This window comes from Pedobacter miscanthi (assembly GCF_032678605.1).
GTDB classification, from domain to species: Bacteria; Bacteroidota; Bacteroidia; order Sphingobacteriales; family Sphingobacteriaceae; genus Pedobacter; species Pedobacter miscanthi_A.
In genome coordinates this window covers 57672-155109 of sequence record NZ_JAVTSU010000015.1, presented here as the reverse complement: position 1 = coordinate 155109, position 97438 = coordinate 57672, and the positions used below count along the sequence as shown (strand labels likewise).

The following is a 97438-nucleotide window of genomic DNA, read 5'->3' as shown; positions in this document are numbered from 1 at the left end:
ATTTTGATTCGATCTTAGGCATGGGAGCGCCAGACGTATTAAGATCGAACCATTGGATTCAATTAAATTTCTTTCCATTATAACATTGATTCACAACAATGTGTAACAAGGTACTATGTTATGCATTATAGTATAAATATTTACTATGAAAAAATGCTTTTTTATATTTAGAGCTATAATGCTTTGTTTAATTTCTATCCCGTGCTGGTCACAAACAGAAAAATTGCTTACAGACAATCCCCTCAGAAACAAATTAGACAGGGCTATCCAAGTAGCTGCAGCAGATTATATGGATAATCCAGGCACGGTTGGTCTTTCAATCGCTATTTATCAAGATGGACGCAGTTCAATCTACAACTATGGTGAATCAAAAAAAGGGACAGGTCAATTAATTAAAGCAAATCAATTATTTAATTTAGGTTCTGTGGCCAAGACATTTATTGGAATTATGCTTGCACAAGCTGTAATAGATAAAAGAGCAAACTTGCAAGACGACATCCGTAAATATCTTCCAGGAAAGTATCCTAATTTGCAATACCGAGGTCGCCCCGTAAGGTTGATTAATATAGCCAATCATACATCTGGTTTACCGAAGTCATCCAGAAATTTTCCGGCAAAAATTATGGATAGTGTAAAGAATATAAGTCTTCCTCAACAGCTTGATTTCTTTGCGAAGTATAATCAAGATACTTTAATGAAGGATATGCATAAATTCAAGCTTGACACCTTGCCCGGCACCAAGTACGAATATAACGGCAACGCCATGACAATTCTTATTCTTTTACTTGAACGCATATATCATCAACCATATGAGCTGTTAGTGACAAATTACCTTAAAAATCACCTTGGTCTTTACGATACAAGAACGAAAATTCCTGTCAACCAGTTAAACCGTTTTATTCAGGGATATAAAGATGCATCACGTCCTGTACAATGGTATGATCTCACAAATAAAAAAACGGATGAGATTAATACTAACCTTTTTTATCCTGGAGGGCCAAGTATGAATTCAACCATGGCAGATATGCTTAAATATGTAATAGCTAATGTTGAAGAAACCGACCCTGCTATAAAATTATCACACAAGGAAACTTATCACCAAATAGACAGTACGGGTGTAGGCTTAAGTTGGATGATTGGAAATAATGATGGAAAACGCTTTCTTTACCATAGTGGCCGAACAGGTATTGGATTTAGCACACTTTGTGTTGCATATCCCAAAGACAAAGTGGGGATCATGATACTTGTTAATGATAACCTTAGTCAAGAGAATATATCCATTTTAAGCGACAAGATTAAAGTTGCCCTAATGGAATGATGACTTATTCTGATTAACCCCTCATTATTTGGTAATCAACTGTGCCTGAAAACATTAGGGTTATATTCTTTATATGGCTTCCTGAAACGTATTTTTTATGAGTGATTATCATAAACTCATTCCATTATTCAAATCAGAAATTTATTTTTTGATAAGGAGTTTTTGATCATTTGCGATGTACAAAAACAAAGGATTAAATTTAATCCGCAAATCTTAATCAGAAATCTAAGCTATAAGCGTTCCCTTATCCTGTCGATGTATTTCTGGCGATAAAAATTATCTTTTATTGACGGTAATAGTGCATCAGATGTGATTGGGTTTTGATCAAACTGGTTAGTCAGATCGTTTAATTCATCGGCCAAATCTTTTTCTATGCTTTCAATATCTCGTTTTACCTGTGCTAATTTTTCGGTATCGGGTTCGAATTCCAGATCCATCAGTGCTTCGTTAATGTCCATCATTTCCATCAAAAACAACTGTGATAACTGATACCCTTCATCTGTTTCTATTACCCCTTTTAATTCCAGCACGTATTTTAAGCGCTTTTTAGCATTGGTTAGTGTTTGGTATGCCTTATTGTTCAAAGTTGACAGATCGAGCATCTCTTGCTGCTTCTCTTCACGCTCATTGGCATAAAAATCAGGGTGAAACTGTTTGCTCAGAGCATAAAACTTTGCTTTTACCGCCTGCTGATCAGGTTTAAATTGTATAGGTAGTTTGTAAAATTCGAAATAATTGGGCTGTTGGGTTGCTTCGCTCATGAGGATATTAAATTAAAAAGCCGCAGATGTTTAGCTTGAATACTCAAACCTGCACATCTGCGGCAATTATATAAATTTGGTTTTACTTACCGAAGGATTTTAAAATATCATTACCAAAAGCAAACACCATTAAACAAATCAGGATTACAAAACCCACAATTTGGGCCTTTTCCAGCACTTTTTCGCTCACAGGCTTCCGTTGTACCATCTCGATCAAAAGAAACACGACGTGGCCTCCATCTAAGCCCGGAATAGGCAATAAATTCATGAAAGCCAAAGCCATTGAGATCAATCCGGTTAAAGTCCAGAATTTAACCCAATCAAAGGTACTTCCATACACTTTTGCAATACCAATCGGACTGCTGATGTTACGTGCACTTAGCTTACCGGTAATCATTTTACCAATACCTTTTGCATTATCTACAAAAGTGCTCCAGGCCATGCTTGCACCAACCGGAAACGATTCGATAAAGCCAAAATCCACATGTGCAGTTTCAGGTGTACTCAGGTTAGGGATAATGCCAATTGTACCTTCTTTACTTACTTTAAGATCGAAAGTAATTTCTTTTCCCTTGCGTAAAGCATTGATGGTAACTGGTTTTAATTTATTTTTAGAAACCTCTTCTTTAAACTGATCGAAAAAGGTAATGGCTTTACCATTAACAGCTAAAATGCTATCACCCGGTTTTATACCCGCAGCATAGGCCGGATACACCGGTTGCTCAAATTTACGGCCAAACAATTTGTCAAAAAACGAAGGTTTATCGGCCTTTTCATCAGGTGCACTTACTTTATTTACGCTTTGCATCTTGTAACGCGGAGAGATAAAATTCTCTTTGTCGTTTTTTGAAATTTTATTCAAAATGGTATCAGGAACTGAGATATAAAGGGTTTTATTGTCTCTTAATATGGTTAACTGTGCGCCATCAAATAAAACTTTACTTGATATGGCATCTTCAAAACGGATCAGCTTATTGCCATTGATGGCTAAAATTTTGTCGCCATTCTGCAGACCGATTTCTTTACCGATTGTTCCAACCGAAATACCATCGTTTAATTTACTGTTAACGGTATAATTCTGGCCGATGTTAAAAGTTAACATCCAAAAGATAAAAATACCGACAATTACATTTACGATAATTCCCCCAAGCATGACAATTAAACGCTGCCAGGCGGGTTTAGAACGAAATTCCCATGGTTGCGCAGGTAATGCCATCTGTTCAGTATCCATACTCTCATCAATCATCCCCGCAATTTTAACATAACCACCCAATGGCAGCCATCCTATTCCATATTCAACATCGCCTTTTTTGAAACTAAAAAGTTTGAAACCCCAGGCATCAAAAAATAAATAAAACTTTTCTACTTTAATACCAAATGCCCTTGCTGCCAAGAAATGCCCTAATTCGTGTAATATTACCAATAAAGACAATCCGAGCAGCAGCTGCCCCGCCATAATCAATCCATTCATATTCTCTTATAAAATTTTTATGTTAGATGTTAAACTATACTTTTTGTTACTAATTCGCCGGCTAAGATACGGCTATGTTTGTCAGTTTCTAAATAATCGTTCAATTGTGGTTTTTCAATAAAACTGATCTCTTCCATACATTGCTCAATTACTTCGCTCATTTGTAAAAAACCGATTTTATCTTTCAAAAATGCCTCTACAACAACTTCATTCGCGGCATTTAAAATACAGGGCATATTCCCTCCTTTTCTTAATGAAGTAAATGCCAGGCCTAAATTCCTGAATGTTTCCATGTCTGCCTTTTGAAAGCTAAAAGTTGGATATTCCAAGAAGTTAAAACGTTTAAAATTGTTTTTTAGCCTGTCGGGATAATTTAATGCGTACTGAATGGGTAATTTCATATCCGGAACACCCATTTGCGCTTTCATAGAACCATCGGTAAATTGTACCAGCGAATGTACAATAGATTGGGGGTGCACAATTACATCAATCTGATCCACATCAAGATTAAACAACCATTTGGCTTCAATCACCTCCAAACCTTTGTTCATTAAAGAAGCAGAATCGATGGTAATTTTCGCACCCATTACCCAATTAGGGTGTTTTAAGGCCTGTTCTTTTTTTACCGTTATAAGGAAATCTTTTGTTTTGCCCAAAAATGGCCCGCCAGAAGCCGTTAAATAAATCTTTTCGATTTCATTTTGCTCCTCACCTACCAAACACTGGAATATGGCCGAATGCTCCGAATCTACAGGTAAAATCTTTACCTGATGTTCTGCTGCCAATTGGGTAATCAGTTCGCCTGCAACCACCAGGGTTTCTTTATTTGCCAAAGCAATGTTTTTACCTGCTTTTATAGCGGCAATGGTAGGTTTTAACCCTACTGATCCCATTAATGCGGTAAGCACTACATCGCTTTCGCTATAAGAAGCAACTTCTGATAAAGCGGCTTCGCCTGCCAAAACTTTTATATTAAGGCCTGCTAAAGCATTTTTAACTTCGCTGTATTTGCTTTCATCACAGATCACCACAACAGCTGGTTTAAATTCCCGTGCTTGTTGAATCAAGAGTTCTGAATTCTTCAGTGCAGATAATACCGCTACTTTAAAAACCGTAGGATGATCCCTAACAACTTCAAGCGCTTGCGTACCTACACTCCCGGTAGAACCTAATATGGTTATTTTCTTCAAATCTTTTAATATCATGAATGCTCAAATTTAATTAAGCATTTTATTTGTTCATTTTATTTTTCACTCGTTTTGTCATTCTGAACGCAGTGAAGAATCCCTAACCAAAGAAAAACTAAATACTCGCCATGGTTCGTGTCTCCACGAACCTTTATTCGCATTTCGTTTCGTAAAGACACGAACCGAGGCTATAGATTTCTCGACTGCGTTGCACTCCGCTCGAAATGACGATCCTTCAATTAAACAATATACCGCTCCAACCCATCCGCCAGTTTCCTGTCGTTACTTAATCGTGGCACTTTATTCTGTCCGCCCAATTTCCCTTCACTTTTCATATAATTTACGAAGGCATCTTTTTGCAAAGTACGTATTATTAACGGTTGCAGGATGTTGCCCTCAATCAGGTCAAAGTAATAAATATTTTTCTTTTGCAAGGCTTCATCCACCTTTTTACTAAAAACGGCTAAATCTTTTGGTGCAGCTGAAAACTCTATAAACCACTCGTGGTAAGGCAGTTGTCCAGCTTCCGGATTAACCTGGGGCGCCACTGTAAATTCTGTAATTTCGACCTTTTCTTTGTTGGCCACGGTTAAAATGGCCTGTTCTACTTCTTCTCCGATTACATGTTCGCCAAAGGCCGAAATAAAATGTTTAATCCGCCCGGTTACCACGATTTTATAAGGATTTTTAGATACAAATTTGATGGTATCGCCAATACTATAACCCCATAAACCCGCATTGGTATTTAAAATCAGGGCATAATTGGTATCCAATTCTACTTCACCAAGCGATAACCGCGTTGGATTATCATTATAATATTCATCAGCTGGAATAAATTCGTAAAAAATTCCTGCATCAGCCAGGAGTAAAAGTCCTTTATCTTTTTGCGAGTCCTGGTAAGCAATAAAACCTTCCGAAGCCGGATAGGTTTCTATTGCATCGATTTTTTTGCCAATACTTTGTTCAATTTTTGCCCGGTAAGGTTCGAAATTTACACCACCATAAATAAACAGGCCAAAATTCCTGAATATTTCTGCAATTTTCTTTCCCCCCGATTTTTCGGAAAGTTTATCAAAATACATCTGTACCCAGGGTGGGATACCCGAAATCAATGTCATGTTTTCATTAATGGTTTCCCCAACAATAGCATCAACTTTCTGCTCCCAATCTTCGATAATATTGGTTTCATAAGAAGGCAAGCGGTTCTTTTGAAGGTACGCCGGAACATGATGCGCCACAATACCCGATAAACGCCCCACGTTAATTCCATGTTTTACACTTAAAACCGGACTCCCCTGCAGAAAAATCATTTTTCCGTTTACAAAATCAGCTTTGCCTGTTTCGTTAATATACGTTAAAATAGCATTACGGGCAGCTTTTATATGCTCAGGCATCGATTCTTTCGATAGCGGAATATATTTTACGCCTGAAGTGGTGCCTGATGTTTTGGCAAAATAAAGTGGTTTACCTTTCCAAAGTACATCGGCTTCACCTGCTACTACTCGATCTACATAAGGTTTTAATCCTTCGTAATCCTGAACGGGAACATGTTTTTTAAAATCAGCATAGGTTTTGATGTCGTCAAAATGATGGTCTTTCCCGAACGCGGTATGTCTGGCTTGATCAATAAGCTTTTTCAGGATGTTATGCTGAGCATTTACGGCATTATTTTTCCATTTGTTAATCTGCCAAACTGCAAATGCCGCAAAGGGTTTACTTAACGCTGCTTTAAGCCCCCAACCCCCTGAAGGGGACTTTTCCTTTCTACCGTTCTTTTCTTTTTCCATAAATTTTAATCTGATTTTTAACTCCCCTTCAGGGGCGGGAGGTTAAACTATATTATGTAAAATATCCGGATGTTCGTCGCCTTTATATTCGCTCGAAATTTTACGGTAAGCAACTGTTAAGGCCACGCTTGAAAGTGGAACAATAATAAATGAGCTTAAAATATTAACAATGAAAGCAACTAATGGCCATTGCAGGTAGTTTAGCAACAGATAAATTAAGTATCCCCCTCCTAAAACAACCAAAAGCAATAAAATTTTAGTAAAATTTCCTTTGGTAGTAGCCAAACTTAATTTGATAGAATCGAACGGAGTTGCGCCTTTATCGATGATAAAAAACGGGAAGAAAGAAATCCTTAACCAGGTAATAAAAATAGCAATAATACCTACTGATATGGCTACGTTTTTAACAATGGATACGTTGATTCCTGTGTAAATAAAAGGAAAGGCAACCAAAATCACCACCAGATAAACACCCAGAATACAACCAACAAAATAAAGCGTGGCCACTAAAAACCGGATAATCTGTTGTCTGGTTGGCAGGGTATCTACAATTTTAACATCACTTTCTTCATCATCCATTAAATGAAAAATATATTTAAAGAGCGAAAGGTTGATGGTAAAATAAAGCAGTACGAAAATAATTACCATGATAACACTCAGGGCTTTACTTACATCTTTAATAAAAAAGGCCATTAAACTTGATGCACTTGCCGTGATAAACATCAGAAAGCATAGCGTAGCAATCGAAAAATAGTGTTTCTTGGTAATGCTCCAGGCTTTTTGCATTACATCATTAACGGCGAACGTACTTTCTTTTAGATAATTTATCATTGTTGTTTGAATACCACACGTTTAAATAAATCCTGTATAAATCCTAAACCATAAGCGGTTAATTGGATAAACGAAGATATAATGCTCAAAAATGCAACTTTTAAAGATTTATTTACAGACCATGAATGAAAAAATATCAACATAAAGTAAATCAATAAGAAGAAGTTACAAACATATGCCAATGGAGGATATATAAAGTTACACAAAATGGTGAAACCAAAACCTAATGTAAACAGTGCTGGAAAAAAATGTACAAGTTTTAATTCCTTTGGAAAGTGTTTGTAAATATTGATCCTGGCCCTGCCAAAAAAGTGTAATTGTTTGTAAAACTGACTAAAACTTGTCCTACGTTTATGGTAAACCTTTGCATCCGGGATCAGGCCGATTTTGAAACCATTTTCGTGAATACGGATGCTATATTCTATATCTTCGCCCAATCTGGTTAAGATAAAACCACCTACTTTCTCCCAGGCCTGGCGGGAAACGCCCATGTTAAAACTGCGTGGGTGAAACTGCCCGACATGCTGTTTGTTTCCACGGATACCACCAGTAGTGAAAGGCGAAGTCATGGCATAGCTGATTGCTTTTTGTACAGGCGTAAAACTATCGTGTGCAGCATCCGGACCGCCATAAGCATCCAAATGATGCTCGTACAAATAATTTTTAACCGTTTCAAGGTAATTTGCAGGAATTAAACAGTCAGAATCGAAAATAACAAAGTAATCGCCTTTAGCCCTTTCGAAACCAAAATTACGTGCAAAACCTTGTCCGGCATTCTCCTTGAAATAATATTTGATATCGAGTTTGTCTGCATAACCGTCTACAATGGCTTTTGCATCGTTTTTCGAACCATCTTCGATCACCAAAACCTCAAACTGTAAATAAGTCTGTTTGGTTAAAGTGTTTAATAGTTCGTCAATCTCTTGTGGACGATTATAAAGTGGAATGATGATGGAGAAAAACATGCTTTTAAAGGTAAAAGGCAGAAGGTAAAAGGTTGAAGGTTTATGGCGTATAAAACCTTACGCCTTAAACCTTTTGCCTTATACCCTCTTCTCGATTAAATACTGGTTTCTTTCTGGTGCATTACGCGATAACAGTTCTGCAATGAAACCTGCCAAGAACATTTGTGAACCAACAACGATGGCAACCAGCGATAAATAAAACAAGGGTTGATCGGTTACATCGCGATAAGCCAAACCCTGCCATATCAGGTATTTCTTTTCGAACAAAATGTACAAAGCCATGATGATACCGATAAAGAAACTTAATACACCTAATGAACCAAAAAAGTGCATCGGGCGTTTTCCGAATTTACCGACAAAGAATATCGACAGCAAATCTAAAAAGCCATTAATAAACCTGCTGAAACCAAATTTTGTTGTTCCATATTTACGTGCGCGGTGCTCTACCACCTGCTCTGCTATTTTACTAAAACCGGCCCATTTGGCAATTACCGGGATATAACGATGCATTTCGCCATATACTTCTATGGTTTTAATTACATCGCTACGGTAAGCTTTTAGGCCGCAGTTAAAATCGTTCAGTTCGATACCGCTCATTTTACGGGTAGCCGCATTGAAGAGTTTAGTAGGGATTGTTTTGGTGATCGGATCATAACGTTTCTTTTTCCAGCCCGAAATCAAGTCGAGTTTTTCTTCTTTGATACGGCGGTATAATTCTGGAATTTCATCCGGACTATCCTGCAGATCAGCATCCATGGTAATCACCACATCGCCCTGTGTAGCTTCGAAACCTACGTTTAAAGCTGCAGATTTACCATAGTTCCTCCTAAATTTAATGCCTTTAATGGCAGGGTTCTGAAGTCTTAAATCTTCTATTACCTCCCACGATCTGTCGGTACTGCCATCATCAACCAAAATAATTTCATAACTGAAATGATTGGCGATCATCACTTTATCAATCCAGGCCGTTAACTCCGGCAGGGATTCATCTTCATTAAATAAGGGTACTACAACTGATATATCCATTTTTGAGTATTATCATCATTGCGAGGAGGAACGACGAAGCAATCTATCTTGAAAGATTACCACACCCCTATGCATTCCCATGCTTCGTTCGCAATGACGCATTATTAAAAACGTGCAAATTTCATCAAATTAAATGATAAAACCTGCACGTTCAAAATTTTATAAAAAATTAAACCCTTTCTTTTTTAAGAATAGCTGCGCTGATTAAACTTATGATCAGGCCAAGTAAGGTATAGGCAATAGCAGCTCCAAAAGCAGTAAAAATCCACATATATCCACGCATCATTTCAATACCTTTTACCTGTTGTTCGTTACCATTTGCCTTCTCTATCGCTGCATCAGCTATTTTATCTAAAGCGTTTGGATCCAAAACTTTGTAATATAGAATAAAAAGCAAACCAACAAACAAACCTGCATAGGCAGCTACCTTGAAACCGGTTGAAAATGCCCTTCCGTAAGTAATATACCCACCAAGCTCTTTCTTATGCGTGATCTGTGTGTAAATTATCGACATAAAAAACACACCGTAAGATAGAACCATTGCAATAATTTTTTCTGCAATAGGTAAATCCGGATTTGTTGAATCAATGCCAAGTAACTTTAACAGATAAATTAATACGATTGAATAAACTGCAAAACTTATTGCAACTTTAAAAGCCAATGCGTTAGGTTTTTTTTCTTCCTGAAGTATTAGTTGTTCCATGATAAATAATCTAATTATTAATTGTTGTAATTAATATATAAGTAGCAGAATCGAACGATTTGTTACTGCTAAACTGAATTATTTCTTTGGTAGTTTCTGCGCTTCCCTCCACATCAAGGAAAAAGGCCATAAACGGCACAAATAATTCCTGCATTTCTTCGCTGATATTTAATTTTGCCGCGGTTTTGCAAATCTCTTCTACACTGCTTTCTGCCAGTTGCTGGTTGCTGATCAGTTCTTCGTAAATTTCAAATTCATCCTGGAACTCATCATCTTCTACCAATAAAAATTCTTTCAGGAAATCACCCAATTCAGGATCCAAATCTTCGTCTTTACATTCTTTAATGTAAAGCAGCAGGTTTAACAGCTCTGTTCCCCTATCGATGGTTTCTTCTTCAATATTGGCCCATTCGTCGCTTTCCAAATAGTCTTCTTCTAATTTCTGTACATCACTGCTAAAGAAATTTACCATCAATAAATCGAAAAATATTTCACGTAATTCTTCAAATTTAGGATGGCTATCAAAAACGGCATCAAAAGCTTCGGCTTTATCTAAAAAGTTAACATCCAGCTCAAAAGCAGCCAGTAATTCAGTTTCAAAACCTTCTACATTAATAGCCGAAACTTCAGCATATTGGTTAATGGTGGCACTTAGCGCTTTTTTTACTCTGTTATCCATAGGATTAAGATTTTTAGGATTTAAGAATTGTAAGATCATTTTGCTTATGGTCTTTCAGCGCTTTAAAACCTATTTTTATTTTATAAATATTATTTTAGAATTCTACTTCTTTATGCCTCAAGTCCGGAAACCTTCTACCTTAAAAAGTATTGATTATTATTATAAACCAAATTAACTTTCCCAGTAAGTTCGGTATTCAACAACGGACTGTTTGCTGATTTAGAATGATTGCTTGCCGCATTATACAACCACTTTTCGGTGGTGTTAAATACAGTAAAATTGGCTTTGTAGCCTTCTTCTATTACCGGAACAGTTAAATTTAATAATTTACGTGGATTAATGGCCAGTTTCTCAGAAATTAAAGCAGTGTCTAATCCGGCCTTTAACACTAATGGCAATACGGTTTGCAAAGCAATAATTCCGTAATGGGCAATTTCGAATTCTACATTTTTAAATTCGATTTCTTCCGGACGATGCTGTGAGGTAATGGCATCAATGGTTCCATCTTTTAAACCTGCGATTAAGGCTTTTACATCAGCTTTGCCGCGCAATGGGGGTTTAACTTTATAATTGCTATCAAAATCATTTAAAAGCTCTTCAGTAAACACAAGGTGATGTGCGGTTACATCGCAAGAGATCTGCACGCCATCTTTTTTCGCCTTGCGGATTAAAGCTACAGCTCCAGCAGTAGAAATATTGCTGATGTGGATTTTAGTTTCGTTGTAAGAAGCGAGAAAAATATCGCGTGCAATGTGCATTTCTTCGGCTAATGCGGGTAAACCTTTCATACCCAAAAGAACAGAGTTTTTGCTCTCGTTAATCTGCGATTTGCCTGCAATTGATTTATTTTCGGGATAAACCATTAACAAAGCATCAAAACCTTTTGCATATTGTAAGGCGCGGCTCATAAAGCCATCGTCCTGCAGGGCCCTGTCTCCATCTGAGAAAGCCACTGCACCCGCCTGTTGCATATCAAAAAGTTCGGCAAGTTCTTTTGCTTCGCGATTCTGGCTGATGGCACCAACCGGTAAAACATCAACTAAATTATTTTTAGCCCTGTTAATAATGTATTCTACCTGCGATTTTGACTGCACCACCGGACTGGTTTGTGGCAAAAGCGCCAAACCTGTAAATCCTCCTGCTTTTGCAGTTTCAGTAAGTGTTTGAATATCTTCCTTGGTTTCGAAGCCCGGATCGCCGGCTACGCAGTTTAAATCGAAAAAACCAGGCGTTAAAAAAGCACCCTGGGCATCGAAAATGGTTTCGTTTTTTTCGGCAGTTAATTTACCTATGTTTTTAATTGTACCATTCTCAACCCTAACATCGCATTGTTGGTTGTTAAATTTACTCTGCGGATCGGCAATGGTTACATTTTTAACCAGGAGATTCATATTGTTCTTTTTGTATTGTTAAAAAATCGGATGAGCAAAATTTCTGCTGCAATAAAAATCAGCGACAAAATTAGACAAAGTTTCCATAAAGTCTGTCCGATTTTATTCGCGCCGGCAATTAATTTAACGGCATCTTTATCGGTATCGAATATTTTCAGATTGCTTTTACCTGCTAACTGTTCCAGTTCTGCTTTATTTAAATAATGCATGTCAGATTCTGTTCTACCACTATTGAAACTATAAACAGCAAGCAGTGAATCTGCAAGTTTTAAGTTGTAAAAACCTGCATTTTTAACCTGATCGGCGATGTAAATCAAGGTTTTGCCATCTGCCTGACGGATTTCTGGAATGGCCTCAAAATGATCGGCGGTAATTTTTAAAGTCTGGTTTTTACCTAAGGTAATCTTTTTACTGGCCAACGCATTATCATTACCAAGGTTGTAATACAATGGAGCTTCGTTTCCACCACTCAGTGCAAGACGGTAAATTAAGGGCACAAAAACCGGGTGACGGGCCAAATTACCATCATTTGCATTTAAACCAGAAGCCGATAAATACACCTGACCACTACCCACGCCATATTTTGAGAAAAATGATTTTCTGCCTGGCAAGGTCATGATTGCCTCTTTGTTTGAATTATTTGTTTCTGTAAATGAATAATAACGCGTAACTGCGGGAAGATCTAAATTTTTAGGAATTTCTTCAAACACTGTTTTAAAAATAGGGTTTTGAAGATCGATCTGGTCAACTTTGGTTGGCGCTGTATTTAAAGACTGAATAACTGGTAGCGACAAAGCACCTAAAAAGGCATTATAAGCTTGAATATCTGCATCCAGATCAGGAAAAAGCACGACTGTTCCACCGGCATTAAGATAGGTTTTAAGCTGTTGGGCCAAGCCAGTTGAAGGATTTTTCAAACCATTTAATACAATTAAGCCGAAATTGGCAAAACTGCTATAATTTACATTGCTTTCGGCGTTCCCGGTAAGTTTATAATAAGAATCGGCTGCAAATAAAGCTTTAATGTAATTACCGGAGTTAGAACCATTGATGCTTAAAACCGGAAAATTTTCATCTACTTTAAAGCTAAAAGAAAGCGTATCATCAAAGGTTACCGGAAAATCTTTAATGGTGATGATGCCTTTTTGCCATCCGGCAGTTAATCCGGAGAAATTTAAAGTGTCTTTAACCGTTTTTCCTGCAGGAATGGTTACCGCACCCAAACCTTTTTGCTGGTTATTGATGCTTAATTTTAAAGGGATATTTTTAGCTTCTTCTTCAGAATAGTTCTTTAACTGCACCACTAAACGTTCGTTTGCTCCCGGTTGATGGTTTGGCGAGAGTACCCAAACGCTATCAACCGCTACATTGGGTAAAGTGTTGGCATTCAGTTTTAAAAAGGAATATTGAATATCGGGTTTGGTTTCGAGTTTATTAGTGGTGGAAATGTTTTTTTGAAAATCAGAAATCAAAAAACTGTATTTGTTTTCTGCTCCGGTTAAAATATTCCCTTGTCTGTTTAATATCTGTTGAAGGTTGCGGTTGGCCGCAGAGATTTTCACATCATCCAGGGCCTTCAAAAACGCTTCTTCGTTTAACAATCGTTGGTGTTTTCCTTCAAAATCGTTTGTTAGGAGTTGAAAACGATCGTTAATGCCGAAACCTTTAACCAGTTCTTTTGCCCTGCGTTTGGCTTCATCGAGCAAGTTGCCATCTTTGTTAATGGCTTCCATACTATAAGAATTATCGATATAAACGCTTACCACATTGTTTACCGCAGTAGTTTTTTGGTTGTGATCGGGAATGTAGGGCTGGGCAAATGCCAGTACCAAAAAGATGATTGCCAAAATCCGCGACAATAAAATCAACAGGTTTTTAAGCTTTTCTTTAGATGAATTTTGTTGTTCTACTTCTTTTAAAAGCTGAACATTAGAAAAATAAATCTTTTTAAATTTCCTGAAATTGAATAAATGGATGATAACCGGGATGGCGACCGATATTAGTGCGAAAAGAAAGCCCGGATAAAGGAAATTCATTAAAAATCAAAGATAGAAAAATTATGGAATTAGGGGTAATATTCCTGATTAATTATTATCAATGTTACTTAGTAATTGGTGGAAGCAAAGCGATAGGAAGTGACAAATGATTTGATATATCTATTTATCATCATAATGGCCGGCAGCTGACAAGACCAATACGCTCACTGTTACACCATTTATTTGATAAACTAACCGATGTTTTTGTGTTATCCTTCTGGAATACAAACCAGACAGATTATATTTCTTTAGTTCTGGCTTACCTGTACCAGTAGTTGGATGCTCAGTAAGTTCCAATAATAATTTTTGGACCTTTATATATGCATTTTGATCAGTCTTCTTTAGCCACTTAAGATCCTCTATTGCAGAGAGAGTGAACTCCAGGCTATACATTATAAATCTTTAAGAAATTCTGCTAAAGCATCTTTTCCGACAACTTTGGTAACTTCTCCATTTTTTACCTGCAAAAGTGACTTCTCAATCTTTTCAATCATTTCTTTTGAAAAATATATATCATCATTGGTAATCGGTGTTATGGAATATGCTTTATTTTTTCCTCTCTGCACGATAATTTGTTCCCCACTATCCGCCATGTCCATGTATTCAGCCTGCTTTTCTCTAAATTCTCTACTGCTTACCACTAACATAATTTTATTATTTTGCGTACCATAATGGTACAAATGTACGATTTTACAATTGATAATGTATTATCTTGCAAATTGCAATTTACATTAAACCATATTATTTTTAATAGTCCTTTATCATGCAATGATTCTTCACTACGTTCAGAATGACAATTATTAATGAGAGAAGCGAAGTTATATGATTTTAACCTAATAACTAAAGCCCGGAAATTCGATATTTACAATTTTCCAACTACCGTTGTATAGCGCGAAATACAGCTTAAAAGGTCCGCTTACAATTTTAGATTGTTTTTGAAGAACATCTCTATAACCGGCAACACCTTCTACAAAGCCCATTCCTTTACCATCACTCATTAATTCAAAATTAACGTCGATAATATCATAACGGCCACCAACATACTCATCAGATTGTCCGAAAACACCTTTTAACCTGCCAATAATGACATCCTTGCCGATAATTTTATTCCCTGGAAGGATAAAAAAATCATTCAGTTCGTTGGTAATGGCCTTAGATTGCTTAAACCATGCGTTTATAAATCTGATGGCACTATTTACGATATCGGCCTGATGGTTGAAAGTAGGTGTTTCCTGCATTTTTTGGTATATCACTTTTTAAATAAGGCTGTATCTTTAAAATAGAGCTATAGCAATTCCTTCGACAGGCTCAGGATGACAATCTATAATAATGATACAGCCTCAAAATCTTGGCGAAGTTAACTATTCTTTAGCCTTTCTCTAATTTCGGCGAGAGAATAATCGATCAATAAGCTGCCATCCCTGAAAACTTCTTTCAATTCGCCCTGTGCTTCTTCTTCCCAGCTGCATTGATCTTTCAGTTCGTATTCGCCTTTGGCATTTTTAAAAATCTGCAGTAAACCTTTAGCCGATTTTTTGGTACCATCATCGGTAATGGGATCTTTAAATATCTCGCGACCAACGCCATCTACTTCACCATAAGTAGCTTTCATGGCAAAACCAAAGGTATCGCGGGTATTGTACTGATAAGTGAAAGAACCGATACCGAAAACCACATTGGTTGAGGCAAAACCTTTTGCTTTTAAGCGCTCGCAGATCTGCGTAGCCCTTTCGGTGGTAATGCTATCGCCGTAAATGGCTCCAATTTGTGGCACCAACTCTTTAAAACCTTTATCGTTGGTTTTTCCACCGAAAACATCCCAAAGCAGTTCGATTACCCCTTTTTTCTCATTTTCGTTTTTGCCGTTTGGATTTCCGCAGATGATATCAACAGGATCACCGGAATCGGGCCTGATTACCACTTTACCAGGCCTTGCGATGATATCCTCTTTCAAAACAGGCAGGTACTCGGTTAACACTTTCCATAAATCCCAGGTATCGGAAACGATGGATACAATTCCTTTTGGATAAACTTCAAGAATCAACCTTTTAAATGTTTCGAGCTCTCCTGTATTGGTTCCCATGCACATTACCGAATGTTCTGTAGCGGCAACGGATCCACCGATCAGTTCTTTATCAGAATCGGCATTGTAATATTCTTCTAAAAAATCGATGGCCGGAATGGTGTCGGTTCCGGTAAAACTCAATAAGTGACCCGCGGCAGAAGTTACCGCAGCTTCTATCCCTCCCATGCCGCGCATAGAGAAATCGTGGCCTTGCCAGTCTACAAATTCTGGTACGGAAGAAGTTTCTGCGGCGTAGTGATCTAAAATGGTGCGGTATTGTTTGGCAATGGTGGCCGAATTACATGGCAACCAAACCACCGCCGAGAGCAATGTTTCGAAATAATTGGTGAGCCAGAAAAACTCTGGTTTGGTATTATACATGGTGAACATCGGCACACGCAAAGGCACTTCGGCCCCTTCGGGAAGTGATTTAAAAACCATCGGGATATAACCCAGATCGTGCAAATCGGCAATGTGCTGCGTACCTACCAGGTTTTCGCCCAGGTAATTATTGATCCTGCGGGCATATTTCCTTAAAATCTCCTCTTTGGGCTGTTTAAAGAAATTCTGATTAAAATCTTCGATGATGTATTTTTTGATAAAGTATTGTAGGCCAAAAAGCACCACGTAATTTACATTTTCGAGCCTGCTTTTTCTGGGCGTCCAGTTAGAATAAACCAATGTGGTATTTTCGGGGTACTGTCTGCGGTGGTCAACTTTATAACCGTCTGTTAATAATAATGGATTCATGGTTTGATGTATTTGCTATTATTTATTTCTTCCTTTTTCGTTGGGATACAGGTTTTGTAAGGCATCACTCTGCCAAAATTGTTTGGTTGCGATATCCAAACAGCTTAATTTTCCGGTAAATGCAGCACCGGTATCTATATTCCAAACATTACAGCCCTGCATTGGCACATTAACATTGTAGTAGAGGGTTGGCGTATGGCCAATGTAGATTTCGTGATAAAGCAATAAACGTTTAGGGTAAAGTACCGAGTCTTTTTTGATCCGCTTATCCATAGTCAGCGCCATTTCCCATAACGTTCTATCCCATGAATAATTGGAAGAATAACGCTCTTTTTCCGGGCCATGCATGGAAGAAAAACCAGCGTGAATAAAGAGATTGTTCTGTTCGTCTACGTAATAATCATGCATCCGTTCAAAGAAATTTAGGTGTTTCTGTCTAACGGTATTCGATATGTTTTTATAACTCTCGATGCTTGATTTACCGCCATGGATAAACCAAACATCATCTACAATGGCTTTTTCGAGCCAATCTATACACCATACATCGTGATTACCTTTGATAAAGACGCATTGATGGCTTTTTTCCAGTTCTATCAGATAATCGATCACCTGGGCCGACTCACTCCATCCATCCACATAATCGCCAAGAAAAATGAGCTTATCTTCGGTTGATACTTCTGCACGCCCGAATAACTGGATCAAACCTTTTAATCCGCCATGGATATCGCCAATTACCAATGTTCTTCCCATATTAAAATTCTATATATTCAGCAGGCACAACATCTGTAAGCCACACGTTGTTGGCCGATAAGTAAAATTTATATCCTGCCTTGTGCATCGCCCCACTGTTAATGGTGAGGATAACTGGTTTCCCCCTCCTGCCGCCCACTTTATTAGCAGTTTCTTTATCGGCACTTAAATGCACATGCTGCCTGCTCATTTTTTGTAGTCCCTGCGTTTTAATGTCTGAAAGGAATTTTTCTACCGTTCCATGATACAGGTATTCCAAAGGTTCGGTTTCATTTAAGTTTAACTCAATAGCAATCGAGTGCCCCTGGCTTGCCCTTATTTTGGTTTTATCTTCGTTAAAGGCAAATCTTTTTTTGTCGTTATTTTCAACAACGTATTTAAGCAGATCAAAATCTAATGTTAGGTCATAAAGGTCGAATTTGGCAATCAGCTCATTCACATCTGCCCAGCCATTTTCATCGAGCTTTAACTTTATTGTTTCAGGCGAATGCCTCAAAATATAGCTGAGCAATTTGCTTATGCCTTTTGTTATTTTAGTGTCCATAATGATATGAATATTATTTATTCAATTTCTGTAGGTAGAGTTCATAATTCTCATCGTCGAAACAAACGAAGATTACCTTTTCTATTTTTTCCTTTTCAGCGAAATTATTTACCGTAGCAATGGCAATATCTGCTGCATTATTTTTTGGGAAATGATAAATCCCCGTGCTGATGTTTGGAAAAGCAATAACCTTAATACCATTTTCAATTGCCAGGGCTAAACTATTGCGGTAACAATCAGCAAGCAAAGCATTATTTTTTTCACTTTCTCCATTCCACACCGGCCCAACGGTATGGATCACGTATCTTGCAGGTAAATTACCTGCCGTGGTAATTACCGCATTGCCCGTTTTACATTTGCCCTGTTTATTTCTGATTTCAATACAAGCTTTTAAAATTTCTTTACCACCCTTTCTGTGGATGGCACCATCTACCCCACCACCACCAAGTAACGAACTGTTCGCGGCGTTAACAATGGCATCGGCTTTAATTGTTGTTATATCGGCTTTGATTAGTTCCAAAATCATTTTTTAAATTTTATTAATTTATTGTTTAACACAAACTTTCTTAAAAAAACATCGTCATTTCGAGCGTAGCGCAACGTAGTCGGGAAATCTGTCCGGCTAGATCTCTCCATTACGCTACGCTTCATTCGAGATGATGGCGGCTGATTTATAAAAGTCTTTCATTGAGAATTCATTTTATTAGCAGATATCACATCCCTTACTTCCATCAGTGCGAACCCTAGCAGATTTAAACGGAATTTCAACATCTTATACTCTGGCGTTGATCAAAGCTTATAAAATATCAGCCAATTTTATCTGTGTTACTCCTGCATGCTCAACTTCTTTGATGGAATCTGTAGTAAAAATCTGCTCAAAATATTTGCCCAGTTCATCAAAACCTTTGCTAAATATGCCATGACTAATAGCCAAATATAACTTTCCTGCATTTTTAGCTTTAAGTGCTTCGGCTAAACCTATAAATGTTCCGCCACCATCACAGATGTCATCGACGATCAAACAATCGGCACCACCTAAATCATCACTATACACTTTAAAACCTGAAAGCTTTCCTGTTTTTACATCCCTGCTTTTTGAGCATTCTACCACTTCGGCACCACCTAAAAATTCGGATACTTTATAAATTTTCTTTAAGGCACCGCCATCAGGGGATATAAGTTTTACCTCTGTCCCGATTTTTGAAATGACCTCTTTTATAAATTGGTGGTTAGAAACGGTAACACAGTTATTAAGCAGGGCCGGTGTTACTTCGCTATGGGGATCGAATACGGTAACACTTGCCAAAGCCATCGCATTGATGATATCCGCATAAACTTTTACAGATAAAGGTTCTCCAGGAACCATCACCCGATCCTGTCTTGCTGCCGGGAAATACGGAATAAAAAGATTGATTTCTTTTACACCCATTCGTTTCAAAGCATCAACGGTGATGCAGATCAGTCCTAAATCGTTAAAAGAATTTATCCTTTGCGTAATGGTAACCGGAAGCTTAGTATCAAAATTATCTGAAATTTTAATATGTGGTTCGCCACCTGCAAATAAGAAAGATTTGTATTCGATTAAGTTATTTTCGCCTAGCGGAGTAAAACTTGGATTTAGATTTAACATATATTTGCGTATTATTTACACAAATATAAAAATCATTTTCAGAATCCAAAGAATAATTTGTGTTTATTTTACGCAAACCTAATATCAAACTGGAAATTTTCTTTTAAAAGTTGATTGTATTTAGGCTTATCGAAAGTAAAAAGCTTGCCTGGACGGCCACTAGCACCTATTTTCACCACTTTATTAGTTTCTGTAACAATTCCAAAACTTAAGATTTTTTTTCTGAAATTTCTTCTGTCAATATCTCTTTCTAAAATGGAGCAATATAAATTCTCGAGGTCGGAGAAGAGAAATTCGTGATCTAACAGATCGAAACCAATAGGCTGATAGGTGAGTTTACTTTTTAAACGCTTATGCGCAAGGTTAACCATTTCATTATGATCATAACCCAATTTCGGCACTTCAGCAACCGGAAACCATTTTGCATCTTTAGCATCGGTATCGGCTTTTAGCACAAAATTTTTAGGATTCACTAAGGCAAAATAAGCCACAGAAATCACCCTCAACCGTTCATCACGGTTAACGTCATCGCCAAAAGTACCCAGTTGTTCCAGGTAATTCACCGTAATGCCAGCTTCTTCTTTAAGCTCACGCTCAACCGCAGTTAATAAAGGTTCGTCATTTAAAATAAAGCCACCGGGCAATACCCACCGATCGGCCAGTTTACCAAAACGCTGCTGAACGGCCAGTACATAAAGTGTCCCTTTTTCGTATCCAAAAACAATGGCATCAACAGCAATTTTGATATTTTGATTGATCATTCCCTAATTTGTGTAAAAAGAACACAAAGTTAATAAATTTCTCAATTCCAAACTGGATATTAAAATTTGGTATCTTCCTTACTGTTTATTTATTCGCCAGCGTAACCAAAATAACCCTCCCACCATCTTCTTTTGACAGGAGCAGTTTTTTGCCGTCGGTTAATTCGACCATAGTTCCGATTGGAACCTCCTTCTCTTCAGTTTTATCGATTAATGAGGTGAGCGTTTGATTAACGAAAACCCATTTCTCTTCGTGAAAAGTAAAATAACCTACAGGAATTTTCTGTTCGGCAGTTGAACGTTCATTCCTGATCACATTACGATTTACATGCCACTGAAATAAGTATTGGTTATTGTAAACCATTAACCTATGATTTTCGGGCCGCCAAACCCCTGGCTCAAATTGGTAGTACAGATCTAAAACCGGCAATGTTCCTTTATGACTGGCACCACAAAACGGGCATTTTGGAATGGTGGTGTTATCGAAAACATACCATTTCTGATCACAATAAATATTACTGCACTGTTGCATTAAATCAGTGGTTTTTAACAGCGCAATTTCCCATTCTTCGGCATTAGGGCGCTGCATGGGATTATGCAAACCATCAATAAAAGCCTTATCAAACAAAGCTTTAAGGTATGGCCCCGTAATGGCATATGGAATTTTATTTACATCTGCCCAATAGGTATCCCATTTAGAAACCTGGTTCATCTTAGGCCGGTTGGATAAATCGGTTGGGTGTTCAATAAACAAAGCTTTTTCGCCCATGCTCAGCAGGTCATCCTTTTCGGTATCGAGATCGTGCACTTTACCACCTTTTAAAGGGTGCCTATGTAATAAATACATATAAATTAAGCAAGCCAGTGCGTGTAAATCGGTTAAACGGCTGGGCAGTTTCCTTGCCGGGTCAGTTTTATTAAGGTGTTTGGTAGCCAATACTTCGGGAGCAATAAAATCGGCCGTGCCGATTACTTCTGCCTGAAACAAGCCCGGAACAACCAAGCCATCGAGATCGATCATACAGGCCGAACCGCTAGATGGATCGATTAACACATTATTATAAGATAAATCGGAGTGCGACAAGCCCATTTGATGCATTTTTTTTACACCACGCGAAAGGTTAATGCCAATCTGAAAATAGTTTAACCACCGGCCGAGTTCTGTTTGATCCAGACTTAAAGGAAAGAGCTTATTCCTGAATTTAGCACCAGCAAACCATTTGCCGTTTTTTTCCTCACCTTTGATCAGGTCGTTGGATGAATAACCTTTTGCGAAAAAGAACTTCGAACTGTAAATCGGAACGATAATCCCAATCCTGTCCCGGGTTTCGATAAGGTCGGTAGGCCAGCGGTATATTTCATTCAGATAATAATCTCCGGCCTCTTTTGATTGGATTTGATCTAAATACCTGGTCACAATCCTGGTTAAGCGTTCTTTTTGGTTAATATCCTGCTTTTCTTTAAAAATAGCCACTACATATTTACGATCGGGACTAAAATATACATTTTTGGCCGTTCCGCTTTTGGGATCTCCATTATCAACATATTGATAGGAACGATCGGTTAGTATGGATTTTACGGTAATTATCGACATAATAGGTACTAAAAAATGATGGCCAAAGTTCGATCATCATGGTTACCGGGACTCCAAAAATCCATCCATGCTGAAAGCTGATTAGCAATTTCCTGATTTGTAGCATCGAAGTTTACCGCCGCACGATCTTCATTATTTCCTTTTAAATCATCAACAAATGTTTTCCAGCTCTCCAATTTCTCTAAATTAGCCTCTACCACAAATTTGGCGTCGTAAATACCATCCGTCATGAGCATGAGGTAAGAAAAATCGTCGGTTAAGGTAAAACCAAAACGTGTGGAATATTTTTCGCTGCTAAAAATCTCAGGCATGGTGATAAACCTGGTACCACCGCTAAATTCGCCCACATCGAGCCAGTTCATCAGTTTAATTCCGGTTAAATCTTTGTTCAATAGGCCTATCGGACAATCGCCGACACCAAAAGTTAGGATGGCGTAGCCGAAATCGAATTTTTTAAACAGCGCGAAAATCAGGGTAGAATGGAAATCATTTATAGGATGATCTATTTCGGTAGCAAAACTTTCAATTTGTTTGTGGGCATAAAATGCTGCTTTTGACAGGTTATTATACACCAACTGGCTGATTTGTTGGGCATCCCCTCCCTCCTGGTGATGATGCAATATAATTTCGTCATAAGATTTAAGGTTATCATCAGCTAAATTTTGCTCAAAATAATCAACTATTGCTTTACAGGCGAGTTTGGATCCCTTTCTGGCGAGTTTTGCGCTTCCGGCACCATCAGCCACGCAAACAATGCTCCAGCCATTAGCCTCAAAATGTTTAAAGGCATAATCGTCTTCTCTAAAAGCGCCCACATTGGCATGGCTTCTCCCTCTTTTAGAGGAAACCACAATATGTTTATTGCCTAATGGTTTAAAATCGTCAGACTGATCGGTTTTCCAGTAATTTTGCTTTTTCCAGATTTCGTCTTTCTGATCATCGCTGGGAATATTTTTCCAGAGCGATTTTGGATCAGGATTAATTAATAGGGAGAGTATTTTTGTATGTGGCACTGAATTTTCATCCTCACCCAAAACATTAAACTTCATTTTCACTTTAAACTCGCCACTCTGTTTCGGGGTTCCTTCTATGCGTTTAAATTCTGGATTAAAATCCAGACCAAATTGGCCTAAATCCTCAAATTCGACAAAACTGATCTCCTGAAATTCGGGCTGGTTAAAATCAAGCGTTGCCTGGTATGGTTTTGCCACCGTAGCATTCGGAATAATCATTTGCTTTGTCAGAACATCCTCAATCCTGACTTTTAACTCCCAATTCTCCATTATCATTTTATGTTTTTCTTTGATCAGTTTTACAGCGTCAATATTAAATGATTCAGATACATATTGCTCAAAGAGATCTTGCTTATTCGATAATACCTCAACATGGTATGCTTTGAACAAACTTTCGAGGTATTTTTTAGTTTCGAGCATGTTTATAATGTTTAACCTTGTGCCCTACCTACATCAAAGCCACCTTCGCCATAGCCATAACTGCCTGTACTGCCACACCAAGGGCAGGTACTCATGCTTTCGTTGCCGATACAGTGTATTTTCTGGCATTGGCACATGGCTAACCCGAACTGGTTACCACAGCAAGGACATGAAGGCGCACCGATCAATTCTTCGGTATTTACCTTTTGCTGTATGCCATTATCTTCGCATAACTCATAATAAGATTGATCTACCTGAAAGCCACCCACGAGGCGGAAAGCCTGTGTTTGCAGATTTAAGCCATCAAAACCTGATTCGTTAACCACTTTCCGGTATTTCATTAAATATGGCCTTTTTGTATTCTGGCACTTGGCGGATAAAACCACATAATTATTATCAATATACTGTTTGGTGACAGGCGCTTTGGAAATATCGATTTTCGAAAGGGTATCGCCATCCAGTTTTGCCAGCTCGAAACCCGATTCGTTATTTTCTACACTGATGCTGCTGGTTTTGATAGAATCTGTTACCCATTTAAAAAACTTATTGTAATCATCAGTACCTGCATTTTTAAATTGGAGTACGTTTTCTGTAAGCGCTGCCAAAATGCGGGTATCGGTACTATCGCCAAAAGAAATGGCCACCATGTTTGCAGTACGCTGCCAGTTCTGTTTCCATTCGGCAATGGCACTTTGGGTATCATCAGTAGGTACCCCATCGGTAAACAGAAATACAATCGGTTTCCAATCGCCCTTTTGCTCCATGGTGGTTTTCACAATATCTTTTCTCATCTGGAACATTAAATGCCCCAAACCTTTGCTTAAAGAAGTTCCGCCACCGATGGGGAATTTGGGCGGATAAAAATTAACCACTTCCTGAAGAGGAACCAGTGTTTTGGCTTGTCCGGCAAAAACAATAATCGAAATCCAAACGGTCTCTATTGCATAAGGATCGGTTTTAATGGCCTTAATAATGGTTGCCATGCCTTCTTCTACCTGCTGGATCTGATCTCCAACCATCGACTCGGAAATATCTATTAAAAAGTAAATGGGTAATCTTCTCATATTATAAATAAATTGGACAATAATTTTGAATGCAGAATTAATTTGCAGGGATACGCTTACCTATCAATATCACCTCAGGATAACCTTACAGATTTCTTTGGCAACATGGCCGTAACCATCTTTAATCCGCTGGTTATAGTTAGTACATCCGTAAACCACCACATTATCTGTTCCTTCTAGATGGTTAACAGAGAAATAGGTATTTACCTTGTTGTTAAAGGTTAACACCTCATTGTTTTTACTCTTTTTATCAAAAACATCAATAAATTGTACGTTTAAATAAAGACAATCGCCCTGTAAATCAGCAGCGAGAACTTTAAAATCGCCATACTGATTGTTCCTCAAATTTAATTCAGCGTGGCGCATATTAAAACCGGGAAGTTTAAAACTTTCATAGCAAACTAAGATCCCATCTAAGGTTGTTTCTTCAAATGTTCCGATGGTACTGGTTGTACCATATTGAGTATAACTGGTATCGTTATCTCCTTTGGAAGAAATTTTAATAATGAAACCTATAACGGTTATCGCCATACTTATTATACTTAAAACATCCATATTTATATAATCAAAGTAATTTCGCTTGGCGGTGGCGGCAAAGTGACACTTTCTCCTGTTCCCTGACTTTTATTTCCCTGCTCGATGGTTTCTGATACCCATTTAAAAAACTGTTTAAGTGTAGCACTATCGGCAGTATCTAAATGTACTACATCGGGAGTAAGTTCTTTCAATAACGAATCGTTGGCTAAATGCCCGGCTGCGCAACAAACTATTGCGCCAAAATTTAACGATTTGATTTTAGGCAACATTTCGCGGTACAATTGCAAATCGCTGGGCTTACCATCAGTAAATAGGAACATCAGTGGTTTCCAGTCTCCTTTTTGTGTAGCACTGCCAACGATTACATCAAGTTTTACTTTTTCGTACAACATTTCGAGCGCCTGCCCGGTATGTGTTGGCCCACTCTGCGGACAACTGATTTCGGGCAGTTGAAAAGAAGGAAGCTCGGTTAGGGGCACAATTTCCTTAACTTCCCGATCAAAAGTAATCATGCTGATCCACAGGGAATCCAACGCCTGGGCATCTGCTCTTAATGTATTTACCATACCACTCAGGGCATTGTTTAAGGCCTGAATGGGTTCGCCATACATCGAACCAGAGGTATCGATTAAAAAATAAACAGGTAATCTTCTCATATGCTTTAATTATGCTGAAAGTCTCCTCATCGCCTAAAATTATTAAGGAATTTGGTATGTGTTGGCCGTTTCCTGATTAGGCGACTGAATATGCCCCGATATATTGTAAGTGGTGCCTACACCGTAAATAGGATCGTTTTGATTGATGTGCGCTAAAATCTCGTGAGTATAATCTTTTCCACCACCCAAAATGCTACTAATATTACTTATGGTATAAATTGGACCCCATGGAATTCCCCACCAACCTAAAAAAAAACTGATGAATAAATACCCCAATCCCGGTACGATGCGGCTTTCGCCAGGACGAATGAAATAAAAATCAGACGGTCGGTTAAACGTCATGATTACAATGGAAATACAATATTTATACATCACAAATTTACCGCCCTGGGCAACTAAATCCCTGATGTCGTTATTGGTTAGGCCTTCAACATTTTTAATACCCATTATAGATAAGATTTTAAAATTAAGTGGATCGTTTGTCCCAAAAACGAATCAGGTGTAGGATCACCAATGGCATCGAACTTCCATTCGTTATTGCGTTTATAAAGTTTGCCCATAATAAGTGCTTTTTTACCGGTATAACCCGATTCGGCAGATACATTATAGGAAGCAAAAACCTCTTTTACCTGTGTTGGCGTTCCTTCGTACATTCTGATTTTTGAATACGGTATCTGAGAAAAATCCTCTTTACCCACATTATTCAGAAAGAAAAATATTTTCGCAACTTTGGGATCGATCTTCGATAAATCGACTGTGATAATTTCGTTATCCAACCCGTCATCGCCACCCGAATCGCCTTCTAAATCATCGCCGGTATGCCGTAAAGCGCCATCTAAAGAAAGTAGTTTCCCTTTTGGCAAACCAAATTGCTGTAAAAAATCAATTTTATAAAGCGGCGAATAAATATGGTCGCAAAGGTTATTGTTATCGTCGATGAGGATGCAGCTAAGATCAAGATCGACGCTTTGTTTATTGGTTGTTAAGCCTAAAAATCCCTTGGTTTCAATTGCTCCCCAGTTTACACCTACACAAAAACTGGTTAAAGTGGCCCCGCTTTCTTTCCTCAGATCTATTTTTTGGCCTTTTGATAAATTAATTGCCATAATTAAAGGTGATTTAGTTGTATTTATTTAAGAAAAAATCCAATCCATCTTTCATTCCAACACCTACAGCTTCAAATTTCCATTCGTTATTGCGTTTGTAAATCCTCCCAAACTCAACTGCTGTTTCTATTGAGAAATCTTCTTCCAATTCATATTTAAGCACTTCGTTATTGGCACCATCTAATACCCTGATGTACGAATTGCGGATTTGTCCAAAATTCTGTCTTCTGTTTTCTGCATCATGAATGGTAACCACTACGCAGATTTCTGCAGCTGCAGCACCAATTTTCGAAAGGTCTACCTTAATCCGTTCGTCATCTCCATCGCCATCTCCGGTTAAGTTATCACCCGAATGTTCTACTGCGCCATCCGGTGTTTTTAAATTGTTATAAAAAACGAAATGCGAATCAGATAGTAATCTTTTATTATCGCCCAGCACAAAAACAGAAGTATCTAAATCGAAACTAGTCCCTGTTGATGCACTATTGGTATCCCATCCAAGTCCGATGGTAAATTGAGGGGCATTAATTGCTTCCCGTTGTCCTTTTTGCAGGTTAATTGCCATATCTGGTTAATTTGCTGTTCAGCGCTAACTGAACAATGGTTTATCTTTTAAATTATGCGTTGATATATTTCTTTAAAATTTCGAGGAAATTATCGGTTTGGTGTGGCTCACCTATGGCCCTGAATTTCCAGCCACCATCTTTACGGTAAGCCTCGGCAAAAACCATGGTACACATCCCATTTAAAGAAGCATCGCCAGAAAGGCTATATCTTGTTATTTCTTTTCCGCTTGCATCAACAGCCCTGATAAAAGCATTTTCTACCATGCTAAAATGTTGATTGTTCTGCCTCCCCTGGTAAATGGATACCACAAAGATTATTTTCTGATAAATAGAGTCCAGGGCATCTAATTTTACAATGATCTGTTCATCGTCGCCAGCTCCAGCTCCAGTCCTGTTATCTCCCGTTAGCCAGATATTTCCTGATGGATGCCTCATGGAGTTAAAGAAAATCACATCGCCTTCGAACAATCCAACCTGACGGCCATTCTGATTAACCGTTCTTCCCAGGTTGAGTACTTTATCGTTGGCACCCAACAAAAAAGCAATCGCATCAAGATCGAATTCCTCTTCTTTTGGAGCAAATAATTTACCGAGGAAACCGGTATTTTTCTGACGCACATCCCATCCCAAACCCATGGTAACTCTCGACAGATCGAAAGTTTCGCCCTTGTCATTTTTACGGAGATCAATGGTTTGACCTTTTACCAAACTTATAGCCATAATACATTTAGATTTTATTTAATGATCTGACCTTTAAAATATTTCGACAGGAAGAATGATAAATCTTCGCGGTAACCGATGCCAGATGCCTCAAACTTCCATTTTCCTTCACGTTTGTACAGTCGGCCAAATTCTACGCCGGTTTCAATAGAGAAATCCTCACCAAGTTCATATTTAGCAACCTCCTGTCCATTACTATCATCAACAATACGGATATAAGAATTTCTAACCTGTCCGTAATTTTGTTTGCGACTGATGGCGTCATGAATGGTTACTACAAATAAAATCTCCTGGATCCGGGGATCAACTTTTGATAAATCAACCTGGATACTTTCATCGTCACCATCAGCACTGTTTCCTCCCGTTGGATCATCGCCCGTATGGTGCAAAGCCTGATCGGGAGAATCGGTATTGCCATAGAAAACAAAATATTCTTCTTCAGGGATCAGTCTGTTCGAGTTGATCATAAATGCTGATGCATCGAGATCGAAATCGTATCCGGTACCTTCATTTGGATCCCAGCCCAAGCCTAAAGTAATTTTGGATAATCCGATATCTATTTTTTGTCCTTTTTGTAAATTAATTGCCATTACTAATTTGATTTTTTTTGAAAAATTGTAAATAAATAGGATGTAAATTATAAATACTGCATGTTAACGCAATAAAGCACAAAAGAAAAAACACATTACTTTTTAAAAGCAATTGTTATTTTAACTTGAATAATAAGGATGTGGGATGGCTACAGCGACGATGATTGAGCGCTAATTTTTTTATATCCTGTAGCCCTGATTATCTGTTTAAATGTTTATAAACAAATATATTAGTTTGAATGTTAATTCCAAATTAGATTAAAAAAAAGCCAGATTATTTATAGGGTCAGACACTACTATTTGAAAATATACAATAATGTTTACCAAGTTAACCGGATCTTTTAAGAGGAATTGTAAAGATCAGCTTTTTATTTATCGCTTAAATTTATTAATCAGTCAGATGGTAACAGCTAACATCTGACTGCACATTTAAATGTTGATAAAATTCCTACCTAAACTTTTTCATCGCTGTCCAAAGTTTTTCGTCCAAGCCATACACATCAGGCCTGTACTCTATCTTATCATTTTGCGACCAGGCAGTAATATAGGTAATCAATAATGGAACAGATTTCTTTGGTCCGAACCAGGCAGGTTTTAACTGAAATGCTTTAGTAGTATCGGCCTTTTGAGCCATTCTTTTTTTATACCATTTTACGTGCGTACTATCTATCGGTGGCAAATCAACTTCTGCCCTAAGTTTATCATAAGTATAAGAATCGTTCACCAAAAGTTCTGCAAATTCCAATGGTTTTTCAATCCGTACACAACCATGACTAATGGCGCGATTGCTTAGGTTAAATCCGTTTTTATTATTGGTATCGTGCAGGTAAATACTCGAGCTGTTATCGAAGATAAATTTGAATTTCCCTAAGGCATTTCCACCACCCGAACCTTGCTTAAATTTGAAAGGTAATTTATCTCTCGAATACTTGTTCCAATTGATGGTATCAGGCTCACCAATCAGCTTATCTTTATAGTAAACTTTGATGTTACTATTCGACAAATAAAAGGGATCTTTTCTGGCCATCCAATAGATCTCGCTTTGCGCAATACTTACCGGAATATTCCAGATTGGATTGGCCTGAATAGAATTGATTTTACTAAATAATAATGGCGTCTCGTGGTTCTTTGGTTTATCATCCAGATTGCCTGATTTTGCAAAGGCTTTTAACTTATCTTCATAACCGTTTTCGCGCTTGCCACCCACACATACTTTCATCGAAATTACGGTATCCGATTTGTTCAGCCAGGTTAACCTAAAATCGGGGATATTTACCTGCACATAGTTATCACCGGTCTCTGGCATTTTCCAGCGGAACCGCTCCATATTCAACAACAAAATACGCTTTTCATCTGCCGCATCTGCATTCAAATATGCAGACTGCAAAGCTTTGTATTGAATCGATTTTGGTTGCACAGATTTTAACGTATCCAACAGATTTTTACTGTTCAAAAGATTTAGCATTCCGGCACTGTCCGGACGTCTCACCTTGATGTAGTAACGGGAAAAAATAGTACGGGGATTTATCACCCCATATTTGAGGTAATTATTGTAATTTAAATAAGCATTGGCAGATAACAGTTCTAACTTCGCAATTACAGGATAACTTTCATCTACCTTTTTAAATTTATTGGCGCTTAACTCTGTTAATAACGCTTTAATTTCATTGCTTTTAAAAATTTCAGGATTAAAACCATGCACCTTACTTTGTTCCAAATAGCTCACTAACGAATCTAATTCCCCATTAATGTAGAACTGGGTAACCAATTTAGGAGCACTATTATTAAGTGCATAAAAAGCCTTTATTGTTTTAGGATTAACGAATTTACCAGAAAGACTGTCCATTGTCTTTACAAAAACGCTGTCGTAAGCTACAGTATCAAAATCTTTATAGATCTTATTCTTAAAATGTTCCGACAGTACCTTTCCGATCTCAGGAGGGCTTTTAAACCACCCACAGGCAGAAATGAACATTATAAAGGGCAAAATTAGAAAGCGAAATTTTTTCAACACGATAAAATTTAAATACAAAATAAAGGTTAATGATACTAAAAACAGCATAATGGCAAATTAAGTGCCATTATTTTTTGTTTTACCATTTCAAACACTATATTTGCCATCGCTTATCAGCTAACGTATTGATACTGGCAGAAATAATTTATGAACTTAACTTTGAACCATCACTTACATTTGCACCATCGCCGATAGGCGATATGATATGTTTGTTTTGTACTTCAAAACTTTTTTCCGTAAAATAATTTCCTGTTCACTCTATATTCAATACATTGAAAACACTTAAAATTGCTATCCAGAAATCTGGTAGGTTAAACGAAAAATCCGTAGAAATACTTAAAAATTGTGGTTTATCTTTCGAAAACTACAAAAGCTCCCTTATCTCAACCGTTACTAATTTCCCTTTAGAAATTCTTTTTCTGCGTGATGATGATATTCCTGAATATGTACAGGATGGCATTGCCGATTTGGGGATAGTTGGGGAAAATGTAATTGTGGAAACCAAAGCTGAGGTAGATTTTCTACAGAAATTGGGCTTCGGAAAATGCACCTTAAAAATCGCTGTTCAGGCAACCAGTAATATCCAGAATCTGGAAGAACTAAATGGTAAGGCCATTGCTACTTCTTATCCGGTAATCCTTGAAAAATTCTTACAGGAAAAAGGTATCAAATCTGATATCAGAACCATTTCAGGATCGGTAGAAATTGGTCCGGGTTTAGGTTTAAGCGATGCCATTTTTGATATCGTATCAACAGGCGGAACATTAAAGAGCAATGGCTTAAAACCTTTCGCTGATGTGATGCAATCGGAAGCCATTTTAATTGGAAACAAATCAATAGCCGACAATCCGGAAGTAGCAGAATTACTACAACGCATCCGCTCGGTGCTCAGTGCAAAATCAAATAAATATGTGGTACTAAACGTATCAAAAGATAACCTTCAGAAGGTTGTAGATTTACTGCCAGGTGTTAAAAGTCCAACTGTAGTTCCACTCTTCGAACCCAATTGGGTTGCCGTGCACTCGGTAATTGCCGAAGAAGATTTCTGGGACAAAATAAATAGTTTAAAAGCTGCAGGCGCAGAAGGTATTTTAGTAATGCCTATCGAGAAAATTATCAAGTAAAATTATTTAAAATCATATTAACTATTAGTTAATTTTAAATTATAAAACATTGAAAATCTACAATTATACAGATTTATCTAAATCAAAAATTGAAGAGCTTTGTTCGAGGCAGATTGAAGACGATAAACTGGTTGAAGAACGGGTAACCGAGATTTTAAACACGGTAAAAAAAGATGGCGACAAGGCCCTTTTCAACTTCGCAAAAGCCTTTGATAAAGTTGAGCTGGAGAAACTTTTTTTAGATGCTGAAGAATTAAAAGTAATTGCTGCAACCATTCCATCCGATGCAAAAAAAGCGATTGAAACAGCTTACCAAAACATCAAAACTTTTCACCAGTCGCAGTTAAAAACTGAGGATAAAATTGAAACTATGCCGGGCGTTTTGTGCTGGCGCGAATCAAGGGCAATTGAAAAAGTCGGGCTTTATATCCCAGGCGGAACAGCCGTTTTACCAAGCACTTTTTTAATGTTGGCTACCCCCGCAATTATCGCGGGCTGCAAAGAAATTGTGGTCTGCTCCCCGCCACAAAGTGATGGTAAAACCAATTGTTATCTGGCTTATTGCGCAGTGCTCCTGGGCATCGAAAAAGTATTCCTGATTGGCGGTGCACAAGCCGTTGCTGCAATGGCTTTCGGAACAGAAACTGTACCACAGGTATATAAGATCTTTGGTCCTGGTAACAGATACGTAACCACAGCAAAAACGATGGTACAAAACAAAGTGGCCATTGATATGCCTGCAGGCCCATCGGAAGTGTTGGTTATTGCAGATGAAACCGCCAATCCATCATTTATTGCTGCCGATTTATTAGCCCAGGCTGAACACGGAACGGATAGTCAGGCTATTTTAGTGGCTACTTCTGAAGAAATCATCAATAAAACCTTAACGGAAATCGAAAATCAACTTGCTATATTACCTAGAAAGGACATTGCAGCTAAAGCAATAGCCAATTCTTACACGATTTTAACTGAAGATCTGGAGCAGGCAATGCAATTTTCGAATGAATATGCGCCCGAGCACTTAATACTGGCTACAGAAAACCACCAAAAGCTCATTCCGTTGATTGTCAATGCAGGATCTGTATTTTTAGGCAACTTTACACCCGAAAGTGTTGGCGATTATGCATCGGGAACTAACCATACTTTACCAACCAGTGGTTTTGCAAAGGCTTATTCAGGCGTATCTACAGATGCTTTTCTGAAAAAAATCACTTTTCAGCAATTATCCCGAGAGGGTTTAAATCATATTGGCAACACGGTTGAAATCCTTGCAACGGCAGAAGGCCTGGAGGCGCATAAAAATGCTGTTAGTATCAGATTGGGTATTGAGTCGGAAGTCCGAAAGTCTGAAGACCGGAGATAACATTACATAAAACAAAACCCAGTGGAAAAACGAATCGGTGCAATCACTTAATATGTGTAATCAACCGAAGGAAAGAAAAAATTAAATAAAATCAGTAGAAGTTACAACGTAGAAAGCTTTAGGCAACTCGCCAATCCCTTTTACCTTTACCTTTTACCTTTTACCTCAAACAATGGACATTAACGATTTAGTAAGAGAAAATATAAAAAACCTTCGCCCCTACTCTACCGCAAGGGACGAATTTAAAGGTCAGGCATCAGTATTTTTAGACGCAAATGAGAACAGTTACGGTTCGCCACTACCGGCAAATTACAACCGTTACCCTGATCCTTTGCAGCTTGATTTAAAAGATGCGATCAGTAAAATAAAAGGTGTGCCAATTGAGAATACTTTTTTAGGAAACGGCAGCGATGAAGCGATAGATTTATTATTCCGTGCTTTTTGCAACCCCGGAAAAGACAACGTAATTGTACTACCTCCAACTTATGGAATGTACGAAGTTTCGGCAAATATAAATGATGTAGAAATACGCAAAGTGAACCTGCTCCCGAACTTCCAGCTGGATATGGAAAAGATCGCCGAAACGATTGATAAAAACACCAAATTAATCTTCATTTGTTCGCCAAATAATCCGACCGGAAATTCGATAAACCGGGAAGATATTGAAACCATTTTAGCCAACTTTAATGGCATCGTTGTGGTGGATGAAGCGTATATAAATTACGCCAGGCAAAAGACCTTTATACAGGAGCTAACCGAGTACGGAAACCTGGTGATTTTGCAAACTTTTTCGAAGGCATGGGGCCTTGCCGCTTTACGTTTGGGCATGGCTTTTTCTTCAACAAAATTAATTGATGTTTTGAACAAAATTAAGCCACCATACAACATCAATCAGGCCACACAGGATTTAGCTTTCGAAGCCTTAAAAAATATCGCACAGGTTAACGATTGGATCAAAACATCTGTTGCAGAAAGACAGCGTTTATCCATCGCTTTCAACGAGCTGAATGCGGTAACAAAAGTGTATCCATCCGACGCAAATTTTATCCTCATAGAAGTTACCGATGCATTGAAAATTTACGATACTTTGGTAGATCAGGGCATCATTGTACGCGATCGATCGAAAGTAACTTTATGCGAAGGTTGTTTAAGGATTACGGTAGGTACAAAAGAAGAAAACGATAAACTATTAACTGTTTTAGAAAAATTTTAAAATGAAGAAAGTACTATTTATAGACCGCGATGGAACATTAAATATCGAGCCTGATGATGAGCAGGTAGATAGTTTTGCAAAGCTTAAATTTTATCCGCGTTCTTTATATTATTTATCGAAAATTGCGGCCGAGCTGGATTACGAACTGGTGATGGTAACCAACCAGGATGGACTGGGAACATTGTCGAATCCTGAAGAAAATTTCTGGCCGATCCATAATTTCATGTTGGATACTTTTGCCGGTGAAGGTGTAAACTTTAGCGAAATTGTAATCGACAGAACTTTTGCAAGAGATAATGCCCCTACCCGTAAACCTGGTACTGCTTTACTGACAAAATATTTTAGCGGCGATTACGACCTGAAAAACTCATTCGTGATCGGCGATCGTTTAAACGATGTGGTTTTGGCCAAAAACCTAGGTGCCAAAGCCATTTTTCTTCGTCAGAATGATGCATTGGGTTCTGCAGAAGCGTTAGATAAACATGAAACACTTTTAGACATTATCATTTTAGAAACGAAGAAATGGGAAGATATATACAACCTGTTAAAAGCAGGAAGCAGAAAAATCCACCACGAACGCAAAACCAACGAAACAGATATTACCATTAACCTGGATCTGGACGGAACAGGGAAAGCCAAAATTGAAACCGGTTTAAACTTTTTCGATCATATGCTTGATCAGATTGCCAGACATGGAAGTGTGGATTTAGAGGTAATTGCAAAAGGTGATTTACATATTGATGAGCACCACACCATAGAAGATACTGGTATTGCCCTTGGAGAAGCCTTTGCCAAAGGATTAGGCAATAAACTAGGCATTGAAAGGTACGGCTTTTGCTTACCAATGGACGATTGCCTGGCACAGGTAGCGATTGATTTTGGAGGAAGAAACTGGATTGTTTGGGATGCAGAGTTTAAACGCGAAAAAGTTGGCGATATGCCTACCGAGATGTTTTACCATTTCTTTAAATCGTTCAGTGATGCCGCGAAATGCAATTTAAACATAAAGGCAGAAGGCGATAATGAGCATCATAAAATTGAGGCTATCTTTAAAGCATTCGCCAAAGCCATTAAAATGGCCATAAAACGCGACGCCGAAAAAATGGTATTACCGAGCACAAAGGGAATGTTGTAACCCCCCAACCCCTAAAGGGGAGCAGATAGCGAATTGAAATAGCTATTGTAAAAAATAACAAAGGCCACTGTTAAGATAAATTAGTTATACACAATAACATGAACGATAGGAATTCAAAGTCCCCTTCAGGGGATTTAGGGGTTGGAATAGTAAATTACGGAGCAGGCAACATTTTCTCCCTTACCGCAGCATTAGACCGCTTAAATGTGACCTATGGCATGGTAAATACAGAAAACGACCTCGAAAAATATAGCCACATCATTATTCCGGGTGTTGGCCACGCAGGTGCTGCGATGGAAAAATTAAAGGGAACAGGACTGGTTGAAGCCATTAAAAAACTCACCAAACCTGTGCTGGGCATCTGTGTGGGCATGCAGCTCATTACCGAACACTCGGAAGAGGGAGATGCAGCACTTTTAGATATCGTTCCGGTGAAAACCAAAAAATTCGATAAATCGCTGAATATCAAAATACCACACATGGGATGGAATGCAGTTAGCCTGAAAAACAATCCATTATTTGAAGGTGTTGAAGATAATACACAATTTTACTTTGTGCATTCGTACTTTATTGAATATAACCCTACTTTTGACATCGCATCTGCCGATTATGGTTTAAAGTTTTCGGCAGCAGTGCAAAAAAATAATTTTTACGGCGTTCAGTTCCACCCTGAGAAATCGGGAAAAGCCGGCGAATTAATATTAAAAAATTTTTCAAACTTAAGCTTATAAAATGTACATAATACCTGCTATTGATATTTTGGATGGAAAAGTTGTCCGTCTGCGCGAAGGCGATTACAACCAAAAAACAGAGTACGACGTTTCTATTGCCGAAATGATAGAAAAATACCGCTCAAATGGTACGGATTTTATCCATATTATTGATTTAAATGGAGCTAAAGGTGATTTCAGCAACCAAAAATCACTTTTCGAGATCATTAAAAAAACGGAAATGAAAGTGCAGTACGGTGGTGGCATCAGAACCATTGAGCAGGTTACCAACCTGCTTGATGCCGGTATTCACCGGGTAATTGTAGGTACCCAGGCCATTACCAACCCTGATTTCTTACCCGAATTAAGTGAGGCTTTTGCAAAAAAACACGATTATGCAAACCGCATCGTAATTGCCATTGATGTTTTGGATGAAGTGATTAAATATTCGGGCTGGATGGAAAGCTCACCAATTAAACTAATGGATTACGTTGACAAATGTCTTTCCTTAGGGTTTTTCCGTTTCTTATGCACTGATATCAGCAAAGATGGAAAATTAGGCGGCGCAGCTGTTGAGTTATACAAAAAACTGCTCGAACATTCACCAATGATTAAACTGATTGCTTCGGGTGGTGTGAGTTCAATGGAAGATATCTACGAGCTTGCTAAATACCCAATCAGAAGTGTTGTAGTAGGAAAAGCAATTTACGAAGACCGCATTACTATTGAAGAAATTAAAGAGTGGAATTTGAAGGCACTCAGTTCAATCTAATTCCATAAATATTTATGTCATCCTGAAGAATGAAGGATCTGCCCACGATGAAACAGATGCTTCGTTCCTCAGCATGACACCCAAACAAAAATATGCTTTCGAAAAGAATAATCCCTTGTTTAGACGTTAAAGACGGCCGTACAGTAAAAGGTGTAAACTTTGTTGATTTACGCGATGCAGGCGATCCTGTGGAGCTGGCGGCACAATACGCACAACAGGGAGCGGATGAATTGGTTTTCCTGGATATTACGGCAACTCACGAGCGTCGGAAAACGATGATTGAAATGGTTAAATCGGTTGCAAGGCAATTAAATATTCCTTTTACCATTGGTGGTGGAATAACCGAAATTGCTGATGCAGAAGCATTATTAAATGCCGGAGCTGATAAAATCAGTATCAATTCGGCAGCAGTTCGGAATCCTCAATTAATTGAAGACCTGGCTAAAACCTTTGGGGTGCAGTTTGTGGTTTTGGCAGTCGACACCAAATATGTAAACGGTAAAAATATGGTCCACTTAAATGGAGGAAGGCTAATTACCGAACTGGAAACCGAAAACTGGATTAAACAAGCCGAAGATTTAGGCGCAGGAGAGATTTTGTTAACTTCGATGGACCACGATGGCACTAAAGCAGGTTTTGATTGCGGATTGCTAAGCAAAGTAAACCAAATGATCAATATCCCGATTATAGCTTCAGGTGGAGCAGGTAGTATGGAGCATTTTACTGAGGTTTTCCAAAAAGCTAACGTTGATGCCGCACTTGCAGCATCGGTATTTCATTATGGCGAAATCCTGATCCCTGATTTAAAACAAGAATTGAAAAGGAACAATATTCCTGTTAGAATATAATAGTTAACTCGTCATTGCGAGGCACGAAGCAATCCTAATGCTATGGGTTCGAACCTACAAAAGTAGTAAGATTGCTTCGTTCCTCGCAATGACGGAAACATCATAAAAATGACAATCGATACCAATTCCCTTGATTGGGATAAAACAGAGGGTTTAATTCCCGTAATTATTCAGGATTATAAAACTTTGGAGGTTTTAATGCTGGGTTATATGAACGCCGAAGCTTTGGAAAAAACGCAAGCTGAAGGCAAAGTTACCTTCTTTTCGCGCTCTAAAAACCGCCTTTGGACGAAAGGTGAAACCAGCAACAACTTTTTGTTTGTTAAAGAACTTTTTGTGGATTGTGATAACGATACCATTCTGATTAAGGCAGATGCTGTTGGACCAACGTGCCATACCGGAAGCCGCAGCTGTTTTAAAACAGATTTTAACCAAAACTTTATTTTCGAACTCGAAAACATCATTAATGATCGATATGAAAATCCAGTTGAGGGGTCTTACATCAATAAAATGCGCAGCAAAGGTTTGAACAAAATTGCCCAAAAAGTTGGTGAGGAAGGTGTAGAAACTGTAATTGCCGCGCTTGCTGAAACGGAAGAAGAATTAATTGGAGAGGCATCAGATCTTGTTTTTCACCTCTTGTTTTTATTGAAAGAAAAGGGTTTATCTATTCAGGATATTGCCAAAAACTTAGAAAAAAGACACCGATAAGGCAGAAGGCTGAAAGGTGTAAGGTGCTAAATCCCTATACCTTAAACCCTAAACCTTAAACCTCAAGAAATGCTAAAACACTTACAAACCCTTCCTGGCCACCAAAACCCTGTTTATGCTTTATCCAATTCGGATGAGGATGGTATATTTTTTAGCGCAGGGAACGATAAGGGAGTTGTAGAATGGTCGCTACATACCATGGCTTTTGTGAAGGTTAAAATGCCTGTACAGAGTTCGGTATATTGTTTACACTATTACAATAATCAATTATTTATTGGAGAACGTAGCGGTGCATTTAGTGTTTACGACTTTAAGGAACAAAAGGTAATCAACAGAATAAATGCCCATACCAAACCCATTTTTAATATACAAACGGTAAAAGGCAAAAATGAGCTTTTAACCACCGGCGAAGATGGCACTGCGGCTGTTTGGTCGCTGAACGATTTTACAGAGATTTACCGTTTTCAGGTGGCCTACGATACGGTTAGGGCAATTGCAATAGCGCCCAATGAAAGTGAAGTTGCCTTTGGCTGTAAAGATCATTTGATCAGGATTTATAACCTGGCAGATTATAGCTTAAAACAATCTCTCGAAGGTCATTCCTTACCGGTAACCTCACTCGCTTACCACCCAACGGGTAAATACTTAATTTCAGGAAGCCGCGATGCCCAGTTAAAAATATGGGATCTGCCGAATTACGAACTGAGGGATACCGTGCCGGCACACATGTTTACCGTGTACGATATCGCCTTTCATCCCACCCTACCCTATTTTGCTACGAGTAGTCAGGATAAAAGCATTAAACTTTGGGATGCAGAAAATTTTAAACTTTATAAAATTTTAAGTTTGGAGAAAGCCGGAATTGGCCATACGCATTCCATCAATAAAATTATCTGGAGCCACGACGGAAAGCACCTGATTTCTACGGGAGACGATAGGCAGGTGATGGTTTGGGAAATGGAAGGTTAATTTATTTTTTTATAGAATGGATTAATATTCCGCAGTTGATTTCTCATTTTAGAATAGATCCTCTTCCAAAATGGTGTTCTCACAATAACAACATCCCCCATAAATACAGTTGTATCTTCATTTAAAATAATATCAAGATAGCTATCACCTGGTTTCAATTTTACTATTTTATTTTCGAAGCCAATGTACCTTATATCTAACTCTTTTAATTCATTTTGCTTTTGAACGGTATAAGTAAGCGAAAATTCACCATTTGCATCAGTTGAAAAACCATATTTTTCTCCCAAAATACGGATAGTTACCCCTGGCAATGCAGATCTACCTTTATCTGTAACTTTTCCTTTTATAAACCGTAACGAATCAGATAATGCCTCATCCTGGTTCTTTTTATCAAAATTGGTTATCGTTTTTGTAGTTTGAATTGTTGATGGTTTTATTACTTCTCCTTTACCCAATTTCGGAAAACTCAAAAAAGCAAATAAAGAGGCTGCAATCAGGCTTGGTTTAAATCGGCTAATTGCAAAATCCGATTTTACATGAATTAAACGATCAAGCTGCTCAGGTTTAAATCTACCACAACTTTCGCCTTGATTTTCTTTAAACCAACGTTTCAGTTCAGTATCAGTAAAACTTGTAAAGTCTATTACAGATTTTTGACAGGAATCGCAAAACTTGCCATTTACATAGGTTTGCATCTCTTCCCACTCTTCATGGCAAGGATTGGAGATCTGAATTTTAAATTTAGATGGCATAAAATTCGATTAAGAAATTATCTAAAGATATTTATAATACTGCTCACAATTCTCCTGGTTACAGTTGTTTTTATCGAAATACCACCAAGTCCTCCTACCAATTGTTCGCTTAGCTTATCAACAACCATCTTGTCTGTAAAATCCATCTGCATTGCATGTTGTAAAACAACAGAAATCTCTTTTTCCTCTCCTAAAAGAAATAAACTCTTTTTAGTCTCAAATGCGTTTGAAGTAAAAATCAATTCGCTAATAGTTCTGTTTTTTGGTTTTTTAATTTTAATATAGAATGAGCCATCGGCGGCCGTTTCAGCATAAATATTTTGATCTTTTAATTCGATATTTATATGATTTAAGCCAATTCCGTCCTGATCATATACTCTTCCCTTTATAAAGGTATACCCTCCTTCTACATCACCCAAAACTTGGCTTTGTTGAATTTTATATTCAGTTTCCAATAGCCTTACGTATTTTGCATAAGTGAATTTAGGAATACTTAAAAATGCAAAAATTGAAGCTGCGATTAAACTAGGTTTAAAAACTTTGAAAAATGGTACGGTTTTGCCACCTATATAACGATCAAGCTGCTCAGGCTTAAATCTACCACAACTTTTGCCTTGATTTTCTTTAAACCAACGTTTCAGTTCAGTATCAGTAAAACTTGTAAAGTCTATTACAGATTTTTGACAGGAATCGCAAAACTTGCCATTTACATAGGTTTGCATCTCTTCCCACTCTTCATGGCAAGGATTGGAGATCTGAATTTTAAATTTAGATGGCATAAAAAAATGTATCTTTTATATAGGATACATTTTCGGCTACTATTCCACAAAACGTTTTATAATTCTGAGTTTGTGCGAATATTTTCCTAATTCCTTATTAAAAATCCCCTGATCATCAATCGGGTCGATTTTTACCTTGGCAGATGAATGGATGATTTCATTTGGGCTCAACATAATGCCCACATGAGTAATCCGGCCTTCATCGTTATCAAAAAAGGCAACATCACCAGCCTTACATTCAGCCAAAAAACCAACCAGTTCACCTTGTTCGGCTTGTTGTGAAGCATCACGATTTAATTTGATTCCCAACATTTTAAACACCGTTTGAGTAAAACCAGAACAATCAAGACCGAACAAATGCCTTCCGCCCCATAAATAAGGGATATTCTGGAAAAACTTAGCAATATCGGTTACCTGATCTTTAAAATTGATTAAGCTGTTATCATGTGCTTCAAAATTCAGCTTAAATTTTTCTGCTCCGGCATAGCAAAAGCCATCTTTTAGAAAAGGAAGGTTACTAGCCGGACTTAAATGATAATCACTTCCATCAACTGCCGTTAACACATTATTGAAGCTTAAAGGAGCCAATAATTTACAATCGTGCATTTCTGCAAACTGGTTTTGGCTAATGGGGGCCAATTGTCTGAAATCTAGCCAGCCTTCATAACCATCGTAGCCATTTTGAATGAGCCACCAGCGTTCTTCTTTCTGTATGATTTCGACGTGATCGCCGAATAAAAGTTGTGAAACAATTTCTGCTTTATCTGATGCATCAGCTCTTAAGGGTGCTACGGCAACCCTGCAAATACCGTATTGATTTTCCATTTAAATCTGCTCGTGAAACTATTGTAAAACTAATAAAATACATTCATAGCCTAACATTTTGCGCGCAAATTTGTTATTTTTATGATGTTCACCTTTTAAATGTACTGTCATGAATTTTAAAAAAATATTAATTGCCGTTGATAATAGCACCTGCTCAGAAAAAGCGGCAAAAGCCGGTTACGATATGGCTGAGAAATTTGGAGCAGAGGTGGCATTGGTTAACATTATCGAGCCTATTCCTGCCAATGTAAACCCCGATTTAACGCTTGCACCGGTATTTCTAGAAACCTATGATAACAGCGAAGAAAATAGCCATATTTTACTGAAAGGAATGGAGACTAAATACAGTAAGGGCATTACAACCACTTATTTAAGTATTATTGATACGGCAGCCCATGGCATTATCCAGCAATCAGATGAATGGGGATCTGACTTAATCGTGATTGGCACTTATGGCAGAACTGGCCTCTACCACTTTTTAATGGGAAGCGTGGCAGAACACGTAGCAAGAAAATCGGCCTGCCCGGTTTTGATTATTCCTAATCAATGCGAGGTAGATTAGTTTAGTTCATTAGTTCACTGGTTATTAGTCATTAGTTAGCATGGCGCAAAATACCTCCGCGTTAATCTGTGCATCTGTGGCGGCGAACTGAAATCTTTTTTAAACAAAAAAAGTCCCGCATCATGCGAGACTTTCACTTTAAATATCTTTAAAAGACTATCCTTCCTGGTGTAACCAGGCTTTTTTAGCCAATAATTCTTCTTCTGTTTCGCGGATATCTTCATCATCCACACAACAATCAACCGGACAAACGGCCGCACACTGAGGCTCATCATGAAAGCCCTTACACTCTGTACACTTATCGGATACAATGTAATAAACTTCATCCGAAACTGCTTCTTGCGTTGCGTCAGCTTCAATTTGTTGATTACCAAAATCAATGATACCATTTAAATTGGTACCATCAGAAAAACGCCATGCAGTACCGGCATCGTAAATTGCGTTGTTAGGACATTCCGGTTCGCAAGCCCCACAATTTATACACTCATCTGTTATTTTAATCGCCATGTTTTCGTCTAATTCTTTTGCTTAGTTTACCTTTGCGATGCAAATATAATATATAATCACTTAATAATAATTCTAAATATGTCAGCATTAACTCAAGAAAAAGTAATAACCGCGTTTAACAAACTGGGCATATTGCTTACAAACCCTACTGACATACTAGGAAATGCAATTTATAGTGTTGAAAATGCCAATGCATGGTTCACTGTAGAAAATGTAAAAAAATCTGTTTTATCTTTTGCCGAGATGTTAAATGAAGCTGATTTAGCCATTTGGTTTAATTCGGTTAAGTTTAGTGCCTCGCCTAAAAAGGTTGGTTTAATTCTCGCTGGTAACATTCCAATGGTAGGTTTACACGATGTTTTAAGTGTATTGGCTACTGGAAATATGGCACTGATCAAACTTTCTTCAGCAGACGACAAATTAATAAAAACGGTGTTGGCTGAACTCATTAAAATAGAACCAGCATTTGAGGATAAAATAGAATATGTAGAACGTTTGAAAGATTTTGATGCGGTTATTGCCACAGGCAGCAACAATTCATCCCGTTATTTTGATTATTATTTTGGCAAAGTACCCAATATCATCCGTAAAAACAGAAACAGTGTGGCCGTTTTAGATGGTTTAGAAAGTTTTGAAGACATTCAAAACCTGGGTAGCGATATTTTTGATTATTTTGGCTTAGGCTGCAGAAATGTATCCAAGATTTATTTTCCGAAAGATTACGATATTGCAAATTTTTACGAAGGTATAGAAAGCTTTCAACCCATCATCAACCACTTTAAGTACAATAACAATTACGATTATAATAAATCAATTTATTTGGTTAATGCTGCCAAACACTTCGATAATGGCTTTTTGCTATTAAAAGAAGATGAAAATTTAACTTCACCACTGGCCGTTCTTTTCTACGAAGAATACGAACAACTGCAAGAGGTTGAAGAGAAATTAAAAGATAAATCAGAAAACATTCAGTGTGTGATCACCAAATCGCCCTTGAGTATGAATACTTTCGGTTTTGGCCAAAGCCAGCATCCCAAACTTTGGGATTATGCGGATAATGTGAATACCATCGAATTTTTGAATGGGTTGTAACATATTAATTTTAATCTATGAAAAACTTACTACTCATCGCTGTTTTTATTTTTACATTTTCAATTGTAAAAGCTCAGGGTCCTCCGGCCGCTGCTGAAGCCACTAGTTCTAATAAAATTTTAATAGATGAACTAGTGGAAGTAACCAATTATAAAGTGCTTTTTGAAAGTGCCTGTATGATTCAAATTGATAATATTTCGAAAAAAAATAACTGGTCTAATGATAAATCTGAGAAAACAAAGGCCAAATTAAACTTTCAGGATTTTAAGAATTTCACCGTCTAGAATGTATTTTCAGCGTTAACCACAGAAGAATTAAAACATTTTATTGCTGCCTACACATCTCTTAAAAAAAGGAACCAGGAGACAAAATTTTTCCTGTTTAATGTTATGATTTCAAATAACATATCAAACTACCTAACTAATTTCATTTTAGATAAATAGCTAATAAATTGATCAAAACAAGCTGGTTTAAGTTTTAAATTGAATTACAGTTTTTTATTTAGATATTCGCTAAATGCCCTTTAAGCAATGCGTTATCTCCCGATATTTTTAATTCTCTTTCTATTTTTTTTTAATGGTGACTGCGTATTGGCTCAATGTAACGGAACACTGGGCGATCCGATTAAAAATGAAACATTTGGATCGGGAACCAGCACTTTTGGCCCTGCCCTGCCCAACGGAGTTACCAACTATACTTATGTTACGGGCACTCCCGAAGACGGACAATACACCATAGCCAAAACCATATCAGGATTAAATGGGGGCTGGATCCCATCGATTATAAACCATACACCAAACGATCCAAATGGTTATATGATGGTTGTAAATGCTTCAAATAGCCCAGGGGTATTTTATCAGGCTACCATTACCGACCTCTGTCCAAATACCACTTATGAATTTTCTGCCTGGATAATTAATATTTTAAGAAACCCAGGGATTAAACCGAATGTTAAGTTTACAATAGAAAATAATGGAGTTAATATACTAACTACTCCATTTGAAACTGGAGATATCCAAGAAAACTCGGGCTGGATTAGATATGCGAGGTCATTCGTTACACCTTCAAATTTAGGTACAATTACCTTAAAAATGACCAATCAGAATCCAGGAGGAGGCGGGAACGACCTGGCTATAGATGATATCTCCTTTAGTGCCTGTGGTCCAACGCTTATACCGTCCATAATTGGCAGTGCCTTAACATCAGCTCAAATGTGTGAAGGAAATACCGCTACATTTAATTTTAAAACTGATGTTAGTCCTGGCGTTTATCAAAATCCAAGGTACCAATGGCAAATGAACACAGGTACAGGTTTTACAGATTTAGCCGGGGAACAAACGCCAGCTTATACCGCATCATTTCAAAACGCTGTTAAAGGTGTTTATCAGTACCGTTTACTGGTTGGCGATGGCAATAATATTAATTCGCCAAACTGCAGGATTGCAGGGTCGCCGTTAACGGTTACCGTAAATGCGATGCCAGTTGCTGTGGCTAAAAATTCTGGGCCAGTTTGCATTGGCAATACGATTAAATTAAATGCATCTGGCGGTACAAGTTATAGCTGGACAGATCCGACCGGCCAATTCTTTTCTTCTGATCAAAATCCCACTATGCCGAATGCCACAAAAGCAATGGAAGGCATTTATACGGTACAGGTTACCGCTAATGGATGTACAAGACCAGCAACAACCTATGTTCAAATCCTCGATCCGGTAATTGCCACAACCAATATCCAAACGACCAGCATTTGCGAAGGACAATCGGTTCAATTGGAGGCTTCGGGCGGCACGATGTATCTTTGGCAGCCAGCTAATGGCTTATCAGATACTCAAATAGCTAACCCTGTTGCTAAACCGACAGAAACAACTACTTATATGGTTCAGGTTTCTAATGGAGGATGTTCGGCAACTGAGGAAATCACCATTACTGTAAATAAAAATGCTTTTGCAGATGCTGGAGCGGATCAAAAAATCATCACCGGACAAAACATTACCTTAAATGGCAAAGTAAGTGGCGATGACATTACCTACTATTGGACACCATCAGATTACCTTGACGATCCTACCAAATTAAATCCCATTGCTACACCGCCAAAAGATATGACTTATACGCTAAACGCCGTATCTAATCTAGGTTGTACCAGTAGCAGCGATGCTGTCTTTATAAAAGTTTATCCTGAAGTGCTTATACCTAATACTTTTACTCCAAACGGCGATGGCATAAACGATACCTGGAATATTCCGGCTGCTTCGGCTTTCCCTAGTCCGGTTATTAAAATCACCAACCGTTATGGTCAGCTGGTTTATCAAAGCACTGGCACTTTTAAGCCCTGGGATGGCAAAATGAACGGAAAAGACCTACCACCAGCAGTATATTATTATAGTGTTTATTTAAACGAAGATTTTAAAACCTATAGTGGCTGGGTAATTCTGATGAGATAAAAAACCTTAAATCACTGCTAAATTTTAATTATAGCAAAAAACAAGTTAAACGCTATAAATAAAATTTAAATTTCTTTAACATTGCATTAAACCCTGAGCCAGTTAATGCACCGTTTAATAAAAGCGCTATTTTTTCTTTGTATATTGCTGTTTGCAAATTTTCTGAATGCCCAGGTATGTACCGGTACATTTGGCGCACCATTAATTAATCAAACTTTTGGACAAGGAAACAGCAGGGATAACTGGTATGGGCCCTTGGCTCAATATGCGCCGGGAGCTTCTACGTTTACAACTTTTCTTGGTCCACCGGGCCCAAACCCTTTGGCATTAGCAGCTAATCAATCAGGCTTAGTTAAAACACCCGGAACACCAGGCAATCCGTTTCCACTTTACTGGCAGCCTCATGCAGATCATACGGGAAATGAAAATGGTTTAATGCTTTTAATTGATGGTGTTGCTACGCAAACGGTATTTTTTGAGCAACGAATGGATAACCTCTGTCCAAACACTACTTTACGTTTATCCATCTGGGTTTTAAATGCAAATTCGCCTACGGCCAACGCTCAAAATCCAAATATGATCTTGCAAATAGTAGACCCTGATAATAACCTGCTTGGAAGTAAAGAAACAGGCAATGTACCTGCAGATAGAACATGGCATCAATATTATATTGATTTTACCAATGGTACCAGCTCAACCATTACTTTACAATTAGTAAATCATACACTAACCAATAGTGGCAACGATTTTGCTTTGGATGATATTACCGTGCAAGCTTGCGGCCCGGGCATTATCCCATTTTTTAATACTAACGATCCCTTGCTAAACATGTGCGAAGGAAATACAAGCAATTTTACTTTAAACGCGAATATTTCTGCAGGGTATGTAAACCCGGTTTACCAATGGCAAGAGAAAACAGCTGGCGTATGGACTGATATCTCTGGAAAAACGACTAAAGAAGTATCCATAGATTTTTTAAACCGCACAGCCGGAACTTATCAGTATCGGTTAATTACAGCCATTGATGGTAACCTTGATAAGGTAAATTGTAGAGCCGTATCAGATCCCATTACGCTTACCGTAAACCCGATACCTGTTGTTAAGGCCGAAAACTCAGGACCAGTTTGTATCGGAAATACAATTTATTTAAGCGCATCGGGCGGAACAAGTTACAGCTGGACAGACCCGAATGGCCAGTTTTTTTCTTCTGACCAAAATCCCATTATTTTAAATGCTACTAAAGCGCATGAAGGCACTTACACGGTACAGGTTACAGCAAATGGATGTACATACCCGGCAACAACTAATGTTCAAATCCACGATCCGGTAATTGCCACAACCAATATCCAGACCGCAACCATTTGCGAAGGTAAATCTGTACAGCTTGAGGCATCCGGAGGGTTAACTTACCTTTGGCAACCATCAAAAGGTTTATCAGACGCAAGGATATCCAACCCGATTGCCTCACCTACGGAAACAACCACCTACACCGTTCAGATTTCAAATTACGGATGCAATACTTATTCACAAATCACCATCAATGTAAATAAAAATGCAACAGCAGATGCAGGCGCAGATCAGAAGATATTAACCGGACAGTCAATAAATTTAAACGGCAAAGTAAGTGGCGATAATGTTACGTATTACTGGTCACCATCCGATTATCTCGACGACCCGACCAAACTAAACCCCGTTGCTAAACCAACAGAAGATATTACTTATACGCTACACGCAATCTCAAATTCTGGCTGTACCACTACTAGTGATGATATTTTTATACAGGTTTATCCGGAAGTGCTTATACCCAATACTTTTACTCCAAATGGCGATGGCGTAAACGACACCTGGAATATCCCTGCTGCTGCTAGTTTTCCTAAACCAATGGTGAAAATTACCAACCGTTATGGCCAGCTCGTGTATCAAAGTACGGGTACCTTTAAACCCTGGGATGGAAAAATGAATGGAAAAGATCTCCCTCCTGCAGTGTATTATTACACCATTTATTTAAACGAAGATTTTAAAACCTATAGTGGCTGGGTAATGCTGATGAGATAAAAAGACCTTCTTACTTTCGCTTCTCATTTGGAAATGCTATTTTTGAGCACAATGTATATCGTTAAAGTTAAAGGCATAGCCAAAATTCCGGATTACGTACAGCTAAGAGATGACAAGTTTACCCTCTTGGCGTATTTTAGGGTTGACAGACCTGATAAATCGCTGGAAAAACTCGGACTAGGCGACAAGCAGGATTACATTATGGAAATGGTTAAAGGTTTGCCTTTTGGGCAGATCGCAAAATTGGAAATATAATATGGCAGGCAACTCAGTAATTCATTTAAGCAATGTAGATGTTTTTCAACAGAAACATTTAGTCCTCTCAAACGTAAATTTACACATCGAAAAAGACGAATTTGTGTTCTTAATCGGTCAAACAGGTTCGGGCAAGAGTAGTTTGCTTAAAATATTATACGGCGACCTTCATATTGGCAACGGAGAGGGTAATATTGCTGGTTTTGACCTCAAAAACCTAAAAGAAAGCCAGGTGCCGTTTTTACGCCGTAAATTAGGCGTGGTATTTCAGGATTTTCAGTTACTTACCGATCGGACTATTGAAAAAAACCTTGAGTTTGTATTAAAAGCTACCGGCTGGAAAGACGAAAAGCTGATTAACGAACGTATTAAAGATGTATTGGACAAAGTTGGTTTACGTTCAAAAATTAAAAAAATGCCGCACGAAATATCTGGCGGCGAGCAGCAACGTATTGTAATTGCCAGGGCTTTGTTAAACGATCCTGAAATTATCCTTGCTGACGAACCTACCGGGAACTTAGATCCCGAAACTTCAGAAGAAATTGTAACCCTTTTAAAACAGATTAGCCAGGCCGGAACTGCGGTTTTAATGGCTACACACGATTACCACATCATCCGCACTTTTCCTTCACGTATCATCAAGTGTGAAAGCGGAGTAGTGCACGAAGATGCCCAAATTTTATAAAAAATTCTGACATCCGTCAGCTAATCAGCCAATCTGTTCAGATAAATTCAAATAAATCTGACAGCTTGGCTGATTTCAGTTTATGGCAAAATAGTTGAGATTAACACAAAAAAATTCAGCCTAGTATTATGTTTAATAAGAAGAAAAATAACGATAAAGAAGAAAATATAATGAATACTGAAAACACATCAGAAAATACTGCTGAGAATGTAGAGAATACTGATGCTTCTACAAATGAAACTGAGCAGGCACCAGAATTATCTGCAGAAGAAAAATTGCAGTCAGAAGTACAACAGCTTAACGACAAATACTTACGTTTATATGCTGAATTCGACAATTACAAACGTCGTACACAAAAAGAACGTGTTGAGTTATTGCAAACTGCTGGTAAAGATGTAATTGTATCACTTTTACCTGTTTTAGATGATTTTGACCGTGCATTAAAAGCCATGGAAACCGCGGCCGATGTAGCTCCTGTTAAGGAAGGTATTTTACTGGTAAGCACCAAGTTAAAAAATACTTTAGCCCAAAAAGGTTTGAAAGATGTAGAAAGTATTAGTCAACCTTTTAATACCGATTTCCACGAAGCAATTACCAATATCCCTGCCCCTACCGAGGAGCTTAAAGGAAAAGTAATCGACGAAGTAGAAAAAGGTTATACTTTAAATGATAATGTGATCCGCTTTGCTAAAGTGGTAGTTGGAGCGTAAGAAATAATTATTGAATGAGAGAAGGTCAGAATGAGTGAATGTAATCATTCAATCATTCAATCATTCCATCACTCAATCATTCAATCATTCTATAAAGAAAATGAGTAAAAGAGATTATTACGACGTATTAGGCGTAACCAGGGGCGCAGCTGCTGACGAGATAAAGAAAGCTTATCGCAAGATGGCGATCAAATATCACCCGGATAAAAATCCTGGGGATAAAGCTGCTGAAGATAAGTTTAAGGAAGCTGCAGAAGCTTACGAGGTATTAAGCAGTGCTGAGAAAAAACAACGTTATGATCAATACGGTCATGCTGGTGTTGGCGGTGCAAGCGGCGGCGGTTACGGTGGTGGCGGCATGAATATGGACGATATTTTCAGTAATTTCGGTGATGTATTCGGTGGTCATAATCCTTTCGAAAGCTTTTTTGGCGGCGGTGGCGGTGGTCAGCAACGTGGCGGTCGCCGTGTAGCTAAAGGCTCTAACCTTCGTATAAAAGTTAAATTAACCTTAGAAGAAATTGCACATGGTGCAGAAAAGAAAATCAAGGTTAATAAACTGATTGTTTGTAAAACCTGCGATGGTTCTGGCGCAAAAGATAAATCATCAGTAAGTACCTGTGGTACCTGCGGTGGCAGTGGCCAGGTACGCAGGGTAACCAATACCATTTTAGGCCAGATGCAAACCGCATCTACCTGCCCTACGTGTAATGGCAGCGGACAACAAATTACTTCAAAATGTACAGTTTGTCATGGAGATGGCGTGGTACGTGGCGAAGAAACCATTACCATTAACATTCCTGCTGGCGTAAGCGAAGGCATGCAACTAAGCATGAGCGGAAAAGGAAATGCAGCACCAAATGGCGGGATCCCGGGCGATTTGATTATTCTGATCGAAGAAATTCCTCATGAAACCTTAAAACGAGAAGGCAATAACATTGTGTACGATTTACATTTAAGCTTTGTTGATGCCGCCTTAGGGATGAGCATTGAAGTACCAACGATTGATGGTAAAGCAAAAATTAAAATTGATCCAGGTACACAAAGCGGAAAACTATTACGCTTAAAAGGCAAAGGTTTACCAGAAGTAAATTCTTATCATAGAGGTGATGAAATTATTCACATCAACATCTGGACACCAAAAGCGTTAAGCAGCGACGAACGCAGCGCTTTAGAGAAGTTACGCGAATCGCCAAACTTTAAGCCTCAGCCAGGTAAAAATGACAAGAGTTTCTTCGAAAGAATGAAAGAATATTTCGAGTAATGAATTAAATATAATTGAAAAAACCGATGCTTTTGGCATCGGTTTTTTTGTTTTAAAGGATGTTCAAAAATTAGTTTGTTATTCTCAAGGCTAATTCATTTCATAAAAATCAATGGCAGGTGAACAAAAAAGGTGAAGGGGCTCGAAGTATCGTCATTTCGACCGCAGTGGAGAAATCCTTTAAATTTGATTTCAACACTTGATACAAAGATCTCTCTCCCGAATGTTCCAATCGTGTGGACACAATTAATTATAAAGATTCTTTTCCCGCTCTATAACGCCACAAAAATTTAAAAAAGATGTGTCCACACCATAGGAATGTTCGGGAGATGACGACCATTTTATTGGAGTCTGTCATTGATCGTTTGTTGAAGGACTTACGTCATTGAAGGCGCTTCAACAGCCTCGACCTGATTATGTTCTCAAGAAACCCAATCTATTACCCAACCTTTTTTAAAAGCTAGTCAACAAAATTGTTGTAGGCAGAGCGCATACTATCCTGGTCCCGAACCAATTCTTCAATATTATATTCCGTTAACTTGCCTGATGTAGCAGCATCACGCATCATCTTTCTCGCAGCAATTAAATAATCGTTTAACCTTTCGTTAAAATTTCTAAAATAACCATCTTTTCCCGGAAATTTAGTAGCATCCGGTGCCACCATAGCTACGTGTTTATTGTGCTGATCTTCAAGAGCCTGATAAGCCGCCTTAGCTTTTGTTTCTATTGATTTGTAATTTTTATTACTGGCCAATAATTTGGTAAACTCAGTAGCAGCGCTACGGTCATCTTTTAATGCAAATATGTATTCTCTTAACGGATGTGTTTTTAAAATTACGCGCTCTGCATCATCTCCAATCACATTTAATTTAGCCAAAACCACCTCATCATAAGCATAGTATTTTTTACCCATACTGTAAATAGAATCTACCAAAGCTTTTCCTTTAACACCTTTATCATCTTTCCAGTCTTCCGCTTTAATATACTCATCCAGGGATTTATAGGTTGCTTTAATCTTATCAAGTACACCAGTCATAGATACCACATTTTCCTTGAAAAATTTCTGATCATCATTACTTAAAGCACTTGGGGGGGTATCTGGCTTTATCCTGCTGCCGCTAATCGTACTCATAGAAAAAGGCATCAACAACCCCGTAAAAGCGAATCTGTCATTCGGATTTCCCAAACCCTTTTCTATTCTAATAATATTACTTTCAATACGCTTAATATAACCATTGTTTTTATCCGTAAAGCTTACCATTACATTATTGTACTCAATAATTTCATTTACATCTTTTTCATCGGCTTCGGCGTAAGTGCTTTTGCCGTTACTGTCTTTTTTACCATCGTTTTTGCATGCTGTAACCGACAGTACAAGGGCAAGTGCGGTTAATTTAAAGAGTGTTTTCATAGTTTTTTATTTGTTTTCATAATCTGATGCCCGATCAGAGCAATTTTTAAACCAAAAAAGTTGTAACAGGCGTAATCAATGGCAAAAGTCGTCATTTCGAGAAGACCCGATAGCTATCGAATCGAGGTAACGATAGATGTTTCTCGTACTGATAAACTTTTTTGTTTACAACCTGTTTTCTATACATGAAATGGCGAATTGGTTGTTCTGGATTTTATTACCGCGAATGGAAAGAAGTTTTCTATCCAAAAGGATTGATACAAAAAGAATGGTTTAAATATTACTGCGAGCATTTTAATACGATAGAAATCAATTCTACCTTCTATAAAATGCCCACGCAAAAATCGTTTGATAAATGGTATGATGAAAGTCCGGATGATTTTTTGTTTACGATTAAGGCTCCCCGCTTAATTACCCATTACAAACAGTTTCAGGAATGCGAGCAGCTCATCAGCGATTTTTATGAAGCTATACAGTTGGGTTTAAAAGAGAAATTGGGCTGTGTATTGTTCCAGTTTCCGCCAAAATTCGATTATAGCGATGAACGACTAAAGTTATTGATTGACAATTTAAATCCGGAACTTAAAAATGTGGTAGAATTCCGCCACATCAGTTGGTTTAAAGAGGAAATTTATAAAAAACTAGCCAAAAACAATATCACTTTTAGTGGACAAAGTTACCCTTCTGCCCTACCTGATGAGGTGATTCAAAATACGGAGAATGTTTATTATCGTTTTCATGGAAAACCTGTTTTATACAAATCAGAATATGATATTAAAGTAATTAAGGATTTCAAAAATCAGATTAAAGATACCGAAAGTGATGTTTTTGTTTATTTCAATAATACATGGGGCACGGGGGCTTTACACAATGCCAAACAATTGCAGGATTTGGTAAAACAGTAAATTATCTAAGTTTTTCAGAAAAGCAATTGCAGTGATTATTTTAATGTTAGCCGGGCTATACGCTATAGTCCCGATGAAAAATCGGGAGCTGTCGCTACTATCCCGTTTATTAAACTGGGTTCGTGCTAAATTTAGGGAGCCTGACAATAGCCTATTTTTTTAAGCCACTCGCTATCTTGCCAAAAACCATAGACCCTAAAAAATAAACCTGATAGGAATGATATTTCGGTCTACATATTTTAATTTAGCACTAACATTAACGAAATTTAATGGATAGCAGGGCTATCGCCCACGAAGAACCACAGCCCCTGCTTTCCAAAAAAATATAAAATTAAAAATATGCGCATTGCCGTGATCGACCTAGGGACGAATACTTTTCATTTACTTATTGCCGAAACAGCCGGAAAAGAACTGGAAATTCTGTACAAAACCAATGTTCCGGTAAAGCTGGGCGAAGGAAGGATTAACGACAATATCATTATTCCGTCGGCATTTGAAAGGGGAATTAATTGCCTTAAAGATTTTAGCCATACCATTTCCGAATACCGGGTTGATAAAGTAAGGGCTACTGCAACTTCGGCCGTTCGTAGCGCAGAAAACGGAAAAGACTTTGTACATGCGGTAAAAGAACAAACCGGAATAACGATTGAAACCATTAGCGGCGATGAAGAAGCGGCATTAATTTACGAAGGTGTTAAACTAAGCGGCGCCATCACTGATCTTTCCTTAATTATGGATATCGGTGGCGGCAGTGTCGAATTTATCCTTTGCGATACCGAAAAACTGATTTGGAAGAAGAGTTATAATATTGGTGCGGCACGTTTAATGCAACAGTTTTTTAAATCAGACCCCATGAATGATGGGGATAAAAACGCTATTTTATTCCATATTCAAAATCAATTGGCCGATCTTTTCGACATCTGCGAAAAATACCAGCCCAAAATATTAATCGGGTCCGCCGGCGCATTCGAAACATTCGCAGAACTCATCATTAAAAAAAACAATGAGAAAACAGATATTAGCATCGCCAAAACATTCGAATTTAACTTTGACGATTATATAGCAATTGCCGGTAAACTATTAAATTCTACTCATCAGGAAAGAGCAGCCATGCCCGGAATAATTCCATTAAGGGTTGATATGATTGTAATTGCAGCCTTAATTACCAATTACATTTTAGGCCGGTCGAAAATAAACAAGCTCACACTTTCTACTTACGATTTAAAAATGGGCGTTTTGGCCAGCCTGATATAAAAAATGATCCATCTGTTGATGGATCACCGAGAGTTTAGCGTATATTAATTTAGGATTATTTCTTTGGTGATGTAATTATCATTTTCCCCATAATCATTGGCTCGGCCTTTTTAAGTTGAAGATTGTTTTGTTTTTCTTTAGAAAAATCGAGTGTTAGAAAAGCTGCATACTGGATACTTTCAACCATCAAACGATTTTTATTGGCATCGAACTTATCATCAAAAATAATTTCGTAGCGACCATTTTTATCAGTTAAAGCAGAGTATTTGGTATCATAGATGGATAATCTTAGTCCGGCAACCGCTTTATTATCAGCACCAATAACATAACCATATATTTTTTTAGGTAAAACAGGTTTTTTATCATCGGTTTTATTGTGGATGGTTTTAGTGATTTCGATGGGTGTTTTAAGCTTTTCGGCTTTGGCATCCATTACAAAAATGCTCATACCAATGGCCAGCACGCCAAGATATTTCATCCAGTTTCTATTGCTCGTTGGCGCCACAGATAAGTGGTAATTAAGCTGGTTTAGTTGAGTTTGGCTTAGGCGACCACATACAGAAGAACTGGCGCCAGCCAATACATTAATAATTTCGGCATTGGTATAACCCGAAAAATCAATTACATTTTTGCTACAGGCTTTACAGAAATTAAAGCCTGCTCCTTTATCCATTTCATCCCAGTTTTGTGAGCAGGGTTCGGCTATGGTAACTTCGTTAATTCTCGTTTTCATGTTGTGGTTTTTCTTAGATGATGATACTGCTAAGAAAATTCCACAAAGAAATTTAAATAAATTTTAAGAGTTCGTTATAAAGCTTCTCGGTAGGCAATCCCATCACATTGGTATACGAACCTTCAATACGCTCTACCACCACGATGCCCCACCAATCCTGCACGCCATAACTCCCGGCTTTATCAAAGGGCTGGTAATTATCGATGTAAAAGTCAATTTCCTCGCTTGTAACCGCTTTACATAGAACTTCGGTCCGATCGTAAAAAGAATGGCTTTTATCTCCTTTAACGATGGTTACACCTGTAAAAACCTCGTGTTTACTTCCTGAGAGTTTTTTTAACATTTCCTGCGCATGCGCCCGGTCGGTTGGTTTGCCTAAAATTTCGCCATTTAAGGCAACAATGGTATCAGCTGTAATCACAATTTCACCGTCGCCGGTAAATGCTTTAGCCTTTTGTTCAGAAATGTAAACGGCAATTTCTGCCGGACTTAAACCTTCAGGATAACTTTCATCTACATCTTTTAATTCTACTTTAAAATTTAGGCCCATAAGGGTTAAAAGTTCTTGACGGCGTGGCGATTTAGAAGCTAAGATAATCGGAGGAAAATTGACAGGCATAATTTATTTTTTTGCTAAAATAAGAAAAGCGACATAAAGCCGCTTTTCTTATTTGATATTTTAACAAGATTTAGTTGTTTCCACCACCTTGTCTACGTTTTTCCATTTCGGCACGTTGTTCTTTTTGCCAGGTTTCGTAAGTTTTTTTCTGATCGTCTGTTAATACTGCAGTCACTTTTGCATCGTTATCAGCACGCATTTTTTGCATTTTCTCTCTCATCGCATCTCTATCACCACCTTGCATTTCTTCACGCATTTTTTTCATCGTTTCTGCCTGCTCGGTAAAAACAGTAGTTAATTTTGTTTTTTGATCATCAGATAACTTTAATTTTTCGTCTAACTGTTTTACACGCTCCTCAGGCTTCATCATCATTCTGCCTTGTCCACCACCTTGTTGCGCGTTAGCGAAACCAGCTATACCTAGCATCAATCCGCAAATCATCATTAATTTTTTCATGTTGTTTTTGTTGTTTTTGGTTGAAATTTGAGCTAATTGGAGTGCCGGAAAAGATAAAAGTTTAATTCCCAAAATGTAACTTAACTGTTGCAGATCAGAAAAGGTTTAATCTTTCAATAACAAAACGGGTACATGCGATTTGATGGTTAATTTTTGAGAAACACTTTCGTGTAGCAGACTTTCGAAAAAACTATATTTTTTAGGCAATGCAATAATCAGCTGTGCTTCTTCGCTTTTGGCAAACTTTACAATGCCTTTAATGGTATCCGGGTGATCAGCATAATGATAGGCAGGAGAAAAATCCTTCAACATTTCGTGCAAAAAATGTTCTTCGTCTGAATCAATTGTATGCCCCGAGTTGATGTTAAGTACCAAAAGTTCAAGGGCATGTTTGCTCAAAATATTTTTAAGAGCGTGCATTGGAATTACTTCTTTTACTTTTTTAAAATCGCAGGCTAAAATCGCTTTCCTGATGGATTGGTAATCAGCTTTTGGTGGTACCACCAAAACCGGTACCGGACTTGATTTAGAAATTTTGATGGCATTAGAACCAATATCGCTTTCATCTTTAGCCTTTTTACCATTACTACCTATAATAATGAGTTCAATCTCTTCTCTGTTTACCCGATCGATTATTGACCGTAACAGTGTTTCTCTTGTTAGGTAAATTTCAATATCGACCTTAGGATTAATCTCCAGCAATTTAATTTTAAGCTTTTCTAGCGCCTCTAACCTTCTCGTAATTTCATCGGCAATATGAACATCTGTGGTAACGATCAGATCTGGTGTGGGCAGAATACTTTCATATTCTGAAACGTAGTAAGCATTAAGCAGGATTATTTTTGAGTTCGTCATTGCGAAACTCAACCTGGCGGCATATTTAGCTGCATGATCTGCTGTGTTCGAAAAATCTACTGGTACAATGTATGTGCTCATATGATTAAAATTAGCATTTTTTTACATTGATAAATTAATCAATCGATTGATTAATTCATCAATGTAAATTTCGCATATTATCTGATTTATTGCAAATTTTAATTGGTGAGATTTATAATGGTAACGTCATTCTAGTTTTTCATCTTTCTGAACTTGTTTCAGAATCTTACATGCAGAATGATGTTGTTTAGGAGAGCTTAAGTTATTGGGCTGATAAAGATCCTGAAACAAGTTCAGGATGACGGATTGCAAGAAGATCCTTCGACTACGCAGAGGATACCGACAGAGGAATAACCGCAAAAACAATAATGGACCAATGAACTAATGACAAATAAACTTATTAGAATTGGATGTTGGTACTTTGCAGTGACCAATGAACTAATGACTAATGAACTAATTTACACTCCAGAATCGGAGGCATTCGGATTTTCATCGTGCCATCTGCCCTGTACTTTCATTACTTTTTCGATGATATCGCGGACAGCGGTTCTGCCGCCATTGTAAGGAGATATAAATGTAGATATGGCTTTAATTTCTTCCACCGCATCGGCCGGACAGGTTGGAAGCCCAACCAGTTTCATTACTTTAAAATCGGGGATATCGTCGCCCATGTAAAGCACCTCTCCTGCGGTAATGTTTTTATCCTGAAGATATTGATTGAAAATGGTCACCTTATCTCCCGTACCCAGAAAAACATCGGTTACGCCAAGGTTAAAGAAACGTTTGCCCATGGCAATACCATCGCCTCCAGATATAATACAAACGTTATATCCCCTTTTAATGGCCAATTGCATGGCGTAACCATCTTTAATGTTAAAAGTGCGCAATAATTGACCGTTATCAGTAACCTGAACAGATCCATCGGTAAGTACACCGTCTACATCAAAAATGAAAGTGGTGATGTCTTTTAATTTCTCAAGAAACATTAGCGCGTTTAGGGTTAAGTGTTTGGAATCGACTCAAGACTGATGACTCCGAACTCAGGACTAATTACTGGTTATCTCTCCACTCGTAAACCCAGGCAGATTGAATTTGCTCTAAATGGCCTTCGCTGCTTTCTTCACGGGTTCCTTTAAAGTTTGGTAAAGATAGTACCCATTCTAAAAGTTCGGTGAAACGGATGCGGTAGATTTTAGCTTCCGTAAAGTCATCGCCAAATTTCTCATATAAAGACATCGCAATATCTTCATAATCGTTCCAGTAAAAAGGTAAAGCAAATTTATCGTTGTTCATGTTTTGTTTGTTGTTGTAAGGTTGAAAAGTTTTAATGTTCTAAGGTTTTAGACTCCCGACTAAGGACTTTAGACTCCAGACTAACTAGTGGCCCATAAAGCCAGACTGATCCGGGATCGTTACTTCAATATCACCGTTAATCACCACACACTGGCAGCCCAGGCGGGAAGTAATTTTCGGACGTACAGCCCTATCGATAAAATCCTCTTCTTTATCAGAAATTTCTTCGATATTATCCATGCCCTTTGTTACGTAAACGTGGCAGGTACTGCAACCACAAACACCACCACAGTTGTGTTGTAATTCGATTCCGTTATCCAGACAAACATCTAAAACAGATTCGCCCGCTGCTATTGGCAATTCAATAGATTCGTGATCTGCTTCTTCAAAATTTATTTTTAGTTTAAAAATGCTCATAATTATTTTGCAAAAGTAACAAGCAAAAGCCGTAATTATGCTATTTCGGCATTAATTTTATGCTATTGCTTAATGTTTGATAAATGTTCTGCAATTCAGGCATATCATTCAACATGCTTAAATGCTTTTTTATGGTGCTTTCATCTGCCCGCACCGCAGGGCCGGTTTGCACATTTTCAGGCAAATTATCCATTACCTTATCAGCTGTTTCAGCAATTAAAGGCCTGATGATCTCAAAATCCAAACCATTCTGGTTTAAAATCTTATTGGCTAATGCATACAGGTGATTAGGGAAATTACAGGCAAATACTGCTGCCAGGTGTAATACTTTTCTTTTCTCACCGTCCAATTCATAAACCTGGTGGCTAATTTTAGTTGCCAGTCCTTTTAAAAAGGCAAGCTGATCTTCATCACTTGCTTCGATACAAAGCGGAATGTTTTCAAATGAAACATCCTTACTTTTCGAGAAAGTTTGCAAAGGATAAAAAACCCCTGCCTTTTTCACCTGCGAAGCCAGTACGTTTATATCAGTAGTACCAGAGGTATGAACCACTAAACCAGTTACATTTTTTAAAAATGCAGCAACCGTTCCAATGGCATCATCTTTTACCGAGATGATATATAAATCAGCGTTTTGTTCAATATTATTTAAATCGTTTACAGCATTGGCCCCAACCAAGTGCGCCAGTGCAGCTGCATTATCGAGGTTTTGGCTGTACACCTGCACCAAATCTTGGCCTTCACTGTTTAAAGCTTTGGCTAAGTGTGTGGCAACATTTCCAGAACCTAATAAAACGATTTTCATGATTTTACGCGATTTTGGCCTCTTTTCTTCTTCTAAAAATGGAAAGTAAGAAACCCACCACCATTACAATGGTACCAGCCCAATACAAGTTAATAAAAGGGAATTCTATCGCTTTAAAAACCACCCAGTCTTTAGCCTGTTGAGGTTTTTCAAAAATCTGTAACTCTACTTTTTTTTCATCCGGTAATACTTTAGAGAAACGGAATTTCAAGTCTAATTCATCTACCTTACGGGCGAAATCGAACGTATTATTACCCTTTATCAGGAAGATAGGTTCAGTGTTATAAATTTTACCCGCAGCATTAATTTCTAATGGTAAACCAACAGCATAATCACCTTGTGCCAAAGCTAAATCCTTAGCAACAGGTTTTCTGTTCAAATCTTTAACGGTAACAATACCGCTGGTGGTATGGATGGTATCTCCTACCGAAACCTTCACAATCCGCGGCTCTTTATAATTTTCATCATCCGAATGACCTTCGTGATCATCATGTGATTCTTTTTTAATGGCTGCACTGGTAATGTGGGTATACACATCATAAGTTAAATAGTGCTTGGTATCAGGAGAGGCAATAAGGCCCATTTTCTCATTATCCTGTACATGCGGATGCAGGTTAAAATCTTCTTTAACCTTACCTTCTTTATCTATTACCTTAAAATTAAGGGTATAAATGGTATTCGGCGCTACTGTGGTATCGGCTACATAGGTTACCGTATACTTACCCATCTTCTTAGGTTCGTTTTTGTATAACATGATGTTTTCGCCCGGTTTCTCTGTTTTTTCGAAATCCTTTACCGGAATAAAATTATTCGCATTGATTGATAAAGGTTTATTAGTGGCAGCAGAAATTAAAGCCCCCAAGATTAAGAAAGCAAAACCAATGTGTGCAATCGCTGAACCGGCCAGCTTGGCCTTTCCACCAAACGCCTGGTACAATATAGCTGCATTAGAAAGCACCGCGAACAAACAACTGAAAGTGATCAGAATGTACATGGTGTTAGTGTAAATTTCAGCAACATATACCAAACCCGCAGTTAACACCATCGAGAAAATAATGGCAGAGATTAAACTGCTGTAAAATTTACGTGGATCGGTTCTCTTATATTTTAAATATTGAGAAAATCCTGAAATCAAGGTAATTAATACCGCAAACGGCGCCTGCCATTGGTTATAATATTTAACGGCATCAATTGGCGGCGTAAATTTAGTTCCGAATGCTTTATTAAATACAGGAACCGATGTAGAGAAAATGACCTGAATACAAGCGATGGTTACCACTAAAGCACCAATAAACATCCAGAACTCACGCGAATAGGTTTCTTCGTCTTTGGTCGTAATTGGCAACTCTTTCCACCTTACTACAATCAGCACCACTGCTAAAACAGCGAACACCACATTGTATAAAATCAGGTGGCCAAACATACCCATATCCGTAAATGAGTGTACCGAAGTATCGCCCAAAATTCCGCTACGCGTTAAAAAAGATGCATACAGCACCAATAAGAAACTCAGAAATACTAATGCAATTGCTGTAAAGTAGGCATGACCTGTATTTTTATAGGCAATCATTACGTGTACGGCACCAATTAAGGTTAACCATGGGATTAATGAAGCATTCTCAACAGGATCCCAAGCCCAGAAACCACCAAAGTTTAACGCTTCGTAAGCCCAGAACGAGCCCATAATAATACCGGTTCCTAAAACCATTACCGCAAAAAGCGTCCATGGCAGAGCAGGTTTAATCCATTCTTTATATCTTTTTTGCCATAAAGCGGCAATTCCATAAGCAAAAGGTACCACCATGCTGGCAAAACCCAAAAACAGGGTTGGCGGGTGGATTACCATCCAGTAGTTTTGCAATAATGGATTTAATCCCCTGCCATCGGTAATAAATTTAAGGTAATCTTTAAAATTTTCTGGATTGGCAAAAACTACTGGGGCCATTGCTTTTAAATCAACAGCATCTCTTAACAGGATAAATGGAGAACTACCTATACGCTCGCCAAAAATTGAAATCCCCAGTAACATGGAGCTTAAAAACACCTGAGAGAAGGCTACAACGGTCATCACCGGTTTTTCCCACGACTTTGCTCTCCAGATTAATAATGTGCCTAAAAATGACTGCCAGAAAGCCCATAACCAGAAACTTCCTTCCTGCCCCTCCCAAAAAGCCGAGATAATGTAATAAACAGGCAATTCTTTTGAAGAGTGGAAATAAACATAACTGTATTCGTTATAATGACCAAGCACGAGGTAGAATAAAATTGCCCCTATGCCGATGATACTGGCAAAGTTGATCAGGAATCCAATCCGGCCTAAGTTTCTCCAGGATTTTTCTTCTAAATTTTTATCGCGACTGGCAAAAAAATACGATATAGTTGATAGTAATGATGCACTAAATGCCAGAACAATAAAAAACTGTCCGATTTTACCTGGTAACAGGTGTTCGCCTACAAATTGAATATCCATTAAATAAATTAGTTATATTTTTTCCCGCCGTCCTTATTTACTTCTTCTACTTTGCCATCCTTATTAACCTCTACCAGGTTATCATTATATTTAGAAGGGCATTTCATTAAAATTTTCGATGCGTAGAACTTGTCCTGATCCATCTTACCGATCAGAACCAATTTTTCTGATTTTTCAAAATCCTGTGGCTTCGTACCTGCATAAATCACCTCCCTCACTTCACCTTTTTCATCTTTCATGTGGAATGAAAAATGGTTGGCATCTTTTGCAGCGTCGTAATAAGTACCCATTGATTTTACCCAATAGCCCATAACATGCTCTTCTTTTTCAGAAAGAGTGGCTTGTTTGAAATTAGAGTAGGTATCTGTATTTGCATTTAAGCTAAATAAAATCCCTACGGAAATTGCGATTGTAATTAATCCAATGATTGCACTTTTCTTCATGTGTATACGTATTGTAAAAGCTGGCAACAAAGATAGAAAAATAGGCTTAGCAAGCATTCTTTTACATTTTTCTTGTCTTTATATTGACAATTACCTGATTTTTGAAGTACAAAATTTTGAAGAATGACAAAATTCAGCAAACATTATTACGAATATCTTAAACTGCCTAAAATTCCAGACTGAATTTATTAAGTTTGGCCCATCAGATTACCATTCCTTTTTTACTTTTTTGTAAAACGATTAACCTTATTAATATGAACCTGAAACAACTGTATAAACTACTGCTATTTATTGTACTGATTCCCATTTTTAGTTCCTGTTTTGAAGTGATAGAAGAAATCAGCATGAAAAACGACGGCACTGGTGATGTGGTACTCACGATTAATTTAAGTCAAAGTAAAACCAAAGTAGCCTCGGTAATGTTGTTGGATAGTGTGCAGGGTTACAAAGTGCCCAGCAGACAGAAAATTCAACAAGAATTAAACGAAGCAGTGGCTTACTTAAAAAAATCAGAAGGTATTTCAAATGTAAAAAGCAGCAGCGATTTTAATAATTACATTGCCACCATCAGTTTTTCGTTTAAAGATGTTTCCAATATCAATAACATCACCAAAAACATCCTTGCTCAACAGAAAATAAAGGCTACCAATACTTCTTCTTACAGCTATAATAAAGCAACAAAAACCTTCAGCCGGAAATATCAGCCTGTTGGGACTGCAAAAACCGAATTCAATAAATTAAAGGCAAAAGATAAGGCTGTTTTTAACGGCGCAACTTATACCAGCATTTATCGTTTCGAATCTCTTGTAACAAGTAGCATCAATCCGGCATCAAATGTATCGAAATCCAAAAAAGCGGTGATGTTAAAAAGCAGCATCATGGATTTGATTAACGGAAAAATTAACGTTTCGAACACAATACAACTATCTAAATAACATCATCACTACCAGAAAAAATCTATCTCAATGAAAAAAATTCTAATTGCCATCTCCCTCTTTTTATCGTTTAACCTGGCACAGGCACAGGATTTAGTCAAAAAAATCCCATCAAATGCTTTCACGGTAGCCACCATTAAAGGCGACAATGTTTTTAAACTCATGTTTGTAAAAGATTTTAATGAATCTTTTGTAGGCAAAAAATTATTGACTGAAACCTCAAAATCACTGGATAAAAACTTCAGCAGTATCGAAGACTTCGGTATTAACCTGGAGAAAAACATGTATTACTTTAACCAGCTGAGCGATAGTATCACTTACAACTGTTTTTTGATCCCGATAAAGGATGCCAAGAAATTTGAAAGCCTGATCGAAAACAAAGAGAAAAAATTTACCCAGCAGGGCGATATTCGTACCATGATTTTGCCCGATAGTACGAGCATCATCAAATGGAATAATAACACGCTTTATTTCGTAACCGGGAGCATCAAAAGTTCTTTCTTTGCCGATTCGGCTAAATCTGCCCGTTATGGGATTAAATACACAAAATATGGATGGGACACCTTAATAACTGATAGTACAGCAGTAGCTGTTGATTCGGTTGCTACAGTTGCTTATCCGGAAGCGATTGGAAGCCCTTCAAAAACTAAAAGTTACAAAAAGGCCGGTACAACCCCTAAAAAGAAAAAACCGGCAAAGAAAGCCACAAAAGGTAAAACAGCTAAAAAGGCTACCGTGGCTAAAAAGAAAAAGCCGGTTAGTGATGGTTTTATATATGATGAACCAACAGCAGATGGGGTTGACGACGTGGTAAGAGATAGTGCTGCAGCTTATGTTTCGGCTGATGTGGCAGAAGCTGCAACATATAATCAGGGCGAAAATGATAAACATTATAATGAATACCAGCAAGGACTTAAAGAAGAAGAGCTAAAGAAAAAAGCACTGGCATTTACCTGGATGACGGCCCAGGCAAATCAGATTTTTAATGACAATTACGAATCTATTGAAACCAATAAATCTTATACTTCAAGTTTGGATAAAAAAGCCATTGCAGAATTATGGGTATCGAGCCTGCAGGATGTTTACAATTCAGTTGCGCCAGAATTTGGCACTTATGGCAAAGCCGGACTGATGAAGGGTTATGGCAGTTTAAATGCCAAACTTTTTATGGATAATAAAAGCTTCCGTATTTCTACCGGTTTAGAACTGGCCCAGGAACAAGCAGATGCCTATAAAAAAATCATGAACAGAAAGCTGAATAAAAATTTCCTGAAATATATAGACAGCGAAAAAGCGCTTGGTTTTATGAGTTATTCTATTGATACCAAAGCTTATTTAGAAGAATTCCCGAAGTTAATGCAGCAAACTTATGGTTCTTTTTTAGGTGGTAAAATGGATGAAGAAATTGAACTTGGATCGGATCTATTCTCCCTTTTATTGGATGAGGAAGCGGTGAGCAAGGTAATTAAAGGTGATGCGCTATTTGTAATTAACGGGTTAAATACCAAAGAGGTTACTTATACTACTTATGAATATGATGACGATTACAAGCAGAAAGAAGTAACCAAAACCAAAAAAGAAACCCTGCCTGATTTCCTTTTCATGTTTTCTTCTGATGATACCCGTTTAATTAACAAACTGATTAAATATGGCATCCATAAAAACATGGTAACGGTTGATAACAATATTTATAAAATCCAGGAGAAGAAAAGCCCGATTGATATTTATTTTATGATTAAAGATGGAATTGTGTTTTTTGGCAATTCGCTTAGCGAAATGCAAAGCATCAGCAACAATCAATACAACAACAAAATCAATAAACTGCACAAAGATTTATTAAGTAAAAACAATTTCAGCTTTTTATTTAATGCCAAAAACCTGGTAGGTAAAGTGCCTGATTCGGAAATCGGCGGAGAAGAAACCGCAAAGAAATTTAACAGCACTTTAGAAAAAATGGGCAATGTGTATATGAAATCGAACCCTATAAAGGGCAGATTGGTTTCGGCTGATATTAGCGCAGAAATCCCGAACGGACATGAAAATGCATTGAAATACCTGTTTTCGTTAATTGAGAATGCAGCGAAGTAGTTGGGTAGAGGTTGTAATATTAGAAAGGTTGAATGTTTCAATTACCAATGAACGAATGACCAGTGAACGAATGAACCAATTTACAGTTAACCGATTTAAACAATTAACTGATTAACCATTCTCATGAAAAAATTTCTTAAAATAACAGCAGCGATAGTAATATTGCTGCTTCTTTTTTTTGCTGGTGTTTTAAAATACCGGAGATATCAGGCAGAGCAGACATTGATTCCGAAAAATGCAATCGGCATTATTAAAATCAATATTGATGAGCTTTATAAAACGCTTGCGTCGAATATGCTTACCAATCCAGTGTATTATTTTAAATCGGATTTTAAAAAAGACACCTCAAATAAACCCGATAAATTTAACAATGGAATACAAATACCTGCCAGCATTTACTTTTATACCATTAAAGGTAAATCTCAAATTTACTTTTCGCGCTTTGGGATAGAGAATATGAATGATTTCGAAAATTCTTTGAGGAATTTAATGCACCTGGAGATCACAAAAAGAACTGAAGGTACAAACATCGCCAAATCGAAACTAGGTAATGTGGTTGTTTACTACAATAGTAAAAGTGCTGCGATTTCGTTATCCGTTAAGGCAGAAAATGTGGATAGCATTTTAATGGATATATTAAACCAGAAAAACCTTATAAAAATAAAGGATAGTAAATTTAAGTACTCGGCAAAATCCCTTGCGCACCTAACTTTTGAAACTGCTCAACATCAGGGATCAGTTGATTTTGAAAATGGTGAGGTTAATTTTAGTGATGAGCTTCTTACCGGAGAAATTTTACCCGCAAATAAGTCTCTACATTATCAATTCAATCAAAATAACACAGTTTCCTTTTGGTTAAACGCAAACTTAACACCAAAAAAAGGCAAAATTTATACGTTCATGAATTTTAGCATCGAGCACGATAGCTTAATGAAATATTACAATGGCCATATCGATTTTGAATGGACAAATTCCATCACCCAAACTGATTCTGTAATTACTTACGAATACAATGATGATTTTGAAAAAGTTGAAAAAGTAAGTTTACAAAAACGGAATATTCCTTCTATTTCGGTTAACATCAGCCCGAAAGGCATGGGACTGAAAAATTACCTGGTTAAACAGGGTTTGATCAATTTAGATGGTAATACGGTAAATAAAAATGCTTTCCCACTTTATAAGGTATTTATGAACAGCAATCAGGAAAATCTAAATTTCTCGACAATTAAAAACCGAAATACTCCTATCAAAAAGATTGAATCAACAGATTTTCTTTATTTAAATGCGGATCTGATCAAATTGAATAAACAACTGGAAATACCATTAATTACCAACTATTTTAAAATCCTGAAACGTTTAGAAGTTAAAGGAAAGTTAATGGATGGGAAAAAAGTTAAAATTGATGGTACACTTGAACTGAGGGATAGAGATATTAATTCGTTGTATCAGATTTTGAAAAGTTTGTAATATAATTAGTCGATGTCGACTGGAGCGCGACGGAGAAATCTATCCAGATAATTTTTAATATAAAGGTCGTCTTTCCCGCGCAGGCCTATCGTGTGGACACAATTAATTATAAAGATTCTTTTCCCGCTCTATGCCGCGGGGCATCAAACTTTTGAGGCATCAAAAGTATGCAAAAATGCTTTGTCAATCCGGCAATGTGGCTTCTCACCATCCCACGCTCATCAAAAAAACATCGGCACTTTGTTTTGCTCGTTTCTGCTCAATGAAAGTTTGATTGATATTTTCACAAAACCACTACGTTTCAGGTTTGGTAGTGCAAGTTGTCCTATTGTGAAACTGTTTTTTTGATCCTTCCGCCACTTGGGATTGACGGAGTTCTTCGGTTAGGGCTGTGTTATTTCAAAGCAAGCTAGCATAACGCCACAAAAATTTAAAAAAGATGTGTCCATACGATAGGCGCAGGCGGGAATCTTAAAGCACCTGCATTACGATTCCCAATCTAGTTGGGAATGACGATTCTTTGCAACCTATCAATTCACTAAAATCCCCTTATCATTTATATCGATTTTTATGAAATAAATTTCCGCTCGAAATGACGCGTACTTTGTACGATCCCTTAATCGTAAACCAGATGGGATGGATGCCGATCCTTCTATCGGCAGGAGGTACAGCAGGGCCGACCCACCACTAAGAAACACAGTCCTTTCATTTCCAAAACAAAAACGGTAAGAATGTATAAAATACTATGATAAAAGATTGCTTCGTCGTACCTCCTCGCAATGACGACTATTACATAAAAAAAAGCCCTGCAGTTTTTAAATTCTGCAGGGCTTCTGTATAAGATTGCTTCATCCTGATGAAAAACCAGGATTTGCAATGACGATCAGTCGTTTATGGCCAAACGCCCAAGTTCATATAAGAAACGGCAATTTTATCGATTGAATTTACGAAAGCAGCAGTTCTTAAAGTCTGCGTACCTGGCTTATTCATCAATGTTTCGCGAATTTCGTGGTAAGAATGGATCATGGTATCTTCTAAACCTGAATTTACCAATTCCATTTCCGATGCACCTTTAACAATCATTAAACGGTGCTCAGGAAGAATTGTTTTACCAGTTAAATTTTCTAAAGTATTAATCAGGTTGGCGTTTGAGTTAGCCGCGTAACGGTTTTCCATACGTCCGAATGCAACGTGCGAAAGGTTTTTTAACCACTCGAAATAAGAAACCGTTACACCACCTGCGTTACAATACATATCAGGGATAATGATACCGCCCATCTCGGTAAAAATGGTTTCAGCTTCTGGTGTAGTTGGTCCATTTGCACCTTCAGCAATAATTTTCGCTTTGATGTTACGGATATTGTGTTCAGTAAACTGGTTTTCTAAAGCAGCGGGAACGATGATATCGCAATCCTGCTCTAAACCTTCCATTGAGTTTTTGAAACTCGTAGCGCCCGGGAAACCTAGGATAGAGCCTGTGTTTTTACGGTGTGCAAAAACCTCATCAACGTTTAATCCGTTAGCATTATAAATGGCACCTTCAAACTCGCAAAGACCAACAATGGTAGCACCAAATTCAGCCAGGAATTTAGCCGAGTGGTAACCCACATTACCTAAACCTTGTACAATTACCCTTTTATCGCCTAAACCAGCTTTAAAACCGATTTTAGCCATATCTTCTGCTACTTCAACACACTCGCGCACCGCATAAGCAACACCCCGGCCTGTAGCCTCTTTACGTCCACGGATACCGTGTAAAGCAATTGGTTTACCGGTTACGCAACCTAATGCATCCAGCTGACCAGGATTCATGGTCATATAAGTATCAGCAATCCAGCTCATTTCGCGTTCTCCAGATCCATAATCAGGAGCAGGAACATCGATACCGGGACCGATAAAATTTTTCTTAATTAATTCTGTAGTATAACGACGGGTAATGGTTTCCAATTCAGCAACACTGTATTGTTTGGTGTTGATTTTGATACCACCCTTTGCACCACCAAATGGAACGTTAACGATCGCACATTTGTAAGTCATTAAGGCTGCAAGTGCCATCACTTCATCTTCGTTAACCATTTCGCTGTAACGGATACCACCCTTTGTAGGGCTCATGTGGTGAGAGTGTTCTACACGCCAGGCGTCAATTACTTCAAAACCATTTCCGCGGCGGATCGGGAATTGGAAACGATATACACTATTACATGTTTTAATCTGGTTCAATAAACCTTCCGGATGATTGGTGAATTGAGCCGCACTGTCAAAGTTTTTACAAACATCTGCAAAGAACTTGTTCTCGTCTGCTAGATTAGCCATTATTTATTTTTTATATTGAATAAGTTTTCGATGCAAAATTGCCTAAAAAAACCGCATATATCCAAATGCAAAAACACTTAGTGTACAGCTAACACCACCCTGTTTAAGGGGTGCAACAGGCTATATACCGTTTAAGGAAAACTGTACAAAAACGATATTTAAACCCGTTTAAACGCACATATCCCACTTATACTGATCTATTAAACGACTAATTTTATAGGTTTTATTACACCATATTTTGATCTAAAAAAAATTATAAAAAAAATATTTAAAACCTTCATTCATTACAATAATTGATAAATTGAAGCTTAAAACATACATCATATTATGAATATTGTAATTTTAAAGCCAAAAACAAGGCATAAAAAAAGTGATCAGAAATATTTGATCACTTACTAAAAAATTTAAATCCAGACCGCCTTTCAGGCAACCTGTTTTATATTATTTTTCAATATGGTTTCCCTTTTCGATTTTCTTTAATCTTTTGTCGATAGAGAAAAGATAAGCCAGCAGGCCCACCAGGATAATTACGATACAGATTACAACCACGTAAATTTTACCGTTGCTACGCAGGCTATCGGCCATTTCTACGCCATTATCCTGTGCAAATAATTGCAAGGTGGCCATCATTAATATTAGGGAGAAAAATATCTTCTTCATCTTAGTTATGTTGTTGTTTGTTTTCTATTGAACGGATTCTGAAACGGATGGTATACACCCAGTAACCGATTAATATCCAGCCTAAACATGCGGGGTAAAACACCATGCGCATGCGGCTATCTAAATCGTAGCTGTTAAAACCAGGATTACCACCATTGCCCGGATGTAATGAATCTTTTAAACGGGGCAGCACGAAAAGTAGTACCACCATCATGGGGAAGGCAAAAATATTGTAAATGGCAGAAATTTTAGCCCTTTTCTGCTCCTCATCAATTGCATTGCGAAGAATGAGGTAAGCAAAATACAATAAAATGGAAATGGCAGCAAAATTCTGCTTAGGATCAAAGCTCCAGAATTGTCCCCAGGTATATTTTGCCCAGATGGCGCCGGTTATTAAGCCTAAAATTCCAAAAATAATCCCTGCATTTACACTTTCTACCGCTTTAATATCGTCAATTTCGCTTTTGCTACTCAACGATTTTACACTGTAAAAAACAGAGATCGAGAAAAGAACAATCATAGCAAACCACATCGGAACATGGAAATACAGGTTACGGATTGTTTCGTTTAAAATAGCTAAATGAGGTACACCAAGTAACAAACCTGCAATTGCAGTGTAAATCACTAAAACTGACCCTAAAATTTTCCACCAGGTTTTATGCATATGTATATTTAATTTTTGAATTTTGAATGATTGAATGTTACCTTCCATTCAATCATTCTATCATTTATCCTAATCTCTCCAAAGGTAAGGAAATAACAATAAAGACGTTGCCACCATCAATACATTCACCACCAGTAACATCGCTATTTCGTCGTAACTATTCTCCCATGGCAGGCCATCAACCGCGTTTTTAGATAGTTTAATTAATAAAATCAATACCGGAATAATGATCGGAAAGCTTAATATGGCCATTAACATACCACCGTTTCCTGCTTTACTCGCAATGGCCGAAACCATCGTAAATACAGTCGAGAAACTTATGCTGCCCAATATTACAGCTACATAATACAATAGCATATCTGGTGGTGTAAAAGTATCGAAAACCAGGGTATAAAAGCCCAATGCAATGGTGGTAAGCACCAACATTAAGAGTGTATTGTAAACTGTTTTAGAAATTAAAACTGCTGCCGGACTGGCCAGAATATAACTATAAAGTTGCTGTCCTTTGGTTTCTTGTAAAAAGCTTTTTGAAACACCGTTTATGGAAGCAAAAAGCATAATAATCCAGAAAAGGGCGTTCCAGGTTAATTTATCGCCAAGGCTTACAAAAGACAGGTAACAGGTAAAAATAGTAGAAACCACGTAAAGCAACACACCGTTAATGGTATATTTGGAGCGCCACTCTAACAATACTTCCTTGTGAATTAAATATTTAACCTCTTTGGCCAATTGCATAACTGCAAAGATAAATAATTGCTTTATTGTTGGATGGCTTTATTGTTGGATTGTTGTAATTTTGTTTAAAGATTAGCATTGAAAATTTTAGCCACGGAGGCACAGAAACACGGAGAAATAACCAAATAAAATTCGGTTTAATTAGTATAATCTGCAGCAAAAGAAAATAATTTAAGCATATTTAGCCACGGAGTACACAGAAATACGGAGAAAGCTTTTTAACCACAGATGAAAAGGATAAACACAGATGGTATTTTTCGAAAGGAGTAGTTTAATTGCCACTGAGGCACAAAAACGAAGAAAAAACAATGTGCACAACGATCTGTGTTCATCAGTGAATCTGTGGTAAAAAAAACAATATGAACTACGCATCAGTTATAGAAACGCCTATAGGCAGATTAACCATTCTGGCTGATGATGACTTTGTGCATGCGGTTACTTTTGAAGAAAAGGAGGTTGCAGATTTATCAGAAAACAAACTCACTATAAATGTTGCCAACCAGTTAAAGGATTATTTTAGCGGAAGCTTACGCGATTTCGGTTTCCCCATGAAACAGAAAGGCACCGATTTTCAGCAGGAAGTTTGGCAGAATTTATTGGCCATACCCTATGGCGAAACCACTTCTTATGCTAAATTTTCGGCCCATAAGCCACTAGCCATCCGTGCCATTGCATCGGCAAACGGCAAAAATAATATTGCTATTGTAGTGCCTTGTCACCGCGTAATTGGCAGCAATGGCAAACTGGTAGGCTATGCCGGTGGTTTATGGCGCAAGCAATGGCTGTTACAGCACGAACGAGAAGTTACCCAACACGGACAAACAGAATTAAAATTTTAAACCATCCATTTTTTTGAAGATGAATACAGATCAAGCCGAAACACCAAATTATTTAAAAGCCATTCGTTTAATCAATATAGGAGGAGATAAATGTGCATTTGAAACGGGTAAAATCCCCATCCGGCAGCACATTAATGCAAACTATTTTTTTGCTCAAACGGACGTATCCACTTTAGAGAAAATTCCACATCCTGCACCGAGGCGACAATATGTAATTACGTTAAAGGGCAAACTGAAGTTTACGGTAAGCAATGGAGAAACTTTTATTATAGAACCGGGAATCGTTCTTATTGCCAATGATACGGCGGGCGAAGGCCACACCTGGGAAATTGTTGATGGAAATGATTGGGAAAGGATTTATATCCCTTTAGAAGAGGATACAGATGATTATTTTACAATAGATTAACATTTTTAAAACCGGGATCAGGTCAAATCCGTAAATGATATCAAAACCTAGATATTATGAAAACGATTTGCTCCTTACTGTTTGTTCTTTTAACTTATCTGCCAATGGAAAAAAATGTTCCAGTGGCCAAATTAGATCTAAAAAAATACTCGGGAACATGGTATTCGTTATATTCTATTCCGACTATTTTTGATAAAGGTAGTAGAGAAACAATCACTAAATACACTTTGAATAAAGATGGTTATTACAATGTATTAACGACTTACAAAAAGCCGGGGGATGAAAAGGTTTATTCGAGAAATTCGAAAATGTTTCCCTCAGAAGATGGAGATCGCGGAGAATTGCAAGCACAGTTTATATGGCCAATAAAGGTTGATTACTGGATTATCGAAATTGCTGATGATTATTCTTATGTAGTGGTTGGTCACCCCGACCATAAATTTTTGTTCATCATGAGCCGCAACCAGACGATGCCGAAGAAAACCCATGATGAAATAGTGGCGAGGTGTAAAGCAAAAGGATACGAAGTTGCCAAACTTACCTCTCAATTGCACGAAAAGGCTTAAGCAGTAATTTTTTCGCCGCGTTTAGCACTGAAAAGCATAAAAATTACGCCTACCAAAAGTACAATCCAACCCCATTGAAAATGCACAACCTTACCAATCAATTTATTGGCAAAACCATACTTTGTATAATTGTTTGCGGCAAAATAAACTGCAACAACGGCTAAAGCATACCATATCGCCATTACAAAACTCATAAATCTAAAGGCTCTTACTTTCCTGATAAACAAAAACAACACAGAAATGGCAATAATGGCGTAGGTAATTAGAAACAAACGCGCATCTGATTGATATAAGTTCCAGTTGCCCTTAATCGGCACTTTTAAGATCGGACAGAAACCGGCAATAACGCATAACAAAATGCCTAACCAAGCCCTGAATTTATTTAATACTAACATTTTTTTTTAGTTAACTGGTTAATAGTTTATAGCTGATGGTTAATGGTTGATCGTTCATAGTTAATAACTAAATTGTCTGGCATTTTTTAATGACTAATGACTAATGACTAATGACTAATGACTAATGACTAATGAACCCAACAACTATTGTCCTTCAATAATACCCATTTTATCTGCGAAATGCGCACAGTAATCGCGTAAATCTTCAACAATGAGGGTTTCGTTTGTGGCTTTTAAAAAGCTATCGCCCATGGTTTGTAAGGTTTCGTAGAAGAAACGTTTCATCTCATCAACGGGCATATCTTTGGTCCATAGGTCGATACGCATAGAGTTTTTGTAATTGTGATCCCAAAGTGCAAGAATCATCGATTTTACCGGAACCTGATCTGTTGTTTTGGCATCGGTACTTTCCCAAAGAATGTTCTCTGGCATGTTGTTATCGTCTAACTCAACGGTTATTTTAATTTCTGCTTTTCTCATATTAATATTGATTTCACCGATAAAAGGATTACACAGATTATCGGTTTATTTTAACGGCTGCAAAGATGATTAATTAATTTGATTCCGCAGATGAGTAGATTACACTGATTAACATTGGCGAGATATTTTTACGGTTTAATTACGCTAGCTTTTGTAAAATCACCATCAAGATTGCCGCAATAACGATAAATATCAATTCTACCACCCAAATCCTTTTAATATCCTTTAGGGTAAAGCGGAAAATCAAGTCGGTAATAAAAGTTACAAGGATGAGGCAACCCAAAATCAGAAGGTAAAAACCACTCATATTTACATGACGGGGTGCTGTACTTTTCTCCGAAAAGAGATTTACAACCATCAAACCCAATCCAATAGCGCTAACGATATTTAAAGGTGTAATCCTAAGTTTCATTACTTTTTCTTATCGAATTTTTTACCCTTTTTAAAGCTTTTTATTTCTTTACCAGCTTTTGCTTTTGCCTTTTCCCTTACTTTTTTCTCAATCGCAGCAGCATGTTTTTTCTCATGGAAAGCACCTTTAAAATCTGGATCTTCCTTGCGTTTCTGCATATCGATTTCTTTGGCAATGTGCTGACGCTCCTCGTAAGGCGTTTCATCAATAAAAACACCCTCAGGGATTTCGGTAACAGGAATATACTGACGGATTAATTTTTCGATCTTACGGATATAATACTTTTCGGCTTCCGTAGCAAAAGTGATAGCGTCGCCTTTGGCAAAAGCCCTTCCGGTACGGCCGATACGGTGTACATAATCTTCGATAATGATCGGCACATCAAAATTGATTACATGGCTTACATCACTCACATCAATTCCCCTACTCGCCACATCTGTAGCCACCAAAACCCTGATATTACCTTCTTTAAAGCTATTAATCGAGTTAATTCTTGTATTTTGTCCTTTATTGGCATGGATTACGCGCACATTATCTGCGCCGTACCTGCGCTCGATAAAACTAAAAATATTATCGGCAACCGTTTTGGTTTTACAGAAAATAATCAGGCGGTTAAAAGCCTCATCATTTTTTAATAAATGTTGTAAAAGGTTAATCTTTGTTTTAAAATTCGGAACATAATATAAAGCCTGGGTTACGTTGGCAGCAGGCGTTGCCTGTGTTGATGCCTCAATTACAAGTGGATTATTTAAAAAATCGCCTGCTATTTTCTGTACCAGATCGCTCATGGTTGCCGAGAATAATAAATTCTGGCGTTTGCGTGGAACGATTTCCAAAATACGGTGAATAGAGCCGATAAAACCCATATCCATCATTTTATCTGCTTCATCAAGTACCAAAAACTTAAGGCTTTGCGTATTGATATCACCAGCTAAATATAAATCCAAAAATCTTCCGGGCGTAGCAATTAGAATATCTACCCCTTTTGCAATTTGTTCTTTCTGGGTTTTCGGACCAATTCCGCCAAAAATCACCAAAGAACGTAAATCGGTATAAGTAGAGAATAATTTTACCTGTTCGGCAATTTGCATTGCCAGTTCGCGCGTTGGCGATAAAATCAAAGCCCTCGGACTTTCGCCCTGGGCATATTTTAACTGCATTAAAATCGGCAGCACAAAAGCCGCGGTTTTCCCTGTACCGGTTTCTGCAATACCAAAAATATCCTGTCCGGATAATACCGGTGCAATTGCTTTTTCCTGTATCGGTGTGGCAACGGTATAACCTGCATCGGCAACTGCATTTAAAATTTGCCTGTTTAACTTAAATTCTTCGAACGATTTTGCCATAGCGCACAAAGATAGGCTTTTTAAGCGGAAAGCTTAAAAAGCAAGTCTAAAGCAAAAGGCCAAAGCTATTTAGAAAAGCAATTTCAGTAATTCTTCGGTTGTGGCAGTCCTGCTCCGCTTTATCCCGATGAAGATCCTATCGTGTGGACACAAATATTAGATTGGTTTTATTTGCTCATATGCCACAAGGCATCAAAAGTATGCAAAAATGCTTTGTCAATCCAGCAAGGGGCTTTTTACACAATCCCCATACACATCAAAAAAACAGTGGCAATTGTTTTGTTTGTTAGGGCCGGGTGAAAAGTTTTTGCAAACATGAAACACAAAACCACTGCGTTTTAGGTTTGATAGTGCCATTTGTACTGCTGTACGCCTGTTTTTTTGATTTCCCTGGCCCTTGAGATTGACGGGCGTGCTTCGGTAAGGGCTGTGTTATTTCAAAGCAAGCTAGCATAGTGCCTTATATAATGCCTAAAAGATGTGTCCACACGATAGGATGAAGATCGGGAGGTCCACTACTATCAGGTTTATTTAACTTAAAACAATACCATAAAACTCAATTCCTCCTATTCAAAGCATCAAAATCCTGATACTTGATACTAACTACTTAACACTAAATTACTACCTTTGAAACCATGAATACTTACCTGATAAAAGCCGCCACAATTGTAAACGAAGGACAGAAAATTGTTGCTGATGTATTGATAAAAGATGGATTTATTGCCAAAATCGGTCAAAACCTATCTGCACCCGAAGCACAGGAAATTAATGCTGAAGGACAATACCTTTTACCAGGAATGATTGATGATCAGGTACATTTCCGTGAACCCGGTTTAACAGATAAAGCTGATATTTTTACAGAAAGCATGGCTGCTGTAGCTGGAGGAATTACTTCTTTTATGGAAATGCCCAATACTGTACCCAATACCTTAACGCAGGATTTATTGGCAGATAAGTATGAAATCGCAGCCCAAACTTCCTTAGCGAATTATTCATTTTACATGGGTGCCAGCAACGACAATATTGAAGAGGTTTTAAAAACCGACCCGAAAAATGTTTGCGGCATTAAAGTTTTTATGGGCTCATCAACTGGAAACATGTTGGTTGATAACGAAAAAACCTTAGAAAACATCTTTAGCAAAGCACCAATTTTAGTGGCTACACATTGCGAAGATGAAGCCACCATCCGCCATAATCTGGCCGAATTTAAGGCCAAATATGGCGAAGATCTTACAATAGAAATGCATCCGCTAATCCGTAGTGCAGAGGCTTGTTATAAATCATCGTCGTTAGCGGTCGAATTGGCAAAAAGTTACCAAACACGTTTGCATATCCTGCACATTTCTACAGCCAGAGAAATTGCATTATTTGATAACATTACCCCTTTAAAAGATAAAAAAATTACTGCCGAAGCCTGCATACATCACCTTTGGTTTAACGATAAGGATTATGCTGCTAAAGGCAATTTCATTAAATGGAACCCAGCGGTAAAAACAGAAGGTGATCAAAAAGGGGTATTAAAAGGTATTTTGGAAGACTATATCGATGTAATTGCAACGGATCATGCGCCACATACTTTAGCGGAAAAACAGCAACCTTATTCGCAGGCTCCGTCAGGCGGCCCTTTGGTTCAGCATGCCTTACCAGCATTGCTAGAAATGCATTTACAGGGTAAAATCTCTTTAGAAAAAATTGCAGAAAAAACCGCACATAATCTGGCCATCTGCTTTGATATCGAAAAACGTGGATTCATCCGAGAGGGATATTGGGCCGATTTGGTTTTGGTAAATCTTAAAGACTCATGGACAGTAACCAAACTGAACAATTTTTATAAATGCGGCTGGAGTCCGTTTGATGGCGACACTTTCCAATCGAGCATTACACATACTTTTGTTTCAGGTAATTTGGCTTATCAAAATGGCAAATTTACGACTGATCAGATTGGAAAACGCCTAACTTTTGCAAGATAGATTTGTTATATTTGTTTATTAAGTAAATAATATGGAAACATTAATTGTACATCCAAAAAACAAAGAGCAAGCCAGTGCCCTAAAAGCCGTAATGAAAGCTTTGAAGATTGATTTCGAGACAGAGAAAAGTCCGTATAATGCAGAATTCGTAAAAGATATTTTGCAAGCACGAGAAGATATCAAAAATGGTAAGGGTGTAAAAATCTCGGTTGAAGACTTATGGAAGTAATATATGCTCCAAAAGCTATTGAGCATTTAAACTACTGGAAAAAATCTGGCAATAAAGCTATTCAGAAAAAAATTGAACAATTAATTATAGCAATTCAAGAAAATCCTTTTGAGGGCATCGGAAAACCTGAACCACTAAAATATGAATTGTCTGGGTCCTGGTCTCGAAGAATAAATGAAGAACATCGAATTGTTTACGAAATTCATGATGATGGCATCATAGTTATCTTGGAAATTCAATCTTTAAAAGGCCATTATTGATAGTGTTTAAGCTTTCTGTATATAAAACACCTTTGGTTGCCATCAGTCTAGCTATTCTGATTTTCCTCTTCGGCCTATTTCCCAGCCTTGTCCAAAAATATTACTCAACAGGTTTTTACTCTTACATTTCTTCAGCATTAAGGTTTATATCGTCTATTTTTCCTTTTGCCATTGGCGATATCATTTATGCCTTATTGATTGGTTTTGTACTTTATAAAATCGTGAGGTTTTATAAACGACGAAAATCGTTAAAAAAAGCTGATAGAATTCTTGTTCCCTTACAAGTCCTCAATTTCTTCCTGATGCTCTATATCATATTCAAAATTGTATGGGGTTTAAATTACAGCCGGCCAAGTGTTAGCGAAGAATTGGGTATTGGTAATGAAAAATATAACGTTAAAGAATTGGTTATTCTAGGCAATTATTTTGTTGATAAAACCAATGCATTAAAGTTAAAGCAAGCTAAGGTACCTGCTTATACCATCAAAGAATTAGAAACAAAATCGGCAACGGCTTATGCGCTGATGGCACAAAAAAATCAGTTGTTCCGTTATTCAAACCCTTGTTTAAAATCGGTTTTAAATTCATGGATGATTAGCAAAATCGGCATTGAAGGGTATTATGCTCCACTTTCTGGCGAAGCCAACATGAACATGAATTTACCCGATTTTGTTAAACCTTATGTAAGCTGTCACGAAATTGGCCATCAATTGGGTATCGCTTATGAGGACGAAGCTAATTTATTGGGTTATCTAACAGCAAGTAACAGTCCTGATGTGAATTACCAATATTCTGCCAATTATGAAATGTTGCGGTATATCTTATTCGAAATCAGGATGAAATCACCAGATGATTATAAAACCCTTCGTGCAAAGCTCTTACCTCAGATTCTCACCGACTTTAAAACCGAAAAAGAATTCTGGCGAAAATACAATGGTGATATGTTTGGTTACATGGATGCCGCTTTTGATCGTTTCTTAAAATTGAACAACCAGAAAAAAGGAATCGACAGCTACCAGGATATTGTGATTTGGTTGTGGAATATTTATAAGTCCGAAAGTCAGAGGTCCGAAAGTCCGAAGATCAAGCTGTAAATACCTCCATCATCCATTTTCCATAAAACATTTTACATCACTTACCCGTGTATCGCTTCCTTTGTTCCGAAACTTTGGATTAGTTCGCCTTCAAAATCGAGCCATGCTGCCCAGCGTTTATCCACATCTACATCTGTACTATATTTACGGGCAAAGTTTAAGAAAGTGGTATAATGGCCAGCTTCCGAAACCATAAGTTCGTGGTAAAACTTAGCCAGTTCCTGATCTTTGATATTTAATGAAAGTACCCTGAAACGTTCGCAGCTCCTGGCTTCAATCATCGCTGCAAATAGAAGTCTATCGATAAAAGCCATATTTCGGCTCCCGTCTTTTTTGCTGAATTTCACCAAACGGCCTACATAATCATCTTTACGCTCGCGGCTTAAGGTATAGCCACGCTTTTTGATAATTTCGATTACCATTTGGAAATGCTGCATTTCTTCAATAGCAATAGCTGTTAATTCATCCACCAGATCCTGGTATTCTGAATTTTGGGTAATCAGGGTAATGGCGTTGGTTGCTGCTTTTTGTTCGCACCAGGCGTGGTCAGATAAAATTTCCTCTAAATTCGATTCCGCTATATTTGCCCAACGTGGGTCCGTCAATAATTTTAATCCTAACATCTGGTGTTTTGTAATTGAGTTGCAAAATTAGAAATAATCGGCACGGTTTTAAAATTGTGAGTTAAAAAGCCTTTATTTTGCAGAAATTTAAATCATGAGCGGAAAGAAATTATTGATTATTGGATTTGTCTGGCCTGAACCCACTTCATCGGCAGCAGGAACAAGGATGATTCAATTGGTTGATTTATTTCTGTCACAGGGTTATCAGATCACTTTTGCATCAGCAGCATCAAAAAGCGACTTCAGCTACAATTTTAGAAAAACCGGGGTTATAGAACAGGAAATTAAACTGAATGATGAAAGTTTTAATACATTTTTAACAGAACTGAACCCGGATTTGGTAATGTTCGACCGTTTTATGGTAGAAGAACAATATGGCTGGCGGGTACAGCAGGAATGTCCAAATGCGCTGAGGATTCTAGATACCGAAGATTTACACAGCCTGCGGAGCGCCAGACAACAAAGCGATAAGAAAAAACAGGCCATCGATCTATTTTCTGATATTGCTAAAAGAGAAATCGCATCAATTTTACGTTGCGATTTATCATTAATCATCTCCGAAATAGAAATGGACATTCTTAAAACACAGTTTAAGATCGATCCTTCATTGATTTACTATTTACCTTTTTTGGAAAAAGAAATTAGCCAGGAAGATATTGAAAACTGGATTCCTTTTGAAGATCGGGCCGATTTTATGTTTATCGGCAATTTCCTCCACGAGCCCAACTGGAATACCGTACAGGTTTTAAAAACCAAAATCTGGCCCTCGCTTCGAAAAAAACTCCCACATGCTATTTTGAATATATATGGTGCTTATCCATCTCAAAAAGTGCTGCAATTGAATAATAAAACTGAAAAGTTCCTCATCAAAGGTAGGGCGCTGGATGCGAAAGAAGCGATTTCGAAACACCGCATCCTACTTGCCCCGATCCAATTTGGAGCAGGTGTAAAAGGCAAATTTATCGACGCCATGCAGGTGGGCACACCGTCTGTTACCACATCCATTGGTGCAGAAGCCATGAAAGGCGATTTAAATTGGAACGGCTATATTGAAGATGACATCGATCTTTTTATCGAAAAAACCGCAAAACTTTATCTGGATAAAAATGCCTGGCAAACGGCCCAGCAAAACGGTGTAAAAATCATCAATCAACGCTATGCGGCTAAATATTTTACTGATCAATTTATAAACGACCTGGAAAAATTAGCTTCAAACTTAACTGCTCACAGACAGAACAACTTTTTCGGGCAGATCTTAAACCACCATACCGCACAAAGCACAAAATACATGAGTTTGTGGATTGAAGAGAAAAATAAGTTTGGAGTTCGGAGTTGAGAGGATTTAGTTTAAAGTCTTTAGTCCGAAGTCGGGAGTCCAATGGTCCGAAGATGTAGTAGTATAAAACCACATTCTTTATCTTCTGACTTTCAAACTCCCGACTTTAAACTACATTTCGACTAAACGCTTTATCTTCCGACTTTCGGACCTCTGACTCCCGACTTTAAACCACATTAAACTTTAAAACCTTTCAACATTATAAGTCGGATGCCCGAAGATATTGTGCACAAAAAACTACAAAAGAGGTATTGAGCAAATCAAAAACCTCTTTTGGATGTATTGTTCTATATGTTTAAAAATTAAAAGCTAGTTTAGTAAATAGCTTACTTCCATTAAAACCCATTTGAACGGCATCCCATGCCCCACCCGATTCGCCATCGTATGCAGAAAGTTTTGCACCTTGTACATAACCATAATCGGGATGAATATTAAATACGTTATCCGCACCAAAAAATATAGTTATTCTTTTTGAAAATTTGTAAGAAGCATAAATATCGGTAACCATTTTACCTGAGTAATTAAATTGCTCTAAAACTGTTTTGGTTGGATCATTATCCAATGCAACCAACGGTGGATAAGTATTTGCATAGCCATAACCTAAAATCGAAATTTTGCCATAATACAAGAAATGCGTTCCAACCATCCAGTTGCCAAAACCATAATCTAAGTTTAAGCCCAGTTTTACAGGAGGTGCAGATGCTTTGATATACGCTTGCTCTCTGTCGCTAAAAAATGCCTGCTGATTTTCATAAGAACCATTTAGCGCATTTGGAATATTAATTTTATCAATATTTAAGTGATTTAAGTTTCCGGTAAATAAAACTTTAATGCTTTTGTTATCAAATCGTTTAGTATAATCTACCACTAAATCCAGCCCATAATTTGTGGTATTAACGGCATTTGCGAAAAATTGGGCCTGAGCAACATTTAACTGATTCAAAATTGGTTTTAAAGCAGGAATACTTTCATCAAACTGACCAGATAATACTACCCTATCTTTAATATTAATGCGATAGCCATCCAAGGTTACTGTAATTTCTGAAACTGGTTTCCACGAAAAGCCTAAACTTGTATTAATGGATTTCTCTTGTTTCAAATCAGGAATACCGGCTGCTTTTGTAATCGGACTATAATTAGGCGCAATTTTGACTTCGAAAACCTTGCCGCCCTGAACATTTGTAAATGTATTACTGAAATTAATTTGTTGCAATGATGGTGCACGGAAACCCGTACTTATCGACCCGCGAAGGTTAAAATTATTGGTTAATTTATAACGTGTTGCGAACTTGTAATTGCTGGTAAAACCAAAATCATTATAATTTTCTACCCTAACTGCAACGCCAATAAGCCACTTTTCTGTAGCATCTAATTCTGCATCAACATAAGCTGCAACGTTAGATCGGTTTGCATTAACCTCATCAGCTGGCTGGTAGCCTGGAAAACCCTGAGCGCCTGTTGCTTTGTTTGGATTATAATTCGAATACGAATCTTTTTCTCCGGCGTAGATTTTATAATTTTCATACCGCTGCTCCAATCCAAAAGCCAAATTCAATCCCGATGCAACAGTTGGAATCGCCTTACTTAAATTAAAGTTGACTGTATTTTGCAAAAATGAAAAACCACCATCATCAAAATGGGTTTTGCCGGCGCCAAGAGAAGCATTAAAAGTATGATCGCCATAAAAATGAAAATTGTTACGGCCAAGTGTATTGCTTAAATCCCAGTTCCAATCTTTACCCCAAATACCTTTTACGCCTGCTGCGAAAGATAAATCCTGAATTTTAGTCTGGATGATCGGATCATAATAAGTTTCACCATCTACTGTAGATTGCAGAATCGGATTCCCCGCAGCTCCATCAGGAAAACGCTCTGGCCGTTCTGATAAATTCCTCGTATAGGCATAAGCATCTGAAGCTTTTACATTGCCGCCACCAAATGAATAAATCACGGTTTTTGTATTGGCAATTGGTAATTCCATATTATACATTAAACCGCCAGAAGTTACCGATCCATCACCTGTAGATCTTCTAACTTTATTAATTGGCAAACCATCTTTCGAATTTAAATCTGTGTTCAGATTTTGCCTGAATGTTTTACCATTAGCGAAAAAATTACCAGAGAAATTAATAAAACCATCATGCTTACCAAGTGCAATACCATAATTGGCACCTAGAGAAAATGCATTTCCATCAATTGCCCCGCCCTGGCGATATTGCCCCAGCTCTTTACCATAATGGGTATTGTTTCTTGGATCGTAATAACCTGAATATCCTGTGTTAATACTTAAAACGCCGACATCCTTTTTCAATATTAAGTTGATTACCCCTGCAATTGCATCCGATCCGTATTGAGCTGATGCACCATCACGTAAAATCTCAACACGATCTATCGAAGATTCCGGAATGGCATTTAAATCCGTTCCTGAATTTCCTCTCCCCCTGGTTCCGAATACTGCTACAAAGGCTGTTTGGTGACGGCGTTTGCCATTTACCAAAACCAATGTCTGATCTGGTCCCAATCCTCTAAGTGTAGCTAAATCTATTTGATCTGCACCATCTGATCCGCTTTGTTTGTTAAAATTGAAAGACGGTGAAGCAGCATTTAAAATTGAAGTTAAATCCATTTTTGCAGTGGGCATGTTCACCTGATTAATCTTAATCACATCAACCGGAACAGGTGTAAGAATAGAAGAGCGGCCTTTGCCCCGGGTGCCAACCACTACGAAATCGCCCAAATTTTGTGCACTTTCTGGTAAAATAACGGTTAAAGGTCTGCTTGTTACCCCTATTTCCCTGGTTTCGTATCCAATAGCACTCACAATTAAGGTTCCTTTATCAGAAACTGAAATCTGGAAATCTCCATTCTGATCGGTAACAGTGCCTTTGCCCGTACCTTTCTCTTTAACAGAAGCGGCAATAATTCCTTCACCCTTCAATGTAGTAACCCTACCTTTTACAATATTTTGCGCAAAAGAGGTTATTGGGAATACAAAAAGCCCAATTAATGCATACAATAGTTGTTTTTTCATATTTGTTTTGATAAATGTATAAGCAATATAAATAATATTGCAACATTTTTAATACACAAATACCACGAAACACAAAATACATTAAAAAAAACAGGCAACCACACCCTAGAATAGACAAATTAATAGACTCAACTCAAAAAACATTAAAAATTTCACAAAAATCTCAAGCTTTTATAAATGAAGGCAATACTTTAAGACATTTTTAAAAATAACCAAGACTTAATTTCCAGTTATAAATTGTTCAGGTTTATATTTTCTTGCTAACAAATGAATGACACAACCTTTATTTAAAAAGCATATTTTTGCTCCTATGGCAAAAATATCGATTAACCTTGCTACAGGTTCGTTTCAGAAGGAAGAAATTATAGTTGGAATAGATTTAGGCACAACCAATAGTTTGGTGGCATTTATCAATCCAGATAAAAACCCACAGGTAATTAACGATGCAGGTAAAGGGATATTGGTACCATCCGTAGTATATTTTAACAGCCAGAACGAAGCTGTTGTGGGTAATGAGGCGAAAGAATTTTTAACTACCGATCCTGCAAACACTATATTTTCGGTAAAAAGATTACTCGGCCGTTCTTACAAAGATGTAGCCGAACATAAAGACATTTTTTCTTACAAAATTATCGACGATGATAGCGATGCCTTGGTAAAAATCCAGGCTGGCAATCGTTTCTATACGCCTATCGAATTATCTGCCGAAATATTAAAAGAACTTAAGGCAAGGGCAGAACATGCTTTAAAAACGCCTGTTAACCGGGCGGTGATTACGGTGCCTGCTTATTTTAATGATAGTCAGCGCCAGGCCACCAGAGATGCCGGAAAGCTTGCCGGCTTAGATGTAATGCGTATTGTAAATGAGCCTACCGCTGCCAGTTTGGCTTATGGGATCGGTTTAAACCCTTCGCAACAAAAAACCATTGCGGTTTACGATTTAGGCGGAGGAACTTTTGATGTATCCATTTTGCAGATTCAGAACGGAATTTTCGAAGTTTTGGCTACCAATGGCAATACTTATTTAGGCGGTGATGATTTTGACCGTGCCATTTTAAACTACTGGCTGGAGAAAAACAATCTTGATATAACGATAATTGCACAGGATAATATTTTAATGCAAACTTTACGTTTACAGGCCGAAGCTGCTAAAAAAGCATTATCAACCCAAAATTTATATAACGAACAGGTTGGCGAAATCTGGTGTACACTTGATAAGCAAACCTTTGAGCGGTTAATTGCAGCTAAAGTGGAAGAAACCATCACCGCCTGCAAAAATGCATTGAAAGATGCTGATTTAACCGCCAGTGATATCGATGAGGTGATTTTAGTAGGTGGCTCTACCCGTAGCCCGTTTGTAAAACAGGCGGTAGAAAATTTCTTCGGTAAAAAACCTCAGGATAACATCAATCCGGATGAGGTTGTTGCGCTTGGTGCGGCCATCCAGGCCGATGTTTTGGCAGGAAACCGTTCCGATATTCTGTTACTAGATGTAACCCCACTTTCTTTGGGTATCGAAACCATGGGGGGCTTAATGGACGTTATTATCGCCCGCAACAGCAAAGTGCCTACCAAAGCCGGCCGACAATACACTACTTCTATTGATGGACAGGTAAACATGAAAATCTCCGTTTACCAGGGAGAACGCGATTTAGTTAAAGAAAACAGGAAACTTGCCGAATTTGATTTAAAGGGAATCCCTGCAATGCCTGCTGGTTTGCCGAAAGTGGATATTAACTTTTTATTGAATGCCGATGGAATTTTAACCGTTCAGGCGATAGAGTTACGTTCGGGCGTAAAACAAGAAATAGAAATTACCCCAAGCTATGGTTTGAGTGATGATACCGTAGAAAAAATGCTGATCGACAGCATTACCCATGCTAAAAGCGATGTAGAACAACGAATGCTTATTGAAGCCAGAAGCGAAGGTGAACAACTGGTTTACACGGCCGAAGGTTTCATTAAAAAACATGCAGCGCATTTAACTGAGGCTGAAATTGCAGAAACCGAGGCACATATCGAAGCACTTAAAGCCGCTTTAGCCAGTCAGGAAAAAGATGCCATTTTGAAGAAAGCAGACGAGCTGAATGAATTTACGCGTCCGTTTGCCGAACGTGTGATGGATGCAGCTATTTCTACTGCGATGAAAGGTAAGAAGATAGAGTAGTTTTCAATTGGCGGTTGGCAGTTTTCAATCTTGATACATCATTCTGATCCGATAGCTATCGGATTTATTTCAGAATCTTTCATGCGATAACCATCGTACTTATATGGCCTTACATTTCTTAGGTGGTTTAAATTGTTTGGAAAGCAATACCAGTTCTTATCTGATTCGATAGCCCCGCTTTCGGTACGAGTTCCGATTGAAGGATCGGAAACTCTTCCCTGCAACCGGGTTTAAATAACACAGGTACAGCGAAAAAACGCAGGTCGCGATACCCATAAAACAGATACAAATAATTATCTTCGGTTAAGAATCACGATAAAACACATGCTGATATTTAACCAATGAATAAAATCTTAATTCGCCTGCTCTTCTTTTTCATTGTATATCAAGGCAGTGCCCTTGCTCAATCAGATACAACGCTGATTAAATCTCATCTAAAAACCTTAACCAAAACGCCGAAATTCCGTAATCACGGCAATATCGATCAGCTTAACCTAACTGCTGATTACATCAGAACAACCTTTAGAAAATCGGCGGATAGTGTATATATTCAGGAATATACTTTTGAGCAGAAAACTTATAAAAACATCATTTGCTCGTTTGGCACTGAAAATAAAAAACGGATCGTTGTTGGAGCACATTACGATGTTTGTGGTGATCAGGAAGGTGCTGATGACAATGCAAGTGGCGTTGTAGGCTTATTGGAGTTATCCAGATTGTTAAAAGGTAAAAAACTTAATTACCGCATTGATCTTGTAGCTTATACCTTAGAAGAACCACCTTATTTCAGAACCGAGTTTATGGGGAGCTATATCCACGCCAAATCATTAAAAGCATCAAATACCGAAGTTTTTGGAATGATTTCGCTCGAAATGATTGGTTATTTTAAAGATGAAGCTAAATCACAGTCTTATCCTCTGGGCATATTATCCATGAAATACGGAAACAAAGGAAATTACATTACCCTGGTTAAAAAATTTGGGTCAGGCCATTTTGTAAGTCAGTTTTCTAAAAATTTTAAAGCCAACAAAAGCATACTCACTAAAACATTTGCCGGCCCACCTTCTTTACCAGGCATCGATTTTTCAGATCATCTAAATTATTGGAAATTTGGTTACGATGCCATGATGATTACCGATACCTCCTTTTACCGGAATAAAAATTACCATCAAAAAACCGACACGATGGAAACCCTCGATATACCAAGAATGAGTAAGGTAATAGACGGGGTTTATAATGGGTTGATTTCGTTGAAATAAATTAGATAAATAGCGATAACGGACTGCCCGATGTCTTCATTTCGAGCGAAGAGCAACGCAGTCGAGAAATCTGCCTTGATAGATCTCTCCATTCCACTGCGTTCCAGTCGAGATGACGAAAACGATTTAACTTACTTCGCTAGTCAATCTTTCATCAAGCTCAATTAATAAAACAACCTCATCCATTTTCTTACCATACATCAAAATGCCCCAAACCCATATCCCTTAACTTTGTTAAAAATATTTAGCAATATGGAATTAGGTATCGGAATGTTTGGCGATTTGCAGATCAATGCAAAAGGAGAAATCCAGCCTGCCCAACAAAGGCTTCAGGAAATTATAGAAGAAATAAAACTCATGGATGAAGTGGGTTTGGATTTCTATGGAATCGGTGAACACCATCGTCCAGATTATGCTGTATCAAGTCCCGAAATTATATTGGCTGCAGCTGCCACAGTAACCAAAAACATTAAATTAAGCAGCGCTGTTTCCGTTTTAAGTTCATCCGATCCGGTTAAACTTTACCAAAATTTCGCAACGATAGATTTAATTTCAAATGGCAGGGCTGAGTTAATGGCTGGCAGAGGAAGTTTTATCGAATCTTTTCCTTTATTTGGCTACAACCTTCAGGATTACGACGAACTTTATGAAGAAAAACTAGAATTGCTTCTTAAAATAAACGAAACACCTAAAATCAGCTGGAAAGGCAAATTCAGACCCGAACTGAATAATCAGGAAATATTACCAAGAGCGGTAAATAACAATTTAAAAATCTGGGTGGCTGTTGGCGGTACACCAGAATCGGTAGAACGTGCGGGCAGACTGGGTTTACCAGTGATGTTCGCCATTATTGGAGGTCAGCCAATGCAATTTAAGCCACTTTTTGATTATTATAAAAAGGTATATGAAGCGCACGGGCATGATATGAATAAGTTCGAAGTTGGTGTACATATGCATGCTTTATTTGGTGAAAACAGCAATGAAGTTGCCGATTATTATTATCCGCTTTATTCCGCACAAATGAACCGGATTGGCCGGTCGAGGGGCTGGGCACCGTATCAACGCAATCAGTTTGATGGAGGAAGAAGTAGCAGTGGCGCTTTAATTATCGGTGATGCAAATGAATCGGTAGATAAAATTCTGGCGATGGAAGAAACTTTTGGTTTAACCCGTTTTTCTGCCCATATGGATGTTGGCGGACCATCTCACGCAGCTTTAATGAAATCAATAGAAATTTTCGGGACCAAGATTGCCCCAAAAGTACGTGAGGCCTTAAAAAAATAAACTAAGCCGCGTCTTTTTTTGCAAAAATCTGTAAAAAAGAATAAATATAACAGCCCACACAAACGGCAAATAAGCTTTCTAATAATGCAAAAACAGTCATAATGGAAGTTAAAATGAGTGCAATTGCATAAAAATCAAGTAGAAACATCGCGGTAATCAAAAGGCAAAACCCAAAACCTAAGGTTGCCGCGAACTTTTTTGGTGCCAGGTCTTTCATTTTCGGCGAAAGCGATAATGTACTAGAAATTTTAAGGGCTATAAATTTCAGTAGGCTAAACTTGCCTGAGGTAAACGCCCTCAAAGCAAAATCTAAAAGCAGAAAAACAATCGCCCAATAATTTGAAAATGTTATACAGGCAATTGCAATCAAGGCGACTATAAAAGCAATAATCCTTACTACATTTTCATTTACTCTTTCTGCTGATATCGGGCAAGACAATTCCATAGGGATAATTTTGGCATAAATTTAACGAAATTAACCACAGATATATACGAAAACCATTTTCGAGCAAATAATAGCTAAATGACCACCCCTCCTTATCTACGCATAAATTTCCTCCAGAGTTACCGTCATTTCGGGCAGAGTGCAACGCAGTCGAGAAATCTACTGCAAATCTCTCTCCCGAAACTTCGCGACTGCGCTGCAGCCAGGGACGACAATTCTTTTGGAGTCTGCCAATGGTTGCTTGTCGAAGGACCTATGTTTCGACGACTTGTCTCTTTTTTATTGGGAGGCTCAATATGAGAGCATCTTAGCTGAAATCACCTTTATGATACAAACACAAGAGGTGGTAATTAACTAAATTCCCAAATACATTCTTATATTTAGTAAAGTAAAAATTACGCACTACCAGATACAGAATGGATAATTCCGAAAAAATAAACCTGCTATTAATTAAGCTCGAAAACTTATTGCTCAGACAACAAAGTTTCGAAGCCGAAATTGAGGCACTAAGAAACGAGGTAAGGGCACTGCAATCGCCGGGTGCTGCAACTATAGCTCCTACTGCAATACCCACTGAGCCTATAATTTCGCTACCGCCAAGAAATACCCCACCAGGCATTGTTGTACAAAACCAGGCAGTACCACGGCCATTACCTACTCCTTTACCAACTCCCCAAAATCCGGTTCAACCTAATTTTGCAGAACGGTTCAAGCGAGAAAATATGGTTAAATCTGATTTCGAAAAATTTATCGGAGAAAACCTCATTAGTAAAATTGGTATCCTGATTTTAATTATCGGTGTGGCTATTGGTGCTAAATATGCCATTGATCACGATATGATAAGTCCGCTTACCAGAATCGTACTGGGTTATGCGGTAGGTGCCGGCCTAATGGCTTTCGCTATAAAACTCAAAGCCAAATACGAAAACTTCTCAGCAGTATTGGTAAGTGGTGCCATAGCCATTATGTATTTTATTACCTATGCCGCTTACGATTTTTATGCTTTAATTCCACAGGCATTGGCTTTTGTGTTAATGGTTGTATTTACCTCTTTTACGGTTGTGGCTGCCATTAAGTACAACAAGCAGGTTATTGCACATATCGGTTTGGTAGGTGCTTATGCCGTGCCATTTTTACTGAGTGATGGATCGGGAAAAGTTGGGGTATTATTTACTTATATGGCCATTATCAATATAGGTATCATGATACTGGGTTTCAAAAAATACTGGAAACCACTATTTTATGCTTCATTTGGACTTACATGGCTTATTTTTTCTTCATGGCGATTAGATTCAGGAATTTCGAATGATCATTTCAGTTTAGCACTGCTATTTTCTACCGTATTTTTCGTCACCTTTTACATTACCAATCTCGCCTACAAAATAAGCCGAAAAGAAATTTTTGGTTTTAGCGATGTCGTAATATTACTCTTAAACTCATTTATTTATTATGGATTAGGCTATTTTATATTATCCAATAATAAAAGCAGTGCAGAATTGGTGGGTTTATTTACACTCGCCAATGCAGTGGTGCATTTCATCGTGGCTTTGATTATTTATAAGAAAAAACTTGCTGATAAAAACTTGTTTTACCTGGTTCTAGCCATGGTGATTACTTTTATAACCATTGCAGTACCCGTTCAGTTAAATGGAGGTTGGGTAACTATTTTCTGGGCAGTAGAAGCGGCGGTACTCTTTTATTTAGCCCGTATAAAAAACATCGCAATTTACGAAAAACTCTCTTTTCCATTAATATTCCTGGCATTTTTTAGCCTTTTGGAAGATTGGTTTACTTACTACGATGTGTATCATGGAAATTCGGTAAGCATTACACCAATCATCAATGTTGGCTTTTTAACCGCATTTATATTTATTGCCTGCTTTGTCTGGATGTTTAACACCAACCAGAAAGAAAGCGAAACACCTGCAGAATGGATTTGGATCAGACCGCTATTAAACTATGCTATTCCGGCAATTTTGGTTTTCGCAACCTATATTACTTTTAGGGTAGAGATTTCTAAACATTTTGACAACCTCTTTGAACTGAGTAAAATCTTACATAGCCAAAAAGACAAATCCAATGAACCATATTATGAATACAATTATAATTTCCATGACCTAAAAACAGCGTGGACGTATATCTATACTTTATTTTTTGCTTCAGCATTAACTTATTTCAATATCAAAAAACTTAAAAATGGTGAACTGGCGATTGCCAATCTCATTATCAACCTCTTCGTTATTGTCATTTTCCTCACTTTCGGACTTTATAATTTAAGCGAACTCAGAGATAATTATTTACTACCCGAAAGCAAATACTTTACCATCGGCGCATTTAATATTGGCATCAGGTATATAGCCGTTGCTTTTTTTGCACTGCTGATTGTTCAATGTTACCAGTTACAACGTTCAGGTCTTTTGAAAAAGGATTTCAGAATCCTGTTTGATTATCTGCTTTATATTTCTCTTTTATGGATTGTTAGCAGCGAATTGATTAACATTTTAGAATTATCACACTCAGAAGCCAGTTATAAATTGGGATTAAGTATCCTTTGGGGCATATTTTCATTGTTTCTGATCAGTATGGGCCTTGCAAAAAATAAAAAGCACCTGCGTATTGGAGCTATGGTTTTATTCGGAATTACCCTGGTAAAACTTTTCTTCTATGATATTTATTCTCTGAGTACCATTTCCAAAACCATTGTTTTTGTGTCGCTGGGCGTACTGTTATTAATTATTTCTTTCCTTTACAACAAATACAAACATTTAATTATAGATGATGCTGAAGCTAAAAATTAAACTTTTCATCCTGCTTTTGGCCTGCGCCGCTACCGTAAACGCACAAACGAACGCTTATAAATTTAAACGGAGCATTAAAGGCGTTCAATCGGTTTGGCATAAAATGATTTTACCTGACGAACTGTATAAAAAAGCAAGTGCAGGTTTTGATGATTTCAGGATTTTCGGAATCAATGGCAAAGATACTGTGGAGGTGCCTTATCTGTTGAAACAACGCGCCGATCAGGTTATTACGCACGATGTTGCCTTTAAACAACTGAATCAAAGCAGCGGTGCGGATGGCTATTATTATACCTTTCAATCGCCAGGAAACAATACCATCAATCAAATCAATTTGGCCTTTAAGCAGGAAAATTTTGATTGGAAAGCAAAACTCGAAGGAAGTAATGATAATAAAACATGGTTTTCTATCCTTAGTGATTACCGGATTTTATCAATCAGGAATAATGCTACAGATTACCAGTTTACCAAATTGAATTTTCCGGATGCTAAATACCAATATTTCAGGATTGCTGTAAAAAGTGCGGTACAACCTGATTTACTGGAAGCAAAAATTTCGAAAACCGATACGATAAAGGGAACTTATCTGGACGTGAAATACCAATCGTTTAACCTTAAAAACGATGTACCTGCAAAAGAAACAGTAATCGATGTGGTGCTCACCAACCCCGTTCCCTTATCTTATTTAAAACTCAATGCACAGAGTGATTTCGATTTCTACCGTCCCTTTAAAATTGAATATGCAACAGATAGTTTTAAAACTGACAAGGGCCTGCAGTACAATTATGTCAATCTTTACGAAGGTACCATAAGCTCTCTGGAAAAACCCGAATTTAATTTTGCCAATACCATTGTTTCCAGGTTAAAAATCACCATTCAAAATAATGATAATAAGCCTTTACGCTTAAGCGGTTTGGCATTAAAAGGGAATATTTATGAAATCATTGCCAGGTTCGACCAGCCTAATGGTGAATATGCTTTATATTATGGCAATGAAAAAACCACAGCACCTGTTTACGAGATCGAAAAATTTGAAAGCAAAATCCCGACAGATTTAACCAGCGTTAATATTGGCGCGGAACAAAAAAATCCTGCATATAACATTAAAATAGAAAAGCCCTTGTTCGAAAACAAAGCCTGGCTTTGGGTTTTAATGGCAGTAATTATTGCATTATTGGGTTGGTTTTCTTTTAAAATGTTAAGGAATTAAAAAACCATTACAAATGACGTATTTGACGACTTCTTACTAAAAAACTACTCAGCAACAACAGGATATTGATGCCCAATACTGTAATAAATATGCCTAAGCGTTCCTGAGCGGCCACAGCTCCGAGATAATGGATCTTTGGTGTCTGCAAAACAACATAGGTAAACATAAAAAACAGAATTTCGAAAAGTTTTTTACTCCCGTTTACAATCCCTAAACACACGCTAAATAAAATAACCATTAAAGCTCCGTTAATCACCTGAAGTGCAGACAGGTATTCAGAATCAATCAGCAAACGACAGATTACCGGAATAGACAAGCCCATTAAAAGCAATAATCCTGCAATAATCTGTGAGGGAAGTATTCTTTGCAGAGGCTTGTATGCTGCATAAGTAAAATAATGAAGCCGGTAGGTACTTTCTCTCGTACTTAAATCTGATATTCTGTTTACCTGCAAAAAAAGCAATATGGGTAATAAAAAGAAATAGGATTGATGTATGGGTACAAACAACATGGCTACCCATAAACCAATATTTACAACCCAGAGCCATTTATTATCTTTTCTTAACATCAGCAGTAACTCCGTTTTTATCAATGGAAATATGCCGTATGCTGGCGCTATAACGGGAAGTATCGATTTATTAAATCCCGAATAAGTAGTTGTTATCGGGGATGTAAATACCCTTTGCTCACTACGTTTGCTTTTAGATGTTTGTTTAAAATCGAAACGATGGAAGAAAAGAGAAGAAAGGTAAACCATCCCCATTGATATCATGATCCAAATTACCCTACTCAACAAGTAGTTGCCACTCCAGTGTACCCCATTCCAAACAAAGATTTTAAATGTACCGCCGGCATTAGTGGCATAGCCTATGGAGAAACCCTTAATATTTTCATTAAACTGTGTATTAACCTGGTAAAGAATACTATTCACAATTTCCCGCATTCCAAAACCATCGGCAACTGCAGCTCCAAGATCTTTAGATCCCCCACCGAGTTTAACAATAAACGCAATGAAAATAAAAAAATAAATAATGCATTGCAGCACACTTTTCCCATTTAAGAACACTTCTGCCATTATTGCACAGCCGGATAATAAAACCATTGTTGGTACCAGCATAAAAAGGTAAGGCAAGAGAAAATCGGCGAGGTGAAAAGCATAACCATGTCGTTGAATAAAAAACATCATAATGCTTACCAGTAATGCAACAAAGGCTATAGTTAGAAGTAATAGCAGATTACTTAAAAATTTCATTAACAGGTAACCCAGGTTAGAAATAGGTGTTGTAGCTATAATTAAGCCCACTTCGGTTTCTATATCTTTTTTTATTCCGTTGTTTACCAGGAAAAAACCACATAAAGATAAAATTACGGTGCTCATTAAGGCTGTAACATGCCCAACCCAGGCTGAATTGTAGGCGCCCTTATAACCTGGAATGGTTAAGGTAGTGTAAGCGGCCTCCGGGGTTGGTACGAAAGTATATGCCGCGTAAATTGTTACAGCTAATGTAATTAAAAAAGCATAACTGCGACTTCGCTGCAGGTAATCGCCCTTAATCATCTCATATAAATGGTTCATGATTAATGCTGATTTTTAGTAAAAAATAAATAGGCATCTTCTAAACCCGCAGTTACAGATTTTGCTCCTTCTCCGGCATCATTTAAATTAGAAATGTAACGCAGGTGCATATTTTCTTGCTGCTTATGGTTATCGATTACCAAATATTTCGATCTGAAAAGATCCAGTTCAGCAGGCGGAATAATTGTTTCAAAAACTTTATTCTCCATTTTTTTTATCATTTCCGAAGAGGTATCTTTTTCTATTAGCCTCCCGTTTTTCATAATCGCAATTTCATCGGCCACTGTTTCAATGTCAGAAACAATATGTGATGAAAGTATAACAATCGCATCGCTGGCCATTTCGGAAAGTAATTGCCTGAAACGAACCCTTTCTTCAGGATCGAGTCCTACGGTTGGTTCATCAAAAATTAGTATTTTTGGATCGTTAAGCAATGCCTGGGCAATTCCAACACGTTGTTTCATTCCTCCCGAATAACTGCCGATTGGCTGTTTTGCATCAGCCGTAAGATTTACCCCTTCCAGCAATAGTTCAATACGTTTATGCAATCCCGAACCGCCAACGCCCTTTAGCGCGGCCATATAAGTTAAAAATTCGTAAGCATTCAGATTCGGATATACGCCAAAATCCTGTGGCAGAAAACCTAAAATTTTTCTGATCGAATTTGGATTTTTCACAATATCTTCCCCATCCAGCAATATGGTGCCCTGAGTTGGCCTGCTAATGGTTGCAATAATCTTCATTAAAGTCGATTTCCCTGCTCCGTTAGGGCCAAGTAAACCCAGAATACCCTTTTCAATCGTAATGGAAAAATCGACAAGTCCTGTTTTGTTTTTATATTGTTTGGTTAGTTGTTTAATCTCTAATCTCATCAGGTTTTTGGTATTATTCTCATAAGACGACCGCAAAAAAAATAAAGTTACAGGTAACCTAAAATAAGGGAATGATTTTTTTCATCTAAAAGTTTGAGGTAATGCTTTTCATTCGGTTGAATATTTGCTATATTTAAATATGAAAAGATTAACGGTTTTATCTGCGTTAATCATCCCACTACTTCTTTGCTCTTCCTGGGGCTTCTTTGCACACCAAAGAATCAATAATCTTGCTGTGTTTACTTTACCTCCCGGCATGATTGGTTTCTATAAGAAGAATATTAAATACATTACCGAACATGCAGTAGATCCAGATAAACGCAGGTATGCGGATACATTGGAAGCTCCACGGCATTATCTTGATGTAGAGAACTATGAAAAAAACATCGATAGCATTCCCGAAAAATGGGACGATGCCCTGGCCAGACATGGTTTAAAAAAGCTTCACACCGATGGAATTGTTCCATGGCAGATTCAGCGTACTTATTATGGTTTGGTTAAAGCTTTTAAAACCAGGGATTCCATTAAAATTTTAAAGTACTCGGCAGATCTTGGCCACTACATAGGCGATGCCCATGTACCTTTGCA

The 97438-nt window shown here is 37.7% G+C and carries 97 protein-coding genes (1 of these 97 running past the window's edge); 38 read left to right on the top strand and 59 right to left on the bottom strand.

Going from position 1 to position 97438, the window contains the following annotated elements; translation table 11 throughout:
* Positions 1–145 precede the first annotated feature (145 nt).
* Positions 146–1318 carry a serine hydrolase domain-containing protein gene (locus R2R28_RS21540; protein WP_316827722.1) on the top strand — a complete coding sequence of 391 codons (1173 nt, stop codon included), beginning with the start codon at positions 146–148 and terminating at the stop codon, positions 1316–1318.
* Between the two features lie 230 nt (positions 1319–1548).
* On the opposite strand, the gene hscB is transcribed toward R2R28_RS21540, so the two are convergent.
* The 31 genes from hscB to R2R28_RS21385 form a co-directional block, all read right to left on the bottom strand.
* Positions 1549–2079: a Fe-S protein assembly co-chaperone HscB gene (gene hscB, locus R2R28_RS21535; protein ID WP_316827721.1), complete on the bottom strand. Its 531-nt coding sequence runs from the start codon at positions 2077–2079 to the stop codon at positions 1549–1551.
* Positions 2080–2161: 82 nt separating this feature from the next.
* Positions 2162–3550, bottom strand: coding sequence for an RIP metalloprotease RseP (gene rseP, locus R2R28_RS21530; protein ID WP_316827720.1), 1389 nt, complete (start codon positions 3548–3550; stop codon positions 2162–2164).
* 29 nt (positions 3551–3579) lie between these two features.
* Entirely contained in the window at positions 3580–4755 is a 1176-nt protein-coding gene (locus R2R28_RS21525) for a 1-deoxy-D-xylulose-5-phosphate reductoisomerase (protein ID WP_316827719.1), read from the bottom strand.
* Between the two features lie 221 nt (positions 4756–4976).
* Positions 4977–6524 carry a GH3 auxin-responsive promoter family protein gene (locus R2R28_RS21520; RefSeq protein ID WP_316827718.1) on the bottom strand — a complete coding sequence of 516 codons (1548 nt, stop codon included), beginning with the start codon at positions 6522–6524 and terminating at the stop codon, positions 4977–4979.
* Between the two features lie 42 nt (positions 6525–6566).
* Positions 6567–7355, bottom strand: a complete 789-nt coding sequence (locus R2R28_RS21515) for a hypothetical protein (protein ID WP_316827717.1) — start codon at positions 7353–7355, stop codon at positions 6567–6569.
* Positions 7352–8320: a glycosyltransferase gene (locus R2R28_RS21510; protein ID WP_316827716.1), complete on the bottom strand. Its 969-nt coding sequence runs from the start codon at positions 8318–8320 to the stop codon at positions 7352–7354. The genes R2R28_RS21515 and R2R28_RS21510 overlap by 4 nt, the downstream gene beginning before the upstream one ends.
* 78 nt (positions 8321–8398) lie before the next feature.
* Positions 8399–9346: a glycosyltransferase family 2 protein gene (locus R2R28_RS21505; protein ID WP_316827715.1), complete on the bottom strand. Its 948-nt coding sequence runs from the start codon at positions 9344–9346 to the stop codon at positions 8399–8401.
* 169 nt (positions 9347–9515) lie between these two features.
* On the bottom strand, positions 9516–10049 hold the full coding sequence (locus tag R2R28_RS21500; RefSeq protein ID WP_316827714.1) for a DUF4199 domain-containing protein: 534 nt from the start codon (positions 10047–10049) through the stop codon (positions 9516–9518).
* Between the two features lie 10 nt (positions 10050–10059).
* Positions 10060–10728 (bottom strand): hypothetical protein, encoded by a 669-nt coding sequence (locus tag R2R28_RS21495; protein WP_316827713.1) that lies wholly within the window; start codon positions 10726–10728, stop codon positions 10060–10062.
* Positions 10729–10862: 134 nt separating this feature from the next.
* Positions 10863–12119 carry a dihydroorotase gene (locus tag R2R28_RS21490; RefSeq protein ID WP_316827712.1) on the bottom strand — a complete coding sequence of 419 codons (1257 nt, stop codon included), beginning with the start codon at positions 12117–12119 and terminating at the stop codon, positions 10863–10865.
* Positions 12116–14155: a BatA domain-containing protein gene (locus tag R2R28_RS21485; protein ID WP_316827711.1), complete on the bottom strand. Its 2040-nt coding sequence runs from the start codon at positions 14153–14155 to the stop codon at positions 12116–12118. Before R2R28_RS21485 ends, R2R28_RS21490 begins: the two co-directional genes overlap by 4 nt.
* 120 nt (positions 14156–14275) lie before the next feature.
* On the bottom strand, positions 14276–14548 hold the full coding sequence (locus tag R2R28_RS21480; RefSeq protein WP_316827710.1) for a Txe/YoeB family addiction module toxin: 273 nt from the start codon (positions 14546–14548) through the stop codon (positions 14276–14278).
* Positions 14548–14802, bottom strand: coding sequence for a type II toxin-antitoxin system prevent-host-death family antitoxin (locus R2R28_RS21475; RefSeq protein WP_316827709.1), 255 nt, complete (start codon positions 14800–14802; stop codon positions 14548–14550). Before R2R28_RS21475 ends, R2R28_RS21480 begins: the two co-directional genes overlap by 1 nt.
* A 186-nt stretch (positions 14803–14988) precedes the next feature.
* Positions 14989–15408: a hypothetical protein gene (locus tag R2R28_RS21470; protein WP_316827708.1), complete on the bottom strand. Its 420-nt coding sequence runs from the start codon at positions 15406–15408 to the stop codon at positions 14989–14991.
* A 104-nt stretch (positions 15409–15512) separates the two neighbouring features.
* The gene (locus R2R28_RS21465; RefSeq protein WP_316827707.1) at positions 15513–16970 is read right to left on the bottom strand and encodes a nicotinate phosphoribosyltransferase; all 1458 of its coding nucleotides are present in this window, start codon (positions 16968–16970) and stop codon (positions 15513–15515) included.
* Positions 16971–16988: 18 nt separating this feature from the next.
* Positions 16989–17720 carry a metallophosphoesterase family protein gene (locus R2R28_RS21460; RefSeq protein ID WP_316827706.1) on the bottom strand — a complete coding sequence of 244 codons (732 nt, stop codon included), beginning with the start codon at positions 17718–17720 and terminating at the stop codon, positions 16989–16991.
* Position 17721: 1 nt separating this feature from the next.
* Positions 17722–18264, bottom strand: coding sequence for an RNA 2'-phosphotransferase (locus tag R2R28_RS21455; protein WP_316827705.1), 543 nt, complete (start codon positions 18262–18264; stop codon positions 17722–17724).
* A gap of 13 nt (positions 18265–18277) precedes the next feature.
* Entirely contained in the window at positions 18278–18790 is a 513-nt protein-coding gene (locus tag R2R28_RS21450; RefSeq protein ID WP_316827704.1) for an O-acetyl-ADP-ribose deacetylase, read from the bottom strand.
* Positions 18791–19060: 270 nt separating this feature from the next.
* The gene (gene prs / locus R2R28_RS21445; RefSeq protein WP_316827703.1) at positions 19061–19894 is read right to left on the bottom strand and encodes a ribose-phosphate diphosphokinase; all 834 of its coding nucleotides are present in this window, start codon (positions 19892–19894) and stop codon (positions 19061–19063) included.
* Between the two features lie 68 nt (positions 19895–19962).
* Positions 19963–20655: an NUDIX hydrolase gene (locus R2R28_RS21440; RefSeq protein ID WP_316827702.1), complete on the bottom strand. Its 693-nt coding sequence runs from the start codon at positions 20653–20655 to the stop codon at positions 19963–19965.
* 85 nt (positions 20656–20740) lie between these two features.
* The gene (locus R2R28_RS21435; RefSeq protein WP_316827701.1) at positions 20741–22249 is read right to left on the bottom strand and encodes a protein kinase domain-containing protein; all 1509 of its coding nucleotides are present in this window, start codon (positions 22247–22249) and stop codon (positions 20741–20743) included.
* 8 nt (positions 22250–22257) lie between these two features.
* The gene (locus R2R28_RS21430; RefSeq protein WP_316827700.1) at positions 22258–23682 is read right to left on the bottom strand and encodes a PP2C family serine/threonine-protein phosphatase; all 1425 of its coding nucleotides are present in this window, start codon (positions 23680–23682) and stop codon (positions 22258–22260) included.
* 11 nt (positions 23683–23693) lie between these two features.
* Positions 23694–24746 (bottom strand): TerY-C metal binding domain-containing protein, encoded by a 1053-nt coding sequence (locus R2R28_RS21425; RefSeq protein WP_316827699.1) that lies wholly within the window; start codon positions 24744–24746, stop codon positions 23694–23696.
* A gap of 69 nt (positions 24747–24815) precedes the next feature.
* Complete coding sequence (locus R2R28_RS21420) at positions 24816–25277, bottom strand: hypothetical protein (RefSeq protein ID WP_316827698.1); 462 nt, start codon at positions 25275–25277, stop codon at positions 24816–24818.
* Positions 25278–25303: 26 nt separating this feature from the next.
* The gene (locus tag R2R28_RS21415; RefSeq protein WP_316827697.1) at positions 25304–25939 is read right to left on the bottom strand and encodes a vWA domain-containing protein; all 636 of its coding nucleotides are present in this window, start codon (positions 25937–25939) and stop codon (positions 25304–25306) included.
* 42 nt (positions 25940–25981) lie between these two features.
* Positions 25982–26386, bottom strand: a complete 405-nt coding sequence (locus R2R28_RS21410; RefSeq protein WP_316827696.1) for a hypothetical protein — start codon at positions 26384–26386, stop codon at positions 25982–25984.
* Entirely contained in the window at positions 26386–27045 is a 660-nt protein-coding gene (locus R2R28_RS21405; RefSeq protein WP_316827695.1) for a TerD family protein, read from the bottom strand. The genes R2R28_RS21410 and R2R28_RS21405 overlap by 1 nt, the downstream gene beginning before the upstream one ends.
* Before the next feature lie 13 nt (positions 27046–27058).
* Positions 27059–27610, bottom strand: coding sequence for a TerD family protein (locus R2R28_RS21400; protein WP_316827694.1), 552 nt, complete (start codon positions 27608–27610; stop codon positions 27059–27061).
* A gap of 52 nt (positions 27611–27662) precedes the next feature.
* Positions 27663–28331: a TerD family protein gene (locus R2R28_RS21395; RefSeq protein ID WP_316827693.1), complete on the bottom strand. Its 669-nt coding sequence runs from the start codon at positions 28329–28331 to the stop codon at positions 27663–27665.
* A gap of 14 nt (positions 28332–28345) precedes the next feature.
* On the bottom strand, positions 28346–28921 hold the full coding sequence (locus R2R28_RS21390) for a TerD family protein (RefSeq protein WP_316827692.1): 576 nt from the start codon (positions 28919–28921) through the stop codon (positions 28346–28348).
* Between the two features lie 448 nt (positions 28922–29369).
* Positions 29370–30896: a L,D-transpeptidase family protein gene (locus tag R2R28_RS21385; protein WP_316827691.1), complete on the bottom strand. Its 1527-nt coding sequence runs from the start codon at positions 30894–30896 to the stop codon at positions 29370–29372.
* Between the two features lie 311 nt (positions 30897–31207).
* Here R2R28_RS21385 and hisG point away from each other — a divergent pair, with 311 nt between their 5' ends.
* The 9 genes from hisG to R2R28_RS21340 all read left to right on the top strand — a co-directional run bounded on the left by hisG (position 31208) and on the right by R2R28_RS21340 (position 39780).
* Positions 31208–32059 (top strand): ATP phosphoribosyltransferase, encoded by an 852-nt coding sequence (hisG, locus tag R2R28_RS21380; RefSeq protein WP_316827690.1) that lies wholly within the window; start codon positions 31208–31210, stop codon positions 32057–32059.
* Between the two features lie 49 nt (positions 32060–32108).
* Entirely contained in the window at positions 32109–33422 is a 1314-nt protein-coding gene (gene hisD, locus R2R28_RS21375) for a histidinol dehydrogenase (protein ID WP_316827689.1), read from the top strand.
* A 172-nt stretch (positions 33423–33594) separates the two neighbouring features.
* Positions 33595–34635 (top strand): histidinol-phosphate transaminase, encoded by a 1041-nt coding sequence (gene hisC, locus R2R28_RS21370; RefSeq protein WP_316827688.1) that lies wholly within the window; start codon positions 33595–33597, stop codon positions 34633–34635.
* 1 nt (position 34636) lies between these two features.
* Positions 34637–35770: a bifunctional histidinol-phosphatase/imidazoleglycerol-phosphate dehydratase HisB gene (gene hisB, locus R2R28_RS21365; protein WP_316827687.1), complete on the top strand. Its 1134-nt coding sequence runs from the start codon at positions 34637–34639 to the stop codon at positions 35768–35770.
* Positions 35771–35868: 98 nt separating this feature from the next.
* The gene (hisH, locus tag R2R28_RS21360; RefSeq protein WP_316827686.1) at positions 35869–36501 is read left to right on the top strand and encodes an imidazole glycerol phosphate synthase subunit HisH; all 633 of its coding nucleotides are present in this window, start codon (positions 35869–35871) and stop codon (positions 36499–36501) included.
* Between the two features lies 1 nt (position 36502).
* A complete protein-coding gene (gene hisA, locus R2R28_RS21355) occupies positions 36503–37252 on the top strand; it encodes a 1-(5-phosphoribosyl)-5-[(5-phosphoribosylamino)methylideneamino]imidazole-4-carboxamide isomerase (protein WP_316827685.1) in 750 nt (249 codons plus the stop codon).
* Between the two features lie 92 nt (positions 37253–37344).
* Entirely contained in the window at positions 37345–38100 is a 756-nt protein-coding gene (gene hisF / locus R2R28_RS21350; RefSeq protein WP_316827684.1) for an imidazole glycerol phosphate synthase subunit HisF, read from the top strand.
* A gap of 108 nt (positions 38101–38208) precedes the next feature.
* Positions 38209–38811 (top strand): bifunctional phosphoribosyl-AMP cyclohydrolase/phosphoribosyl-ATP diphosphatase HisIE, encoded by a 603-nt coding sequence (gene hisIE / locus R2R28_RS21345; RefSeq protein ID WP_316827683.1) that lies wholly within the window; start codon positions 38209–38211, stop codon positions 38809–38811.
* A gap of 69 nt (positions 38812–38880) precedes the next feature.
* Complete coding sequence (locus R2R28_RS21340; RefSeq protein ID WP_316827682.1) at positions 38881–39780, top strand: WD40 repeat domain-containing protein; 900 nt, start codon at positions 38881–38883, stop codon at positions 39778–39780.
* Here the strand turns inward: R2R28_RS21340 and R2R28_RS21335 are convergent.
* The 3 genes from R2R28_RS21335 to R2R28_RS21325 are packed head-to-tail and all read right to left on the bottom strand — an operon-like array spanning position 39777 to position 42136.
* A complete protein-coding gene (locus R2R28_RS21335; protein ID WP_316827681.1) occupies positions 39777–40532 on the bottom strand; it encodes a carboxypeptidase-like regulatory domain-containing protein in 756 nt (251 codons plus the stop codon). The genes R2R28_RS21340 and R2R28_RS21335 overlap by 4 nt on opposite strands.
* Positions 40533–40549: 17 nt before the next feature.
* Positions 40550–41311 (bottom strand): hypothetical protein, encoded by a 762-nt coding sequence (locus tag R2R28_RS21330; RefSeq protein WP_316827680.1) that lies wholly within the window; start codon positions 41309–41311, stop codon positions 40550–40552.
* A gap of 39 nt (positions 41312–41350) precedes the next feature.
* Complete coding sequence (locus tag R2R28_RS21325; RefSeq protein ID WP_316827679.1) at positions 41351–42136, bottom strand: C40 family peptidase; 786 nt, start codon at positions 42134–42136, stop codon at positions 41351–41353.
* A gap of 109 nt (positions 42137–42245) precedes the next feature.
* Here R2R28_RS21325 and R2R28_RS21320 point away from each other — a divergent pair, with 109 nt between their 5' ends.
* Positions 42246–42698, top strand: coding sequence for a universal stress protein (locus R2R28_RS21320; RefSeq protein ID WP_316827678.1), 453 nt, complete (start codon positions 42246–42248; stop codon positions 42696–42698).
* 156 nt (positions 42699–42854) lie between these two features.
* Here the strand turns inward: R2R28_RS21320 and R2R28_RS21315 are convergent, their stop codons facing one another.
* Positions 42855–43205, bottom strand: a complete 351-nt coding sequence (locus tag R2R28_RS21315; protein WP_090770007.1) for a 4Fe-4S dicluster domain-containing protein — start codon at positions 43203–43205, stop codon at positions 42855–42857.
* A 78-nt stretch (positions 43206–43283) separates the two neighbouring features.
* On the opposite strand from R2R28_RS21315, the gene R2R28_RS21310 reads away from it, so the two are divergent.
* The 8 genes from R2R28_RS21310 (at position 43284) to dnaJ (ending at position 51707) form a co-directional block, all read left to right on the top strand.
* Entirely contained in the window at positions 43284–44297 is a 1014-nt protein-coding gene (locus tag R2R28_RS21310; protein WP_316827677.1) for an acyl-CoA reductase, read from the top strand.
* Positions 44298–44314: 17 nt separating this feature from the next.
* Entirely contained in the window at positions 44315–44581 is a 267-nt protein-coding gene (locus R2R28_RS21305; protein ID WP_316827676.1) for a hypothetical protein, read from the top strand.
* Between the two features lie 306 nt (positions 44582–44887).
* The gene (locus tag R2R28_RS21300) at positions 44888–46738 is read left to right on the top strand and encodes a T9SS type B sorting domain-containing protein (protein WP_316827675.1); all 1851 of its coding nucleotides are present in this window, start codon (positions 44888–44890) and stop codon (positions 46736–46738) included.
* 105 nt (positions 46739–46843) lie between these two features.
* Complete coding sequence (locus R2R28_RS21295) at positions 46844–48793, top strand: T9SS type B sorting domain-containing protein (protein WP_316827674.1); 1950 nt, start codon at positions 46844–46846, stop codon at positions 48791–48793.
* A gap of 51 nt (positions 48794–48844) precedes the next feature.
* On the top strand, positions 48845–49048 hold the full coding sequence (locus R2R28_RS21290; protein WP_025143129.1) for a hypothetical protein: 204 nt from the start codon (positions 48845–48847) through the stop codon (positions 49046–49048).
* A gap of 1 nt (position 49049) precedes the next feature.
* Positions 49050–49733 (top strand): cell division ATP-binding protein FtsE, encoded by a 684-nt coding sequence (locus R2R28_RS21285; RefSeq protein WP_316827673.1) that lies wholly within the window; start codon positions 49050–49052, stop codon positions 49731–49733.
* A gap of 128 nt (positions 49734–49861) precedes the next feature.
* Positions 49862–50443: a nucleotide exchange factor GrpE gene (locus tag R2R28_RS21280; RefSeq protein WP_316827672.1), complete on the top strand. Its 582-nt coding sequence runs from the start codon at positions 49862–49864 to the stop codon at positions 50441–50443.
* 100 nt (positions 50444–50543) lie between these two features.
* Positions 50544–51707 (top strand): molecular chaperone DnaJ, encoded by a 1164-nt coding sequence (gene dnaJ, locus R2R28_RS21275; protein WP_316827671.1) that lies wholly within the window; start codon positions 50544–50546, stop codon positions 51705–51707.
* A gap of 460 nt (positions 51708–52167) precedes the next feature.
* On the opposite strand, the gene R2R28_RS21270 is transcribed toward dnaJ, so the two are convergent.
* The gene (locus tag R2R28_RS21270; protein ID WP_316827670.1) at positions 52168–53118 is read right to left on the bottom strand and encodes a DUF3829 domain-containing protein; all 951 of its coding nucleotides are present in this window, start codon (positions 53116–53118) and stop codon (positions 52168–52170) included.
* Positions 53119–53303: 185 nt separating this feature from the next.
* On the opposite strand from R2R28_RS21270, the gene R2R28_RS21265 reads away from it, so the two are divergent.
* Together R2R28_RS21265 and R2R28_RS21260 are read left to right on the top strand one after the other, a co-directional pair.
* Entirely contained in the window at positions 53304–54023 is a 720-nt protein-coding gene (locus R2R28_RS21265; RefSeq protein ID WP_316827669.1) for a DUF72 domain-containing protein, read from the top strand.
* Between the two features lie 339 nt (positions 54024–54362).
* Positions 54363–55277 (top strand): exopolyphosphatase, encoded by a 915-nt coding sequence (locus R2R28_RS21260; RefSeq protein WP_316827668.1) that lies wholly within the window; start codon positions 54363–54365, stop codon positions 55275–55277.
* 55 nt (positions 55278–55332) lie between these two features.
* Here R2R28_RS21260 and R2R28_RS21255 read toward each other — a convergent pair whose 3' ends face one another.
* The 10 genes from R2R28_RS21255 to R2R28_RS21210 all read right to left on the bottom strand — a co-directional run bounded on the left by R2R28_RS21255 (position 55333) and on the right by R2R28_RS21210 (position 63390).
* Positions 55333–56010 carry a hypothetical protein gene (locus R2R28_RS21255; RefSeq protein ID WP_316827667.1) on the bottom strand — a complete coding sequence of 226 codons (678 nt, stop codon included), beginning with the start codon at positions 56008–56010 and terminating at the stop codon, positions 55333–55335.
* 52 nt (positions 56011–56062) lie between these two features.
* Entirely contained in the window at positions 56063–56629 is a 567-nt protein-coding gene (locus R2R28_RS21250) for a Maf family protein (RefSeq protein ID WP_316827666.1), read from the bottom strand.
* Positions 56630–56699: 70 nt separating this feature from the next.
* Positions 56700–57086, bottom strand: coding sequence for a Spy/CpxP family protein refolding chaperone (locus tag R2R28_RS21245; RefSeq protein WP_316827665.1), 387 nt, complete (start codon positions 57084–57086; stop codon positions 56700–56702).
* Positions 57087–57191: 105 nt separating this feature from the next.
* Positions 57192–58022: a universal stress protein gene (locus R2R28_RS21240; RefSeq protein WP_316827664.1), complete on the bottom strand. Its 831-nt coding sequence runs from the start codon at positions 58020–58022 to the stop codon at positions 57192–57194.
* Positions 58023–58420: 398 nt separating this feature from the next.
* Positions 58421–58948, bottom strand: coding sequence for a KdsC family phosphatase (locus R2R28_RS21235; protein WP_316827663.1), 528 nt, complete (start codon positions 58946–58948; stop codon positions 58421–58423).
* A gap of 64 nt (positions 58949–59012) precedes the next feature.
* Entirely contained in the window at positions 59013–59255 is a 243-nt protein-coding gene (iscX, locus tag R2R28_RS21230) for a Fe-S cluster assembly protein IscX (protein WP_025143141.1), read from the bottom strand.
* An 84-nt stretch (positions 59256–59339) separates the two neighbouring features.
* On the bottom strand, positions 59340–59672 hold the full coding sequence (locus R2R28_RS21225) for a 2Fe-2S iron-sulfur cluster-binding protein (protein WP_025143142.1): 333 nt from the start codon (positions 59670–59672) through the stop codon (positions 59340–59342).
* Positions 59673–59712: 40 nt separating this feature from the next.
* Positions 59713–60477 carry a Rossmann-like and DUF2520 domain-containing protein gene (locus R2R28_RS21220; RefSeq protein ID WP_316827662.1) on the bottom strand — a complete coding sequence of 255 codons (765 nt, stop codon included), beginning with the start codon at positions 60475–60477 and terminating at the stop codon, positions 59713–59715.
* Between the two features lie 4 nt (positions 60478–60481).
* Positions 60482–62947 (bottom strand): cytochrome c biogenesis protein CcsA, encoded by a 2466-nt coding sequence (gene ccsA, locus R2R28_RS21215; RefSeq protein WP_316827661.1) that lies wholly within the window; start codon positions 62945–62947, stop codon positions 60482–60484.
* Positions 62948–62955: 8 nt separating this feature from the next.
* The gene (locus tag R2R28_RS21210) at positions 62956–63390 is read right to left on the bottom strand and encodes a cytochrome c maturation protein CcmE (protein ID WP_316827660.1); all 435 of its coding nucleotides are present in this window, start codon (positions 63388–63390) and stop codon (positions 62956–62958) included.
* Positions 63391–63644: 254 nt separating this feature from the next.
* Here R2R28_RS21210 and R2R28_RS21205 point away from each other — a divergent pair, with 254 nt between their 5' ends.
* The 3 genes from R2R28_RS21205 to R2R28_RS21195 all read left to right on the top strand — a co-directional run bounded on the left by R2R28_RS21205 (position 63645) and on the right by R2R28_RS21195 (position 67880).
* Positions 63645–64325: a hypothetical protein gene (locus R2R28_RS21205; protein WP_316827659.1), complete on the top strand. Its 681-nt coding sequence runs from the start codon at positions 63645–63647 to the stop codon at positions 64323–64325.
* A 30-nt stretch (positions 64326–64355) separates the two neighbouring features.
* Positions 64356–66413, top strand: a complete 2058-nt coding sequence (locus tag R2R28_RS21200) for a hypothetical protein (RefSeq protein WP_316827658.1) — start codon at positions 64356–64358, stop codon at positions 66411–66413.
* Positions 66414–66536: 123 nt separating this feature from the next.
* Positions 66537–67880, top strand: coding sequence for a hypothetical protein (locus R2R28_RS21195; protein ID WP_316827657.1), 1344 nt, complete (start codon positions 66537–66539; stop codon positions 67878–67880).
* Positions 67881–68771: 891 nt separating this feature from the next.
* Here R2R28_RS21195 and R2R28_RS21190 read toward each other — a convergent pair.
* The 4 genes from R2R28_RS21190 to R2R28_RS21175 form a co-directional block, all read right to left on the bottom strand.
* Positions 68772–70193: a Glu/Leu/Phe/Val dehydrogenase gene (locus R2R28_RS21190; protein WP_316827656.1), complete on the bottom strand. Its 1422-nt coding sequence runs from the start codon at positions 70191–70193 to the stop codon at positions 68772–68774.
* A gap of 441 nt (positions 70194–70634) precedes the next feature.
* Positions 70635–70853 (bottom strand): CcmD family protein, encoded by a 219-nt coding sequence (locus R2R28_RS21185; RefSeq protein WP_316827655.1) that lies wholly within the window; start codon positions 70851–70853, stop codon positions 70635–70637.
* A 1-nt stretch (position 70854) separates the two neighbouring features.
* Entirely contained in the window at positions 70855–71517 is a 663-nt protein-coding gene (gene ccsA / locus R2R28_RS21180; RefSeq protein ID WP_025143151.1) for a cytochrome c biogenesis protein CcsA, read from the bottom strand.
* A 69-nt stretch (positions 71518–71586) separates the two neighbouring features.
* Positions 71587–72252 carry a heme exporter protein CcmB gene (locus tag R2R28_RS21175; protein WP_316827654.1) on the bottom strand — a complete coding sequence of 222 codons (666 nt, stop codon included), beginning with the start codon at positions 72250–72252 and terminating at the stop codon, positions 71587–71589.
* Positions 72253–72611: 359 nt separating this feature from the next.
* Between R2R28_RS21175 and R2R28_RS21170 the strand changes: the two genes are divergently transcribed.
* From R2R28_RS21170 to R2R28_RS21160, 3 genes are read left to right on the top strand one after another with little or no spacing between them, the layout of a single operon-like run.
* The gene (locus R2R28_RS21170; RefSeq protein ID WP_316827653.1) at positions 72612–73091 is read left to right on the top strand and encodes a methylated-DNA--[protein]-cysteine S-methyltransferase; all 480 of its coding nucleotides are present in this window, start codon (positions 72612–72614) and stop codon (positions 73089–73091) included.
* Positions 73092–73110: 19 nt separating this feature from the next.
* Positions 73111–73497, top strand: a complete 387-nt coding sequence (locus R2R28_RS21165; protein ID WP_316827652.1) for a hypothetical protein — start codon at positions 73111–73113, stop codon at positions 73495–73497.
* Between the two features lie 56 nt (positions 73498–73553).
* Complete coding sequence (locus R2R28_RS21160) at positions 73554–74063, top strand: lipocalin family protein (RefSeq protein ID WP_316827651.1); 510 nt, start codon at positions 73554–73556, stop codon at positions 74061–74063.
* Here the strand turns inward: R2R28_RS21160 and R2R28_RS21155 are convergent.
* The 4 genes from R2R28_RS21155 to R2R28_RS21140 all read right to left on the bottom strand — a co-directional run bounded on the left by R2R28_RS21155 (position 74060) and on the right by R2R28_RS21140 (position 76696).
* Positions 74060–74458, bottom strand: a complete 399-nt coding sequence (locus tag R2R28_RS21155; RefSeq protein ID WP_316827650.1) for a hypothetical protein — start codon at positions 74456–74458, stop codon at positions 74060–74062. The genes R2R28_RS21160 and R2R28_RS21155 overlap by 4 nt on opposite strands.
* 144 nt (positions 74459–74602) lie before the next feature.
* On the bottom strand, positions 74603–74938 hold the full coding sequence (gene gldC / locus R2R28_RS21150; RefSeq protein WP_316827649.1) for a gliding motility protein GldC: 336 nt from the start codon (positions 74936–74938) through the stop codon (positions 74603–74605).
* Between the two features lie 139 nt (positions 74939–75077).
* Complete coding sequence (locus R2R28_RS21145; RefSeq protein ID WP_316827648.1) at positions 75078–75350, bottom strand: hypothetical protein; 273 nt, start codon at positions 75348–75350, stop codon at positions 75078–75080.
* Positions 75350–76696: a DEAD/DEAH box helicase gene (locus tag R2R28_RS21140; RefSeq protein WP_316827647.1), complete on the bottom strand. Its 1347-nt coding sequence runs from the start codon at positions 76694–76696 to the stop codon at positions 75350–75352. Before R2R28_RS21140 ends, R2R28_RS21145 begins: the two co-directional genes overlap by 1 nt.
* 635 nt (positions 76697–77331) lie before the next feature.
* Between R2R28_RS21140 and R2R28_RS21135 the strand changes: the two genes are divergently transcribed.
* The 4 genes from R2R28_RS21135 to R2R28_RS21120 are packed head-to-tail and all read left to right on the top strand — an operon-like array spanning position 77332 to position 80249.
* Complete coding sequence (locus tag R2R28_RS21135; protein ID WP_316827646.1) at positions 77332–78666, top strand: dihydroorotase; 1335 nt, start codon at positions 77332–77334, stop codon at positions 78664–78666.
* Positions 78667–78697: 31 nt separating this feature from the next.
* Entirely contained in the window at positions 78698–78895 is a 198-nt protein-coding gene (locus R2R28_RS21130) for a DUF2683 family protein (RefSeq protein ID WP_316827645.1), read from the top strand.
* A complete protein-coding gene (locus tag R2R28_RS21125; protein WP_316827644.1) occupies positions 78886–79155 on the top strand; it encodes a Txe/YoeB family addiction module toxin in 270 nt (89 codons plus the stop codon). Before R2R28_RS21130 ends, R2R28_RS21125 begins: the two co-directional genes overlap by 10 nt.
* 2 nt (positions 79156–79157) lie before the next feature.
* Positions 79158–80249: a DUF3810 domain-containing protein gene (locus tag R2R28_RS21120; RefSeq protein ID WP_316827723.1), complete on the top strand. Its 1092-nt coding sequence runs from the start codon at positions 79158–79160 to the stop codon at positions 80247–80249.
* Between the two features lie 41 nt (positions 80250–80290).
* On the opposite strand, the gene R2R28_RS21115 is transcribed toward R2R28_RS21120, so the two are convergent.
* Positions 80291–80872: a tRNA-(ms[2]io[6]A)-hydroxylase gene (locus R2R28_RS21115; RefSeq protein ID WP_316827643.1), complete on the bottom strand. Its 582-nt coding sequence runs from the start codon at positions 80870–80872 to the stop codon at positions 80291–80293.
* A gap of 94 nt (positions 80873–80966) precedes the next feature.
* Between R2R28_RS21115 and R2R28_RS21110 the strand changes: the two genes are divergently transcribed.
* Positions 80967–82208, top strand: coding sequence for a glycosyltransferase (locus tag R2R28_RS21110; protein WP_316827642.1), 1242 nt, complete (start codon positions 80967–80969; stop codon positions 82206–82208).
* A 295-nt stretch (positions 82209–82503) separates the two neighbouring features.
* Here the strand turns inward: R2R28_RS21110 and R2R28_RS21105 are convergent, their stop codons facing one another.
* Positions 82504–85239, bottom strand: a complete 2736-nt coding sequence (locus R2R28_RS21105) for a TonB-dependent receptor (protein WP_316827641.1) — start codon at positions 85237–85239, stop codon at positions 82504–82506.
* 310 nt (positions 85240–85549) lie between these two features.
* On the opposite strand from R2R28_RS21105, the gene dnaK reads away from it, so the two are divergent.
* The 3 genes from dnaK to R2R28_RS21090 all read left to right on the top strand — a co-directional run bounded on the left by dnaK (position 85550) and on the right by R2R28_RS21090 (position 89949).
* Positions 85550–87406 carry a molecular chaperone DnaK gene (gene dnaK, locus R2R28_RS21100; RefSeq protein WP_316827640.1) on the top strand — a complete coding sequence of 619 codons (1857 nt, stop codon included), beginning with the start codon at positions 85550–85552 and terminating at the stop codon, positions 87404–87406.
* A gap of 341 nt (positions 87407–87747) precedes the next feature.
* Positions 87748–88665 (top strand): M28 family peptidase, encoded by a 918-nt coding sequence (locus tag R2R28_RS21095; protein ID WP_316827639.1) that lies wholly within the window; start codon positions 87748–87750, stop codon positions 88663–88665.
* A gap of 252 nt (positions 88666–88917) precedes the next feature.
* The gene (locus tag R2R28_RS21090) at positions 88918–89949 is read left to right on the top strand and encodes an Atu2307/SP_0267 family LLM class monooxygenase (RefSeq protein WP_316827638.1); all 1032 of its coding nucleotides are present in this window, start codon (positions 88918–88920) and stop codon (positions 89947–89949) included.
* A gap of 1 nt (position 89950) precedes the next feature.
* On the opposite strand, the gene R2R28_RS21085 is transcribed toward R2R28_RS21090, so the two are convergent.
* Positions 89951–90394 (bottom strand): DUF4395 domain-containing protein, encoded by a 444-nt coding sequence (locus tag R2R28_RS21085; RefSeq protein WP_316827637.1) that lies wholly within the window; start codon positions 90392–90394, stop codon positions 89951–89953.
* 416 nt (positions 90395–90810) lie between these two features.
* Between R2R28_RS21085 and R2R28_RS21080 the strand changes: the two genes are divergently transcribed.
* Positions 90811–93192 carry a DUF2339 domain-containing protein gene (locus R2R28_RS21080; RefSeq protein WP_316827636.1) on the top strand — a complete coding sequence of 794 codons (2382 nt, stop codon included), beginning with the start codon at positions 90811–90813 and terminating at the stop codon, positions 93190–93192.
* Positions 93170–94402: a DUF3999 family protein gene (locus tag R2R28_RS21075; RefSeq protein ID WP_316827635.1), complete on the top strand. Its 1233-nt coding sequence runs from the start codon at positions 93170–93172 to the stop codon at positions 94400–94402. The genes R2R28_RS21080 and R2R28_RS21075 overlap by 23 nt, the downstream gene beginning before the upstream one ends.
* Before the next feature lie 7 nt (positions 94403–94409).
* Here the strand turns inward: R2R28_RS21075 and R2R28_RS21070 are convergent, their stop codons facing one another.
* Entirely contained in the window at positions 94410–95978 is a 1569-nt protein-coding gene (locus R2R28_RS21070) for a hypothetical protein (RefSeq protein WP_316827634.1), read from the bottom strand.
* A gap of 2 nt (positions 95979–95980) precedes the next feature.
* The gene (locus tag R2R28_RS21065) at positions 95981–96850 is read right to left on the bottom strand and encodes an ABC transporter ATP-binding protein (RefSeq protein ID WP_316827633.1); all 870 of its coding nucleotides are present in this window, start codon (positions 96848–96850) and stop codon (positions 95981–95983) included.
* 139 nt (positions 96851–96989) lie between these two features.
* Here R2R28_RS21065 and R2R28_RS21060 point away from each other — a divergent pair, with 139 nt between their 5' ends.
* On the top strand, positions 96990–97438 hold the 5' end (the start) of the coding sequence (locus R2R28_RS21060) for a zinc dependent phospholipase C family protein (RefSeq protein WP_316827632.1). It continues 508 nt past the right edge of the window; only the first 449 of its 957 coding nucleotides appear in the window; it begins with the start codon at positions 96990–96992; the stop codon falls past the right edge of the window.

Coding starts and splice junctions, on each gene's coding strand:
- R2R28_RS21540 (WP_316827722.1), top strand. CDS start 146: ATGAAAAAATGCTTTTTTATATTTAGAGCTATAATGCTTTGTTTAATT.
- hscB (WP_316827721.1), bottom strand. CDS start 2,079: ATGAGCGAAGCAACCCAACAGCCCAATTATTTCGAATTTTACAAACTA.
- rseP (WP_316827720.1), bottom strand. CDS start 3,550: ATGAATGGATTGATTATGGCGGGGCAGCTGCTGCTCGGATTGTCTTTA.
- R2R28_RS21525 (WP_316827719.1), bottom strand. CDS start 4,755: ATGATATTAAAAGATTTGAAGAAAATAACCATATTAGGTTCTACCGGG.
- R2R28_RS21520 (WP_316827718.1), bottom strand. CDS start 6,524: ATGGAAAAAGAAAAGAACGGTAGAAAGGAAAAGTCCCCTTCAGGGGGT.
- R2R28_RS21515 (WP_316827717.1), bottom strand. CDS start 7,355: ATGATAAATTATCTAAAAGAAAGTACGTTCGCCGTTAATGATGTAATG.
- R2R28_RS21510 (WP_316827716.1), bottom strand. CDS start 8,320: ATGTTTTTCTCCATCATCATTCCACTTTATAATCGTCCACAAGAGATT.
- R2R28_RS21505 (WP_316827715.1), bottom strand. CDS start 9,346: ATGGATATATCAGTTGTAGTACCCTTATTTAATGAAGATGAATCCCTG.
- R2R28_RS21500 (WP_316827714.1), bottom strand. CDS start 10,049: ATGGAACAACTAATACTTCAGGAAGAAAAAAAACCTAACGCATTGGCT.
- R2R28_RS21495 (WP_316827713.1), bottom strand. CDS start 10,728: ATGGATAACAGAGTAAAAAAAGCGCTAAGTGCCACCATTAACCAATAT.
- R2R28_RS21490 (WP_316827712.1), bottom strand. CDS start 12,119: ATGAATCTCCTGGTTAAAAATGTAACCATTGCCGATCCGCAGAGTAAA.
- R2R28_RS21485 (WP_316827711.1), bottom strand. CDS start 14,155: ATGAATTTCCTTTATCCGGGCTTTCTTTTCGCACTAATATCGGTCGCC.
- R2R28_RS21480 (WP_316827710.1), bottom strand. CDS start 14,548: ATGTATAGCCTGGAGTTCACTCTCTCTGCAATAGAGGATCTTAAGTGG.
- R2R28_RS21475 (WP_316827709.1), bottom strand. CDS start 14,802: ATGTTAGTGGTAAGCAGTAGAGAATTTAGAGAAAAGCAGGCTGAATAC.
- R2R28_RS21465 (WP_316827707.1), bottom strand. CDS start 16,970: ATGAATCCATTATTATTAACAGACGGTTATAAAGTTGACCACCGCAGA.
- R2R28_RS21460 (WP_316827706.1), bottom strand. CDS start 17,720: ATGGGAAGAACATTGGTAATTGGCGATATCCATGGCGGATTAAAAGGT.
- R2R28_RS21455 (WP_316827705.1), bottom strand. CDS start 18,264: ATGGACACTAAAATAACAAAAGGCATAAGCAAATTGCTCAGCTATATT.
- R2R28_RS21450 (WP_316827704.1), bottom strand. CDS start 18,790: ATGATTTTGGAACTAATCAAAGCCGATATAACAACAATTAAAGCCGAT.
- prs (WP_316827703.1), bottom strand. CDS start 19,894: ATGTTAAATCTAAATCCAAGTTTTACTCCGCTAGGCGAAAATAACTTA.
- R2R28_RS21440 (WP_316827702.1), bottom strand. CDS start 20,655: ATGATCAATCAAAATATCAAAATTGCTGTTGATGCCATTGTTTTTGGA.
- R2R28_RS21435 (WP_316827701.1), bottom strand. CDS start 22,249: ATGTCGATAATTACCGTAAAATCCATACTAACCGATCGTTCCTATCAA.
- R2R28_RS21430 (WP_316827700.1), bottom strand. CDS start 23,682: ATGCTCGAAACTAAAAAATACCTCGAAAGTTTGTTCAAAGCATACCAT.
- R2R28_RS21425 (WP_316827699.1), bottom strand. CDS start 24,746: ATGAGAAGATTACCCATTTACTTTTTAATAGATATTTCCGAGTCGATG.
- R2R28_RS21420 (WP_316827698.1), bottom strand. CDS start 25,277: ATGGCGATAACCGTTATAGGTTTCATTATTAAAATTTCTTCCAAAGGA.
- R2R28_RS21415 (WP_316827697.1), bottom strand. CDS start 25,939: ATGAGAAGATTACCTGTTTATTTTTTAATCGATACCTCTGGTTCGATG.
- R2R28_RS21410 (WP_316827696.1), bottom strand. CDS start 26,386: ATGGGTATTAAAAATGTTGAAGGCCTAACCAATAACGACATCAGGGAT.
- R2R28_RS21405 (WP_316827695.1), bottom strand. CDS start 27,045: ATGGCAATTAATTTATCAAAAGGCCAAAAAATAGATCTGAGGAAAGAA.
- R2R28_RS21400 (WP_316827694.1), bottom strand. CDS start 27,610: ATGGCAATTAACCTGCAAAAAGGACAACGGGAAGCAATTAATGCCCCT.
- R2R28_RS21395 (WP_316827693.1), bottom strand. CDS start 28,331: ATGGCTATAAGTTTGGTAAAAGGTCAAACCATTGATCTCCGTAAAAAT.
- R2R28_RS21390 (WP_316827692.1), bottom strand. CDS start 28,921: ATGGCAATTAATTTACAAAAAGGACAAAAAATAGATATCGGATTATCC.
- R2R28_RS21385 (WP_316827691.1), bottom strand. CDS start 30,896: ATGTTCATTTCTGCCTGTGGGTGGTTTAAAAGCCCTCCTGAGATCGGA.
- hisC (WP_316827688.1), top strand. CDS start 33,595: ATGGACATTAACGATTTAGTAAGAGAAAATATAAAAAACCTTCGCCCC.
- hisB (WP_316827687.1), top strand. CDS start 34,637: ATGAAGAAAGTACTATTTATAGACCGCGATGGAACATTAAATATCGAG.
- hisH (WP_316827686.1), top strand. CDS start 35,869: ATGAACGATAGGAATTCAAAGTCCCCTTCAGGGGATTTAGGGGTTGGA.
- hisA (WP_316827685.1), top strand. CDS start 36,503: ATGTACATAATACCTGCTATTGATATTTTGGATGGAAAAGTTGTCCGT.
- hisF (WP_316827684.1), top strand. CDS start 37,345: ATGCTTTCGAAAAGAATAATCCCTTGTTTAGACGTTAAAGACGGCCGT.
- hisIE (WP_316827683.1), top strand. CDS start 38,209: ATGACAATCGATACCAATTCCCTTGATTGGGATAAAACAGAGGGTTTA.
- R2R28_RS21340 (WP_316827682.1), top strand. CDS start 38,881: ATGCTAAAACACTTACAAACCCTTCCTGGCCACCAAAACCCTGTTTAT.
- R2R28_RS21335 (WP_316827681.1), bottom strand. CDS start 40,532: ATGCCATCTAAATTTAAAATTCAGATCTCCAATCCTTGCCATGAAGAG.
- R2R28_RS21330 (WP_316827680.1), bottom strand. CDS start 41,311: ATGCCATCTAAATTTAAAATTCAGATCTCCAATCCTTGCCATGAAGAG.
- R2R28_RS21325 (WP_316827679.1), bottom strand. CDS start 42,136: ATGGAAAATCAATACGGTATTTGCAGGGTTGCCGTAGCACCCTTAAGA.
- R2R28_RS21320 (WP_316827678.1), top strand. CDS start 42,246: ATGAATTTTAAAAAAATATTAATTGCCGTTGATAATAGCACCTGCTCA.
- R2R28_RS21315 (WP_090770007.1), bottom strand. CDS start 43,205: ATGGCGATTAAAATAACAGATGAGTGTATAAATTGTGGGGCTTGCGAA.
- R2R28_RS21310 (WP_316827677.1), top strand. CDS start 43,284: ATGTCAGCATTAACTCAAGAAAAAGTAATAACCGCGTTTAACAAACTG.
- R2R28_RS21305 (WP_316827676.1), top strand. CDS start 44,315: ATGAAAAACTTACTACTCATCGCTGTTTTTATTTTTACATTTTCAATT.
- R2R28_RS21295 (WP_316827674.1), top strand. CDS start 46,844: ATGCACCGTTTAATAAAAGCGCTATTTTTTCTTTGTATATTGCTGTTT.
- R2R28_RS21290 (WP_025143129.1), top strand. CDS start 48,845: ATGTATATCGTTAAAGTTAAAGGCATAGCCAAAATTCCGGATTACGTA.
- R2R28_RS21285 (WP_316827673.1), top strand. CDS start 49,050: ATGGCAGGCAACTCAGTAATTCATTTAAGCAATGTAGATGTTTTTCAA.
- R2R28_RS21280 (WP_316827672.1), top strand. CDS start 49,862: ATGTTTAATAAGAAGAAAAATAACGATAAAGAAGAAAATATAATGAAT.
- dnaJ (WP_316827671.1), top strand. CDS start 50,544: ATGAGTAAAAGAGATTATTACGACGTATTAGGCGTAACCAGGGGCGCA.
- R2R28_RS21270 (WP_316827670.1), bottom strand. CDS start 53,118: ATGAAAACACTCTTTAAATTAACCGCACTTGCCCTTGTACTGTCGGTT.
- R2R28_RS21265 (WP_316827669.1), top strand. CDS start 53,304: ATGAAATGGCGAATTGGTTGTTCTGGATTTTATTACCGCGAATGGAAA.
- R2R28_RS21260 (WP_316827668.1), top strand. CDS start 54,363: ATGCGCATTGCCGTGATCGACCTAGGGACGAATACTTTTCATTTACTT.
- R2R28_RS21255 (WP_316827667.1), bottom strand. CDS start 56,010: ATGAAAACGAGAATTAACGAAGTTACCATAGCCGAACCCTGCTCACAA.
- R2R28_RS21250 (WP_316827666.1), bottom strand. CDS start 56,629: ATGCCTGTCAATTTTCCTCCGATTATCTTAGCTTCTAAATCGCCACGC.
- R2R28_RS21245 (WP_316827665.1), bottom strand. CDS start 57,086: ATGAAAAAATTAATGATGATTTGCGGATTGATGCTAGGTATAGCTGGT.
- R2R28_RS21240 (WP_316827664.1), bottom strand. CDS start 58,022: ATGAGCACATACATTGTACCAGTAGATTTTTCGAACACAGCAGATCAT.
- R2R28_RS21235 (WP_316827663.1), bottom strand. CDS start 58,948: ATGTTTCTTGAGAAATTAAAAGACATCACCACTTTCATTTTTGATGTA.
- iscX (WP_025143141.1), bottom strand. CDS start 59,255: ATGAACAACGATAAATTTGCTTTACCTTTTTACTGGAACGATTATGAA.
- R2R28_RS21225 (WP_025143142.1), bottom strand. CDS start 59,672: ATGAGCATTTTTAAACTAAAAATAAATTTTGAAGAAGCAGATCACGAA.
- R2R28_RS21220 (WP_316827662.1), bottom strand. CDS start 60,477: ATGAAAATCGTTTTATTAGGTTCTGGAAATGTTGCCACACACTTAGCC.
- ccsA (WP_316827661.1), bottom strand. CDS start 62,947: ATGGATATTCAATTTGTAGGCGAACACCTGTTACCAGGTAAAATCGGA.
- R2R28_RS21210 (WP_316827660.1), bottom strand. CDS start 63,390: ATGAAGAAAAGTGCAATCATTGGATTAATTACAATCGCAATTTCCGTA.
- R2R28_RS21205 (WP_316827659.1), top strand. CDS start 63,645: ATGAACCTGAAACAACTGTATAAACTACTGCTATTTATTGTACTGATT.
- R2R28_RS21200 (WP_316827658.1), top strand. CDS start 64,356: ATGAAAAAAATTCTAATTGCCATCTCCCTCTTTTTATCGTTTAACCTG.
- R2R28_RS21195 (WP_316827657.1), top strand. CDS start 66,537: ATGAAAAAATTTCTTAAAATAACAGCAGCGATAGTAATATTGCTGCTT.
- R2R28_RS21190 (WP_316827656.1), bottom strand. CDS start 70,193: ATGGCTAATCTAGCAGACGAGAACAAGTTCTTTGCAGATGTTTGTAAA.
- R2R28_RS21185 (WP_316827655.1), bottom strand. CDS start 70,853: ATGAAGAAGATATTTTTCTCCCTAATATTAATGATGGCCACCTTGCAA.
- ccsA (WP_025143151.1), bottom strand. CDS start 71,517: ATGCATAAAACCTGGTGGAAAATTTTAGGGTCAGTTTTAGTGATTTAC.
- R2R28_RS21175 (WP_316827654.1), bottom strand. CDS start 72,252: ATGCAATTGGCCAAAGAGGTTAAATATTTAATTCACAAGGAAGTATTG.
- R2R28_RS21170 (WP_316827653.1), top strand. CDS start 72,612: ATGAACTACGCATCAGTTATAGAAACGCCTATAGGCAGATTAACCATT.
- R2R28_RS21165 (WP_316827652.1), top strand. CDS start 73,111: ATGAATACAGATCAAGCCGAAACACCAAATTATTTAAAAGCCATTCGT.
- R2R28_RS21160 (WP_316827651.1), top strand. CDS start 73,554: ATGAAAACGATTTGCTCCTTACTGTTTGTTCTTTTAACTTATCTGCCA.
- R2R28_RS21155 (WP_316827650.1), bottom strand. CDS start 74,458: ATGTTAGTATTAAATAAATTCAGGGCTTGGTTAGGCATTTTGTTATGC.
- gldC (WP_316827649.1), bottom strand. CDS start 74,938: ATGAGAAAAGCAGAAATTAAAATAACCGTTGAGTTAGACGATAACAAC.
- R2R28_RS21145 (WP_316827648.1), bottom strand. CDS start 75,350: ATGAAACTTAGGATTACACCTTTAAATATCGTTAGCGCTATTGGATTG.
- R2R28_RS21140 (WP_316827647.1), bottom strand. CDS start 76,696: ATGGCAAAATCGTTCGAAGAATTTAAGTTAAACAGGCAAATTTTAAAT.
- R2R28_RS21135 (WP_316827646.1), top strand. CDS start 77,332: ATGAATACTTACCTGATAAAAGCCGCCACAATTGTAAACGAAGGACAG.
- R2R28_RS21130 (WP_316827645.1), top strand. CDS start 78,698: ATGGAAACATTAATTGTACATCCAAAAAACAAAGAGCAAGCCAGTGCC.
- R2R28_RS21125 (WP_316827644.1), top strand. CDS start 78,886: ATGGAAGTAATATATGCTCCAAAAGCTATTGAGCATTTAAACTACTGG.
- R2R28_RS21115 (WP_316827643.1), bottom strand. CDS start 80,872: ATGTTAGGATTAAAATTATTGACGGACCCACGTTGGGCAAATATAGCG.
- R2R28_RS21110 (WP_316827642.1), top strand. CDS start 80,967: ATGAGCGGAAAGAAATTATTGATTATTGGATTTGTCTGGCCTGAACCC.
- R2R28_RS21105 (WP_316827641.1), bottom strand. CDS start 85,239: ATGAAAAAACAACTATTGTATGCATTAATTGGGCTTTTTGTATTCCCA.
- dnaK (WP_316827640.1), top strand. CDS start 85,550: ATGGCAAAAATATCGATTAACCTTGCTACAGGTTCGTTTCAGAAGGAA.
- R2R28_RS21095 (WP_316827639.1), top strand. CDS start 87,748: ATGAATAAAATCTTAATTCGCCTGCTCTTCTTTTTCATTGTATATCAA.
- R2R28_RS21090 (WP_316827638.1), top strand. CDS start 88,918: ATGGAATTAGGTATCGGAATGTTTGGCGATTTGCAGATCAATGCAAAA.
- R2R28_RS21085 (WP_316827637.1), bottom strand. CDS start 90,394: ATGGAATTGTCTTGCCCGATATCAGCAGAAAGAGTAAATGAAAATGTA.
- R2R28_RS21080 (WP_316827636.1), top strand. CDS start 90,811: ATGGATAATTCCGAAAAAATAAACCTGCTATTAATTAAGCTCGAAAAC.
- R2R28_RS21075 (WP_316827635.1), top strand. CDS start 93,170: ATGATGCTGAAGCTAAAAATTAAACTTTTCATCCTGCTTTTGGCCTGC.
- R2R28_RS21070 (WP_316827634.1), bottom strand. CDS start 95,978: ATGAACCATTTATATGAGATGATTAAGGGCGATTACCTGCAGCGAAGT.
- R2R28_RS21065 (WP_316827633.1), bottom strand. CDS start 96,850: ATGAGATTAGAGATTAAACAACTAACCAAACAATATAAAAACAAAACA.